At 39.0% G+C, this 115,343-nt stretch carries 89 protein-coding genes, 2 tRNA genes and 1 pseudogene (2 of these 92 running past the window's edge); 50 read left to right on the top strand and 42 right to left on the bottom strand.

Annotated elements, in window-relative coordinates:
• Together JG479_RS09135 and JG479_RS09130 are read left to right on the top strand one after the other, a co-directional pair.
• Positions 1-730 carry the 3' portion of a sensor histidine kinase gene (locus JG479_RS09135; RefSeq protein ID WP_200218814.1) on the top strand. Its footprint begins 725 nt before the window's first position, so 730 of the gene's 1,455 nt are visible here — the last part of the coding sequence; its start codon lies off the left edge, out of view; its stop codon occupies positions 728-730.
• Positions 727-1,176 (top strand): response regulator, encoded by a 450-nt coding sequence (locus JG479_RS09130; protein WP_039488082.1) that lies wholly within the window; start codon positions 727-729, stop codon positions 1,174-1,176. The genes JG479_RS09135 and JG479_RS09130 overlap by 4 nt, the downstream gene beginning before the upstream one ends.
• 150 nt (positions 1,177-1,326) lie before the next feature.
• Here the strand turns inward: JG479_RS09130 and JG479_RS09125 are convergent, their stop codons facing one another.
• The 6 genes from JG479_RS09125 to nirB all read right to left on the bottom strand — a co-directional run bounded on the left by JG479_RS09125 (position 1,327) and on the right by nirB (position 9,896).
• Positions 1,327-3,048, bottom strand: coding sequence for a two-component system response regulator (locus tag JG479_RS09125; protein WP_200218812.1), 1,722 nt, complete (start codon positions 3,046-3,048; stop codon positions 1,327-1,329).
• A 55-nt stretch (positions 3,049-3,103) separates the two neighbouring features.
• Complete coding sequence (locus tag JG479_RS09120; protein ID WP_200218809.1) at positions 3,104-4,297, bottom strand: sensor histidine kinase; 1,194 nt, start codon at positions 4,295-4,297, stop codon at positions 3,104-3,106.
• Positions 4,298-4,572: 275 nt separating this feature from the next.
• Positions 4,573-5,835: a nitrate- and nitrite sensing domain-containing protein gene (locus JG479_RS09115; RefSeq protein WP_182737628.1), complete on the bottom strand. Its 1,263-nt coding sequence runs from the start codon at positions 5,833-5,835 to the stop codon at positions 4,573-4,575.
• A 274-nt stretch (positions 5,836-6,109) separates the two neighbouring features.
• Positions 6,110-6,973, bottom strand: coding sequence for a uroporphyrinogen-III C-methyltransferase (gene cobA / locus JG479_RS09110; RefSeq protein WP_200218807.1), 864 nt, complete (start codon positions 6,971-6,973; stop codon positions 6,110-6,112).
• 9 nt (positions 6,974-6,982) lie between these two features.
• Positions 6,983-7,336 carry a nitrite reductase small subunit NirD gene (gene nirD / locus JG479_RS09105; protein WP_002959861.1) on the bottom strand — a complete coding sequence of 118 codons (354 nt, stop codon included), beginning with the start codon at positions 7,334-7,336 and terminating at the stop codon, positions 6,983-6,985.
• The gene (nirB, locus tag JG479_RS09100) at positions 7,323-9,896 is read right to left on the bottom strand and encodes a nitrite reductase large subunit NirB (RefSeq protein WP_200218805.1); all 2,574 of its coding nucleotides are present in this window, start codon (positions 9,894-9,896) and stop codon (positions 7,323-7,325) included. The genes nirD and nirB overlap by 14 nt, the downstream gene beginning before the upstream one ends.
• A 394-nt stretch (positions 9,897-10,290) precedes the next feature.
• On the opposite strand from nirB, the gene JG479_RS09095 reads away from it, so the two are divergent.
• Positions 10,291-12,426: a 2Fe-2S iron-sulfur cluster-binding protein gene (locus tag JG479_RS09095; RefSeq protein WP_200218803.1), complete on the top strand. Its 2,136-nt coding sequence runs from the start codon at positions 10,291-10,293 to the stop codon at positions 12,424-12,426.
• Between the two features lie 306 nt (positions 12,427-12,732).
• Here JG479_RS09095 and JG479_RS09090 read toward each other — a convergent pair whose 3' ends face one another.
• Both JG479_RS09090 and JG479_RS20230 read right to left on the bottom strand, forming a co-directional pair.
• Positions 12,733-13,011, bottom strand: a complete 279-nt coding sequence (locus tag JG479_RS09090) for a hypothetical protein (protein ID WP_200218801.1) — start codon at positions 13,009-13,011, stop codon at positions 12,733-12,735.
• A gap of 203 nt (positions 13,012-13,214) precedes the next feature.
• Positions 13,215-13,837 (bottom strand): annotated as a pseudogene (locus JG479_RS20230) (glutathione S-transferase).
• 117 nt (positions 13,838-13,954) lie between these two features.
• Here JG479_RS20230 and JG479_RS09080 point away from each other — a divergent pair.
• Entirely contained in the window at positions 13,955-14,875 is a 921-nt protein-coding gene (locus JG479_RS09080) for a LysR family transcriptional regulator (protein WP_200218799.1), read from the top strand.
• A 44-nt stretch (positions 14,876-14,919) separates the two neighbouring features.
• On the opposite strand, the gene JG479_RS09075 is transcribed toward JG479_RS09080, so the two are convergent.
• A complete protein-coding gene (locus tag JG479_RS09075) occupies positions 14,920-15,771 on the bottom strand; it encodes a universal stress protein (RefSeq protein ID WP_149602511.1) in 852 nt (283 codons plus the stop codon).
• A gap of 10 nt (positions 15,772-15,781) precedes the next feature.
• Entirely contained in the window at positions 15,782-17,272 is a 1,491-nt protein-coding gene (locus tag JG479_RS09070) for a SulP family inorganic anion transporter (protein ID WP_200218797.1), read from the bottom strand.
• A 596-nt stretch (positions 17,273-17,868) separates the two neighbouring features.
• Between JG479_RS09070 and JG479_RS09065 the strand changes: the two genes are divergently transcribed.
• The 5 genes from JG479_RS09065 to JG479_RS09045 are packed head-to-tail and all read left to right on the top strand — an operon-like array spanning position 17,869 to position 21,546.
• A complete protein-coding gene (locus JG479_RS09065; protein ID WP_138489201.1) occupies positions 17,869-18,267 on the top strand; it encodes a type IV pilin protein in 399 nt (132 codons plus the stop codon).
• Positions 18,258-18,710: a GspH/FimT family pseudopilin gene (locus tag JG479_RS09060; protein ID WP_138489200.1), complete on the top strand. Its 453-nt coding sequence runs from the start codon at positions 18,258-18,260 to the stop codon at positions 18,708-18,710. Before JG479_RS09065 ends, JG479_RS09060 begins: the two co-directional genes overlap by 10 nt.
• Positions 18,704-19,114 carry a type IV pilus modification PilV family protein gene (locus JG479_RS09055; RefSeq protein WP_138489199.1) on the top strand — a complete coding sequence of 137 codons (411 nt, stop codon included), beginning with the start codon at positions 18,704-18,706 and terminating at the stop codon, positions 19,112-19,114. Before JG479_RS09060 ends, JG479_RS09055 begins: the two co-directional genes overlap by 7 nt.
• On the top strand, positions 19,111-19,623 hold the full coding sequence (locus tag JG479_RS09050; protein ID WP_138489198.1) for a PilW family protein: 513 nt from the start codon (positions 19,111-19,113) through the stop codon (positions 19,621-19,623). The genes JG479_RS09055 and JG479_RS09050 overlap by 4 nt, the downstream gene beginning before the upstream one ends.
• Entirely contained in the window at positions 19,624-21,546 is a 1,923-nt protein-coding gene (locus tag JG479_RS09045) for a DUF7305 domain-containing protein (protein WP_200218795.1), read from the top strand. It abuts the gene before it with no gap.
• Positions 21,547-21,636: 90 nt separating this feature from the next.
• On the opposite strand, the gene JG479_RS09040 is transcribed toward JG479_RS09045, so the two are convergent.
• Positions 21,637-22,365, bottom strand: a complete 729-nt coding sequence (locus JG479_RS09040) for an NUDIX hydrolase (RefSeq protein ID WP_007585186.1) — start codon at positions 22,363-22,365, stop codon at positions 21,637-21,639.
• 375 nt (positions 22,366-22,740) lie between these two features.
• Here JG479_RS09040 and JG479_RS09035 point away from each other — a divergent pair, with 375 nt between their 5' ends.
• From JG479_RS09035 to JG479_RS08990, 10 genes are all read left to right on the top strand, one after another.
• Positions 22,741-24,096, top strand: coding sequence for an MFS transporter (locus JG479_RS09035; RefSeq protein ID WP_149602514.1), 1,356 nt, complete (start codon positions 22,741-22,743; stop codon positions 24,094-24,096).
• A 63-nt stretch (positions 24,097-24,159) separates the two neighbouring features.
• Positions 24,160-25,227, top strand: a complete 1,068-nt coding sequence (locus tag JG479_RS09030) for a glycoside hydrolase family 43 protein (RefSeq protein ID WP_200218793.1) — start codon at positions 24,160-24,162, stop codon at positions 25,225-25,227.
• 386 nt (positions 25,228-25,613) lie between these two features.
• Positions 25,614-28,643 (top strand): TonB-dependent receptor, encoded by a 3,030-nt coding sequence (locus JG479_RS09025; RefSeq protein WP_138490015.1) that lies wholly within the window; start codon positions 25,614-25,616, stop codon positions 28,641-28,643.
• A 177-nt stretch (positions 28,644-28,820) separates the two neighbouring features.
• Positions 28,821-29,564, top strand: a complete 744-nt coding sequence (locus tag JG479_RS09020; protein WP_200218790.1) for a SapC family protein — start codon at positions 28,821-28,823, stop codon at positions 29,562-29,564.
• A gap of 10 nt (positions 29,565-29,574) precedes the next feature.
• Positions 29,575-30,585, top strand: a complete 1,011-nt coding sequence (locus JG479_RS09015) for a cupin-like domain-containing protein (protein WP_200218787.1) — start codon at positions 29,575-29,577, stop codon at positions 30,583-30,585.
• Between the two features lie 21 nt (positions 30,586-30,606).
• Positions 30,607-32,091 carry a tryptophan halogenase family protein gene (locus JG479_RS09010; protein WP_039489520.1) on the top strand — a complete coding sequence of 495 codons (1,485 nt, stop codon included), beginning with the start codon at positions 30,607-30,609 and terminating at the stop codon, positions 32,089-32,091.
• Positions 32,092-32,096: 5 nt separating this feature from the next.
• On the top strand, positions 32,097-32,819 hold the full coding sequence (locus tag JG479_RS09005) for a DUF6445 family protein (protein ID WP_138489191.1): 723 nt from the start codon (positions 32,097-32,099) through the stop codon (positions 32,817-32,819).
• Between the two features lie 7 nt (positions 32,820-32,826).
• Positions 32,827-33,651, top strand: coding sequence for a ThuA domain-containing protein (locus JG479_RS09000; RefSeq protein ID WP_200218785.1), 825 nt, complete (start codon positions 32,827-32,829; stop codon positions 33,649-33,651).
• A 417-nt stretch (positions 33,652-34,068) separates the two neighbouring features.
• Positions 34,069-35,379 carry a sugar porter family MFS transporter gene (locus JG479_RS08995; RefSeq protein WP_200218783.1) on the top strand — a complete coding sequence of 437 codons (1,311 nt, stop codon included), beginning with the start codon at positions 34,069-34,071 and terminating at the stop codon, positions 35,377-35,379.
• A gap of 14 nt (positions 35,380-35,393) precedes the next feature.
• Positions 35,394-37,406 carry a glycoside hydrolase family 32 protein gene (locus JG479_RS08990; RefSeq protein WP_200218780.1) on the top strand — a complete coding sequence of 671 codons (2,013 nt, stop codon included), beginning with the start codon at positions 35,394-35,396 and terminating at the stop codon, positions 37,404-37,406.
• A 550-nt stretch (positions 37,407-37,956) separates the two neighbouring features.
• Here JG479_RS08990 and JG479_RS08985 read toward each other — a convergent pair.
• Positions 37,957-38,952 carry a LacI family DNA-binding transcriptional regulator gene (locus JG479_RS08985; RefSeq protein ID WP_149602521.1) on the bottom strand — a complete coding sequence of 332 codons (996 nt, stop codon included), beginning with the start codon at positions 38,950-38,952 and terminating at the stop codon, positions 37,957-37,959.
• Between the two features lie 322 nt (positions 38,953-39,274).
• Between JG479_RS08985 and JG479_RS08980 the strand changes: the two genes are divergently transcribed.
• Complete coding sequence (locus tag JG479_RS08980) at positions 39,275-40,555, top strand: glycosyl hydrolase family 8 (protein ID WP_200218778.1); 1,281 nt, start codon at positions 39,275-39,277, stop codon at positions 40,553-40,555.
• A gap of 123 nt (positions 40,556-40,678) precedes the next feature.
• Here the strand turns inward: JG479_RS08980 and JG479_RS08975 are convergent, their stop codons facing one another.
• Entirely contained in the window at positions 40,679-41,653 is a 975-nt protein-coding gene (locus tag JG479_RS08975; RefSeq protein WP_200218776.1) for an SMP-30/gluconolactonase/LRE family protein, read from the bottom strand.
• A gap of 115 nt (positions 41,654-41,768) precedes the next feature.
• Between JG479_RS08975 and JG479_RS08970 the strand changes: the two genes are divergently transcribed.
• Both JG479_RS08970 and JG479_RS08965 read left to right on the top strand, forming a co-directional pair.
• Positions 41,769-42,902 carry an endo-1,4-beta-xylanase gene (locus JG479_RS08970; protein WP_200218774.1) on the top strand — a complete coding sequence of 378 codons (1,134 nt, stop codon included), beginning with the start codon at positions 41,769-41,771 and terminating at the stop codon, positions 42,900-42,902.
• A 576-nt stretch (positions 42,903-43,478) separates the two neighbouring features.
• Positions 43,479-45,719 carry an endo-1,4-beta-xylanase gene (locus JG479_RS08965; protein ID WP_200218772.1) on the top strand — a complete coding sequence of 747 codons (2,241 nt, stop codon included), beginning with the start codon at positions 43,479-43,481 and terminating at the stop codon, positions 45,717-45,719.
• A 184-nt stretch (positions 45,720-45,903) separates the two neighbouring features.
• Here the strand turns inward: JG479_RS08965 and JG479_RS08960 are convergent, their stop codons facing one another.
• Both JG479_RS08960 and JG479_RS08955 read right to left on the bottom strand, forming a co-directional pair.
• Positions 45,904-46,857 (bottom strand): MBL fold metallo-hydrolase, encoded by a 954-nt coding sequence (locus JG479_RS08960; protein ID WP_200218770.1) that lies wholly within the window; start codon positions 46,855-46,857, stop codon positions 45,904-45,906.
• A gap of 266 nt (positions 46,858-47,123) precedes the next feature.
• Complete coding sequence (locus JG479_RS08955) at positions 47,124-47,468, bottom strand: DoxX family protein (RefSeq protein ID WP_045984457.1); 345 nt, start codon at positions 47,466-47,468, stop codon at positions 47,124-47,126.
• Positions 47,469-47,632: 164 nt separating this feature from the next.
• On the opposite strand from JG479_RS08955, the gene JG479_RS08950 reads away from it, so the two are divergent.
• A complete protein-coding gene (locus JG479_RS08950) occupies positions 47,633-48,520 on the top strand; it encodes a LysR family transcriptional regulator (RefSeq protein ID WP_200218768.1) in 888 nt (295 codons plus the stop codon).
• Positions 48,521-48,578: 58 nt separating this feature from the next.
• On the opposite strand, the gene JG479_RS08945 is transcribed toward JG479_RS08950, so the two are convergent.
• A complete protein-coding gene (locus JG479_RS08945; protein ID WP_200218765.1) occupies positions 48,579-49,001 on the bottom strand; it encodes a cupin domain-containing protein in 423 nt (140 codons plus the stop codon).
• A 135-nt stretch (positions 49,002-49,136) separates the two neighbouring features.
• Between JG479_RS08945 and JG479_RS08940 the strand changes: the two genes are divergently transcribed.
• Positions 49,137-50,276, top strand: coding sequence for an endo-1,4-beta-xylanase (locus JG479_RS08940; RefSeq protein ID WP_200218763.1), 1,140 nt, complete (start codon positions 49,137-49,139; stop codon positions 50,274-50,276).
• 68 nt (positions 50,277-50,344) lie between these two features.
• Here JG479_RS08940 and JG479_RS08935 read toward each other — a convergent pair whose 3' ends face one another.
• The 6 genes from JG479_RS08935 to xylB all read right to left on the bottom strand — a co-directional run bounded on the left by JG479_RS08935 (position 50,345) and on the right by xylB (position 57,688).
• Positions 50,345-51,322 (bottom strand): aldose epimerase family protein, encoded by a 978-nt coding sequence (locus JG479_RS08935; protein WP_200218761.1) that lies wholly within the window; start codon positions 51,320-51,322, stop codon positions 50,345-50,347.
• Between the two features lie 13 nt (positions 51,323-51,335).
• Positions 51,336-51,719 carry a hypothetical protein gene (locus tag JG479_RS08930; RefSeq protein ID WP_007585159.1) on the bottom strand — a complete coding sequence of 128 codons (384 nt, stop codon included), beginning with the start codon at positions 51,717-51,719 and terminating at the stop codon, positions 51,336-51,338.
• 106 nt (positions 51,720-51,825) lie between these two features.
• Complete coding sequence (tkt, locus tag JG479_RS08925; RefSeq protein WP_200218758.1) at positions 51,826-53,844, bottom strand: transketolase; 2,019 nt, start codon at positions 53,842-53,844, stop codon at positions 51,826-51,828.
• Between the two features lie 58 nt (positions 53,845-53,902).
• The gene (gene tal, locus JG479_RS08920; protein ID WP_152609347.1) at positions 53,903-54,841 is read right to left on the bottom strand and encodes a transaldolase; all 939 of its coding nucleotides are present in this window, start codon (positions 54,839-54,841) and stop codon (positions 53,903-53,905) included.
• Positions 54,842-54,880: 39 nt separating this feature from the next.
• Complete coding sequence (gene xylA, locus JG479_RS08915; RefSeq protein ID WP_007375167.1) at positions 54,881-56,200, bottom strand: xylose isomerase; 1,320 nt, start codon at positions 56,198-56,200, stop codon at positions 54,881-54,883.
• 30 nt (positions 56,201-56,230) lie between these two features.
• Positions 56,231-57,688 carry a xylulokinase gene (xylB, locus tag JG479_RS08910; RefSeq protein WP_197111966.1) on the bottom strand — a complete coding sequence of 486 codons (1,458 nt, stop codon included), beginning with the start codon at positions 57,686-57,688 and terminating at the stop codon, positions 56,231-56,233.
• A 162-nt stretch (positions 57,689-57,850) separates the two neighbouring features.
• Between xylB and JG479_RS08905 the strand changes: the two genes are divergently transcribed.
• Positions 57,851-58,807: a Gfo/Idh/MocA family protein gene (locus JG479_RS08905; RefSeq protein WP_197120897.1), complete on the top strand. Its 957-nt coding sequence runs from the start codon at positions 57,851-57,853 to the stop codon at positions 58,805-58,807.
• Positions 58,808-58,890: 83 nt separating this feature from the next.
• Here JG479_RS08905 and JG479_RS08900 read toward each other — a convergent pair whose 3' ends face one another.
• Positions 58,891-60,501 carry a glycoside hydrolase family 43 protein gene (locus JG479_RS08900; RefSeq protein WP_200218756.1) on the bottom strand — a complete coding sequence of 537 codons (1,611 nt, stop codon included), beginning with the start codon at positions 60,499-60,501 and terminating at the stop codon, positions 58,891-58,893.
• Between the two features lie 210 nt (positions 60,502-60,711).
• Here JG479_RS08900 and JG479_RS08895 point away from each other — a divergent pair, with 210 nt between their 5' ends.
• Positions 60,712-61,752 carry a LacI family DNA-binding transcriptional regulator gene (locus JG479_RS08895; protein ID WP_007375163.1) on the top strand — a complete coding sequence of 347 codons (1,041 nt, stop codon included), beginning with the start codon at positions 60,712-60,714 and terminating at the stop codon, positions 61,750-61,752.
• Between the two features lie 67 nt (positions 61,753-61,819).
• A complete protein-coding gene (locus JG479_RS08890; protein WP_442793210.1) occupies positions 61,820-63,223 on the top strand; it encodes a sugar porter family MFS transporter in 1,404 nt (467 codons plus the stop codon).
• 218 nt (positions 63,224-63,441) lie between these two features.
• On the opposite strand, the gene JG479_RS08885 is transcribed toward JG479_RS08890, so the two are convergent.
• Complete coding sequence (locus tag JG479_RS08885) at positions 63,442-64,809, bottom strand: TrkH family potassium uptake protein (protein WP_200218752.1); 1,368 nt, start codon at positions 64,807-64,809, stop codon at positions 63,442-63,444.
• Positions 64,806-65,465 (bottom strand): potassium channel family protein, encoded by a 660-nt coding sequence (locus JG479_RS08880; protein WP_200218749.1) that lies wholly within the window; start codon positions 65,463-65,465, stop codon positions 64,806-64,808. The genes JG479_RS08885 and JG479_RS08880 overlap by 4 nt, the downstream gene beginning before the upstream one ends.
• Before the next feature lie 182 nt (positions 65,466-65,647).
• Between JG479_RS08880 and JG479_RS08875 the strand changes: the two genes are divergently transcribed.
• Both JG479_RS08875 and JG479_RS08870 read left to right on the top strand, forming a co-directional pair.
• A complete protein-coding gene (locus tag JG479_RS08875; RefSeq protein WP_200218747.1) occupies positions 65,648-66,952 on the top strand; it encodes a DUF4118 domain-containing protein in 1,305 nt (434 codons plus the stop codon).
• Positions 66,945-67,613, top strand: a complete 669-nt coding sequence (locus JG479_RS08870; protein ID WP_165725259.1) for a response regulator — start codon at positions 66,945-66,947, stop codon at positions 67,611-67,613. The genes JG479_RS08875 and JG479_RS08870 overlap by 8 nt, the downstream gene beginning before the upstream one ends.
• A 47-nt stretch (positions 67,614-67,660) precedes the next feature.
• Here JG479_RS08870 and JG479_RS08865 read toward each other — a convergent pair whose 3' ends face one another.
• Positions 67,661-69,103, bottom strand: a complete 1,443-nt coding sequence (locus tag JG479_RS08865; RefSeq protein ID WP_200218745.1) for a sugar porter family MFS transporter — start codon at positions 69,101-69,103, stop codon at positions 67,661-67,663.
• Between the two features lie 27 nt (positions 69,104-69,130).
• Positions 69,131-71,743, bottom strand: a complete 2,613-nt coding sequence (locus JG479_RS08860; RefSeq protein WP_200218742.1) for a glycoside hydrolase family 3 C-terminal domain-containing protein — start codon at positions 71,741-71,743, stop codon at positions 69,131-69,133.
• 414 nt (positions 71,744-72,157) lie between these two features.
• Between JG479_RS08860 and JG479_RS08855 the strand changes: the two genes are divergently transcribed.
• Both JG479_RS08855 and JG479_RS08850 read left to right on the top strand, forming a co-directional pair.
• A complete protein-coding gene (locus JG479_RS08855) occupies positions 72,158-75,166 on the top strand; it encodes a TonB-dependent receptor (RefSeq protein WP_200218740.1) in 3,009 nt (1,002 codons plus the stop codon).
• Between the two features lie 80 nt (positions 75,167-75,246).
• Positions 75,247-76,758 carry a tryptophan halogenase family protein gene (locus tag JG479_RS08850; RefSeq protein ID WP_101163044.1) on the top strand — a complete coding sequence of 504 codons (1,512 nt, stop codon included), beginning with the start codon at positions 75,247-75,249 and terminating at the stop codon, positions 76,756-76,758.
• Positions 76,759-76,790: 32 nt separating this feature from the next.
• On the opposite strand, the gene JG479_RS08845 is transcribed toward JG479_RS08850, so the two are convergent.
• Positions 76,791-77,966: a helix-turn-helix domain-containing protein gene (locus JG479_RS08845; RefSeq protein ID WP_101163043.1), complete on the bottom strand. Its 1,176-nt coding sequence runs from the start codon at positions 77,964-77,966 to the stop codon at positions 76,791-76,793.
• Between the two features lie 219 nt (positions 77,967-78,185).
• Here JG479_RS08845 and JG479_RS08840 point away from each other — a divergent pair, with 219 nt between their 5' ends.
• From JG479_RS08840 to JG479_RS08830, 3 genes are all read left to right on the top strand, one after another.
• Positions 78,186-80,699 (top strand): glycoside hydrolase family 3 protein, encoded by a 2,514-nt coding sequence (locus JG479_RS08840; protein ID WP_200218738.1) that lies wholly within the window; start codon positions 78,186-78,188, stop codon positions 80,697-80,699.
• Between the two features lie 73 nt (positions 80,700-80,772).
• On the top strand, positions 80,773-82,497 hold the full coding sequence (locus tag JG479_RS08835; RefSeq protein WP_101163041.1) for a glycoside hydrolase family 9 protein: 1,725 nt from the start codon (positions 80,773-80,775) through the stop codon (positions 82,495-82,497).
• A 510-nt stretch (positions 82,498-83,007) separates the two neighbouring features.
• The gene (locus JG479_RS08830; RefSeq protein ID WP_200218736.1) at positions 83,008-84,156 is read left to right on the top strand and encodes a N(5)-(carboxyethyl)ornithine synthase; all 1,149 of its coding nucleotides are present in this window, start codon (positions 83,008-83,010) and stop codon (positions 84,154-84,156) included.
• A 357-nt stretch (positions 84,157-84,513) separates the two neighbouring features.
• Here the strand turns inward: JG479_RS08830 and JG479_RS08825 are convergent.
• The 4 genes from JG479_RS08825 to JG479_RS08810 form a co-directional block, all read right to left on the bottom strand.
• Positions 84,514-84,590, bottom strand: a tRNA-Val gene (locus JG479_RS08825).
• 214 nt (positions 84,591-84,804) lie between these two features.
• Positions 84,805-84,881, bottom strand: a tRNA-Val gene (locus tag JG479_RS08820).
• A gap of 113 nt (positions 84,882-84,994) precedes the next feature.
• Positions 84,995-86,041, bottom strand: coding sequence for a DUF3080 family protein (locus JG479_RS08815; protein ID WP_200220330.1), 1,047 nt, complete (start codon positions 86,039-86,041; stop codon positions 84,995-84,997).
• On the bottom strand, positions 86,022-87,392 hold the full coding sequence (locus JG479_RS08810; RefSeq protein ID WP_200218733.1) for an MATE family efflux transporter: 1,371 nt from the start codon (positions 87,390-87,392) through the stop codon (positions 86,022-86,024). The genes JG479_RS08815 and JG479_RS08810 overlap by 20 nt, the downstream gene beginning before the upstream one ends.
• 128 nt (positions 87,393-87,520) lie before the next feature.
• On the opposite strand from JG479_RS08810, the gene JG479_RS08805 reads away from it, so the two are divergent.
• Positions 87,521-88,147, top strand: a complete 627-nt coding sequence (locus tag JG479_RS08805) for a riboflavin synthase (RefSeq protein WP_002962511.1) — start codon at positions 87,521-87,523, stop codon at positions 88,145-88,147.
• Position 88,148: 1 nt separating this feature from the next.
• On the opposite strand, the gene JG479_RS08800 is transcribed toward JG479_RS08805, so the two are convergent.
• Positions 88,149-88,352, bottom strand: a complete 204-nt coding sequence (locus JG479_RS08800; protein WP_002962509.1) for a CPXCG motif-containing cysteine-rich protein — start codon at positions 88,350-88,352, stop codon at positions 88,149-88,151.
• A 103-nt stretch (positions 88,353-88,455) separates the two neighbouring features.
• Positions 88,456-89,328: a fructosamine kinase family protein gene (locus JG479_RS08795; RefSeq protein ID WP_200218731.1), complete on the bottom strand. Its 873-nt coding sequence runs from the start codon at positions 89,326-89,328 to the stop codon at positions 88,456-88,458.
• Positions 89,329-89,452: 124 nt separating this feature from the next.
• Between JG479_RS08795 and JG479_RS08790 the strand changes: the two genes are divergently transcribed.
• The 4 genes from JG479_RS08790 (at position 89,453) to JG479_RS08775 (ending at position 93,899) form a co-directional block, all read left to right on the top strand.
• Complete coding sequence (locus JG479_RS08790) at positions 89,453-90,145, top strand: hypothetical protein (RefSeq protein WP_002962506.1); 693 nt, start codon at positions 89,453-89,455, stop codon at positions 90,143-90,145.
• A gap of 225 nt (positions 90,146-90,370) precedes the next feature.
• Positions 90,371-91,156: a hypothetical protein gene (locus JG479_RS08785; RefSeq protein WP_002962505.1), complete on the top strand. Its 786-nt coding sequence runs from the start codon at positions 90,371-90,373 to the stop codon at positions 91,154-91,156.
• Between the two features lie 100 nt (positions 91,157-91,256).
• Positions 91,257-92,639 (top strand): amidohydrolase, encoded by a 1,383-nt coding sequence (locus JG479_RS08780; protein WP_200218728.1) that lies wholly within the window; start codon positions 91,257-91,259, stop codon positions 92,637-92,639.
• A 12-nt stretch (positions 92,640-92,651) separates the two neighbouring features.
• Positions 92,652-93,899 carry an amidohydrolase family protein gene (locus JG479_RS08775; RefSeq protein WP_138489161.1) on the top strand — a complete coding sequence of 416 codons (1,248 nt, stop codon included), beginning with the start codon at positions 92,652-92,654 and terminating at the stop codon, positions 93,897-93,899.
• Positions 93,900-94,340: 441 nt separating this feature from the next.
• On the opposite strand, the gene JG479_RS08770 is transcribed toward JG479_RS08775, so the two are convergent.
• Together JG479_RS08770 and cspD are read right to left on the bottom strand one after the other, a co-directional pair.
• The gene (locus tag JG479_RS08770) at positions 94,341-96,563 is read right to left on the bottom strand and encodes an NADP-dependent isocitrate dehydrogenase (protein WP_200218726.1); all 2,223 of its coding nucleotides are present in this window, start codon (positions 96,561-96,563) and stop codon (positions 94,341-94,343) included.
• A 525-nt stretch (positions 96,564-97,088) separates the two neighbouring features.
• Positions 97,089-97,307 carry a cold shock domain-containing protein CspD gene (gene cspD, locus JG479_RS08765; protein ID WP_002962500.1) on the bottom strand — a complete coding sequence of 73 codons (219 nt, stop codon included), beginning with the start codon at positions 97,305-97,307 and terminating at the stop codon, positions 97,089-97,091.
• 208 nt (positions 97,308-97,515) lie between these two features.
• Between cspD and clpS the strand changes: the two genes are divergently transcribed.
• Both clpS and clpA read left to right on the top strand, forming a co-directional pair.
• Positions 97,516-97,824, top strand: a complete 309-nt coding sequence (gene clpS / locus JG479_RS08760; RefSeq protein WP_021032429.1) for an ATP-dependent Clp protease adapter ClpS — start codon at positions 97,516-97,518, stop codon at positions 97,822-97,824.
• A gap of 93 nt (positions 97,825-97,917) precedes the next feature.
• Positions 97,918-100,179 carry an ATP-dependent Clp protease ATP-binding subunit ClpA gene (gene clpA / locus JG479_RS08755; RefSeq protein WP_024595509.1) on the top strand — a complete coding sequence of 754 codons (2,262 nt, stop codon included), beginning with the start codon at positions 97,918-97,920 and terminating at the stop codon, positions 100,177-100,179.
• A 213-nt stretch (positions 100,180-100,392) separates the two neighbouring features.
• Here the strand turns inward: clpA and infA are convergent, their stop codons facing one another.
• The 4 genes from infA to trxB form a co-directional block, all read right to left on the bottom strand.
• On the bottom strand, positions 100,393-100,611 hold the full coding sequence (gene infA, locus JG479_RS08750) for a translation initiation factor IF-1 (RefSeq protein WP_002962494.1): 219 nt from the start codon (positions 100,609-100,611) through the stop codon (positions 100,393-100,395).
• 90 nt (positions 100,612-100,701) lie between these two features.
• Positions 100,702-101,406, bottom strand: coding sequence for an arginyltransferase (locus JG479_RS08745; protein WP_200220329.1), 705 nt, complete (start codon positions 101,404-101,406; stop codon positions 100,702-100,704).
• The gene (gene aat / locus JG479_RS08740) at positions 101,399-102,115 is read right to left on the bottom strand and encodes a leucyl/phenylalanyl-tRNA--protein transferase (protein WP_149602544.1); all 717 of its coding nucleotides are present in this window, start codon (positions 102,113-102,115) and stop codon (positions 101,399-101,401) included. The genes JG479_RS08745 and aat overlap by 8 nt, the downstream gene beginning before the upstream one ends.
• Before the next feature lie 97 nt (positions 102,116-102,212).
• Positions 102,213-103,163 carry a thioredoxin-disulfide reductase gene (gene trxB / locus JG479_RS08735; RefSeq protein ID WP_002962484.1) on the bottom strand — a complete coding sequence of 317 codons (951 nt, stop codon included), beginning with the start codon at positions 103,161-103,163 and terminating at the stop codon, positions 102,213-102,215.
• A gap of 287 nt (positions 103,164-103,450) precedes the next feature.
• Here trxB and pssA point away from each other — a divergent pair, with 287 nt between their 5' ends.
• Positions 103,451-104,776 carry a CDP-diacylglycerol--serine O-phosphatidyltransferase gene (gene pssA, locus JG479_RS08730; protein ID WP_002962483.1) on the top strand — a complete coding sequence of 442 codons (1,326 nt, stop codon included), beginning with the start codon at positions 103,451-103,453 and terminating at the stop codon, positions 104,774-104,776.
• Positions 104,777-104,884: 108 nt separating this feature from the next.
• Here the strand turns inward: pssA and ald are convergent, their stop codons facing one another.
• Complete coding sequence (gene ald, locus JG479_RS08725; RefSeq protein WP_039489605.1) at positions 104,885-106,006, bottom strand: alanine dehydrogenase; 1,122 nt, start codon at positions 106,004-106,006, stop codon at positions 104,885-104,887.
• 142 nt (positions 106,007-106,148) lie between these two features.
• Between ald and lrp the strand changes: the two genes are divergently transcribed.
• The 8 genes from lrp to JG479_RS08685 all read left to right on the top strand — a co-directional run bounded on the left by lrp (position 106,149) and on the right by JG479_RS08685 (position 114,082).
• On the top strand, positions 106,149-106,628 hold the full coding sequence (gene lrp / locus JG479_RS08720) for a leucine-responsive transcriptional regulator Lrp (RefSeq protein ID WP_007582985.1): 480 nt from the start codon (positions 106,149-106,151) through the stop codon (positions 106,626-106,628).
• Between the two features lie 173 nt (positions 106,629-106,801).
• Positions 106,802-109,300, top strand: coding sequence for a DNA translocase FtsK (locus JG479_RS08715; RefSeq protein WP_200218724.1), 2,499 nt, complete (start codon positions 106,802-106,804; stop codon positions 109,298-109,300).
• Entirely contained in the window at positions 109,297-109,923 is a 627-nt protein-coding gene (gene lolA, locus JG479_RS08710; RefSeq protein WP_138489158.1) for an outer membrane lipoprotein chaperone LolA, read from the top strand. Before JG479_RS08715 ends, lolA begins: the two co-directional genes overlap by 4 nt.
• On the top strand, positions 109,916-111,259 hold the full coding sequence (locus JG479_RS08705; RefSeq protein WP_138489157.1) for a replication-associated recombination protein A: 1,344 nt from the start codon (positions 109,916-109,918) through the stop codon (positions 111,257-111,259). The genes lolA and JG479_RS08705 overlap by 8 nt, the downstream gene beginning before the upstream one ends.
• Positions 111,252-111,632, top strand: coding sequence for a fluoride efflux transporter CrcB (gene crcB / locus JG479_RS08700; protein WP_021032117.1), 381 nt, complete (start codon positions 111,252-111,254; stop codon positions 111,630-111,632). Before JG479_RS08705 ends, crcB begins: the two co-directional genes overlap by 8 nt.
• Positions 111,633-111,641: 9 nt before the next feature.
• The gene (gene serS / locus JG479_RS08695; protein ID WP_182769899.1) at positions 111,642-112,946 is read left to right on the top strand and encodes a serine--tRNA ligase; all 1,305 of its coding nucleotides are present in this window, start codon (positions 111,642-111,644) and stop codon (positions 112,944-112,946) included.
• A gap of 378 nt (positions 112,947-113,324) precedes the next feature.
• Positions 113,325-113,669, top strand: coding sequence for a DoxX family protein (locus JG479_RS08690; protein ID WP_200218722.1), 345 nt, complete (start codon positions 113,325-113,327; stop codon positions 113,667-113,669).
• A 158-nt stretch (positions 113,670-113,827) separates the two neighbouring features.
• Positions 113,828-114,082 (top strand): hypothetical protein, encoded by a 255-nt coding sequence (locus JG479_RS08685; RefSeq protein WP_200218719.1) that lies wholly within the window; start codon positions 113,828-113,830, stop codon positions 114,080-114,082.
• Between the two features lie 882 nt (positions 114,083-114,964).
• On the opposite strand, the gene JG479_RS08680 is transcribed toward JG479_RS08685, so the two are convergent.
• On the bottom strand, positions 114,965-115,343 hold the final stretch of the coding sequence (locus tag JG479_RS08680) for a PQQ-dependent sugar dehydrogenase (RefSeq protein ID WP_200218717.1). Its footprint extends 812 nt past the window's final position; only the last 379 of its 1,191 coding nucleotides appear in the window; its start codon lies beyond the right edge, outside the window; its stop codon occupies positions 114,965-114,967.

Below are 115,343 nucleotides of genomic sequence, written 5' to 3'. Positions count from 1 at the left end.
ACTCAAAGAGATTATAAATAGCCAAACAGCTTCCCTGCAGCAAGCAAATGACGAACTTGCACAGTTTGCTTATCGAGCTTCTCATGACCTGAAATCACCGTTGTCAGGGGCTAAATCCCTAGCGCATTTTGTTATTGAAGATATAAAAGCAGGAGATACTGAAGAGGCAAGTCGAAATGCATTGGTTATCTATCAACAAATGGAAAAGTTAGAGACACTTGTTGTTGATATTTTATTATTAGCTAAAGCTGAAATTGGTAGTGAAGATAGAGATGTAATTGACTTTAATCAGTTAATTATTGATATGAAAGAGCGACTCACTTGGCTTATGAAAGATAATCCTTGTACGCTTGAGACAACAATTAATCTATCAGTACCTATAAAGTCAGAAAAAGCGCGTTTTGCTCAAATTATTGAAAACTTAATTTCAAACGGGTTGAAGTATTACGACAGAAATAAAGACTCTCCTTATGTCCGCTGTGATATTTTCAATGAGCAAGAGACGTTTTTTATTACTGTTACAGATAACGGAATGGGAATACCACAAAAGCATCAAGGTGAGGTGTTTGATATGTTTAAGCGATTTCATGCACAGACGAGTACGGGCTCTGGTTTAGGGATGGCGTTGGTTAAAAAACATATTGAGTACTTAAACGGTGAAATATCACTGCAAAGCTCTGATAAAGGCACAACATTTAAAATAGTAATACCATTGGATAAGCTAATATGACAAAAATTAAACCTCCTATATTAATTGTCGATGACAACGAAGTTGACCGGTATATTCTGAAAAGGCTAATAAAAGAAGCCAAGTTAGAGCTTACGATTTATGAAAAAAAAGACGGTCAAGAAGCGTTAGAATTTCTCGAAAATTATGAATCGAATAGAATAAAGTACCCTGATGGATTTCCTCCAATTCTTATATTTTTAGACATTAATATGCCAAAAGTTAATGGCATTCAATTTTTAGAGGAGTTCTCTAAACTCAGAAAAATGATAGAGATAAGCTCGTGTGTAGTTATGATGTTTAGCTCATCTGAAAGAGAAGAAGAAAAAAAGATTATAATGTCACACGACTTTGTTAAAGGTTACCTTGTAAAAGGAAGTTTTCAGGCAGCAGAGTTAAAAGAAAAAGTGATGGCTGTTATTGGTCAGCATTTAGATAAATACAGCTGATTTGTAGGTATTTTAAGTTTTAACCCATTAGGCTGTGCCAATTGAAGAGCCTTTAGTTTGAGTATGTGGCTCAAACCAAAGGTTTTTAGCTTAAAGTTATATAGGTGTCTGATTTAAGCTTCAATTTTACAGAGGCTCAAAATAACCTATTTATTTAAGGATGATTTTTCTACAATAGTCATCGAGTATTAAGTTAATCTCGTTTGCAGGCATAGGTTTTGAAAATAGAAAACCTTGCAAGTAGTCTATGTTTAGTTTTTTACATAGCTGATGTTGGGCTTTCGTTTCGATTCCTTCAGCTACCACAGAAAAATCTAATTTTTTTAGCATTAAAGATAAACTCTCGATTATTTTTAATCGCTTATTATTTTCTCCATCCAACGACTGCATGCTTTTGTCTAATTTTACTATATCAATAGGGTAAGATATTAGATGAGATATGGATGAGTACCCCATACCAAAATCGTCCAAAGCAATCCTAAATCCCTTGTTAGACAAAGAAGTTAATATCTCAATCACTTCTTTACTATTTTCCATAAAAGCTGTTTCTGTTATTTCAAGAATAATACTACTGGTTTTTAAGTTGTATGTTTTGACTGTCTCTAATAAATAGGTCTCTAAAATCTTTTTTTGTAGCTGAATAGGTGAAATATTAATAGATAGTGTTAACGGCGTTTCATAGCTTTGCTGCCATAAAGATAACTGCTCTAAAGCGCTCGCAATTATCCATTTTCCAAGTGGATCAATTAAACGACACTCTTCAGCAATAGGAATAAACTCATCAGGGGTATAATGAATGGTTGTATTTGGCCAACGGACCAGTGCTTCAACACCTGTCATCATTTGTGTTTTAGAACAGTAAACAGGTTGATAAAATAACCTAAAGTTTTTTTCCTCTATGTGCTCTTTTATACTATTTTGAATATCTACCCGGCGACTAAATTCATATTGATATTGCTCTTTGTAAAAGCTAATTCTACTTTTACCACTTTGCTTTGAGCGATACATTGCAATGTCAGCACATTTTAGCAGTTCATGCGATTCAGTCGCATCGTTTGGGTATAAAGCACTTCCTATACTAACACTGCAATTTAAAGTTCTACCTTCATGTAAAAAGGGCTTAGACACTTCAGCTAGTATTCTATTTGCTATCATACCTATTTGATTAATATTGCAAATTCCACCTATTATAACTGCAAATTCATCGCCTCCTAAGCGTGCAAATCCTTCATTTTGTCTCAGGCAACTATGAATTCTTTCCACTGTTTGTATTAAAATTTCGTCGCCGACACTATGGCCAAGCGTATCATTAATATTTTTAAAGTTATCTAAATCTAAAGCAAGTAACGCCACGCAGTTTTTAGCACGTTTATTGTTAGCTATCATTACTTTTAGTATTTCTTCAAAATGATATCGATTAGACAAACCAGTAAGCTGATCCCGTTCTGCCATATGCTTTACAGCAAGATAACTGTTGTGCATACGTTGTTCTGCCTCGAAGCGTTTTTTGGCATATATAAGCGCTTTATTTAAGCTATCCCTCGTTATATCACCTTTTGGTAAAAAGTCTTGAGCACCGGCTTCTATACACTCAATAGCTAAAGCTGAGTTCTCTGAGGAACTAATCATGATAATTGCGGTGTTACCGAGTTTAGGCTTTGCACGCATTTCAATTAGCATTTCAATGCCATCTTCTTTCGGCATATTATAATCGAGTAGTATTATATCAAAGTGCGTTTTTTCAATGGCGTCCAAGCCTTCTGAAACACACGTTACCTCGGTAATGTCATGATGATGAGAGCCATCAGAAATAAGCATTTTTTTAATTAATTTGCGATCAACTAAGTCATCATCAACAATTAAAATATTCATACGTTCCTTCCAAGAGCAGCTAAATTATGCTCGTTTATAATTGATAATTTCATAGTTAAACTTTGGGCCAAAAAATAGTAAATGTACTGCCAAGCTTTCCATCGGAGGCTACTTCAATTTTGCCCCCATAATTAATAATGAGCTTATTGGCAATACAGAGTCCGATGCCGCTCCCTTCAACATCATCTCGAGATTGCAATGTCTGAAATAACTTAAATATGAGTGAAAAATACTTAGGGTCAATTCCTGGACCATTATCTTTTATTTCAATAATGTAATATTGATTAGAGGGGATAAGTGAAATATCGATAACCGAGTGCTCTTTATTGTTATGTTTTATTGCATTACTAATAAGGTTTTGAAAAACAGTTTTAAAAGGGATCAGTGGTATATCGAGTACTTCGTTATTGGCGTGTATATCTACAGTGACAGTTTGAGGAACTTCTAAAATTTGTTCTATATCTTGGTAAAGACTTTCTAAAGATATGTTTGCACTAGTTGAATCACAGCTATTTATTCTCGAGTAGCTTAGTAAATCTTCTAGCAGTACTTGCATTCTATTAGCTCGGCTGAGCACAAGCTGAAAATTTTCTAGGTGCTCCTGAGGGAGTAAATCTTTGCAATCATCATAAACCCATTCTAATAAACGTTTTATAGCATTTAATGGTGACTTGAGATCGTGTGAAGCAATGCTGGTAAATTCATCAAGTTCATCGCTCATTTTTTGTAATTTTTTAATTAAGCGATCTTTTTCAGTTTCGTCTTCTCTGTTTTGCTCGCAAATTGTTGAGTTAAACTTAGCACTGTTTATTTTATCTAATAAGTTTTTACGTTGGACTAACTGATTTACAAAGTTTTTTTGTAAACTATTTAAAATTGATTTTTCTTTTTCTGTAAGTTGTGAATCACTTGCTCGCTCGAATATCAACCATCCAAATTTAAGGTTTGAGGGCAAAATAATAGGCGATATAACTCTAAATATTTTAAGGTCATGCACAATAATCGATTCATTAAAAATATCATCAGATAGTTGCTCTTTAGCTACTGCTATTTCTGAACCTGATTTATATAGCTCAACGACACCTGAAGGCAGATTAGCAACAATAGAAAATGAGCTCGCATCAAAAATGTTTAAAATTAGCTCAGCAATGTTTTCTATGTTTGTTTGAATGTCATTATCAAGAGAAGTTGTTAACTGCTGCTCATCTATTAATGATACACCTTCTATATAACTCTCTACATTGGGCATTCAAACTCCTACAACAGTATTAAATATGCCTCATTAAAATGAGAAGCAACAAATGATTAACTTATTGTAGTTGATTATTTTGAATGCGTTGAATAATTTGCATTATAAATAGACGTCAAATTAGAGTTTTACCTTATTGTAGTCAGCAGGTTATGAATCAATTTTAAAATAAGGCAAAACTCAATCTGGGTGTGAAATTTGTAACTTAATAAATAACTATTATTTAGGGTAGTGTTCTTACTAAAGAGCAACATGCCCAAGTAAAAACAGCATATTTAATCGCTCAGTTGTACAATTTTTTGCGCTACGCTAAATAAGGTTTTATGCGTATCCATTGCTTGTTTTTGTAGCTGTTTATGGGCTTGCTCTTCGGTGAGCTTTAACTGCTCAATAAGTATGTACTTGGCTTGGTGAATAACCTTTTGCTCACTAATAACTTTTTTAGCGTCAAGTAACGCTTGGTTTATTTGTTTAATATGCTGGCTTTGCTCGATAATTAAATCGTACATACTTTTATTACTATTGAGCTTATCGGCCGCTATATTTTGGCTTACTTCTGGCTCTGGTTGCTTAATGGCTAATTGCCCAAAAGTCGGGGCTATGTGCTGCTCTGCCATATTGTTAAGTACTTGCTTATTTGTATTTAAACTACGTTGAGCACAGGCTATTTGCATTGCTGCGGTATCAATTAATTGATCTGCTATGTTTTGTTCAATTTTGTGCATTATATCTATGCGCGTAGTGGTTACTTCATACCATACTTCGCTTAGTTGCGAGAGCGGTTGAGCATTCTCGTCATCGAGTTTTTGCAGCAAACTTCTAAGTTGCTCTACCTGATTATTAACCTGATGTGTTGTTAACGAGGCAAAGCATTTTAAAAGGTGCGCATCGGCGTACTCATTAAAAAAGTCAAAACTGTGGTTTTGCTCTTGTACAAAATGCGCGAGTTGTTGTTTTTGCTCAGTGGTAAATTTACTCGCGGCAAATGCTTGTGCACCACAGGCACGCTCTTGTCCTGCATACTCTTTACCTTGCATAAAGTTAAAAAATGCAACTAATAAACGCGTTATTTTAGGATCGCTTGCGCCATCTGCTGCCTCTAAAATAATATTGAGTAAACTAGCAATTAACTGAGTGAACGACTGCGTAGCATGCACTGCACTAATGTTTTGTTGTGCTATTTGATTGCGTAATTCGGGCAATGCGTCAAGTGTTTGCAGGCTATAGGTAATTAAATTAAATAACCGAGTATGACCAGTATCGGCGTTGTCGTTTATAAATGTTTGTTTAAGAGAATCATAAAATGCAGTTTGTGCGCTGCTGCTTAAAGGGATTTGTTCTTGTAATTGGGTTTTAAATCGCTCGCGATTTGAGGCCAAAAATATATTACTCATTGCACGTTCTTTTTGTAACTGATGTACAAAATCGCCTAATTTAGTAAGCGAGGCACAACTGTTTTGTAATTGCTTTAGCGCGTGTATTTCTTGATACTTAGCCGCTAATAAAAACTGTTTTGTGAGAGGATTGCTTGTCGCCATTGGTATTATTCCACACTTTTTTGTTTTTAAAGTGCAACCACTGTTCCAATCATTAATAAATTTCATCATTGAATTTAAAATCAAGCTAATACAATTGCTTAAAGTGTTATTTTTGTTTTTCACTTTGTTTCTATAATTTAACTTACCATTACTTTTAACTTATTTGGTGCATTTAAGTATGTTATTGCACACAACTTGAACCCAAATTAAAAACAAAAAAAGCGCCTACTCCTGGGGAGGTAGTAAGCGCGAAAAGTGCATTATTCATTTTACGTCATGCGTTAACATTTATACTGTTTAGTAACTCAGGACTAATAGCCATTTTATGATTTATTACTTCGCCAATCATAATTAGGGTAGGGCCTTGAAGGTTGTGTTTAGCATGCTCATTTACTATTAGTTCAAGCGTACTGGTAATTACCTTTTGCTTAGTGGTAGTGGCATTCTCTATTAGTGCGATGGGTGTATTACTTGGCCAACCCACTGATTGCAAACCGCAGCTTAGCGTTTGTAAGCGCGAAAGCCCCATATAAACCACTAAAGTGGGGTTGTTGTTTGCAGGCATAAACGCGTAATTTTGCCAATGAGGTTGCTTGTTAGGATCGGCAAACTGCGCCGTTAAAAATGTAACACTACGCGCTACATCGCGTGCAGTGAGCGGAATACCCGTATAAGCGGACGTAGCACAAGCCGTTGTTACACCCGGAACAATAGCAAAATTAATATTATGCTCACTAAGCGCATCGGCTTCTTCGTTAATACGTGCAAATATACTCGGATCGCCGCCTTTTAAACGCACTACGTTTAAGCCTTGTTGTGCGTATTTAACCAGTAGTTCGCAAATGTTAGCTTGGGTCATCGAATGTTTACCCGCACGTTTACCTACAAATACTCGCTGTGCTTTTTTAGGAAGCGTTTTTAATAAATCATCGCTTACTAACCAATCGTATAAAACAACATCGGCGATATTAATTAAACGCTGCGCTTTTACTGTAATTAGCTCAGCGTCTCCTGGGCCGGCACCAATTATGTAAACATTGCCGCTTTTGACGCTGCGACTATTTGAGCTTGTTAGCTTAGTAATAAGCTTATTTAGCCACACGTTTTCAATACCCGAAAAATAAGACAGTACACTCATACTATTCCCCTAAGCCACAGCTGTAGTAACTTTTGGTTCAGAGCTTATAAATACACTGCCGTCTTCAATTTTTGCATTAAAAACCGGTAAGTGTATTGCTTCTGCTTCTAAACATTCGCCTGTTTCTAGGCAAAAGTGTTGCTTATATAAAGGCGATGCGACAACTAATTTATTGTCGATTGAGCCAATAATGCCACGCGATAATACATTGGCTTTGCCAATAGGGTCGTAGTTGCTAATGGCAAACACAGCCGTTGGATTTTGTGGAATGTAAAAAATAGCCACTTGCTGATTATTAACTAATGCGCATACGCCGCTATTAGCCACTAGGTTATCGATTGTTCCAATATTATGCCAAGACATCAGCTTGCTCCTCTTCAACTTCCATTACTGGAATACGGTTTTGTGTATTACGTTGCTCACGCTTTTCGGCTTCTGTAGCAGGGCGAATTTGGTTACGCTCTTGCACAAATAAAATGTTGTCGTCGGTTTCGGGGCTATTAACAAACTGGCGGAATCGTTTGGCTGCATCAGGGCTTTCAATCGCTTTTTTCCACTCACACGCATAGGTTTGTGTAATTAATTCCATTTGCGCTTCTAGCTCGTCGCAAATGCCTAAGCTGTCGTCAATTACTACGCTTTTAAGGTAGTCTAAACCGCCTTCAAGGTTTTCCATCCATACCGACGTACGCTGTAATTTGTCAGCCGTTTTAATGTAAAACATAATTACGCGGTCAATGTATTTAATTAGTGTTGGCGTGTCTAAATCGGTCGCAAATAAATCAGCATGGCGAGGGCGCATACCGCCATTACCACACACGTATAAGTTCCAACCGTTTTCGGTGGCTATAATGCCAATATCTTTACTTTGTGCTTCGGCGCATTCGCGGGTACAACCCGATACCGCCATTTTAAATTTATGCGGTGCGCGTAACCCTTTGTAGCGGTTTTCTATTTCTATTGCGTGTCCAACGCTATCTTGCACACCATAACGACACCACGTACTACCCACACACGACTTAACAGTTCTAAGAGACTTACCATAAGCATGGCCGGTCTCAAATCCGGCTTCAATAAGTCGCTCCCAAATAACAGGAAGCTCTTCTAAGCGTGCACCAAATAAATCAATACGCTGACCGCCAGTGACTTTGCAGTACAGGTTAAAGTCTTTTGCTACTTGTCCAATTACAATGAGTTTGTCGGGGGTTATTTCGCCACCAGCAATACGCGGTACTACAGAGTACGAACCATCTTTTTGCATGTTTGCTAGGTACGTATCGTTAGTGTCTTGCAAGCCAACATGAGCGGGTTCTAAAATAAAGTCGTTCCATGTTGAGGCTAAAATAGAGCCAATGGCAGGTTTACATATTTCACAGCCATGACCGCTGCCGTGTTTAGTTAGTAAGTCATCAAAGCTTTTAATGCTTTCTACTTTTACCATGTGCAGTAGTTCTTGGCGCGAATACGCAAAGTGCTCACATACATGGTTGTTAACTTCAACACCACGGCTCGCTAATTCGTTATCAACAACTGATTTTAGTAACGCAGCACAACCGCCACAGCCGCTTGCTGCTTTAGTGCATGATTTTACCGAGGCTAAATCGCATGAGCCGCCATCAATTGCACCCACAATGTCGCCTTTACTCACATTGTGACACGAACAAATAGTGGCGGTGTCGGGTAGGGCACTGCCAGATAACGACGGCACGCCGCCGCTGTCTGGTAAAATTAAACACTCAGGGTTTTCTGGTAAGTCCATGTCGTTAAGCATGTACTGCAATAAAGTATCGTAATCGCTGGTATCGCCAACAAGTACAGCGCCCAGTAATTTATCGCCTTTTTCACTTAGTATGATTTTTTTATAACAGCCGCGAATAGCGTCTTGATATATAAGTTCTTTGCAGTCTGGCGTTTTTGCGTGAGCGTCGCCAATTGAGCCTACTTCTACACCTAATAACTTAAGTTTTGTGCTCATGTCGGCACCTAAAAACTCAAGCTCGCCACCACTTAATTGACTCGCTGCAACGCGCGCCATGTTGTAACCCGGCGCTACTAAGCCAAATAGTTTTTTGTCCCACAGGGCGCACTCGCCAATGGCTAAAATATCAGGATCAGATGTTTGGCATTGGTTATTAATAATAATACCGCCGCGCTCACCGAGTTCTAAATCAGCAATTTTGCCAAGCTGATCATACGGGCGAATACCGGCTGAGAACAAAATTAGGTCTGTTTCTAAAAATGACTCATCCGAAAAATTCAATCTAAAGCGACTCGTTTCGCCTTTTACTATTTCACTGGTTGCCTTTGATGTGTGTACCGTTACGCCGAGTTTTTCTATTTTATTTTTTAGTAGCGTACCGCCTTGTCCATCAAGTTGAACAGCCATAAGTTGTGGCGCAAATTCAACTACGTGGGTATCAAGTCCTAATTGCTTAATGGCGTTTGCTGCTTCAAGCCCTAACAAACCACCACCAATAACAACACCGCTTTTACTTACAGCGGCACTGGCTTTTATTTGTTCTAAATCTTCTAATGTGCGATACACCAAACAATGGGGTTGGTCGTTACCTTTTATAGGCGGCACAAATGGGAATGACCCTGTAGCGAGTACAAGTTTGTCGTACGGGTATTGCTCACCGGTTAATGTGGTCACTATTTTTGCTGTTCTATCAATGCCTTCAACCCACTGGCTGGTATGCACATTAATATTGAGTTGTTTATAGTTGTCGTGAGTGGTAAGTGCTAAATCAGCGGCTGTTTTGCCATCAAATACACTTGATAAGTACACGCGATCGTATGCAAGATTTGCTTCTCCGCAAAGTACAGTAATGTCTGCGTTGGCATCGCTTTGGCGCATTTTCTCAACAAAGTGGTGTCCGACCATACCATTACCAATAATGAGTATTTTTTGCGAGGTTTGCATATGGCATTCCTTAAAGTGACGGTTTAAATACAAATAACAAAAAAGCCCGCCACAAATACGCATTATGCATAATTGTGTGCGGGCTTCTTTGCCGATGGTTGCTAATAGCTATAGTGCCAACAACCTAAATTTTTGCCGTAAGTAAAACTGGCTTGTTAACAGAGTGTTTGCAAAAATATAGCCAGTTTTTTAAGTTATTGTTTAAATAGTATTTAATGTTTTTTTAGAGTGAGTGAAAAACCCGTTTTGATATATGTTGGTGCGCGCTTGGCACTAAAAGGGTGCAAGTATTGTCATTGTTTTGTGCATTATCAGTCAATAAAACACCCATTATCATTGATTGTATATTGAGTTAAATTTAACCCATAAAATATGCACACGAATTACGAGCAAAATGACTAACACAAACTCAATAGATGCTTCACCTTTTCATGAAGGCGAGCTGGCAATACAAGACAAACTCGGTAAACGAGAAATAATGGCAACATTTGGCAAACGTGCCGTACGCTCATTTATACCAGAGCAGCATCAAGCCTTTTTTGAGCAGTTACCATTTGTGGTTGCAGGCAGTGTTGATGAAAATGCTATTCCGTGGGTATCTATTGTTTCAGTACAGTCAGGCTTTTTAAGCTCCCCAACTCCTACGTCGTTATTAATGACCCACGCGGTTGATAAAAACGACCCCTTACATGACACGTTAAATATTGCCGGCTCGCCAATTGGTTTGTTAGGCATTGAGCTAAGCACGCGTAGGCGTAACCGTTTAAATGTGCGCGTAGGTGAGGTAATTGACGATAATCAGGTGAGTTTTAATGTTGATCAATCCTTCGGAAATTGCCCGCAGTATATTCAAACGCGCGACTTAACGTTTAATAGAGATCCTTTAGTTAAAAGTAGTGCAGTACAAAAAGTTGAATTTAATACACTTGATAACGCAGCTAGTGCGTTAATTGACACCACCGATACATTTTTTGTTTCAAGCTTTATAACCGCTAAAAACAATCCAAAAATTGAAGGTGTTGATGTTTCTCACCGTGGTGGGTTGCCGGGCTTTGTAAAGCGCGAAGGCAATACATTAACGATTCCTGATTACGCAGGTAACAATTTTTTTAATACCTTGGGTAACTTTTTATTAAACCCAAAAGCAGGTTTGTTATTTCCTGATTTTGACACGGGCAATGTATTAATGCTTACCGGCAACGTTGAAATTTTATGGGACGGGCATCCAGAACTTGAAGGCTTTATTGGCGCAGACCGAGGCTGGAAATTTACCCTCACTAAAGGGATGTGGCTTAAAAACTTACTCCCGTTTAGTGCTAAATTTGATGCTTATTCCCCTAATACTAAAATCACGGGCACATGGCTTGAGGCTGATAAAAACAAACAAGCCGAAAAACTAAAACATACTTGGCAGCCTTTAAAAGTAACTAAAATAATTAAAGAAAATAATGTAATTACCTCCTTTTATTTAGAAGGGCATAACAATACAACCTTGTTACCGTTTAAAGCTGGGCAGCATTTAACTGTACAAATACCATGTAAAAATAGTAGCAATAGCAATAGCAGTAACAGCAAACCTGTTATTAGAACCTACACCGTGTCATCGAGCCCTCATGAACTATTTTATAGGTTATCGATTAAAAAAGAGCTCAGTGGTGAGGTGTCTAACTACTTTCATAATAACGTAAAAGTAGGTGACGTTATTTTAGCTAAATACCCACAAGGGCAGTTTTTTATTGACCCAACTAGCGCCAAACCAGCAGTACTAATTGGTGGCGGGATAGGTATTACACCTATGATCTCAATGGCTAAACATATTGCCAATGAAGGGTTAAGAACCCGCTATACACGCCCGTTGCATATTTTTCACAGTGCTAAAAATAAACAACAGCGTGCGTTTTATAACGAGCTAAAAACACTTGCAGACACGAGTGGCGGCGCAATTGATTACTACTCACTTTTATCTCAACCTGAGCTTGATGAAAAGCAAGGCAATGGCTCTAATTTAAAAGACGATAGCTTTGATTTAAAAGGGCGCATAAATGCGGATGTGTTTAGGTGCTATTTACCACTTGATGATTACGAGTTCTTTTTATGCGGACCTGAAGCGTTTATGCAACACGTATATAACGAACTGTTATTGCTCGGTGTGCAGGATAAAAACATATTTGCTGAAGCATTTGGACCCTCCAGTATTAAGCGCAAAGTACTTAACACAAACGAAGCGCCTAATAAAAGCAAAGAGGTGAGCGTTGAGGAAGCCGACAACACCGTAATTAAATTTAGTAAATCGGGCTTTGAACAACGCTGGAATAAAGGTGACAACACTATACTTAATGTAGCCGAATCCCATGGTTTAGAACCAGAGTTTGGCTGTCGCAACGGCAGCTGCGGCAGTTGCGCTGTAAAAATAAACGCAGGCGCTATGGTTTATCGCAATAATGTAAGTTACCCAGTTGAGACAGGGCAAGCGTTAATTTGCTGCGCCGTACCTGCTAAAGGCATTGAGGTGCTTGATATAGAGCTGTAGACCTCAAGATGCATTAAACTGCGATGGGTTAGTAATACACCTGTGGTTATTAGCAGGCTTCTCCATGTGCGGTCTTGATCGAAGCAATTTTATTTCTTAAATCAGTATTTGAAGATGAATAATTATTAGCAAGAGGGAACAAGCACAATTTGAAAATTGAAGCTATTAGGCTGTCGTCACTATATCGCTTTGCTATTTAGTTATCGGTTACATCAAGCTTAGTTCAAAGCTTGCTACAAGCGTTAAGCGAGTTAGAAGCATGCAATTCATAATCTACGTTTTATGTTTTATTGCGGGGTGGTTAATTTATTTAGTAGTTAACGATTTTTTTGATTCACTTTGGCTTATTTTTGTTTGTAATAAAGTAATACGAGAGTTTAGCTTTTTAAAGGCTAAGTGAGCGTAAAAATAATGCAAGAAAAAAGCAACAAATCCAGAAGCTGCGATTGCAATTAATGGCTCAGTAAAAAACAGTAAAGCCAATATGATTGTTGAAAATACGACCGATAGTAGTAAGAAGTGAACTGAGCTAAACATTTTTCTATTTTGCTTTTCAAGTTGAGTAATATGTGAATCTAGATCCATTTTTGAACGCTCCGTGATATTGCGCACTATGATTACGCTATCGTTTTAGCTTATCGGCCTCTATTATCGAGGTATATAAGCTACTAATATATGTACCCATTAATAGCAAACTCCTTGAGCGGTTGTCAAAATTAAGATTTATTCATCAAGTAGGTAATCTTCTTTACAAAAAAGAGGCTAAATAGCCTCTTAAAAACTTAAAACTAAGCGAGTAAACCTGCTTTTGTTTCAGGCATTGCTATAAAGCCGTCAAGTTTACGAACGTTGTTTAACCATCTTAAAATATTTGGGTATTGCTCAAGTGATACGCCGCCCTCTGGTGCGTGCGCTATGTACGAAAAGTTGGCAATGTCGGCAATAGTTGGCTGAGTGCCTACTAAGTACTCGCGATTTTGTAAGTATGCATCCATTGTTTTAAATAATGTGTGGGCAATGTTTATCGCATTTTGATGATCAAGCTCTGCGCCAAATACCGTAACTAAACGCGCCGAACACGGACTTGAAGCCACAAGCCCTGCAGCAACGCTCAACCAGCGCTGAATGTGCGCTTGAAAGTAATATCTTCTGGGTACCAGGTTCTGTTAGCATCAAATTTTTGTGCCAAATACAGCAAAATAGCGTTTGAATCATTAATAACGTCATCGTTATGTTTAAGTACCGGTACTTGTCCAAAAATATTCATTTTTAAAAAGTCAGCTTGTTTTTGTTCGCCGTTTTGCAGTGCAACATCAACCATATTTACATCAAGCTTTAAGAGCGATGTAAATAGCTCTGCACGATGTGAATGACCAGATAAAGTAAAACGGTATAGCGTTAAGTTGCTCATGGGTTGTCTTGTTTTTTAATTTTGAATAGTGATTTTTAATAACGCTATTCTTTCACTATTATCAGTTTTGAAAAACCGAGCTAGTAAGGAATTAATGTCAATGCTATATTGACAATCATGGATACTATTATTGGCATTAAAACAATCATAGCGGTTGTTGAAACAGGCTCTTTTACAGCCGCAGGCGACAGACTAGGGCTTTCAAAGGCACTGGTCAGTAAGTACGTGGGCATTGTAGAGCAAGACTTAGGGGTTAGATTATTTAACCGCTCCACTCGCAGAATTTCGATTACCGAAGCGGGGCAAAGTTATTACACAAGCGTAGTGCCTGTAATTGAAAGCTACAGTGAAATGCTCGATAACTTATCGGGTCAAACAGCGCTTGCTAGCGGCAAACTTAGGGTGAGTGCGCCGGTGTCGTTTGGTGAATCAAACCTTGCGCCGTTAATGCCTGAGTTACTGAGCCGTTATCCTGATTTAAGTATTGATTTAGTGCTTTCAGACAAAACAATTGATTTGCTAGAAGAGGGGGTTGATTTAGCAATAAGAATTGGCAGTGTGTCTGACTCTAATTTAATTGCGCGGCAAATTACCAGTTACCCTTTAATTTTATGTGCGTCAGCCGAATATATTCAGCGCTTTGGCGCACCAGCGAGTGTTGATGAGCTTGAACAACACGCCACAGTGATTGATAGCAACTTTAAAATAGGTCGCCATTGGCCTCTAGTTTCACCTAGTGGTGAGGCATTAACGGCAAGCGTAAACTCGCGTGTTTCGGTTAATAATCCACAAGCTGTAAAAGAGGTGGTTGTAGCGGGTGGCGGTATTGGCTTAATTCCTGAAATAGTGGTGAGAGACGATATTGCATCGGGTAAGCTTGTACAGGTTATGCGGGACTATAAAACCTTTGAGTTTGGTTTATTTGCTATTTACCCGCATAGAAAGTTTGTGGCTCAAAAGGTTACGTCGTTTATTCAGTTTTTATTTGAAAAGTTTGAGGCTAGGCCAAAAACAAAAAGCCTAAAATCAGTTAAGTGATTTTAGGCTTTTGAGACTGGTTTTAAATTTATTTAAATCGCTACTTACTTTAAAATAACCACTGGCACATCGCTGTTTTCGAGCATTTTAATGGTGTTACTGCCCACAAAAAACTGCCTTAGTTTAGAGTGCCCAAATGCACCCATTACAATTAGTTCTACATTATTTTGCTCTTTATATTGCATTAACGAGTCAAAAATGTTGCCCTCTAAAAAGCTTGCCGACACTTCAAAATCCATACTGATAAGCTTGTGCTGTGCATTAACAAATTTTTCTTCAAGGTCTTTTTCGTTGTTTTTAATACTCACTAAATGACAATGCAAACCATGTAACAAGCCGCCATCAATCACTTGTTGTAGCGCTTTGTCGGCTGTTTCGCGGCCGTCATACGCAATCATAAATGATTTAGGTTGTTTAAATGTTTCTGGAATAAGCAAAATAGGTTGTGTTGCATTACGCACTAAGGTTTCTATATGTGAACCCAGCACCGCAAAGCTATTACTATGTCCAGCACCATTTTGGCCAATAACAATAAGGCGTGTATCGTCTTTTAAGTCTATAACGGTATCGAGCAAATCACCGTGGCGCTTAATTAGTTCAAAATTAGTAACACCTGCCGATTTAGCATGCTCACTTACTGAATTTAATAATTCGTCAGCCATTTTTAAACTTACTTTGCAGCGTTGTTCGTCAAGCTTAGTCATTTCATCAAGAAGTGTTGACTGTGCACCAAGCCCAATACTACCAGAGTAGTCACCAACATTTGTTCGCTGCGTTTTTTCAATTGTATGCACAAAGCTAATTGGTTTATTTAGCTTTTTTGAAGCCCAAATAGCAGCATCGGTTACATTTTTAGTAATGGCTGAGCCATCTACATAGGTAATTATTTTAGTCATTGCATTCTCCTTAATGTCCGCCAAGTAGTTTTTCGACTTCTTCAGGGTTGTTATGCACACCAAATTTATCAATTACAGTTTCGGTTGCGCTATTCATACCAATAATATTAACCGTTGCGCCTTCACGCCTAAATTTAATAACCACCTTGTCGAGTGACGATACACCAGTTATATCCCAAAAATGTGCATGGGTTAAATCAATTACCACGTTAGAAACCGCATTTTTAAAATCGAACGATGCAATAAATTGCTCAGCTGAGGCAAAAAACACTTGGCCAACTACTTCATAGGTTATTTTATCGTTGCTTTCATCATGGGTAGCTTTAACCACCATGAAGCGACCAATTTTATTAGCAAAAAACAGCGTAGCTAACAACACGCCTACTAAAACGCCAATGGCTAGGTTATGCGTGGCAACAACCACAATAACGGTGGAAATCATCACAACATTTGATGAAAGCGGGTTCTTTTTTAAATCCTTAACAGATGTCCACGAAAACGTACCAATCGATACCATAATCATTACCGCAACTAATGCAGCCATAGGAATTAAACGCAGCCACTCATCTAAAAATACCACCATAATGATTAAAAATGAGCCTGCAATAAAGGTAGAAAGCCTGCCGCGACCACCCGATTTAACGTTAATAATTGATTGCCCAATCATAGCGCAACCCGCCATACCACCAAATAAGCCTGCGCCAATATTAGCAATACCTTGGCCCTTACATTCTTTATTACGATCGCTCGTTGTATCGGTTAAGTCATCAACAATAGTGGCGGTCATCATTGATTCAAGTAAGCCCACAACAGCAAGACCAATTGAATACGGTAAAACAATTTGCAGTGTTTCGAGTGTTAGCGGTACATCGGGCCATAAGAATATAGGTAGAGTGTCTGGCAGTTCGCCCATGTCGCCAACGGTTCTTATATCAAGACCCAAAAATATTGAAACCAGTGTAATAACAACAATACACACTAAAGGAGAGGGAAGTATTTTGCCAATAGTTGGAATATATGGGAATAAGTAAATAATACCTAAGCCCGCTGCGGTCATCGCATAAACATGCCAAGTAACATTAGTCAGCTCAGGTAACTGCGCCATAAATATTAAAATCGCCAGCGCGTTTACAAACCCTGTTACAACAGAGCGCGATACAAAGCGCATTAATTCACCGAGCTTTAAAAAGCCTGCAAATATTTGTAGTACTCCGGTAAGTAAGGTAGCAACCAGTAAGTACTCCAGACCATGATCTTTAACCAGCGTTACCATTAACAGTGCCATTGCACCGGTGGCCGCCGATATCATGCCAGGACGTCCGCCTACAAAGGCAATAATAACCGCAATACAAAATGAGGCATATAAACCTACTTTTGGGTCAACACCGGCAATAATAGAAAAAGCAATCGCTTCAGGTATTAGGGCAAGCGCCACAACAATACCAGCAAGCACATCGCCACGAACATTAGAGAGCCAATCTCTTTTTACGTGATCAAACATGTAATAAACCTAATTAGTTAGTTTCCCAAAGTATAGGGGAATATTTTATTTAAATAACAGTGATTCTCGCGCAGGCGGCGATTAAGGTTGCACGTAACGTGCTGATGAAAAAGGGGAGTGGTTGCCTAGGGCGGCGTAAGTTTCAAGAAAAAAGCTCCTTTGAGTTTATTTGCTTATTAAGTAAAAATAGCATAATCAGAAGTTTGTTTCTAGAGACTAGTAGAATAGAGGGTTATATTTGCTTAGTAAAACATTTGTTACATTTTAGAAACATATAAAACAAGTAAAGTATTAACTTTTAGTTTTTCCTGTTAATTATATAAAAGCAACATGGTATCTTAACATTAAATTGTTAAGGTAATTATAATGCTACATTATTTTAAACTCTTGTTTATTGCACTATTTTAGTGCGCCGTAGCATTATTTTGATTTTATTCGGTGCGCTATTTTATTTAAATAAATGCTTCTAAATATTCTAACGTTATATTGTTGACAAGTTGTTACCGCTCGCTATTATACACCCCACAAAAATTCAAATTACTTTTTATTTCAAGTGAAAATAAAACATGTTTGATATAAATAATGGAATTAAATAAGTGAAAACGGAGCAGTTAAGGAAACCTTACGGTTTTACCCTTGTTGAATTAATGATAGTAATTGCAATTATAGGTATTTTATACTCAGTTGCACTTCCAAGTTATACGAGTTACATACAGAAGAGCCGAAGAGCTGATGTTCAACAGATTTTGCTACAGCAAACGGCTGTTCTCGAAAGACAATACACGCGCGTTGGTGGTTACCCAAATACATTTACTTTTCCTACCTCAGATTATTACTCCTTTAACTATACAACCGATGCAACTACAGGCGCTTCAAATGGGTCTGAATTTACAATACAAGTTACACCTAAAGGTGCTCAGAAAAGTGATGAGTGTGGCAAGTTGTCTGTAAATCAAAGTGGTACTAAGTCAGCAGATAAATCGCAATGTTGGTAAAAAAAAGCCTTGGTTTTACTTTACTCGAAGTTTTAATCACGATGACCATCATTGGTATTTTAACTGCTGTTGCGGCTCCTTCGTTTATTACTTTTATAAAGCGGGATAGATTAGTTACAAATTCGAATCAACTGCATAGTGTTTTTAAATTTGCGCGTAGTGAAGCCATTAAAAGAAATCAAAGTGTTTCTCTCAAAACGTCGAATAAACAATGGCTAGTAAAAACTGCTATTAATTCAACGCAAACCACGTTAAATATTTTTGAAACTACACATAGCAGCATTTCTGTAGATTTAAAGAATATTAATATTTCAAGTACGGGTGAATTAGGCCAAATGTATCAAATCTTGGTGAGTGATAATGACAGAACAACTGTCGACTTTACTTTATGTATTTTACAAAGTGGGCAAAGTTGGTTAGTTGAGGCCCCAGAGACATGCTAATAAATTACAGCAAAGGGTTTTCTCTTTTAGAAGTTATGGTTGCTTTAATTGTCGCGACGGTTGCATTGTTAGGGCTTGCTTCAGGCCAACTAAAATCATTGCAATATATTACAAACAGCTTTAATTATACGGTGTCAATAATTGAGGCAAATAATGTTTTAGAGCGTATTTGGCCTCATTTATGTGAGCTACAACAAACAGATCCAAGTTTGTACAACGATGCTGACTTTAGAAATTATTTGTCCCCACAAATTGATGCATATACACTCACTCTACCTGCTAACTTTTCAAATGATTTATCGGTTGAAGTAACTTGGCAAGATAAGCGTTTGACTGACAACTTAGAAAATCGCGTTGTAATTACAGGAAGCTTCCCAACACTACCTGATGGTTGCACGCCATGAAACATCTAATACATAAACATAAAGGCTTTACTTTAATAGAGCTTATGGTTGCACTTGCTGCAGGCATGTTTCTATTAGGCGGGGTGAGTCTGGCTTATTCTTCAATTAATAGCAGTACCAGCACAGCTAGAGATTTAGAAAATGCATTAGATGTAATCCGATTTAGCAGTAAAGTATTTACACGAAGTCTAAAACAAACCAACTCAGTCCCTACTTACACAAATAATATTCTAAGTGTTGAGCAAGAGGCGGGGGCAGCTGCTTGTACTGGCTTAACTATTAGTACGCAATTCATCGAAAAATATAGCCATGAAGATGACTCATTATTCTGTGATGTAGGGAATGGAAAAGTAAAAATATTAAAAGGTATTAATGCAATTAGCTACGTAATTGATAACAACGTAGTGAGTGTCCTTGTAGAGCCTACAAACTTACCAAGCCAATTCAATAACAGCTTAGTGATTGATATATCTTTGTCGCAAATGGTAATGAATAAGGCATTTCAATAAATGAAAAATACATCTGGTTTTACACTTGTTACTGTACTTATTTTAACATCTATGGCTTCAATTGTTGTACTTAGTACTCTTAGAGATAGTGTGATCCAGGAGCGCTTGAGTGGTAATTTTCAGAAAAAATTGAACGCAAGGCTGATGTCTGAGAAAGGGGTATTTTCAAGTATTGAAAAACTAGAAACAGCAATGCTTGCAGACCCGACTATAAATATTAACGATTTAATAGCCCATAATAGTGAAGTTTCTGGGACAAGTTCGCTTGAATCTAGTATATACAATGCAACCATTGAGATTGACAGTAATGGCGATATTTTAATTTCTAGCGAAGGTACTCGCTTTGAAGGTGAGAACCAAATGCAAGCTATATTCGAATATGTAGCTGGTGGGGGCGGAACGACCAGCAGTGCCTCAGTTTTTTCTAATGGAATTACGGGGTGTTCTGGTGTTGCAATTAGTGGAAGTGGCTTAATTGATAGCTATGATTCGTCTTTAGGGGATTATAACGACACACTAGCTGATGGTAACAAAAATACATCAGAAGAATCTTTTGTTAATACAGTTAACGACTCTGGTGATATTACGCTCAATGGTAGCGGTACAATTGAAGGTAATGTTCTATCCTCTAGTAATTTATCAATTATTCAAGGCGCTGATATTACAGGCAATATTCATAGTAATGGAAATTTAATACTCTCTGGTGGCGTGGTCGTTGGAGGGGATGCATCGGCATATCTAAGTTTCACACAAAGTAGTGGTACTGTTTCAGGTAGTATTTCAGCAAACCAATCTATATCAGTAAAGCAAACTCCAGTTGGTGGTGATATTAGTTCATCAGGTCCAATTTCTATTACAGGTAATGCAGTCCAAGGAACAATTCGTTCATATGATTTAGTCGCTCTTAATCAAACAACAATACGGCACGGCGTTTATACCTCCGGGAATTATGAGCAAACAGGGGGAAGTGTATACGGTGGAGTGCGTGTTCAAGGTAATGTGACGCTTAAACAGTGGGGCAGTACTATTGATAGTAAAGACCTTAGATACGCAGGTAATGGCTCTTTTAAGGGCGACACAAAAGAGTATGCTTTTTCACCTTATAAAGTATCAAGTCCAGACATATCAATACCAACTATTGAGCCAGTTGAAAAAATAACACCAGAAAGTGAAAATAATAGAGGGTTAACTGCGTGTGATCCACTTGATATTGCAACAGCAATTGATAGCGTGTCAGTTAATACGACAAGCCCTGACCTTTTTATAAATAACAATAGCAGAGCTGGTGACTTACTCGAGTTAGAAACTAACACGGCTAACTTTTTAGTAGACTTTGGAAGCACTCCAGATGGTACCATCACTGCTAAAGCTGCAACTTTCCTTGATTCAGCAGCTCAAATATTTTATTTTGATGATGTAACAATTAAAGGCCGAATGCAGGTAAAAAGTAATCATAATGCAGTTATGTTTGTAGATGGCGATTTTACAATGAATGGCGCAAGTTCGCTAACAATCCCTGATAACAGCAGCTTAACTATCATAATTAAAGGAAAGCTTAAGATAGGAAATGGGGCACAAGTTTACGCACCTGACAATGGGATTACAAATGAAGGCAGGCCCGTTTTTAGTATTTATAGTTCTTACAGTGGAAATGATACTGGAATAGAGTTTTCAGGTGGTACACGAGAGCTTTATGCTGTTATATACGCACCACTTTCACAAGTTAAAGTTACTTCAGCAGTTGGTTTTAAAGGGTCTATTTTAGGAGATACTGTTATTGTAAGCGGCGCCGGTGGTATTCACTTTGACACGGCGTTAAATGAAGCCAGTTTTGGTGGTTCTTCATCTGGTGGTAATGGATCTGCAAGCAAGTTAGTTTTCAAAGGATGGCGCTTTACCCCCGTTGAAAAAAGCAATGAATAACAAAGCTATTAGGTCGTTATTCAAAGCTCAATTCTATAAGGGAATCTATCAGGATTATTAAATTAATTACTTTGCTCAAGATTTGCTTATTTAAAACTCGAACGTAAAACCAAACTCTCTTAATTTTTCGTACACGTTTATGTCAAAACGGTACAAAGTTGCGGCTCTGTGAGCTACATTTGTTTGTTTTTCTTTGCAGTTTATTAGTAAGTTCATTTTTTGAAACTTACGTCTAAAGTTAGGTTTATCGAGTGATTTATTTAAAATCGACTCGTAAATTCCTTGTAGCTCAAGCAGGGTAAATTTTTCTGGGAGTAAGCTAAAACCAATAGGCTCGTGCCTTACTTTATAGCGTAAGTAATCAAGGCCGCTTTTTAAAATATCGGCATGGTCAAACATTAAAGCGGGTACACTATTTACATCAAACCATTCACACTCTAAAGCATTATCGCCGCTCACAAGGTTGGTTTCTTCAAAGCGAACGAGCGAATAATAAACAATAGTAATAATGCGTCTAGCAGGGTAGCGGTCTACGTTACCAAAAGCACCTAACTGATCTAAGTACAGGTTTTCAACACCGGTCGTACTTTTAACAACACGTAAAGCTGCAAGGTCTAAGTTTTCATCTTTACGAACCCAATGACCAATTAAACCCCACTGGCTTGTTGCAAGGCCGCGGTTATATTTAACCAGCAACACCTTTAACTTACCTTCATGAATAGCAAATACAATATTATCTACGGTTAGATTACTAATGCAGTCATCAGGAATCGATTCTTCGTCGATGTTGTTAGAAATGTTTGATGTTTTATAGTGCATAAATTACTCAGCCAAAGCTATACGAAGATATTGTTATAAAGACTATTAAGGGTATATAAAAGGTGGGTAAAGCGCAAATAAAAAGCTTTTATAATTCCTATTTAAAACAATCACATCTATTTAATTAATCACTTTATACACTGTACCTGTTTTTACGCGTTAACGCCGATATTCGACTTTGGTTTGGTATTGGTTTGGTATTGGTTTTTTATTGAACGAATAATACCTTTGTATGTTAGTAAATTTAACGGCTAATTAGCGCCATGTATTAAATAAATTACTGGCTGATTAAAAATGTAACATAAATGTTTACATGCGCTAAAAATGCATATAGTATTTTTGACTATATCGATTTGCATTGAAAATTGAGCACACATGAACAACACAAAACACACACTCACAATTAAAGAAAAAATAGGGTACGGCCTTGGTGATACAGCCAGTAATATTGTATTTCAAATGGTCGCTAACTTTATGTTGATATTTTATACCGATGTTTACGGTTTATCTGCAGCCGCTGCGGGTACCTTATTATTAGCGGTTCGTTTATTTGATGGTATTACCGACCCAATAATGGGCAGCATTGCCGATAGAACGCGCAGCCGTTGGGGCTCTTACCGCCCATATATATTATTTTTAGCCGTGCCTTATGGTGTGTTTGCTTGTTTAGCATTTATAACCCCCGATTTTGATTCTACGGGCAAGCTTATATATGCCTACTTTACTTACGGGCTATTAATGACGTGTTATACCGCTATTAATATACCTTATGGTGCACTTGGCGCAGTAATGACAAACGACCCTAAAGAGCGTGCATCGCTTCAGTCATACCGATTTGCAATGGCAATGGCAGCTCTGCTTGTAATTGTATGGGCACTGCCAAAGCTGGTTGCTTTTTTTGGCGACGGCGACGATGTAGTAGGTTACCCGCTAGCAATGGTGTTTTTAGGCGGACTTGCTGCGGCTTGTTTTTTACTATGTTTTAAAATGACTAAAGAAACCAAACAAGTTAAACCCGCGCAAACTAAAAAGAATGCCTTCCTTGAATTTTTAAGCTTATTTAAAAACGATCAATGGGTTGTAATAGCCGTTATAAGTCTAGCAACATTAATCTTAATTGGCGTTAGAGCCTCTGTAGCACCGCATTATATTAAGTACTATGTAGGAGAAGCCTCACTTACTTCTAACTTTTTAACACTCTCAGCAATTGGCTCAGTACTAGGCGCTGTGTCTACTAACTTTTTAACCAAATTTATTGAAAAGAAAACACTTTTTATCGCCGCGTTAGTGGTGGTGATTGTTTCTCATAGCATGTTCTACGTACTTGAGAGCGACGCCATAGTTACCATTTTTATCGTCTACTTTATTGCTAACTTTGCCCACATGATAATTACCCCAATTATGTTTTCAATGGTGGCAGATACGGTTGACTACGGCGCCTTAAAAATTGGTCGCAGATTAACCGCTGTTACGTTTTCGGGCCATTTATTAGCAATAAAACTAGGCTTTGCAATCGGCGGTGCGATTGCTGGTTGGATATTATCTGGCTATGCATACGTGCCTAATCAAGAACAGTCAGAACACACGTTATCAGGCATTTTACTCGCCTTTGCCGGCATTCCAGTAATTTGTACCGTGGCATGTTTAATTTTTATAACACGTTACAAACTTACCGAGCCTGAAGTAAAGCGCATTCAAACGCAGCTGGCTGATAACAAAACCATAAACTAATTTAGCAGCCCACTTTGCGCCTTTTTAAAAGCGCAAAGTGGGCAGGCAATACTAGGAGTAAAAATGCAAAATACAGCGCAATCAGCACCCCCATCTAATGGGTTAAGTGACGCTGAACTTAAACAGTTAAAAGACCTACAACGAGCCAACTCGTTAATACAAAACCACAATGTGTTAGTTGATCACATGTATACCGCCGATCCGTCTGCGCATGTGTTTAACGGCAAAGTGTATATTTATCCTTCGCACGACATTGAATCAAAAAATGAAATTAATGATAACGGCGACCACTTTGCAATGCGCGACTACCATGTGTTTTCGCTTGACGAAAGCTCAGGCAAAGCCATAGACCATGGCGTAGCACTTTGTGTAGACGACGTAAAATGGGCAAGCAAGCAAATGTGGGCACCCGATGCAGCGCATAAGCTTGGTCAGTACTACCTTTATTTCCCCGCGCGCGATCAGCAAGGTATTTTTAGAATTGGCGTTGCAAGAAGTGATAGCCCAACAGGTCCATTTAAAGCCGAAGACGATTACATTCAAGGGACATTTAGTATTGACCCTGCTGTATTTGAAGATGACGACTCAAGCCATTATTTGTATTTTGGTGGCTTGTGGGGCGGCCAATTACAAAATTGGCAAACCAGCGAATTTAATGAACAAAGCACGTATCCAAAAAATGGTGAACCTGCAATTCCTGCGCGCGTTGCAAAATTATCGCAAGATATGATCAGCCTAAGCGAAGACGTAAAAGAGGTTGTTGTACTAGATGAAAGCGGCTCCCCAATTACAGTATGCGATAACAACCGCCGATTTTTTGAAGGCCCTTGGGTACACAAAAACAACGGTGTTTATTACTTTTCGTACTCAACGGGCGATACACACAAAATTGTATACGCTACGGGCGATAACCCTTACGGACCATTTACTTACCAGGGTGTTATTTTAAACCCTGTACTTGGTTGGACCACGCATCACTCAATTGTTAAGCACAATGGCGACTGGTTTTTATTTTATCACGACAGTACGTTATCGGGCGGGCAAACCCATTTACGCAGTATGAAAATGGCTAAGCTTGAGCACGACTCAAACGGAAAAATTCAAACAATAAGCCCATATGAACACGCTTAACAAAAATAGTTTTAAACAATGCAAATTATCTGCGTAAGCAAAGCTTAAGCTTTTATTTGCACAAAAAAGATATAGTCAATGTGACCATTAATTTATTTTGTTAATGGTCTAAATAAGAGGAAGCTGAGGACATATGACAAAATGAAAATATTTTAAAGCAAAAATTAGCACAAAGAATTAGCATAAACGTGCTGTTATTTAATGGTTTTTAGTTAAGTAGCACATGTTTAAAACTGGTTGTGGTCTTTGTAAAACGTTTAAAACATACACACACAATAATTATTTATTGACCGTAAAATGAAACAAATAGTTTACAATTATGTTTCGAGTAATTCTTAAAGTCTTGCAGTACGTCAATAATAATTAAATAAGAAAAAGGCATCATGATGTTTAAGAAAAAGATAATTTCAACAGCCATACTCGCTGCAATGGGTACCGTTACGCTTCCTCACCAAAGCTACGCTGCCGAAACCGTTGTCGACGAAGATGTAGAAATAATACAAGTAACAGGCATTAGAGGTTCATTGCAGCGCTCTATGGATGTTAAACGCGACTCTTCTGGTATTGTCGATGCTATTTCGGCTGAGGATATGGGGAAATTTCCTGATACTAATCTTGCTGAATCGCTGCAACGTATTACCGGCGTATCAATTGATAGAGCGGGCGGTGAAGGTAGCCGCGTAACAGTACGTGGATTTGGACCTGCTAATAACTTAATTACTATTAATGGCCGCCAACTTCCAAATACAACAGGTGACCGTACATTTGATTTTGCTAATGTGGCATCTGAAAGCGTATCGGGCGTGCAAGTTTATAAAACATCAGACGCAAGTGTTACCTCAGGTGGCATTGGCGCAACTATAAACTTAACAACAAACAGACCTTTAAATAGCCCAGGTATAAAAGCATCGTTTGGCGTTAAAGCTGTAGACGATCAATCAACCGATGAGGGCAGCATTACACCAGAGGTAAGTGGTTTATATTCGCAAACATTTGGTGACGATAAATTTGGTATATCTATTTCAGGTAGCTACCAAGACCGTGAAAGCGGTATGCAACAGTTTATTCAAGATCAAGGCTACAGAGCATCTGATTACACAAATACAGGGTGGGGCGGTGTACCTGCAGGCGCAGAGGGCGGAGCAAACAGACCTACATCAGGTATTTATTCAAACCCGCAACAACCACGTTATGTGTTTGAAGAACGCCAACGTGAACGTGTAAATGGCCAGCTAGTTTTTCAATATCAACCTGTTGAAAACATTACAGCAACCCTTGACTACACTACGTTTAGAACAACCGTTGAAGAGCAGCACACTGATGCGTCAGTTTGGTTTAACTACGCAGGCGATAGAAGTGAATCTGTTTGGGCGGGCGAGCCTAACGCGTATCCACTTATTTACTCAGAAATTTATGACATTCAAAGTGATGCTGATTATCGCGATACGTCGCTTACGGTAGGTTCTTGGGGTCGCGAAGAAAAAACAGATTCACTAGGCTTTAATCTAGAATGGGCAGTGTCTGATCAGCTTAACCTAGAGTTTGATCACCACAGTTCAAAAGCATCAATGAAAGCAACTGATCCACGCCATGGTACACGTAACAATATTCAGTTACCGTCGTACACACGTTCGCGCTCAGGGCTTGATTTAACTGGCGACTTACCAGGTATTGCAATTGGTAACATTGAAAACTTTAACCCAAGTACTATGCGTTTATCGGGTAGCTGGTTTGCAAACGATAAATACGATTCAGAAATCGATCAAACGCAAATTTCGGGCGACTACTACATTGACGACAACCTAAGCATTGACTTTGGTGTTGCGGTTAATAAAGTAAATAACCATTACCGTCATACGCAAGTACAGCGCCCAGATTGGGGTGGTGTTGGTGTTGAGGGTGACTTTGCTGATATTGATTGGCGCCAAGATACTATTTTAGATAAGTTTCAAGCTAAGGCGGGCAACTTTGAAGGCACTGCATCACAAGGCGGATACGATTTATTTAATACAATCTTTTTTGCCGACTTTGATGCGATTGTAAATGCAGCAGAGTACGCAGATCCTATTGCTAACGTAGATAACCTTTATGGTGATTGTAAAGCAGCCGACGGCGCAGCAGCAGGGCCAAACGGCGAAGGACAATTTTGTGCCTCAACTGACTGGGATGCAGCAACAAACCGCTTTACGGAAGAAAAAACGCAGTCTGCTTTTGCTCAAGTAAATTACAAAGGCGAATTGAGTGGCATGTTTTTCGACCTGCAAATTGGCTTACGCTACGAAAAAACAGACGTATTTTCTAAAGCAACAGCACCCGGTTACAGCCGCGTAGAGTGGAACGAAGATACAGCTACATCAGTAACCGGTGTTACCGGCATTGAAACGCTAAGCCAGTCGGCAGATTACAGCCAGTTCCTGCCAAATATTAACTTTAATATTGAAGTTGTTGAAGATGTAATGATTCGCGCAGCAGCGAGCAAAACTATTTCAAGAGCGGGTTATGGCCAACTACAAGGCGGTACAACGATTAATACCGGTGGTAGCTTAAGTGGTTATTCGGGTGGCTCTGGTAACCCAGGACTTAAACCGCTTGAATCAATTAACTACGACTTATCTAGTGAATGGTATTACGGCGAAGGTAGCTATATTTCGTTTGGTTACTTTAAAAAAGACGTAACAAATTGGATCACTACAGGTACTATCGACTCAAATATATTTAACTTAGCTGATCCATTAAATGGTGAAAAATTTAGGGCTGCTACAGCGGCACTTGGCGCTAATGCATCTAACGAAGATATCAGAACCTATATATTTGAAAACTTTGCTGATGATCCAAATGTACAACCTAAATTTGATGAAGATGGCGAGTTAGACGGCGGCACAATTGTTGGTGACCCAGACTCAGATGATCCAATTAACTTTAGAATAAACGTGCCTGTAAATGGCGACCAAGAATACACCATTGATGGTTTTGAATTTAATATTCAGCACTTATTTGGTGAGTCAGGCTTTGGCGGTATTTTTAACTACACCATGGTTGACTCGGGTCTTGAATACGACAACGACTCATTAGAGGATACAGAAGCACTTGTAGGGTTAAGTGATACTGCAAACGTGGTGTTCTTTTACGATAAAGAAGGCTTACAAGCACGAATTGCGTATAACTGGCGCGACTCGTTTTTAAATGAGCGTCGTGTAAATGGCGATTTAACCGCACCAATTTACACCGATGAGTATTACCAAATAGACTTTAACGTAAGTTACGAAGTACCCGCAGTAGAGGGACTTACTGTATTTATTGAAGGTATAAACATTACCGACGAGTACGTAACATCGTACGGGCGTAAGCAACAGTTGATTTATAACATCACTCAAACAGGCTCTCGTTACGGTTTAGGTGTTCGTTATAATTTTTAATAAATTACCCTTGTAGCAACCTTATAAAAGCCGCATTTTGCGGCTTTTATATTTGCCTAAATTAACCTAGTAATAATAATACCCAACTGTTATAGTCAATGTGAATTTAACTTATTTGTTACATTTCATGTGTAGCAGTAGGTAAAGGCACACAACAACAATTGGAGCACACAATCCATGGCCAATCATGCATTATTAAATAATGTTGAGCATCAGCATTTAAAAATAAACCCTGCACGCAGCACACACCTAGGTGACGGGGTTTGGTACAGCGAAACATTTTTGAGCGAATTTAGAGTCGCTCAAGCACATTACCCAATATTTTTTACCAAAGACGATACAACAAATACATTTTCGCCGGTGTGTTTGTACGGCATAAATAAAGACGAAAACTTATTTTTAGTAAACCAGCAATGGCAAGCACACTATATTCCACTGAGTATGCAGCGACTGCCTTTTGCTATAGCGACTCAAAATACAATGCAAAACGGTGTGGCAACGCAAGAGCGCATGCTTAGCATTGATTTAGACTCGCCAAAAGTGTCAACAAAGCAGGGTATTAACTTATTTTTAGAACACGGCGGGAATAGCGATTACCTCGAAAACATAATAAATGTGCTCGACAACTTGCATCATGGTTTACAAGAAAATCAGCCATTTATTAAAACTTTGATTAAACATGGTTTGCTTGAATCAGTATCGCTAGAGCTTGATTTAGTAAACGGGCTTAAACATAACTTACTTGGTTTTTATACCATCAACGAAGACTCACTTAACCAGCTAAGTAGCGATGCAATTGCAGAGCTGCATTCACAAGGGTATTTAGCGTGTATATACATGATCATTGCATCGCAAGTACATGTGCGTGATTTAGTGGCGCTTAAAAACGAGCAACTTAAGCTACAAAAGCACGCGGTATAAGTGCTTAACAATGGAAAATTTAGCAAATAATATTCAAACGCTAAGTGGCTTAACTCCCAGCACGTTACCCAAGGAGCTTTTAAACTCACCTGTGCCTATTGTACTAAAAGGGTTTGTGAGCGATTGGCCCCTCGTTATTGCCGCTAAAAAATCTGATGCAACTGCAATTGATTATTTAACGCCGTTTTACGGAGGTTTTTTAGTTAACAATTGCATAATACCTGCCAGCCAAAATGGGGTTGTTGGGTATAACAGCGATATGAGCGGTTTTAACTTTACTAATCAGCAAGCGGAATTTATCAATACGCTTGAGCAAATAACGCAAACTGCTAATAACCCACAAGCAGACACCTTATACATTGGCTCTACTAGCATTGCACAGTGCTTACCTGGTTTGGTTAAACACTGCCACGTTAACGCATTAAGCGAAGGCTGTTTATTTAATGTATGGGCAGGCGGAAAGGTTACCGTACCAGCACATTACGACGTAGCGCAAAATTTAGCATGTTGCGTTGCAGGTAAAAGGCGTTTTACTTTATTTGCCCCCGATCAAATAGATAATTTATATATAGGCCCGCTTGATAAAGCACCCGGTGGTCAGCCAATAAGCTTAACCACCACAACTGCGCCTAATTTCACAAAATACCCTAAATTTAAACAAGCTATAAAAGCAGCAATAACTGTTGATTTGGAAGCGGGCGATGCCCTTATATTACCCAGCATGTGGTGGCACCAAGTAGAGGGGCTTGGCAGTTTAAATATACTGTTTAATTATTGGTTTAAAAATACGCCAGCGGTGTATGGGCAGCCTACTAATGCGTTGCACCTTGCTATTTTAAACATACGTAATTTACCAAAGCATGAGCGCGCAGCATGGCAACGTTTGTTTAATTACTATGTATTTGCTGATAACGAATTTACCCACATACCAGAGCCCGCACAGGCTATTTTAACAAAGCCAATGAATGAGCTAACAGCGCGTAAGTTAAGAGCCGAATTACAAAATAAATTAAGACGCTAGGCGACTTGTAAGGTTTGAATTATGAATCAAAATGCAATTAAAAAAATTGTAATAGCAGGTGGCGGTACCGCCGGTTGGATGTGCAGCGCTGCAATGGCAAAGCTACTAGGTAAAAATATTGAAATATGCTTGGTTGAATCCGATTTAATACCTACCGTAGGGGTCGGGGAGTCAACTATTCCTACGCTGCATATATTTCATGATTTACTAAAAATTAGCGAATCAGAATTTATGGCAGCCACTAATGCCACGTTTAAATTAGGCATATCGTTTGAGGGCTGGAAACAAAACCAGCAAAGCTACTTTCACTCATTTGGTTATGTGGGGCAAGGTTGTTGGGCTGCAGGTTTTCAGCACTTTTGGCTAAAAGGTATGCAACAAGGTGTAGCTGCCGATATTGGTGATTATTGCACAGAGCACGTAGCAAGTCGCTTGGGTAAATTTGCCGTAGTGCCGAATCAAGACCGTAACCATGCTTATCAGTTAGATGCCGGTTTGTACGCTAAGTTTTTACGTAATTTTGCACAGCAAAACGGCGCTAAACGTATAGAAGGCATGATAAGTAAAGTTAATTTAGAGCCCACTAATGGCTTTATAAAATCGCTTACTTTAGGTGACGGGCAAATTATTGAGGGTGATTTATTTATAGATTGCACCGGCTTTAAAGGTTTATTAATAGAGCAAGCGCTACACACCGGATACGAAGATTGGAGCCATTGGCTCCCGTGCGACAGCGCAGTGGCAATACAAACCGAATTAGTAAGCCCAATAGTGCCATATACGCGTGCAATGGCACATAAATGTGGTTGGCAGTGGCAAATACCGCTGCAAAGCCGCCGTGGTAATGGCTTAGTGTTTTGTAGTAAATACATGAGCGATGATGAAGCCAAAACAGCGCTACTCAATAACGTAGAAGGCAAACCTATTAATGAGCCGCGCGTTATTAAATACCGCACCGGTACACGGCGTAAACATTGGAACAAAAACTGTGTTGCTATTGGCTTAGCAAGTGGTTTTATTGAGCCGCTTGAATCAACCAGTATTCATTTAATTCAGCAAAGCATTATAAGATTAATGCAAAACATGCCAACCAAAGCAATCGAGTCGTGCTATCAAGATGACTTTAATAACAAAATGCGCTTTGAGGCCGAAAACATTCGCGACTTTATTGTGCTGCATTACCATGTAACACAGCGCACCGATAGCGACTTTTGGCGCTACTGTAAAAACATGCCAATTCCAGAGTCGCTTGCCAAACGCATTGAGCTATTTAAGCAAAGTGGGCATGTTTATAAAGCAGAGCAAGAGTTATTTGGTGAAGCCTCGTGGTTACAAGTGATGTTAGGGCAAGGGCTAGTGCCGCAAAATTATCACCCGATTGTTGATAGCATGAGCGATGATGAGCTTAAACGATTTTTAGAGTCAATAAAAAATCATGTTGCTAAAAAAGCAGATAGCTTACCGAGTCACATTGATTTTATTAATCATTATTGCAAGGCTAAGTAAGCAATATGCTAACACTTGGCAATAATTTACAGCCGCAGTATGAGTTTATAGGGCAAGAGCAAACGCCAATTATTATAATTGACGACTACCTGAGTGAGCCGCAAAAACTTATAAACTTAGCGCAAAGTGCTGATGAAAATCATGCGCAAAATCAGGGAGAGTTTAAACCTGACGAACTCACTCAATACCCAGGTTTACGCATGCCGCTGCCAAAGCAATGTGTGGTTGATTACCTAAAGCCGCTTATACAGGGGTTTTATAACGTATTTAATATTGGGCAAACACTTACCCCATACCCAAAAGATAATACCTTATCGTTAATTACTAAAACGCAGAAGCAGCTATCACCTATACAAACCTTGCCACACTTTGATACCAACGATCCTAACCTAATTGCCATTATTCATTACCTTGGCGAAGGCGAACATGGCGGCACTGGGTTTTTTAGGCATAAAAAAACAGGGTTTGAAACAATAAGTACAAAGCGCAAAAACACGTATTTAACACATGCTCAGCAATACCTTGAATTAGCAAATACAAAGCCTAGTTACTGCACCACGCAGCACAGTGAGTTTGAGTGCTACAAGCACATAGAATATAAGCCAAATAGGCTTATTGTGTTTCCTGGGTATTTGCTGCACACCAGTTTACTTAACACGTCTACCGATATTTCGTCGTGTCCACAAACAGGGCGGCTAACGGCTAATATGTTTGTTCATTTTAAATAGGAATATTATGTTTTTTTCTTTATCTAGATTCGCATATAAAGGTTGGCTATTATGCTTTGTTGTATTGACGCTGAGTATGGTAACAGTGCAAAAAAGTCATGCTACAGGGTTTGATACGCTCCCTAAAAAGCAATTTAATGTGCTGCTATTTACAAAAACCGCAGGGTGGCACCATAAGTCGCAAACCGAAGGGGTTAAAGCGTTAGAGGTCTTAGCCGATAAGCATTTTTTTAACTTAATTTGGCACGAAGAGAGCCATTACTTTAACGACGATTACTTAAAAAATGTTGATGTAGTGGTATTTTTATCAACCACGGGTGATATTTTAAACCTAAAAGAGCAAGCCGCGCTTGAGCGATTTATAAAAGCAGGTAAAGGCTTTGTTGGCATTCATAGCGCATCAGATACCGAATACGACTGGCCTTGGTACCAAAAGCTGGTGGGGCGCACCTTTAACATTCATCCTGTTATTCAAACTGGCGTACTACGTAAAGTGCCGAATACTGTCTTTATTGGCTTAAACCATATGTCGCAGGAGATACTTTGGACCGACGAGTGGTACGAGTTTGGGCCCGAGCTAACTAAGTTAAACTACTTACTCACGGTTGATGAGCAAACTTACAACCCAACTGCCGATTGGGGTAATAACAAAACAGGCTCAGGTATGGGGGCGTTTCATCCTATTTCGTGGTATCACAATTACGATGGTGGTCGATCATTTTACACAGCCCTTGGGCATACTAATGCGGTGTATAAAAGTGAATTTTTAACCGAGCATATCTATGGCGGAATTTATTGGGCAGCAACAGGGAAAGGACTAAAAGAGCTGTAGGCAATATGTCGGGTAATCATCAATAACGAACCACACAAAGGTAATACATTGATGCAATGATTTTGTTGAGTTTACGTTTCTTTAATGTTAAAAAGACAACGTTGTCATAATGTTTGTTTAACTTTATGCTTTAAGTACTACGGGCAATTGACCGTACAATTAAATTTAGACAGATAGAGTAAATCAGAAAAGACAACGTTGTTTATTTGAAAGAGCAAATAGACATGCAATGAGAAAACACACAATTTAAGCACTTTAAAACCATAATTATCAAGATATTGGGTATTGCTCTTATATACACTGATTTAGCGCATCTAATTACCAGATAAGTATGTAACTTAAAGCTTTAATAAGAATATAAATGCGCCCATTGTCGTGCTTTGATTAAATTGGCGCCTATAAGTAATAAGAGTTGATATGAATAAGATTATTTACTGGTCAATAACAGTCGCTGTAGCGGGGTTTTTATTTGGCTTCGACACGGCGGTTATATCTGGGGCAGATAAGCCCATTCAAGCAATGTGGGATACGAGTTCGTTATTTCATGGTTTATTTATTATGTCTTCAGCTTTATGGGGAACATTAATTGGAGCCTTAGGAGGTAATTACCCTTGTGATAAATATGGCCGCAAACCCACATTAGTATTGGTTGGCGTATTATTTTTAGTTTCTGCTATTGGTTCTGCAATTGCGCAAGACCCTTATACTTTTGCCTTGCTGAGGTTTATTGGCGGTGTAGGTGTGGGTATCTCTTCTATTGTGGTACCCGCTTATATATCAGAAATAGCCCCTGCTAAATATCGCGGGCGGTTAGTTGCGCTTTATCAGTTTCAAATTGTGTTTGGGATTTTAATTGCATTTATTTCGAATTTCTTAATTTCAGGTACATCTGGAAACGATTGGCGTTTAATGCTTGCCGTAGAGGCAATACCTGCCGTTATCTATTTACTTATGGTTGCGAGAGCGCCTGAAAGTCCACGTTGGTTAGTACAAAATAAAAACGCTATAAAAAAAGCGCGGTCAATATTAATCCAACTAGGAGAGTCAAAGCCAGATACCGTTTTACTAGCAATTGAAAAAGATAAAAAACAAAATGTTGAGTCTAAACTGTTTTCAGGTACTTACAGTAAAGCCGCTCTACTCGCATTTTTGTTTGCGGCATTTAATCAATTATCGGGTATTAATTTCATTATTTACTATGCTCCTCGGCTTTTTGAGCTAGCAGGATTAGATGTAAACCAGGCACTACTATCAGGTGCAGGGATAGGCCTAGTTAACTTATGTTTTACTATGCTTGGCTTATTATTAATTGATAAATATGGCCGCCGTTCATTAATGTATGTTGGTTCTATTGGTTACATTATTTCATTGGCTGTCGTTGCATGGGCATTTAGCAACCAAACAGGAGGAGTATTGGTTGTTGCGTTTGTATTTGTATTTATAGCCGCACATGCAATTGGACAAGGCACAGTAATTTGGGTTTTTATAGCCGAAATATTCCCAAATAAAATACGCTCTAAAGGTCAGTCTTTAGGCTCAGGTACACATTGGTTGTTTGCTGCAGCAATCACTTTATTTATGCCTTATTTTTTAGAAAAATTTAGTCCAGCAGAGATTTTTGGCTTTTTCACTTTAATGATGGTGGGGCAGCTTATTTTTGTAGCTCGTTTTATGCCTGAAACAAAAGGGCGTTCTTTAGAAAATATTTCTATTAATACCAATAACTAAGTGTGGGCCATTCGATGCAACTAATAATTATAATACTCGTTTTGTCTTTTTTAACTGCATGTGATGCAGTAAATCAATCTCAAAACAACAAGCAATATGTAAAAGAACAATTGGCAAACGAAGCGTTTAGGCCTGCTTATCATTTCACACCTTCTAAAAATTGGATGAATGATCCTAACGGAATGGTGTATTACCAAGGTGAATACCATTTATTTTATCAATATAACCCTTATGGTTCGGTGTGGGGCCCTATGCACTGGGGGCACGCAATAAGTTCTGATATGGTTGAATGGCAACATCAAGGGGTAAAGCTGTACCCAGATCAACACGGAACGATATTCTCAGGCAGTGCCGTTGTTGATTGGAAAAATAGCAGTGGCTTTGGTACAAAAGAAAACCCACCTTTGGTGGCTATTTACACATACCATAATGAGGAAAAAGCAAAACAAGGGTTAAGCGATATTCAGACACAAGGATTAGCGTATAGCATAGATAAAGGGCGTACTTGGCAAAAATATAAACATAATCCTGTACTTAAAAATTCAAATATCCGTGACTTTCGAGATCCAAAAGTTAAATGGCATCCAACAACCAAGCAGTGGGTTATGGTATTGGCCCAAGATGACCACATAGGTTTTTATACTTCAACTAATCTAAAAGATTGGCAGTTTAAAAGTACTTTTGGAGCCCAATGGGGTAGCCATGGTGGAGTGTGGGAATGCCCTGATTTAATCCGTGTAAAAATACGCGGCACTGATAATTATAAATATGTTCTACTAGTAAGCATTAACCCAGGTGCACCTAATGGCGGCTCAGGAACTCAATATTTTATAGGTGATTTTGATGGAACAAAATTCACTTTAGATGAAAACTATCAGAAAATGCTAGCGCCTACATCGGCTGTATTTCCACAAGGTGTAGAGTTTGCAAATTTTAAAAATGGATTAAGTAAATGGCAGGTAGAAGGAAATGCATTTCATATTGCAAGTGATCAACAAGGAAAGCCAATACTGAGCTCATTTAACCAATCTGACGAAGCAACTGGTTCAGCTTTATCTGAGGCTTTTACTATTGAGCACGATTATATCAATTTTAAAATATTAGGTGGTAAACATAAAAATCGAACTGCAATTGAGTTATTGATTAACGGTGAAGTAGTTAAAAGTACAGTAGGTAGTAACTCAAATGTTATGTTAGAAACTGCGTGGGATGTGCGCAGCTTTAAAAATAAGCAAGGAGTAATTAAAGTAATCGATAGTAAAAAGGGTGATTGGGGCCACATTAAAGTTGCTGATATCACCTTTTCTGACCAAGCAGCTAGGCCAAAAATAGAGCCTGCAATTTGGCTAGATTATGGCACTGACAATTATGCTGGAGTGACTTTTTCTGATGCACCTGATAATCGTCATTTATTTATGGGCTGGATGAGCAATTGGCAGTACGCTAATTTTGTGCCAACAACAACCTGGCGTAGTGCAATGACCTTACCAAGGGAACTTGAGTTGATAAAAACATCTCAAGGGTTACGCTTAGCATCACAGCCAGTTAAAGAGTTGCAGAAAATTTTGGCCAGTACTCAAACCAAAGCTGTGCTAGAAGGTAAAAATAATTACCAACTTGACCAGGTATTTAATGTTGCTCCTGGGCAATTTAAACTAAGTTTTACCTTAGTAAACGCCAATCAAGCAATTGATATTATATTAAGTGCCGACTCGGGGGAGCAAACAATACTCTCGCTCAACCCACTAAAAGGAACACTTGTTTTAGATAGGACTAAGTCTGGACTGATTGACTTTGAGGCTGATTTTGCATCTATTCAAACGAGCCCATTGCAAAAAAACCTTACAGATTATCATGTAGATATCTGGGTTGATAAAGCGTCTGTCGAGGTGTTTGTAAATAAAGGAGTAAGTACAATGACCTCTATTGTTTTTCCTACTCAGCCGTACCATAAGGTGAGCGTAAAAGCCCTGCAGCAATTTACCTTAAAAGACATTCAATTTAATAATGTTGCTATAACAAAATAAATTCAAACACGTCTCTATATCACTTAGGGCCGTTTGGGTTTTATCGGCAAAAAATAATTTACTAGTGATTACACAGACAATACTCTTGTACCAATTTTAAAAAGCACTTAATTATTTTTAGGCTGAATTTTATGTTAACAGCATTAAAAGTGAACATTTAAAACAACTAAATAGCGCAATTTCTTAGCTACCAGCACGTTTTTATGCTTTAAAGTAGATAACTTAAGTAAATTGATACTAGGGCGTGTTGACCTTTCGTGGGTGAATTTGCAGCTGTATGTTTGGTTTTTAGGCAAGGCCGAGCCTATGTAGTGTGGTTATTCCCCATAAATAGGCGATAACGCAGCATAAATACCAAACATGCGCTGCCCGTTGGGTTCTTTCAAGGGACGATTAACTCTTTGTTGCCTACATGGATGTAGGTAAGGGGCGTGAGCAGGACGCGGAAGCTTTGCTCGGTTTTTACTTAGCCCACTAGGTTACAAACCTCGCGCCGCGATTAAATCGCCCCTAGATTGAACAAATTGCAATCCACAAAGATCAACACGCCCTAAAAGGAATCTCGTTTTATTAATTTAAATGGCAAATGTTGATGAACTAAGTCGACTCTAAGGTCTATAAGGTATTCCATAGCCCAGCGACCCATTTGTAGGTGCGGTAAAGCCATAGTGGTTAAATTTGGTTGTAATAATTCAGGTATACTGCCCCAATTATCAAAGCTAGCTATACCTATATCATCGCCTATTACCATGTTTTTTTCATGCGCCACAAAGTAAATTTCCATAGCCATTGGGTCTTGCCCACAAATAATAGCATCGGGTTTAAAGCTATCGATAATTTTAGCAGCAGACTCTCGAGATATAGAGCGTTCAATTCCGTCATCTTGCTTAATGATAACCGATTCAATAAGTAAATTGCTTAAAGGTAAGCCGTGGCGCGTAAATGCATTAATAACACCTTGCTTTCGGCCTTTTGCAGCAATTATATCTTCATTTAAATTTAGAAATGCAATTCGGCGATAGCCTTTATTGATTAGTGCTGTGGTAATTTCTTCCCCGGCTTGTACTTCATCAGGTACAACACACGGAAAATCCCCATTTATTGGAAAGCAATTAGCCAATATAGTCGGGATTTTTTTTAATTCATCGGGTAATTGAACTGCACGGTGGCACATTGCTGAATAAATAACACCTTCAACCCTATTCTCTAATAGACTTACTATAGCCCTATCTATGCTTGCTTTTGTTTCATTGATGTTGAGGATTAGCAGTTCTTTGTTCTTTTTCCAGGCAACTTCTTGAGCGCCCCGAATAATATCAAAAGTGTAGGGTACGTTAAGCAGCTCATCAGCAATAATGGCGTATATATTTGTTTTTTTTCGGCGTGTTAGGCTTGCTGCTCGATTTGGGCGATAGTTTAATTCTTTTATCGCATTTAGCACTTTTTCACGGTTTACGCTTTTAACACTCGGATCGTTGTTAACCACACGAGAGACTGTCTTAAATGAAACGCCAGCACGGGCAGCCACTTGCTTGATTGTAACCATACTAAATAATACCTCTTAAGAATAAAAAGAGTATACCAGCACATCTTATTTTATTTTTATGTTTTTACACTGCTTTATTGCTAATACTAAGCAAAATCTTACATACCTTTCTTTCGAGTTCATATTATCTAGGTACGAAATGAATGCGTCATTGATATGGTATTTACTGGGTGCATATTTTATTAAATTGCGACATTTTAATTGATTAAGTAAAAATTTAAGTTTTATCGAAAGTAAAATAAATGTGAAAATATCTTGATCAAATAGTCTAAAAGACTATATTGTTTTTCACGTTGATATAATTCACAAAAAGAGGATAAATATGAACGTAATTTTAAAATCTACGGCTATGTTGTTAGTGCTTGCATCTAGCCACTCTTATGCAGCTTTTAACGTAAATCCCCCGAGTGTTGGTGCTGATAGCTCGGGTACTTACCGTAACCTTGCACAGGAAATGGGTAAAACAAACATACAACAGAAGGTGAATAGTACTTTTGACAATATGTTTGGCTATAACAACACTCAACAACTTTATTACCCGTACACCGAAAACGGTGTTTATAAAGCACACTACATAAAAGCAATTAACCCAGACGAAGGCGACGATATAAGAACAGAAGGGCAATCGTGGGGAATGACCGCCGCTGTCATGCTTAATAAACAAGAAGAATTTGATAACCTATGGCGCTTTGCAAAAGCGTATCAAAAAAATCCAGACAATCACCCTGATGTAAAAAAACAAGGCGTTTACGCGTGGAAACTAAAGCTTAATCAAAACGGCTTTGTTTATAAAGTAGATGAAGGCCCCGCTCCCGATGGTGAAGAGTACTTTGCGTTTGCACTACTTAATGCCTCTGCTCGTTGGGGGAATTCTGGTGAGTTTAACTACTACAACGATGCCATTACCATGTTAAACACAATTAAAAATAAGCTGATGGAAAACCAAATAATCCGCTTTTCACCTTACATTGATAACCTAACAGACCCTTCTTACCATATACCTGCGTTTTATGACTACTTTGCAAATAACGTAACTAACCAAGCAGACAAAAATTACTGGCGACAAGTAGCCACAAAAAGTAGAACCTTACTTAAAAACCATTTTACAAAAGTAAGTGGTAGCCCGCATTGGAACTTACCTACATTTTTATCGCGCTTAGATGGCAGCCCTGTTATTGGCTACATTTTTAACGGCCAAGCAAACCCAGGTCAATGGTATGAATTTGATGCATGGCGCGTAATTATGAATGTGGGTTTAGACGCGCATTTAATGGGTGCTCAAGCGTGGCATAAAAGCGCAGTAAATAAAGCACTGGGCTTTTTAAGTTATGCAAAAACTAACAACAGCAATAACTGTTACGAGCAAGTGTATTCGTACGGTGGAGCGCAAAACAAAGGCTGTGCAGGCGAAGGTCAAAAAGCCGCGAATGCAGTAGCGTTACTTGCTTCAACAAACGCTGGGCAAGCAAATGAGTTTTTTAACGAATTTTGGTCTTTATCGCAACCAACGGGTGACTACCGTTACTATAATGGTTCGTTATATATGTTAGCTATGCTGCATGTATCGGGTAATTTTAAGTTTTATAACAACACGTTTAATTAAAATAACGCTACCTAAGTAGCAAAAACTTAGATAATAAAAAACCGGTGTAACTAAGTTACACCGGTTTTTATACTTAACGAGTGAGCTTAACTTTCTCTTTAATACGTTGCTTAACTAATTTAGCTAATTAGCCAAACCCGCTACTTTTACATCAAGCGTAAACAAGCCCTTAGCGGTGGTTATTAATAACGTTTTGCGATTTTTACCACCAAACGCAAGGTTAGTTACATTAGGGCCAAGTTCAATTTTATCGATAAGTGAGCCGCGTGGCGTGTAAATATTAATAACGCCTTTGCTATGGCTGCTTATGTAAATATTGCCAGCAGAGTCTACTTTTATACCATCGGGTGAGGTTACTTTAATAAAGTCTTCGCGCGGTAAAATATCACCGTTTTCATCAATAGTGTATTTGCTGACGCGGTTGCTAAAGTCGCCAACATAAAGGGTACGTTGATCAGGCGAGAGTGCAACACCATTGGGCTTTTCAAGAGTAGCGTCAATTAAACTAAGTACGCCTGTATTGCTTAACTTATATACACCGGTATAAGACATTTGCTGAGTGCGTTCGCCTAGTTGCCAATTAGGATCGGTAAAAAATATATCGCCATTTTTATGCATAGTCATATCGTTTGGTGAGCTAAAGCTTAGCCCATCAAATTTATTAACTATTACGGTATTGGTCTTACTTTTTATATTAATTTTAGAAAGCGATTGCGTACTATGGTTAAGCGTATAGAGGTTCTCTCCTTTGGCATACAAGCCGTTTGTACCACTGTGTTTTAAATAAGTGGTGAGGGTATTGGGCAGCACTAATTTATAAATGGTCGAATCAGGGCCAAGTGCTTGCGAGCTTGCAAAGTTCATTTCTGAAAAATAAAACGCATTGTCATGGCTTGACCACGTTGGGCCTTCTAAAAACAAAAAATCGTCACTAACAAGTGTGGGTATTACGCCCTTTATTAGCGGTGATTGCTCATTGCTTTGGCTGTTTACAGCGTTTAACAAAGCTGGGTTTTGAAGTTGTTGTGCCAGCGCTGTTTTATTTATACAGAGCATTAATATAACTAAGCTTAGCGTTTTTTTGTGTGTTTTTAGCATGGACGTTTACTCAGGTTTGTTTAATTTATAATTAATGGTCACATTGACTATATCATTTATTTTTTTCGTTGTATGATATTTATCGAAAATAATAACGATTCAACGGAGCACACACATGCATAAAAAATACACACTTAGCCTGCTTTTACTTGCAAGATCATTAAGCGTAGACGCTGCACAAGACCCAGCCCTTAAAAACACCTTTGCAGACTCATTCAAAATGGGGGTTGCTGTAAATCAAGATATAGTGACAGGCCAAAACACCGCCGCACAGTCAATTATTGCTAAGCAATTTAATACAGTGACGCTTGAAAATGCTATGAAAGCAGAAGTAATTTACCCACAGCAAGGTAAGGTTGATTTTAGTGGTGCAGATGCGTTTATAGATTTTGCCAAGCAAAATAACATGTTTACGGTAGGGCACACCTTAGTGTGGCATAACCAAACGCCTGACTGGTTTTTTACAAATAGCAAAAATGAGCCAAATACCCCTGCAGAGCAGCTTGAGCAAATGCGCAAACACATAGAGCTGGTAGCAGGGCGCTATAAAAACAAAGTAGATGCGTGGGATGTAGTAAACGAAGTAATAGCTGATGACGGCTCTTATCGCCCAACTGTGTGGGTTAACCGCGTAGGTGATGGCGATACCATGGTAAAAGCCGCATTTAAATACGCCCAGCAGTATTCACCTAATACCGAGCTTTACTACAACGACTTTAATGCATGGCGACCAGAAAAAAGAGACGGCATTATACGTATGATCAAAATGCTGCAAAAAGAAGGAATTCGAATCGACGGCATAGGCATACAAGCGCACTGGGGGCTTAATTTTCCTAAAATGCAATATATTGAACAAGCCATTGACGCCTACGCCGCGCTGGGTATAAAAGTGATGATCACTGAGCTTGATATAGACGTGCTGCCTTTAACAAAAGAAGGGCAGATTACCGGCACCGATATGATGAAACCGCAGTTTCAGCTAGAAGAGTTTGAAACTTACCTCGACCCATACAAAAATGGCTTGCCAAGCGACGTAGAGGCGCAATTAAACGCTCGTTATAAAGCCTTGTTTGAACTGTTTTACGCAAAACGCGATAAAATAGACCGCGTAACCTTTTGGGGATTACACGATGGTATGTCGTGGAAAAACGACTACCCAATCCCAAATAGAACAAACTACCCATTATTATGGAACCGCAATTTAACCCCTAAACCAATTATAAAAACAATTTCTGACGTAGCTCAGTAAACAAGTCGATGTGTGAAGTGTAAAGCCGAGTATTTTTAAATGCTCGGCTTTTTTTGTTTGCAAATTTCCACATAGGGGCTAATAAAAGTCATTTTACTAAGCGATGAGCTGGTAAACCTTGATCTTACCGAAGTAATACAAGCACAAGTATCACTTACACCTTCTATTTAATTATTTTTCTCAAACTCAAAGCATACTCAATATGCAACGGGTTAAATTTTAGCCTTGATACTTATTGTTAAATAGACTATAACAATATTGGTTTTAGGTTAATTTAATAATTGTATATTCACACACACAATATAAAACAATAAATTTTAATTTAAACCTTAACTATAACTCGATGATTTTAATTTTATATTTGTGCTCTTGTACAAGGTAAATATTAACGTTTGAAGAGATATTAAAATAATAAATATAAATGACTGTTTGTTTTTATAATTAGTTATAGTCATATTGAATAATATAATTTTATGGTGCAGTAGAAAGACTCTATCATATTTTATTCACTCAAATGGCTTTACTGCACCTAGTTCAAAAACGACTCATTTATTGCTTTAGTCTAAGGAATAAAAAATGAATAAATCGATTTTTCGTAACACCGGATTAGTGACCTTAGTATCACTATTAATGGCGTGCGGGGGGGATAATAAAGATACACCAGTGCCTGAACCCATACCTGAAGTAGTAGCCCCTGATACTCCAGCGCCTGATACTCCAGCGCCTGAAGCGCCAATAGCAGCTGAAATAACAAATGGTGGGTTTGAAGAAGACACTTCAGGGCAAACAACGCCCGTCGGGAATTGGGTATTTAGACCAGATCAAGAATCAAGCGCTACTTCTACTATAGAGGTAATTGAATCGCAAGAAGGCGTTAATACTTACAAAGGCACCAAAGCAGCTGAGGTTATTGTTAATACATTGGGTGACAACCCTTGGGGTATTGAAATAGCTTATGAAGACCTTCCTATCACTGGTGGTAAAAATTATGAGTTTAGTGTTTGGGCAAAAGGTGAAGAGGGCACCAGTGCAGATTTTTGGATACAGACTCCAGCCCCAGAATACGGCCAGCTAAGCTTAGTAAAAGAAACACTCACTGGAGAGTGGCAAAAAATAACGTTAACAGCCGCTACCGCTGAAACGGATTCACTGATCAGATTAGCTATACATTTTTCTAAAGAAGAAAACATCGAGAAATCACTATTTATTGATGAGTTTTCGGGCATCGTTTTAGAAGATGTACCAGCAGAGGAGATCCCTGACGTGCAATATAGTGCAGTTACTGCGCAAAGTTTAAAAGCCTTAGCCCCTAATTTTAACATAGGTGTCGCTGTACCTGCAGGTGGATTTAGTAACAGCATAATAGACAGACCAGAGATTAAAACGATTATTGAACAACACTTTAATCAGCTCTCTGCTGAAAATATTATGAAGCCCACCTATTTACAACCTACCCAAGGCGAATTCTTTTACGATGATTCTGATAAGCTAGTTAACTACGCCAAAGACAACTCACTTACTATACATGGCCATGTTTTGGTTTGGCACTCGCAAATTGCGCCTTGGATGCAAAGTTTTCAAGGTGATAAAGCCGCGTGGATAGCCATGATGGAAAATCACATCACTGAAATTGCTACCCACTTTGAAGAAGAAGGCGATAACGATACCGTCCTCAGCTGGGATGTAGTTAACGAAGCGTTTATGGAAAACGGTAAATACCGTGGTGAAAAAACCACAAGCGACAGTGCCGATGAATCGGTGTGGTTTGAAAACATAGGAGCCGAATTTTTACCGTTAGCCTATAAAGCAGCAAGAGCGGCCGACCCTGATGCTGATTTATATTACAACGATTACAACCTTATTTGGAATGCCGATAAATTAGATGCCGTTATATCTATGGTTAACGATTTTCACAACAATGGCGTGCCTATTGATGGCATAGGGTTTCAATCTCATATTTCACTTAACAGCCCTGATATTTCAACCATTCAGGCACACCTTCAAAAAGTGGTCGATATTCGCCCTAAAATAAAAGTGAAAATTACCGAGCTAGATGTTCGTATGAACAACGAAGGCGGCATTCCACTAACTTACTTAACAAGTGAAAGAGCAGATGAACAAAAGCAGTACTACTACGATATTGTTAAAACATACCTAGAAACGGTACCTGAAGATCAGCGCGGTGGTATTACTATTTGGGGGGTGATTGATGGTGATAGTTGGTTACAAACTTGGCCAGAACCGACAACTGAATGGCCACTGTTATTCTTTAATGACTATACACCAAAACCGGCTTTGCAAGGTGTTGCCGATGCGCTGCAAGAGCTAATTGAAGTAGCAGAGCCAGAGCCTTCAGCTGAGTTGCTAACTAATGGTGACTTTGAAGCAGGGCTTGATTCATGGCAATCACGAGGCAGTGCTACTATTTCACTTGAAACAACCCAAGCTCACAGTGGTAATAATAGCGCTTTAGTACAAGGGCGAACTGAAACGTGGAATGGGTTACAAAAAGATGTAAAAGGCTTATTTACAGCAGGTAAAACCTATAATGTATCTGCGTGGGTTAAGTTATCTGACGATAGCACCGCGGTATCGCCTGGAGTTAAGCTCACACTGCAAATTGAGCATGCGAGCACTGAATACCTCGAGCTAACCACTGTTACAAACGTAGTTGCAGGCGATTGGGTACAGCTTTCGGGCACTTATACCCATTCAATTACAACCGAGGAAAGCGCGGCTTTACTTTATGTGGAGTCAAACGAACTGACTGCTGATTTTTATGTAGACGACGTATCGGTCACTTTGGTAGAACAATAAACCAAACTAACAGTAATTAACCCCACATTTGATAGTCTGTATTTTTATACAGACTATTTTTTGAGGGCTTTCATAAAAAGAAGTGCACTATGTTTTTATATTAGTAATGGGTATCGCTTTAAAGCGACATATACCGTCGGTATAAATAAATTAGCACGATAACGCCGGTGCGTGAAAAGCTATATTAATTTGACTCAAATGACGAAAGTTTCTTTTGAACGTTATTTCGTAATACATCGTCTATGTACTCATTAAATGCCTTATTACCGGTTACCACGGGGTTTTGTTGATCAGATTTACGATTTTTTAATGTATTAATTTGATTAATTAGATCATGTGAAAACGGGTGGTTTGAGATACTTCCATCAACATCGTTTTTGTTTGCAATTTTTTGAAAATAATTTAAAGAGTGCAAATAAGTTTGATTTGCTTCTTTAGTATCCGGTAAACCGGTACCTCCCCAAAGTGCAACTGTATGAGATATGCCATTATCTGTAACAGGTATTATCAAAGACAACCCACCAGGCGTATGCCCTGGTGTAGCAAGTACAGTTAAATTAGTTTTACCTAAATTTATTTTTTCACCATCGATAACTTGGGTGTAAGTGCTAGGTAATGGTATTTCGGTAGAAAAATTACCGAAAGGATCAGTTAATACAGGTGCATTTGGATTATGGATGTAGTCCCACTCATTTTTTCTCATTAAAATTTTAGCGCCATAGTGTGATTCAAAGTAGTGAGCGCCACCATAATGGTCGCTGTGGCCGTGAGTAACTATTACGTATTTAATATCTTCAGGATTTAAGCCTAACTCTCTCAGTCCAGGAACAATCACATGTTTGGCGTCGTTCGGGGTCCACATGGTATCGATTAAAATAATGCCCTCAGTTGTAGTGATAACAAAAGTGCCTACGCTGATATATCCTACAAAATAAAGGTTATCAAATAGCTGAGTGGGTTCAACAACAGTGGTATTGAACAAATCACTAGAGGTTAGCGAGGAAGGTAATTTATTTAATCTAGTACTTATTTTATCTTCACTCAATTTTGTAATATTACCGTTATTTGATGTTGTGCAGCCGCTCAGTAAGTAAGTTATTACTGTAATCGAGAAAATGCCTAAAAATGTTTTTTTCATATTTTACACCTTAGTTAATTAGGCATATTAAAAGCCCAAGTAATAAACTTTAGTACGTCGTCTATTTAATTATTAAATATAGGGTATGAACTCAAAATTAAAATTTAATGGATAAAACAACTTTAGCCTTTGTTTGTTTAGAGATCGAGTTTGTTATCTTTATCCTAAATTAGAGATGCGAAAGCATTTGTCATTTTGTAAATGAGGGTTTGAATAACGATAGAAGCGAATATATCGTTATTCATTGTATTGAAAATAGCTCTAGGTTACTTACTATCCAAGGCGTTTATATCATTGACTCGGTTAATTATGATATTAATTAAAAAAGCACATAAAATAACGGCAGGTATTGCATTGGCAACACTGTCGTAAACTACATGAAAAAATGTTGCACCAGCCATAATAACTAACAAACCACTTGCAGCTAAAATGCTTAGTTTTTTTATCCAAATAGCAATAGCACCTGCAAGTTCACTTGCACCAATAAAATAGCCAAACCAAGCAGGTAAACCCATGAGTGCAAAAGATAAGTGCATTTGCTCAACTCCTGCTAGTTTTGCAGAGCCTGCAGCTATAAAGGCAAGTGTTGTTAATCCTAGTGATGTATACATAAAAATTCTTTTTACTTTTGTGCTCATGTTATTCCCAGCTTTAATAAGAGTGATTTAAGCAGATGCTTAGCTTTTGACGTTAGAATAATCACAGTTCTTATTAATTAATATTGAATGTTTTTTTATAAGATATAAACTTTAGCTTTACATGTTTGGCGTAAATTATGAAATTAGAACAGCTTAGTATGTTTGTTACTGTTGCTCAGGTTGGATCATTGAGTGAAGCAAGTGCTCTTTTACACAAAACTCAACCAGCTATAAGTCAAGGTATTAAGCAACTAGAAAATACCCTTAACTTTGCCTTATTTAGTCGTAATGGTTATCGGTTAGAGCTTACCAGTGCAGGAAAAACTATGTTTCATAAGGCTATGAAATTGCTAGATGATGCAGCACAACTTAAACAAGTTGCACACCACATAGCACAGGGAAACGAGGTAAGTATAACGATTGCAATTGAAGCATCATTTAATTTAAAAGGTATTTTACCATTACTAAAAAATATGCAAAATCAGTTCCCTGAAACTCAAATAATAATCAGGCAAGAGTACATAACAGGTGCAATTGAAGCCTTACTTGATGGTGGTGCCGATCTGTGTATAACACCAACAATGGAATTTTCTGCACAAGAAGAGAAAATTGAAAAGCATTTGTTAAATACCGGCTCATTAATCAATGTAGCTTCCCCTTTGTTGTTAAAGCGAAATCCAAACCTTAGGCAAGCCACTGATTTGTTGAACGAATACCAAATAATTGTGCAGGACTCAGGCACTGGTTCAAAAAACATAGAGTGGGGTGTACAGCAAGGTCAGCGACGATGGTATGTAAATGACTTTCCAACTAAAAAAATGCTTATCGAAAGTGCAATGGGTTGGGGCAAATTACCAGGTTATTTAGCTGATGAAGGTATTGCAAATAATACTCTGAAAATGCTGTCACTTAGTGATGTGCAAAATATAACGCCTCTAAAATATTACATTATTAAGAAAAGGGGAGAAGTGTTGGGACCTGTAGGTGAGGCCGTGTGGGAGCAATTTAAAAACTATCAGATATAGCAATTACATATATGTGAAAAACGTATTTAAATTACTTCCCTAAAAAAGCCACTAAAACCTACTTAGTTTGATATCTTACTACCACAAACTTAAGCGGCACATCGCCGTTATTATAAATGCCGTGTACGTCATTAGGGGCTGTAAATAAAATATCTCCAGTATGAGCAGGCTGGCTTTTGCCATTAAGCGTCCACGTGCCTGACCCCTTTAAAATCATTAAGTATTCTTCATCAGGATGCTGGTGGGCTGGGTGTATTTCGTTATTAGGTTTAATAACCGCAACGCCTGTAATAGCGCCCTTGGTGAGTGGTGTATCGCCGTAAAAGTAAGTATGAAAATCAGCGCCTTCGTAATGAGTAATGTGCGCGTCTTTTTGACTCACAATAGCTGATGTAAGTTGAGTGGGTTTATCAGCTGCGTTTACAGTTAATGCAAAGATGGCTACTGCTATTAATGATAAGGTGGTTGTTATATTTTTCATGTGTGTCCTTGCTAATTTTCGTGCTAGTTAAAAGTGTTATTTTTGTTCAGTCTATTTTAATAAAACGTTGTTGTCAAAAAGACTATATGGTGTTAAGTTTAGATTGCACACTAAAAAAAACACAACAGGTACATCATGCATAAAAATAAATTTACGATTGCTATTTTATTAGGAATGTCGAGCCTCGCACTTGGCTGTAATGGCTCAGCAGAGCAAAGCAAACCAACATTAAAAGCGCCGGAGCAATTAACGCTTAAAGCGCAATTTAAAGAGCACTTTAAAATTGGCACAGCGATTAGCCGCGACCAAATATTAGGGGCTTTGCCTGAAGATTTAAATGTGGCTAAAGCGCAATTTAATACCTTTACGCCAGAGAACTCAATGAAGTGGGAGCGTATACACCCAGAGCTAGAAACCTATGATTTTGAAGCCGCTGATGCGTTAGTTCAGTACGCACAAGAGAACAACCAAGAATTAGTTGGGCACACATTAGTGTGGCACTCGCAAACTCCTGACTGGGTTTTTGAAGACGAACAAGGCGAGCCGCTAACCCGCGATGCATTACTTAAGCGCATGCAAAACCATATAAATGCAGTTGCAGGGCGTTATAAAAACCGCATTTTTGCATGGGACGTGGTAAACGAAGCACTTAACGAAGACGGCACACTGCGTGAATCTAAATGGAGCACCATTATTGGTGACGACTTTATAGAATATGCTTTTAAATACGCTAAGCAGGCAGCGCCTAATGCCAAGCTATACTACAACGATTACAACTTATATAAGCCAGAAAAAAGAGCCGGTGCAATTGCGCTTATTAAAAATTTACAAAGCAAAGGCATTGAAATAGATGGTATTGGTATGCAAGCGCATTATTCGCTTGATAACCCAGAGCTTTCGTTAATGGAAGACTCTATTGTGGCATACGCTGCAACGGGTATTGATGTGATGATAACCGAGCTTGATATTTCGGTATTGCCGTTCCCTGAAGGTGAAGAACAAGGGGCTGATATTTCGTTAGATATTGCGCTACAAGAGCGATTTAACCCATACCCGAATGGTTTACCTAGTGAAGTAAACACCCAGTTAGGCGAGCGCTACAAAGCCGTGTTTGACATACTTAAAAAGCATGACGATAAAGTAAGCCGCGTTACTTTTTGGGGCATAAGCGATGCACGCACTTGGCGTAACGATTGGCCAATGCAAGGGCGCACCGATTACCCATTATTAATTGACCGTGAGCTAAAACTTAAAAGCTTTGTAAGCGATTTATAATCGCACTAAACATTTAACCTCCCGCAAAGGATCACTTAATAGCGATCCTTTTTTGGTTTATAAAATAGCTATTTTTTATTGGTTTTAGTTAAGCAGTAACTAATATGCGTTTGCAAAGGCACTTGTGGTGTTAAATAGCTAAATGGGAAGTGTGGGTTATTAGGGCTGTCGGGGCAAAATTGCGGCTCTAGGCAAATACCGTCAAATTGGTTAAACGGGTTTTTTAAATGCTGCCCTGTATACACCTGAATGGCAGGGTAGTTAGAAAGCACACTCAGCATTACTTTTTCATCGGCGCTAGTAAGCTCTGCGTGTTGCTTATTGGCTTGCAGATTAAGTACTTGCTCGGTTACAAAGTTATGATCGAGTTTATCGGTTTTATTAAGCACCCGCGCATTTGTGTAGTCAAAAGTTGTATTTGCTACAGGGGCTATTAAACCTGTGGGAATGGCGTTTGTATCTACGGGGGTATAATGCGCGGCGGCCAGTTTTAATGTATGCCCTTGTGCGCTGTTAGTAATGCCATTTAAATTAAAATATGGGTGCGCTGTTGGCCCTGCAATGGTTTTTTTATTACTGGTAATCGTAAATTTAATATCAAGATTACTTTGGTTTTTACTGTTAGTGGTAAAGGTATACAGCACGTTAAATATAGTTTTACCGGGGTAGCCGTTGTATCCATCAGGCAGGGTAATACTTAAACTTAGCGCATTTTTTTGATGATAATCGAGCTGCCAAAATAAGTCGCTTAATGCATTTTGGCCGCCGTGAAGTTGGTTTACTCCTTCGTTTTTATTAAGTGCATAGGCTTTATCATCAATGTTTATTTGGGCGTTACTTAGCCTGTTTGCATAAGGTCCGGCTACAGCGCCTAAGTAAAACGTGTCGTTTAAATAGTCATTAATATTAGAATAGCCAAGTATAATATTTCGTTTTTTATTATCAACATGGGTAACCCAGCTGGTAAGCCGGGCACCGTAGTTAATAATAGAAATAGTGTCGTTTGCTTCATTACTTAGTGTGTACTGAACAATTGAAGTTGTCATGTTGGTTACTCTTTTAATTGTTCGTTCTTGCTTTTTTAATTTCTTCTTTTACGATTGGGTACAGATCGTATGTTGGATAAAACTCAGTGCTGTAGGCTTTCCAACCATAACGTTCAATCGATAAATTTACTTTTGGTAATAACGCTGCTGGAAAGCGCAAGGTAACAACTTGCCCTATGCCCATCATTACTTTCCAAGATTCTACTGTTGCGCCCTCTGGTGGGAAGTGTTTGTAAAAGTTAGCGTTGTTTAGTATTTCTTTTATTTCAGAGAGGTTTTTTGATTGATCGTGCTTTAAAAAAATCGTTAGCATTAGTTCATCATTTTGCTCGTCACTTGCCCATGCGTTAAAACTAGTACTTGCACTAAAAAGCATAATTAATAGTAAATATTTCATAGTTCACCTTTGTTAGTTAATTATAAAAATGCGCCGAGCTTTGAAAGGCTTAGCGCATTAATTGGATAAAATTGTATTATTGCGCGCATTACGCGTACAAAATGTATTAGGCGTTGGCTTTAATTAACGCCTGCGCGGTGCTCACTACATTTTTGGTGGTAAAGCCAAAATGCTCTAATAACACGTTACCTGGCGCCGACTCACCAAAAGTGCTCATACCAATTACTTTGCCTTGTAAGCCAACATATTTAAGCCAGTAATCTTGGTGTGATGTTTCAATTGCAATACGGTTTGCTACCGAGTTTGGCAATACACTTTGCTTGTAATCGTCTGATTGTAGATCAAACAATGTGGTGCTTGGCATTGATACCACACGCACTGCAACGCCTTGTGCTGTAAGCTCTTTTGCGGCTTGCATTGCTAAATCAACTTCAGAACCCGTTGCAATTAAAATAAGCTCAGGCACTTTATTGCTTTCGCTAAGAATATAGCCGCCTTTTTCTATGTCGCTAATTTGCTGAGCGCTGCGTGGCTGGTGGTTGAGCCCTTGGCGACTAAAAATAAGCGCTGTAGGTTGCTGCTGATTTTGTATCGCGTTTTTCCATGATACTGCAGTTTCTACTGCGTCACATGGGCGCCATGTGACTAGGTTTGGCGTCATACGTAGGTTGGCTAGTTGCTCAATAGGTTGGTGAGTCGGGCCGTCTTCACCTTGACCAATAGAGTCGTGGGTATACACAAATATATTTTGAATACCCATAAGTGCCGACATTCTTACTGCGTTACGGGCGTATTCCATAAACATTAAAAATGTAGCACCGTAATTAATAAAACCACTGTGCAGTGATATGCCATTCATAATGCCGCTCATACCAAACTCGCGCACGCCATAAAACAGGTAATTACCGCTGGCGTCATCTGCGCTTATGCCTTTGGAGCCAGACCACAGCGTTAAGTTAGAACCGGCTAAATCGGCAGAGCCACCTAGTAACTCTGGTAAATGCGGGGCAAAGGCTTCAATGGTGTTTTGCGAGGCTTTTCGGCTGGCAATGTTAGCGGCGTCATTGTTGCACTGTGCAATATAGTTGTTTGCAATAGCTTCAAAGTTGTCAGGCAGGGTGCGTTTAATTACGCGTCGCTCAAATTCTTTAGCAAGCTCTGGGTGGCTTTTGGTGTAGTCGCTAAACAGTTGCTGCCATTGTTTTTGTTTTTTATCACCGCTTTGTTTAGCGTCCCAATGGGCGTAAATATCATCACTGATACTAAATGCTTCATTTGGGAGGTTTAAAAATTTGCGCGCCGCAGTTATTTCGTCATTGCCTAATGGCGAGCCATGGCAGTCGTGCGAGCCTGATTTATTTGGCGAGCCAAAACCAATCACGGTTTTACAACAAAGTAGGGTAGGTTTATCGCTCACTTGTTTGGCTTGTGCAATGGCGCTGGCAATTTGTTCTGGGTCGTGACCGTCAATATCTTTTATTACATGCCAGCCGTAAGCGTCAAAGCGTTTAGCGGTGTCGTCGGTAAACCAGCCCTCAACGTGTCCGTCGATAGATATACCGTTATCGTCCCAAAAAGCAATAAGTTTACCCAGGCCTAATGTGCCTGCAAGCGAACATGCTTCGTGCGATATGCCTTCCATTAAACAGCCATCACCCATAAAACAGTAAGTGTAATGATCAACAATATCAAAACTCTCTTTGTTAAATTGTGCTGCTAGGGCTTTTTCGGCAATAGCCATACCTACGGCATTTGATAAACCTGCGCCAAGCGGACCTGTGGTTGTTTCAACACCTGGGGTATAACCGTATTCAGGGTGACCTGGGGTTTTTGAATGCATTTGTCTAAATTGTTTAAGCTCGCTAAGTGGTAGTTCGTACCCGCTTAAATGCAATAAAGAATAAATAAGCATAGATCCGTGACCGTTACTGAGTACAAAGCGGTCTCGGTTTGGCCAATTTGGATCGGTTGGATTGTGGTTTAAAAAATCGTTCCACAGTACTTCGGCTATATCGGCCATACCCATAGGTGCGCCCGGATGCCCTGAATTTGCTTGCTGTACCGCATCCATACTGAGTGCGCGAATGGCATTAGCAAAAGGCGCACGAGAAGAAAGCTGAGTCATGTATTACCTCAAATAAAATTAAAAAAGCCCGCACGTAATGTGGCAGGCTTGAGGGAAATTAGTTTAGTAAGTCTTCAACCAATTTAGCCAAAATACGCTGATCTTTGGCAAAGTTACGAATACCTTCACCGAGCTTTTCGCTGGCCATTGCATCTTCGTTGTGCTGCCATAAAAATTGCTCATGGGTGAGTGCGGTTAAGTCACTTTGCGGTGCTTTGGCAATGTTTGCAGCGTCAAGCTTTGTAACCAGTTCACCTTCTTGGCTTTGTAAATCATTGAGTAATGATGGCGAGATAGTCAGTAAATCGCAGCCAGCAAGTTCGATTATTTCCTGGGTATTTCTAAAGCTTGCACCCATTACCACGGTTTTATAATCGTACTTTTTATAGTACTGATAAATACCTGTAACCGACTGCACACCAGGATCTTCGCTTGGGGTGTATTCTTTATTATCGCGGGCTTTGTACCAATCAAGAATACGACCAACAAACGGAGATATAAGCGTTACGTTAGCTTGTGCGCACGCAATGGCTTGAGCCATCGAAAAAAGCAGCGTTAAGTTACACTTAATGCCTTCTTTTTCTAACTGCTCGGCGGCTTTAATGCCTTCCCATGTTGAAGCAAGTTTAATAAGTACGCGGTCTTTTGAAATACCCGCTTGCTCGTAAAGTGAAATAAGCTTACGCCCTTTGGCAATACTTGCTTGGGTATCAAACGATAAACGCGCATCCACTTCGCTCGATATACGCCCAGGTATTACTTTTAGTATTTCACAGCCAAAGTTAACAATAAGTTGGTCGCATATAGCGTCAACGTTGTTGCCAGCTTTTTGTATAGCGTCTTCAATTAAATGTTTATATTGAGGTAATTTTGCAGCTTGTAAAATTAACGAAGGATTGGTTGTTGCATCAACCGGTTGTAGGGCTTTGATTGACTCTACATCGCCACTGTCGGCAACGACTGTGGTTACTTTTTTGAGTTGTTCTAACAAGTTCATAATGATGTACGCCTCGGCTTTAAAACCGAGGCGATGTCCTTATACGTAGCGGTTAACAATATTCTCAAGCAGTTCTTGGCGACCAGAAACTTGCTTAGGATCGATGTTGTTCTCGTGTACTAAGGCTGAAAGGCTTTCAAGTGATTGCTCACCATTTAGAATGCTTTGACCTAGGTCTTCTTTCCAACCAGCGTAACGTTTTTCAACAAAATCAGTCAGCTCGCCACCTTCAATCATTGCTGCTGCATTGAGTAATGCTTTAGCCATCGTATCCATACCGCCAATGTGACCAATGAATAAGTCATCACGCTCACACGATTGACGACGAAGTTTAGTGTCAAAGTTAAAGCCGCCCGTTGTAAAACCACCCATTTTTAAAATTTCGTAAACAACAAGTGTGCACTCAGCTACGTCGTTAGGAAATTGGTCTGTATCCCAACCGTTTTGCATGTCGCCACGGTTAGCATCAATACTACCCATAATGCCTTCTGCGCAAGCAACTGCAATTTCGTGGTGGAAGCTATGACCCGCAAGTGTTGCGTGGTTTGCTTCAATGTTTACTTTAATTTCGTCTTGTAAGCCGTGCTTGTATAAAAAGCCTGCAACCGTTGCTGTATCGTAATCGTACTGGTGCTTAGTTGGCTCTTGTGGTTTTGGCTCAATTAATAATGTGCCTTTAAAACCAATTTTTTTCTTGTGCTCTACAACCATTTTCAAAAAGCGTGCGTACTGTTCGCTTTCTTGTGCAAGGTCTGTATTTAGTAGCGTGTCGTAACCTTCACGACCACCCCAAAGTACGTAGTTTTCGCCGCCTAAACGATGCGTAATTTCCATTGCATGTTTAACTTGTGCTGCTGCATATGCATACGTATTAGGATTAGGGTTTGTTGCACCACCGGCACAAAAACGCTGATTTGAGAATAAGTTAGCAGTACCCCACAGTAGTTTTACACCTGTGCGCTGCATTTCTTTTTCGATAATGTTAGCTATGTGCGTTACGTTATCGTGGCTTTCTTGTAGTGTTTTGCCTTCAGGGGCAATATCAACATCATGAAAACAAAAGTAAGGAACGCCTAATTTTTCATAAAATTCAAAGGCTACTTTTACTTTTTGTTCAGCAAGTTCTAATTGATTGCCTACAGGTTGGATCCAAGGACGGTCAAACGTACCTTCACCAAAAATATCAAACCCTGTAGAACAAAAGTTATGCCAGTAACAGGCTGCAAAACGTAAATGTTCTTTCATTGTTTTGCCAAGCACTACTTGGTTTTCGTCGTAGTAACGAAATGCAAATGGGTTTTTAGAGTTTTCACCCTCAAATTTGATTTTTTCAACGTTTGTAAAAAATTGTTCGCTCATAATGTGCTCCATTAATTTTATAATAGTGTATTAAAAGTATGTTTTTACACTTTGGTAAAGTGCTTTGTATGTTGTGTATTGCTGTGCGTAAAAGTCTTGCATGACTGGGTCTGGCTCAATTGTTTGCGTTACCTTGCCGTTAACACACACTTGTTGTGCAGGGAGTTGTGTTACTGCTATTCGGGCAAGTCTTGCAGCGCCAAATGCGGGGCCAACTTCTGAGCCTTCTCGGTAAATTAGGGGGCGGTTGAGTACACTTGCGATGATTTTTCCCCACAGTGGGCTTTTAGCGCCACCACCAATTACTGTTACATCGTCAATTTGTGCGCCAGCATCAAGCAGTACTTGTTGGCCATCGGCAAAGGCAAAAGCAACGCCCTCGAGTACTGCGCGGCCAAGGGCTGCTGCATCGGTATCGCTGTCTAAACCAAAAAATACGCCTTTGGCATCGGGGTTATTATGCGGCGTACGCTCGCCAGTTAAATAAGGTAAAAATATCACTGAGCTTGGTTTGCTAAAATCGCATTTACTTACTTGTTCAAGCAATGCGCTTTCGTTTTTAAAACCGGTTAATTTAGTGACCCAGGTTAAACAGCTTGCTGCGCTTAACACTACTGACATTTGGTGCCAGGTGTTTTCAATGCAATGACAAAAAGTATGTACAGCACCTTCTGGGTTAGGCAGGTATTTATCGTTAGCAACAAAGTAAACGCCCGAAGTACCTAATGACAAAAACGCTTGTTTAGGCCTTACTACACCAACACCGGCAGCGCCTGCGGCATTATCGCCACCACCTGCAACAACAGGCACTTGTTCCATACCCCATTTAGCAGCAACTTGGGCTGTTAATTTGCCAGTAATTTGTGTGCCCTCAAAAAGGGTAGGCATGTGTTGCTCTGTTAAGTCGCAGGCGCTAAGCATTTTTTGCGACCATGCTCTTTTTTCTACGTCTAGCCACAGTGTGCCTGCTGAGTCAGACATGTCTGATGCAAAATCACCGGTCATTAAAAAGCGTAGGTAGTCTTTTGGTAATAATACTTTGGCTACTTTTGCAAAGTTTTCTGGTTCAAACTCTTTTAACCAAACCAATTTAGGTGCAGTAAAACCAGGCATTGCTATGTTGCCGGTAATATTACGAGAATTTGGTTCGCGTTTTTCAAGCTCTACACATTGTGCTGCACTGCGCCCGTCGTTCCATAAAATGGCTGGGCGAATAATGTTATTGTTTTTATCAAGCAGCGTAGCGCCATGCATTTGCCCAGAAAGGCCCACAGCCTTTACCGATTTTAGTAATGCAGGGTGAGTATTTTTAAGCTCCTCGATTGCACTACAGGTAGCAAGCCACCAATCTGTAGGGTTTTGCTCAGAAAAAAGGGGGGCTGGGCGTGAAACGCTTAAAGATCCACTTGCTTGAGCAAGTAATTGGTCTTGCTCGTCTAAAATAATTACTTTTACACCTGAAGTGCCTAAATCGATACCAAGGAACATAAATGTGATACTTAATGTTGTTTTAGTGTTAGCGCTAACATTAATGATTTGATATTGTTAAGTCAAGCTAGTTTTAAACTATGTTTAACAATTAATTTGCAAGTTTATTGCTTGGTTGTTGGAGTTCACTTAAATTTCTTTTTAAGATCATAAGGAAACACTATGAAAAAAATAAACTGGGGTATTGTTGGTTGTGGCCGAATTGCTGCACAATTTTGTGAAGACTTAGCACATACAAATAATGGTGTTGCGTACGCAGTTGCAGCAAGAAATGGAGATGATGCAACCGCTTTTGCGAGCAAGTATGGTGCGGCCAATGCCTACGAAGGGTATCAGGCATTATTTGACGATAAAAACGTTGATGTAGTTTACATTGCGACCCCGCATAACTTTCACTTTAAAAATGCCAGCGATGCTATTAAATCAGGTAAGCATGTATTGTGCGAAAAGCCCATTACGGTTTCGGCTGAAGAGTGCAAGCAGTTGTGTTTACTGGCTAAAAAGCACGACGTATTTTTAATGGAAGCCATGTGGACGTACTTTTTACCTGCAATACAAAAAGCAAAACAATGGGTAGAGCAAGGGCGAATTGGCACTATTAAACATGTTAAAGCTGACTTTGGCTACCCTGTGCCTTTTAACCCCGACGGGCGTGAATACAACCCAGATTTAGCGGGCGGTTGTTTACTTGATATGGGAATTTATCCGCTTGCCATTGCCAATTACTTTTTAAATAACGACCTTGAAAACTTATACGTAAGAGCAAATATTCGCTACAAAGGCGTGGAAGACGATGTACTTATTACTGCTAATTGTGGTGATGTAATGGTGAGCTTAGCAACGTCATTTCAATGCCGGTTAGGGAATGGCGCGTATATTATTGGCGACAAAGGCTATATAAAAATACCCGATGCATTTAGGGCTTATGAGTGCTCTTTGTATGAGCTTGATGATTTAATTGAGCATTTTGAAGATGGCAGGCAGTCACAAGGTTATAGCTTTGAAGCGCAAGAAGTAGGGCGCTTACTGAGCGAAAACAAACGAGAGAGTGACATTATGAGCCACTCTCAAAGTTTACTTTTACAATCACAAATGGAACGTATTAAAGCCCTGTTTTAAAATAGTTTTAAGAGAACTTTAATAGAGCTTTAAAGCAGTTTCAAAAAGCTTTCAATCAAATAATAAACTTAACTGGCGGCGATTTATTCGTCGCTAGGTTCGTCATAATTAAAAAATGAATAGTGAGCTTCTTTATTTTGTCCCGATAAGTCTTGGCAGGCCATACCAACAAAAGCGCCGGTAAAACACGGGCGATACCCTTGCGGTGATTGCTGCACGTAATCATCAGATAAAATGCTGCCATCGAGCACTGGGCCAAACTTTATCCAGCAGTTTTTCTCGGTGGCATAATAAAACTGTAGCTGCGCGCCATTAAAATCAGCTTTTAAGTAAACAGGTTTGTTTGTTTTAAGCAAAAGCGGTGCAACAGGCGTGCTTGTTTGGTATTTATCGCAGCTTAGTATATTTAAATAACGCGGTGTGGCTTCATCACCTACATCGCCGCCGCTTATATGCAAATAGTAGTAATGCGCGGTGTTGTAATAACATACTAGCCCCGCCATTTGTTGAAAACTGCTTGGTGCAAAATCAACGCATGTGCTGCTAACAGTATGATGAGCCTGTACACGCCTGGCAATAAAACTTTGCTGATGCAATGAGCTTAAAGACTCTTTACCTAGTAGGGTAAGCGATGCTTTTTGAGTGTTTTTATACACCCAGCTTTTGCACATGGGTATACGCAATGACTGAAAATCAACAGTCAGATCATCTTTACTAAAATCAATATGTGTTGTAGGTTGCGGCTGTGGGTTTAGCGTTAAACCTTCAACGGGTACGTGTATTCTCGGGGCTTTATTTGTGTGTTTGGCATAAGGCCAGTCATCGTCTTTCCAGATTATTTGCTCAATCCCTGTTTCACGCCCTGTAATGCAGCGGCCACGCTCAGTCAGTGGTCTAGATGTTAAAAATACCGTGTACCAATCACCGGCTTGCGTTTGAAAAAAATCTCCATGGCCACATTTTTGTAGCGTATTACTCGGCTCGTGGGCTGCTGTAATAACGGGGTTGTGCGGGTGTACTTGGTAAGGGCCAAATACGTTTTTAGAGCGCGCAACACTAATGCAGTGTTCATACCCAGTGCCACCTTCAGCGGTAATTAAATAGTAGTAAGCACCGCGTTTTAAAATATGTGGGCCTTCAGTGCAACCAAGTTTTGTGCCTGAAAATATAGGTTTAACATCGCCTATTAACTTATTGGTTTTTAGGCAAAGCTCTTGCATTACTATGCCACCAAATAGTGCGTTGTTGCGGTGATCAACCAACATGTTTAGCAAATAGCTTTTACCGTCATCATCGTGAAAAATAGACGGATCAAAACCGCTAGAGTTTAAGTAAGTCGCTTGTGACCAGTTACCGGTAATATCAGTGGTTGATACAAAATAGTTTGGTGTGTCTTTGTAAGGGCCATCAAAGCTTTTTACATTGGTATATACCAAATAAAAACGGCCATTATTGTAACTAAGTTGCGGTGCCCATACGCCGCAAGAGTCGGGTACTCCTCGCATATCGAGTTGCTCTACGGTGTTAAGTGCTTGGCCTATAACTCGCCAATTTACTAAATCGGTAGAGTGGTGAATTTGCACACCGCCAAACCATTCAAATGTTGAAGTGGCTATGTAGTAATCGTTATTAACTCTGACAATGTTTGGGTCTGGGTTAAAGCCTCTTAGAATTGGGTTTTGCAGCATGCTCATAATATAGGCCTTTTTAAGTTTTTTATATTATTGGGTGTGAATATTATAAATTTGTTGTTAGCGCTAACATTTTCAGTGTAGTATAAGACTTTGTCAATAAGTAATCATTTAAAACGCGCTGTAAACAATATCAAGCTTTACAATTATGTATAATGAAAATTAAGAAAGCTAATTATAACAATCCACTGATTGTGAGTAGGTAATAAGAATATGGCCGATCCTAAAAGAGCAAGAATACAAGATGTAGCCGAGCAGGCTGGTGTATCAATGATGACGGTTTCGCGTGTGCTCAACCAAGACAAAAAAGTAAGCGACAAAACCCGCGAAAAAGTAATGGCGGTTGTTGAGCAATTAAATTACAGGCCAAATGTGTCTGCTAGGCGCCTTGCTAGTACTAAGTCATTCTTTTTAGGGCTTTTATACGATAACCCAAGTGACTCTTACATAAGCCAATTTTTATTGGCAGCGCTTAAAAAATGCCGTGCATTGGGCTACCACCTTGTTGTTGACGAAGCGCATACCGATATTGACAAAACAATTGAATCGGTAAAGCAACTTATTGATGTTACACAGGTTGATGGCATGATTTTACTGCCTCCTATGTGCGACAACGAACAGGTTTTAGATGTACTTACTAAAGCAAATATTCCGTTTGTAAGAATAACGCCAGATACAAAATTAAATCGCTCCCCTTATATATGCATGGACGATTACCAAGCGGCGTTTGATGTTACAGAGCATTTAATAAATCAAGGGCACAGCAAAATTGCACATATTATTGGCGACACCAAACAAGGTGTAAGCCGTTTGCGTTACCAAGGTTATTTAGATGCGCTGCGCTCTAATAAAATAATAACGCCACCTGAGTATATAGAGCAGGGCAGTTTTACTTATCAATCGGGTATGGAAGCGGCAATAAAATTACTTTCGCTTGATGATAAACCAACGGCTATTTTTGCAGCTAACGATGATATGGCAGCCGCTGTAATCTCAATAGCTCAAAAACAAGGTATTAATATTCCAAGCGAACTCTCGGTTGTTGGCTTTGATGACACGCAACTTGCAACCATTGTTTGGCCAAATATTTCTACGGTAAAACAGCCCATTAATGAAATGGCTGAGCTTGCGATTACGTTACTTGCATCGGGTCAGTATAACGATTTAAGCAATGTAAAAAGCTTAGACTTAAGACATATTTTAGATTTTGAATTAATAGAAAGAGAATCAAGCTCAACCAATAAAAATAACTAAATAAGCAAATACGCACACCCTTTTGAGCTTCAAAATCTATATAAAATAACAACAACACACAATATGGATACTTATGAACGAGAAAGAAAATGTACTTTTAATAGTACTGGTTTGCTTTGTTGCGACCATTGGCGGTTTTTTATTTGGTTTTGACAGCGGCGTAATTAACGGCACTGTTGATGGATTACAAACGGCGTTTGGCTCCAGTAGTGCGGGTACGGGATTTAACGTATCGAGCATGCTAATTGGTTGTGCCATTGGTGCGTTTTGCGCAGGTCGATTGGCTGATAAATTTGGACGACGTCCAATTTTACTTTTTGCTGCAGCCTTATTTATTATAAGTGCTTGGGGTTCGGGTGTGTCAGTCACATCGTTTGAATTTGTGATTTATCGAATTTTAGGCGGCTTAGCGGTAGGGGCTGCATCGGTTATGACCCCAGCTTATATTAGCGAAATTGCCCCCGCACGATACAGAGGCACGCTCTCTACACTGCAACAAGTGGCTATTATATTTGGTTTGTTTAGCGCATTTGTGAGTAACTATTTTTTAGCAAATACGGCTGGCGGCTCTACGGCTATATTTTGGCTCGACTTTGAAACATGGCGTTGGATGTTTTGGGTTGAGTTATTACCTGCATGCTTGTTTTTAATCGCTTTATTTTTTATCCCTGAAAGCCCACGATACTTAATTATGGCTGGTAAAAAAGACGCTGCTGCACGTGTTTTATCGTCATTATATGGTGCTGAAACTGCCGCTCTTAAATTAAATGAAATAGCAGAGTCTCTTGCTGGCGATAAACACCAACCTAAATTATCTGATCTTATTGATAAACCTAAAAAACGTTTACGCCCCATTGTTTGGATAGGAATTGGCTTAGCTACATTTCAGCAATTAGTCGGCATTAACGTTGTTTTTTACTACGGCGCGGTACTTTGGCAAGCAGCAGGCTTTACTGAATCTGACGCGTTACTTATTAATATAATAAGCGGCTTTGTAAGTATTTTAGCGGTGTTTATTACCATGTATTTTATAGACAAAATTGGCAGAAAACCTTTTTTGTTAACCGGCTCAATTGGTATGACGGTGACGCTTTCGGTTATTGTTTATGCCTTTTTAAATGCAGATATTGGCTCAACAGGTAATTTAGAGCTAGGAGAGCAGGGCATAGTTGCTTTAATAGCCGCTAATGCGTATGTGTTCTTTTTTAACTTATCGTGGGGCCCTGTAATGTGGGTTATGTTAGGTGAAATGTTCCCTAACCAAATTCGCGGCTCTGGCCTTGCAGTTACCGGCTTTGCCCAGTGGATAGCTAACTTTTTAATTACCTGGTCGTTCCCTGTTATGCTCACAGGCATTGGTTTAGCTGGGGCGTATGGTTTTTACGCATTTTGTGCGTTTGTTTCAGTCATATTTGTATTTAAGTTTTTACACGAAACCAAAGGCAAAGAGCTTGAACAAATGAAAGGGTAAATATTACCCCTTTAATAAGCGCCAAAACTATTGTAATGGTTTGGCGCTTATTTTATTAATTTTCATATCTGCAATAATAAAGTGAGGTTATAGTTACCTTTGTTTTTTCTATAAAAGTTTCTCAATCGATAAAGCCATATTTAGGAGTCGCTAATTTCCTTGCTTACACTGCCAAAAACCTTACATAAATTATGCTGGCTAAGTAGCTATGATAATAGTTATCCTATTTGGATGGTTGTTTTAGCAAACTTAAGAGGTTGTAATTTAGGTCTTGCAAAACAATACGCAAATGTCAGTGGACCAACTCTGCCAATCAGCATAAGTAAAATTATTATTAGCTGGCTTGGCAAGCTTAAGCTACTAGTAAAATCCCGAGATAGCCCTACAGTGCTTAATGCCGAAATTACTTCAAAAGTAATATCTAAAAGTGACGCTTGCTCAATTTTACTCATTATCATAATGCTCAAAAAAGCCGTAAATAAGTACAAAATTACAACGCTTAGTGCTTTTATCACAAGTTTGTCGCTTAGCTCTCTGTTAAGCACGGTTACCTGTGGTTTTTGGCGTAAATAGCTATACATAGCAAGTAGTAAAATAACAAAAGTTCCAATTTTAATACCGCTTGCTGTACTTACCGAACCACCACCTATTACCATTAATAACAATGTAAGTAATGTTGAGTCGGAACTGAGCTGGCTAATAGGTAAAGTATTAAAGCCTGCAGTACGCGGTGTTACAGCTTGAAACCAGGCTGCAATTACTTGCTCGTTAAAAGGTAGGTTGGCCAGTGTGGCTGGATTTGAATATTCAAATAAAAAAATAAGCAAAAATGCACAGCAATTAATTACAGCACTCGCAATTAATACAATACGTGTATTGATTGCTAATTTATGCCAGCGACGTTGTTGATATATATCTATTAAAACGGTAAACCCCAAACCACCGATTATAAATAATGCACTGATAATAAGATTAACAGATATATCACTTTTAAAAGCCATTAAGCTATTACTGTCTAGCGCAAACCCGGCATTGTTAAAAGCCGAAATAGTATAAAATAGACTTTGGTAGGCGCTACCCGCAATACCATAGTCATCTACCCAGCTAATAAAAAGTAAGCAAAATGCTATAGTTTGAATTATTAGCGAGTAAGTTATTACACATTTAGCTACATGGATCACTCCATTTAAATCGCTTGTATCGAATGCTTGGCTTGCAAGTAGACGTTGTTTTAAGCCTAAATTTTTACCAATACTTAAAAACGAAATAACGGCTACGGTCATAAAGCCGATTCCTCCAATTTGAATAAGCACCATCACAACACATTGCCCAAATGTGGTTAGCGCAGTACCTGTATCAATAACAACTAAGCCTGTTACTGTAACCGCAGAGGATGCAGTAAAAAAAGCTTGAATAAAGCTAAGCGATTCAACACTTGCAAAAGGTAATAGTAATAAGCAAGTGCCGAAAATAATGAGTGTAAAAAAACCAGCAGTTAAAATTAAAGGGGGATTAACAGGCCTTTTGAAATTATTTAAACGGCGATTAAATTGCTTTGGAAGTACGTGTGCTTGCCAGTTAATCATAAAGCTTTAAACCGTTTGGTGAGTTTTGTTAGGTAATGTTTAGAGCCCAGTAATACAAGGCTATCACCATGGCGTAACTCGGTGTCGAGTGTTAGGTCTGTATTAAAGTTGTCATCTCGGCGTAAGGTAAGCGGCTTTATGTCTGAGTTACGCTCTTTTAATAGCCAGCCAATATTGCGCCCTGATAAATGTAAATCTATGGCAAGCTCAACAATGAATGTAGATTGTGTAAGCGCAAAGTACTGGCTAACCATAGGGTAGTTAAGTGCATGGGCGACTCTTACACCCATTTCTTCTTCTGGGTGAATAATACGGGATACGCCAAGTTTACTTAAAATTTGATGGTGACTTTTAGAGCACGCCTTAACCCATATTTGTTTAACACCAAGGTTTTTTAAATGCAGCACGCATAAAATACTCGCTTCTATATTTTCACCAATTGCAACTAATACAGCTTGGCAGCTGGTTAAGTCGAGTCGAGCAAGCTGTGTTTCATCACTAGCATCTAAAATGACGGTGTAATTTAACTGATTAGCAAACGTGTTAATGGTGCTTTCGCTTATATCGGCTGCGCAAACGTGATGCCCCTGATTAGCAAGCTCAAGCGAGGCGGTAACACCAAAACTACCTAATCCAATTACTGCAAACTGTGCCATGTGCGTTCCTATTTAAAAAATACGACATAGCAAAGACTATGTAATTTTAAAAAAGAGTCACCCCATATCAATTAAGCTTTATAAACATTTAACACTACAGCCAAAAATCTTTATAAAAACTTTATACACAACGTATTAAAAAGCAGTAATCTATAAAAAGAGAATTTTATGGGAGTGCACAAATGGGTATTAATAAATGGCTTAAGCCGCTTTTATTAACAACAATTGCGCCTATTTTTATTGTGCTGGCTATTTTTCCAGTTCGAGAGTGGCTAACGACCACCGACATTGTGATGTTGCAATTACTTTGGGTGGCATGGGTTGCGGTGCGTCAAAATGCAGCCTTAGCGGGGATTACAACGTTAGTTAGTGTGGCATGTACCGACTGGTTTTTTGTACTGCCGTACTTTACATTTCATATCGAAAAAATTGAATACTTAGTCACTTTTACTGTCATGCTTATAGTTGGCTTGATGATAAGCAAATTGGCGGGCGAGCTAAGTAAAAACGTTCGTGATACCCAGTTACATGCCAGCAATACACGATGTTTATATGAGTTAGCTAAGGCGCTTAATGGGCTTGATGATATAAACGCTCAGCGCCAAGTATTTACAACATCGATTAAAAACCATCTAGGTATTACACTTCGTTGGAACAATAATACAATGGATAATGGAGAGTACTTCAATATCGAACAAAACACACAATGGGGCGGCTTTATTGCAGATGCCGAACTTAGTCCTGAAAACCGTGCATTTATAGATACGGCACTGTCTTTGTTGTTTCAGGTCCACGAAAACTCAAATCTTAGAAACCAGTCGGCATCGATGAAAGTACAAGCAGAGTTAGAACGTGCTAAAAATGCATTGCTGCGTAGTTTATCTCATGATCTACGCACGCCTTTGGCTACTATTATGGGCTCATCAAGCATGTTAGCTGACGAAAATATTGAGCTGAGTAAGGCATCAATTACAGAACAAGCAAAAAATATTTATGAGCAAAGTGAAATCTTAAATCAGCATTTTAATAAAGTGATGGAGCTTAGCCGGGTAAATAAAATCGGAGAGCAGCTAGCATGGCAAGCTATAAACGTACATACACTTATTACTGAGGCTAAAGCACGCAGGCAGCAGCAATTAAGTGGTTTTAACTTAGCGTTAGTCTTTGATAAAGCCACTTGTTGTATAGGTGATATAACACTTTTAGAAATCGCGCTTGCGAATATATTCGAAAACGCGGCACGTTACGGTGATGGAGTGGCGACAGTGGACTTTAATACTGAACGAATTGGTAATATAACACACTATAAAATAGCCGTAAGCAACCTCATAGTTACTCATCCAAGCAGTTCGGATGAAGGAGTTGGGCTTGGTAGCGTAATTTGCGATGTAGTTGCTCAGTTTCATCAAGGCGAATTTGTATTAGCTATTGATGAGCTGACCCAAGTAGCCACAGCAATACTTAGCTGGAGTGCAAAGAATGATTAATGTATTGGTGCTAGAAGACTCACCTGCATTGCAAAGTTTTTTAAAAACATTACTAGGTGCCAGTGGCTATAACGTATCAATTAGTGCGAAAGGGCTTGATGGTTTTTCATTAATGAGTGAGCAAAGCTTTGACTTAGTGTTACTTGATTTGGGATTGCTTGATATGGATGGACAGGCTTGGTTACTTGAAGTACGACAATGGAGCCAAATACCAATATTAGTGCTTTCGGCTCGCGATGGCGAGGTGGAAAAGGTTACAGCCCTTGATAATGGGGCAAACGATTATATAACCAAACCTTTTAGTGCAAACGAACTTCTGGCAAGAATGCGTGTGCTACTAAGAGTAAATACACAGCCCAGTTTGGCACTGAAATGCGGTAACATCATTATAGATCCGCATAAGCACACCGTTACGCTTAACAGCAGCGATGTAAAGCTCACTAATAAAGAATATAAAATTTTGCTTATGTTATTTCAAAATAAAGATAAGGTGCTTACTCATAATGCTATTTTAAGTCAGGTATGGGGGGATCAATACATTAATAGACCTGAGTATATACGTGTACATGTAGCGCAGCTAAGACAAAAACTTGAGGCAAACCCTGCAAGCCCTATTCATATCTTAACTGAGCCAGCGGTAGGTTATAGATTAGTTGGGTAGGCACTAAAAAATTATCGTCCTAAATTTAGCTATTTAGGACGATAAAGTTATACGTTTTCTAGTTTCGTTCCTTTGGTTTCAGTTACTAAGTAAATAACAAAAAGTACCGATATAAAAGCAAAAAAAGCATAGAGCGAATACGCGAGTGCAAGCCCTCCACCGGCTAGCAATATTGGAAAGGTCATAGTAACTAAAAAGTTAGCCAGCCATTGAGCAAGCCCTGCAACCCCTAAGCCTAATCCCCTCATGTTATTTGGAAATATCTCGCCGAGCATTACCCACATTACAGGACCCCATGAAAGGTTAAAAAAGAATACATATAAGTTGGCCTGTACGAGTGCAGTAAAGCCCCAGTCGCCAAGTTGTAATTGTCCTTGAGGGTCTATAGTGCCGTTAGAAAATGCGACAACTAAACCAATGAGTGAGAAGGTCATGCCTATTGAACCGATTAATAAAAATGGCTTTCGGCCTAATTTATCAATAAGCGATAAAGTAATAAAGCAGGCAACTAAGCTAATTACGCCACTAATAATATTGATTAAAAGCGCATCTGATTCTGAAAAACCAACAGCCTGCCATAATATAGCGCCATAATAAAATACCACGTTAATACCGACTAGTTGCTGTAATGTTGCAAGCCCAATTGCAATATAAACGACTGGTTTTAGCTTGAATGAGTGTGCTTGAAATAAGTTACTTATCTTTGTTTTTCCGCTATTACCTAATGACTGCCTTATTTCTTCCCACATTGATTTGGCGTTTTTAGCACCGAATAACTGCGATAGAATTTTCATTCCTGCTTGTTGTTTATTTTTCATTGCTAAATAACGCGGGCTTTCTGGAATAAAAAATAAAGTGACTAAAAAAATAGTTGCAGGGACTAATTCTATCCAAAACATCCATCGCCACGTATCAAAGCCTGACCAAAGTACTTCGGTTGAGTTCCCTGATATTTGTACTAATGAATAGTTACTTAAAAAAGAGCAAAATAATCCTAAAATAATAGCAATTTGCTGAATAGAAGTAAGCGTACCACGTAAACGTGTCGGGGCTATTTCACTTATATAAGCGGGCGTTAGTATTGAAGCTGCACCTACCGCCAAGCCGCCAATTAAGCGATAAATTATAAATTCCCCAGACGACCCTGCAATGCCTGAGCCCCAGGCACTGATAATAAAAAGAACAGCAGTTGCAAGTAATACCTTTTTACGACCAAAGTGATCGGCACTTTTACCTGCTATTAATGCACCAATAGCGCAGCCTAGCAGCATACTTGCTACATTAAAGCCGGTTACTACGCTGTCTGAGTTAAAGGCACCTTTGAGTCCATCAACTGTGCCATTAATTACACCGCTATCAAAACCAAATAAGAATCCACCAATCGCAGCTACGCACGCGATAAAAAATATACGTAGCAAGTTCTCGTTTTCGATACTCTCTAATTGAATAGATGTACCACTGAGCGTGGGATCTGTTGCTGTATTTTCCATTTTTTAATTCCTAGATTTTTATTATTTTTATAAAACAATGTTAGACACCGTAAATTTATCTTTTGGTATTTTAATACCTTGCCCAGAGCCCACCGTAACAATTAAGCGTCCTTTGTAAGCCACGGCATTACCTTGCTCATTGATATAAGTGAGTTGGTTTTTAGGAACTGTGAATTTAACCTCGTTTTGCGTTTTGTTTTTAAGGGTAACGTGTTTAAAACTCACTAATTGTTTATTAGGTGTTTTAATTGGCGCGTCGGGCATAGAAATATAAACTTGAACAACATCGTCAGCTGTAAAACTGCTTTGGTTAGCGATTGTTGTTGTTAGGTTTAAATCGCCAGTGTCTGCGTTTATTGAATGACGTGTGTTTTTGTATTTAAAGTCTGCGTAACTTAAGCCGTAACCAAATGGGTAAAGTACTTCACCTTCATAATATTTGTATGTACGGTTTTGCATTGAGTAGTTTTTAAAGTCAGGTAAATCTGAAACTGATTTATAAAAGGTGATAGGCAATTTACCTGATGGGCTAAAGTCGCCGTAAAGTAAACCAGCTAGCGCGCTTCCTGCTGCCTCACCTGGATAGAAGCCCTGAACAATGGCATCTATATTTTCGTTCTCCCAATTTAATGCCATTGCACTACCGCTCATATTTACAAGTACGATAGGTTTACCGGTCTGCTTTAGCTTTTTAAGTAAATTAAGTTGGCTTTTAGGTAAATTAATATTGGTTCGATCTCCGTGAGAAAACCCTTCAATTTGCAGTGGCATTTCTTCACCTTCAAGATTGGCACTAATACCGCCTACAAATACAATAACATCCGCTTCATTGGCATTATCTAGCGCTTGTTGAGTAAGGTTTTGAGGGTTTTTTAACCAGCCTAAACTCGCTGTTGGGTTAATAACGTTGCTATGCCAAAAATGATTGAATTTAGCTTGTGCAGTTAATATATATTCTTCATTTTTATTAAGTGTTATAGCGCCATTAACGGTTTTACCATTAAGTGTAAAACTCATATTGGTGGCTTTGAAATAGTATTGTGCTGTTTGCTCCGGTTTAATTATTCCGTCCCATTTAACAGCAAATTCTTGCTCAATAGAGTTGTCGATAGGGGAACGTTCCCAGCTAAAGTCGATATTTTTATCTATTTGTCGTTTAGCTGGTTGACGGTCAAAATTACTCGCTGGGTAATACTGGGCAATTAACCCTGGCTGCATTTGATTATTATGATCTAGATGAAAAAAATGTTTTGCCTCAATAGGTTGGTAATGTGTATAAACCTCACCGGTAATACTTGAGCCTGCAGAATATGTAAGGTTATTTTTACCTAGGCGTTTTTCTAATGCGTATTTAGGGGTAATAGGTGTGATAGGTGTGCCGTTGTAATTTCCTAATAAAATAGCGGTGTTATTTGCATTCGGGCCAATTAACGCTATTCTTTCGTTACCTTTTAAAGGCAGCAATTGTTTATTTTTAAGTAATACTAATGATTTTTGAGCGGCTTCTTCGGTGAGTTTTAAATGTTCTGCAGATCCAACTAACGTCATCGGTTTTTTAGAAAAAGGCACATTGTTAGCACCATCAAACATTCCTAATTTAAAGCGCGCATACATAAGGCGTTTTAATGCTATATCTATATCATTTTCTTCAACTAATCCTTCTTGTACTGCCTGAGTTAAATAACTATAGGTATTACCATGATGATCACCGCAGTTTAAATCGGTTCCTGTTCTAAGCGCCATAGCTGCAGCTTGTGCTTCTGTACTGACTATATTGTGGGATTTTATGTCGTAAAAATCGGCTATAGCACCACAGTCAGATACGATGTAACCTTTAAAATTAAATTCATCGCGTAATTTATTTTGAATTAACTCGTTGTTACCACAAGCCGGCGTGCCATTTACGCTGTTATATGCACACATCACTGATGCTACATCCGTTTGTGCTATTACATCTTTAAATGCAGGTAAATAGGTTTCTGCTAAATCTTTTTTAGAAGCAGTGTAGTCGTCACTGTGCCTTGAAACCTCCGGGCCGCTATGTACTGCATAATGCTTAAGTGTCGCTACAGATTTTAAATACTTAGAGTTATCACCTTGTAAGCCGTTAATAAAATTAACCGCAATACGGGTTGTTAAATAAGGGTCTTCACCGTAGGTTTCTTGGCCACGGCCCCAGCGTGGATCTCTAAAAATATTTATGTTTGGCGACCAATACGTCAGCCCTGTATACATTGAGTGGTTATTTTCATTTAAAAAGGCATGATGCTTTGCTCTGCCTTCGTCAGAAATAGCCGTACCAACTCTTAACATTAAGTCTTCATCAAATGTAGCAGCAAGACCAATCGCCTGAGGAAAAACAGTTGCTTTACCGGCTCTTGCTACACCGTGAAGCGCTTCGTTCCACCAATTATATTTTGGTATATTTAAGCGCTCAATTGCGGGGGATTTATCAAATAGCTGAGCTACTTTTTCCTCTAATGTTAAGCGATTTACTAAGTCATTTACGCGCTCGTCAGTTGTTGCCGATTCATTTAGATAAAGTGGTGTATCTTTATTTGATTGTTTATGGGGCGCACAACTAACTAAAGTAGCGATTGCTGTAAGTGCAATAAAATCTTTTATATATTTGTTAATCATTGTTACTAACTCTTTATGGGTGTGTGATAAAAATAAATTAACAGAGGTTATTATTAGAGTCGTCTAAGGGTAAGATTAATATAAATTTGAACGTTTAAATGGACGTATTTACGTAAGTTCATACTTTAGTTCCCTAAATAATGGGCATTACGCTGCAAATACGTGTTAATTACTATTTAACAGTATGATTTTCAGTCCCTATGTATTAATCCACTTATAAAAACGAGGTATGTATATATAACCAAAGTGGCTTAATAAAGCGTTCAAATAGCGGTATGTGTGGTTAGTTAGGCGATTTTTTCCTTTAATTTTATTAAACCTATACCTGCACGATAACCACATACACAAAAAAGACAGGATAAGAATTTTAAGTGCTACGTAAGTAGTCTTTAAATTCTGATTGGGGAAATAAGAATGAAGAAAATAAAACAGAGCCGTAAATTTAAGTTGTCGATAATTGCCTCTGCAATTATGGCATCACCATTTTCTTGTAATGTATTTGCAGCACAAGAAGAAGCCGTAGCAAAAGCTGATGAAGATAATATAGAAATTGTGATTGTAGAAGGGACACGCTCAAATCTCATTAATGCCCAAAATATGAAGAGAGAAGGCGAAACAGTACTCGATGCTATCTCAGCAAAAGATATTGGGTCTTTACCTGATCGAAGTGTACTTGAGGCAATTACCCGTTTACCAGGAGTGTCTATTGAACGCTTTGCAGCTGCAAACGATCCAGATCATTATGGTGTTGAAGGCAGCGGTGTTGTTGTTCGTGGATTAACACATACTCGCAGTGAATTTAACGGCCGTGACACTTTTACTGCAGATTCAGGGCGAGGGTTAAGCTTTCAAGATGTACCGCCAGAATTAATGGGGTCTGTTGAATTATTTAAAAACCAATCGGCAGATATGATTGAAGGCGGTATAGCTGGTACTGTCAATTTGGTTACACGTAAACCTTTTGATGCCGACGGCCGAGTAATCGCTTTTACTTTAGATGGAACATATAGCGAATTTGCAGATGAAACAACACCGTCATTTTCTGGCCTATATAGCGATATATTTGATTTAGATAATGGCAGGCTTGGCGTATTAGTAAATTATTCAAACTCTAAACTAAAGGCGCAGTCAGACGGTACACAAATAGGCCGTTACGAAGAGCAAAATGAATTTGTTAATGGGCAAGCTGTATTTGTGCCTCGTACTACGCGTTTAACCCGAAAAGAAGATGACAGAGACAGAGAAGGTTTTGCAGGAGCACTACAGTTTGAAAATGAAAGTAAAACGCTTTTAGCTACAGCCCAATTTATTCGCTCGGATTCGTCACTAGCGTGGACCGAACACGCTATTGAAATGGCCGATGATGCTGTTATTAATGATTTAGTAGCTCTTGCAGGTACTGAATTTGACATTACTGACCAAGGGCTTTTTGAATCGGGTTTTATTACATCAAATGCAGGTTGGCGTGGTAATGATGCGCAGCGTCAACCATCAGGTGAATTTGGTGCACAACATGCGATGATCACACGTTTTAGAGATCAAGATAACGTAGTGGACGATTACGGCTTTAATCTTAAGTATCGCCCTAACGATACATGGTCGTTTAATTTTGACGCTCAATATGTAGAGTCTACATCAGAGATTTTTGATTTTTCTGTCATGGGCGCAACTCGCGCTGTAATTGGTATTGAACAAAACGGCTCAGAGTTACCTGATATTACTTTACTTGACCCTGCAAATAGCGGCGATGCAGGATTTTTTACCGATCCTCATAACTATTTTTGGCGCAGTGCAATGGATCACATATCTGATAATGATGGTAAAGAAGTTGCCTTTGCAGGTGATACAAAATACACATTTGATAGTGGCTTTTTTACTAGCGTAAAAGTTGGTGCTCGTTATGCTAAGCGTGAGCAAACTACACGTCAGTCTACTTTTAATTGGGGATGGCTGTCTGAGGCGTGGGCAGGTAATGGCAGTGCATGGTTTGATGCACAAGGCGACGAGCTAGGTGCAAGTTTAGGCGATAGCTATGAGGAGGTAACTTTTGATAACTTCGCCAGAGGCGGGGTATTAAATGTTGCCTCAGAGGGAGCATTTTTGTTTCCTAAAGAGTCGTTTGTAAAAGACTACAATAATGCAGAATCTGCCTTTGCGTCTTTATCACCAAATTGGCAACGTTTGTCGAGCAGAGACGGCGCGGTTGGAGATTTTTTAAATAATGAAATTAATGAAACGTCTGAAGTAAATAATGCGTTTTATATTAAAGGTAATTTTGAAGGTGAATTAGGTGACATGTTTTATAGCGGCAATGTGGGTCTTCGCTATGTAAAAATAAAAAATGAAACAGATGGCTTTTTAACATTCCCAGATACCGTTGGCGATATTAACGATGCATCCGATCCCGATAATTTTTTACCCTCGGATCAAGCGGCCTTTGGCAATGCAGGATTTACAGAGCAAACTGCAAACAGCGAATACACAAATATACTGCCTAGCTTAAATGTAAAATTAAATTTAAAAGATGATTTAATTTTACGCTTTGGTTTTTCAGAAGCTATAGCACTACCGGCTCTAGGAAACCTAAGAAACTTTGTAAAAATCACGCCTGAAGACTTAGTGATCACCTACGATGAAAGCTCAGATGAAAGACAAATTCAAGACGCACGCTATTCGCGCTATACAGCTAACTCGGGAAATCCATTTTTAAAACCAATGGAGTCATACAACTACGATTTAGCACTAGAGTGGTATTTTTCTGAAGGTGTTGGCTCGCTTACGAGTTCATTCTTTTATAAAGATATGAGTAATTATTTTATTAATGGCTCAGTAGATAGAGAGTTTGCTAATAATGGTGCTACTCAGGTAGTACAAGTAAACGGTGCTACAAATGGTGATGAAGGTTCTGTGCAAGGTTTTGAGCTGGCTTACCAGCAGTTTTATGACTTTTTACCTGGTGCCTTTAGTGGTATCGGGATGCAGTTTAACTATACCTATATTGAAGAAGAAGGATCACCAAATGCAGGATTATCACCAGATAAGCCTGATTCAACAGAAGGCGCCGATGTTGCATTTGATGGATTGCCTCTTGAAGGGCTTTCTAAAGACAACATAAACATTGTAGCTATGTACGAGAAGTATGGCATAAATGCACGCTTAGCTTATAACTGGCGCTCTGAATATTTGCTAACCAGTAAAGATGTAATAACTCAATTACCTATCTATAACGAGGCGGGTGGCCAGCTTGATGGTTCTGTATTTTATAATCTAACGGACTCATTTCAAATTGGCTTACAAGGTACCAATTTAACAAACGAAGTGGCGCGTACTTCTATGCAAATAGACAACGATAATAATCGTATATCACGCTCTTGGTTTGCCAGCGAACGTCGATTTAGTATTATTTTAAAAGGTAACTTTTAATAAATACCATTAGTACATAAATAAACGCTATGACTGCTTATTAAGCAGTCATAGCGTTTTGTTATATAAGGTAATGAAAAATGAGTGATTCAAGAATTAAGTCTATTGTTATAGTCGGTGGGGGGTCAGCAGGCTGGATGAGTGCCTCGGCGTTGGCTAAAGTTATTGGCTGTGATAATTGTAGCATTACACTTGTTGAATCTAGCGAGATAGGCACTGTGTCGGTAGGTGAGGCTACTATTCCGCAAATTCAGCTATTCAATACAATACTCGATATCGATGAATCTGAGTTTATTCGCTCTACAAATGCAACGTTTAAACTAGGTATTGAGTTTATAGATTGGAAGGAAAAAGGGCATCGCTATTTTCATCCTTTTGGAAACTACGGTACTAATATGGAGGCGCTGCCTTTTCATCATTTTTGGTTGAAAATGCAAGATGAACCAAAATTTGAAAAAACTTCCAACTTATCTAACTACTCACTGGCATCGGTAGGTGCTTACGCCAACAAATTTATGCACCCGTCTACCCAGCAAAATACACCGCTAGCAGGTATTAATTATGCCTACCACTTTGATGCAACCCTTTATGCTAAATTTTTAAGTAAATACGCTATAAATAAAGGTGTTAAGCGTATTGAAGGTCAGGTTGATGAAGTAAAAACCAACCCTGTAACAGGAATGATAGAGTCGTTAGTGTTAAACGATAACACGGTACTCAGCGGTGATTTATTTATTGATTGTTCAGGTTTTAAAGGACTGCTAATTGAGCAAGCACTTAAAACGGGCTACGAAGATTGGACACATCTACTTCCTTGTAATAAAGCGGTTGCAGCGCCTTGTTTATCTACAAAATCACTAAACCCTTATACACAGTCTACGGCGCAGAGTGTTGGCTGGACTTGGCGAATACCGCTACAAAACAGAGTAGGTAATGGGTTTGTGTATTCAAGCGAGTTTATGGATGACGATAAAGCGCAGAGTTTATTATTAAACACACTGGAATCAAGCCCTTTAAATGATATAAATAGCTTACAGTGGGTTACAGGTATGCGTAAAAAAAGTTGGAATAAAAACTGTATTGCTATTGGTTTATCGGCAGGCTTTGTTGAACCACTTGAATCTACAGGGTTACATTTAATTCAGTCGGCTATTGCAAAACTGATGACGTTGTTCCCAAGTAAAGCTTTTACGCAGTGCGATATTGATTTGTTTAATCAGCAAACTGAAACAGAGTATCATCGTATTCGAGATTTTATTATTTTGCATTATAAGTTAACAAATCGCGATGATAGTGAGTTTTGGCGTTATTGTAAAAACATAGAAATGCCAGATTCATTAAAACAAAAAATAGATATGTTTAGTGAAAACGGTCGTATATTTAGACATGACAACGAGTTATTTAACGAAACATCTTGGCTTGCTGTTATGCACGGACAAGGCATTAAACCTAAAAGCTACCACCCATTAGTTGACAGGCTAAGCCGTGATGAGATAAAACGCAGACTAAAAAATATTGAATCAGTAATTAGTCGCTCAGCAAATGTAATGCCCGATCATCAGGCGTATATTTTAAAAAATTATACGCCATAATACATTGTTGTAGAGAGTTGTAAGTGGACAATCTAAGCTTTTGCTTGGCGTTCCCAATGCTCTTTTCTAAATTGAGTGGGTGTTATACCCACTAGTTTTTTAAAAAATGTATTAAAAGTCGCTTTGCTGTTAAACCCTGCTTTATCCATAATGTCCAACATGGTCACTGTTTTATTTTCTTCTAAAAGTAGCAGCCGTTTACTTTCTTCAATTCTGTAGTGATTTATAAACTCAAAAAAGTTTTTACCAAAGTGCCTATTAATTATTGATGAAAGGCTTCTTGACCCCATTCCTAATTGGCTTGCTAGGTTATCTAGTGTGAGTAAATGGTTTAAATAAGGCTTGTTTTGTAGCAAGTAGCTTTCAATTTTTTGTATTTTTTCGGGTTCAAAGACCTCTGGCAATTTACTTTGTTCGGTAGTGAGTGTGTCGTCAATACCTTGGAATATTCTTGAATGACCTGCACTAAAAAATATTAGGCTTGTTATTAATAAAAGTACCGCGTAGTTAGAGGTAAGCCCCAATAGTTCGTGATCGACAATTATTCCAATGTCATAAGACATAATAATACCAAGCGAGACAAATATCGCGTTTAAATGAACAACTAAAAAGCCAATAACTAAGACTTTTAACCAAGTCAGATCGACACTTTCTAGTTCTGCAAATTCATTTTTGATATTTTTTTGATATTTTTGTAATTCTAAAAAGCACAAAACACTGATAGAAAACCGGAAACATTCTCGAGAAAAATAAATTATACGATCAACGATAGGTGTAGTTTCAATAGTACCGTTTTGGAGTGCATTTAATTTAACGCTGTTGTCGAGCATAAGCCAATCTAGTGTGAAATAGATGGCATAAAGTATAAAAGGAATAAAATACAGTGCGTCAACTTTTTTAACTTCATAATTTTTATTAACTAACGATTTTATATAGAGCAAAAGTAGCGGGACTTCTAACCAAAATGCTAAGCCGAATGTATAAAACAAATTTGGCGATAAATTTAATGCAAAAGGTCTAAATGCTTCACCAAAGTTTATAAGATTATCCATAGGAATAGCAGCTTGAGCTAATAAAAAGCAGGCAAGTAGGCAGTTACTTAATTTATTCCCTTTTTTTAATGTGATTAAAAATACGCTAAACGATAAGCATATAAACATGGTAAAAATTAAAGCGAGATCGTGAGTGTTAAAAAGTACTTCTTTCACAATTTAATACACCTTTTATTAAAATTGTTATTTGGCACATCTATGTCATTCGTGTGGGTATGTATTATCGAACAAGTTTAAATATTTAAAACAGTTTTAGCGTTCAAATAAAGTGTATTACACGTATTAGAACGCCTAAAACCTCTATTTGAACGACATTATAGTGTATTTGTAATAAAACTATTCGCCACACTAACAAAGTATCAGGTTATCAATTTAATGAAAAATATTTATTCTTCATTTGTTTTAGGCTCATTTTTGAGCATTTCATGCTCAGCTGCATTTGCTAAAAATGATATAACGCTATGGCCAAAACAAAAACCCGCAATAGAAAAAAATGCAGCGCTAGAAGCTGACATTACACGCTTAATAAATAAAATGTCGCTTGAACAAAAAGTCGGTCAAATGGTTCAAGCAGAAATAACATGGGTCACCCCACAAGATGTTAAAAAATACCATTTAGGATCGGTTTTAAATGGAGGAGGTACATTTTTGCATAATGACCGCAATGCAAGTGTGTCTGATTGGGTGTCGTTTATGGATGAGTTGTACTTAGCCTCAATGGATACATCCGCTGGTGGTGTAGCTATTCCTGTTACGTATGGTATCGATGCCGTACATGGTAATAATAAATTTATTGGCGCTACTTTATATCCTCATAATATTGGTTTGGGTGCAGCGCATAACCCAGCGTTAATTTATAAAATTGGTGAAGCAACAGCAAAAGAAGTCCTCCTTGCAGGAATCGATTGGACCTTTGCACCTACATTGGCAGTTGCCAGAGATGATCGGTGGGGGCGAACCTATGAAAGCTACTCTGAAGATTCAGAGATAGTTGCTTTGTATTCAAAAGAAATGATTGAAGGGCTACAAGGTCAAGTAAATACATCTAACTTTTTAGATGACGACCATATCTATTCTACCGCTAAGCATTGGGTGGGCGATGGTGGTACTTATCAAGGGATTGATCAAGGCGATAATCGAGAAACAGAAAAAGATTTAATTAAAAATCATGCTGCAGCTTATTTTCCAGCTATAAAAGCGGGTGTACAAAGTATTATGGCCTCGCATAATATGTGGAATGGACTGCGTTTACATGGCAGTAAATATCTGCTTACTGATGTGTTAAAAACTCGACTCGGTTTTGATGGCTTTATAGTAGGTGATTGGAATTCGCATAGTAAAATACCTGGTTGTACTAATGACAGCTGCCCACAGGCTGTAAATGCTGGACTTGATATGTTTATGGTAGTCGAAGACTGGAAAGCTTTTATAGGTAATACAATAGAGCAAGTTGAAAATGGCATTATTCCCATTGAACGTATTGACGATGCAGTTAGGCGTATTTTACGAGTAAAAATACGTTCGGGGCTATTCAATAAAGGACTTCCATCAAAGCGTAAATACGCAAACCAAAAACAATTATTAGGTGCTCCTGAACACAAAGCGATTGCAAGGCAAGCTGTACGAGAGTCTTTAGTGCTGTTGAAAAACAATAATAATTTGTTACCGCTTAGCCCAGATAGTAAAGTTTTAGTTGCTGGCGACGGCGCTGATAATATGAGTAAGCAAACGGGTGGTTGGACAATTAATTGGACTGGTGAGGGTAATGTAAAGTCTGATTTTCCTGGGGGAACGTCAATTTTTGATGGTATTGAGCAGGCGGTAAACAAAGCAGGTGGTAAGGCGGTATTGAGCCCTGATGGAAGCTTTGATGAAAAACCCGATGTAGCTATTGTTGTATTTGGTGAAAACCCATACGCAGAGTGGATTGGTGACTTGAAATCAATAGCGTACCAGGCTCACTCTCATCGTGACGCTAAATTAATCGAGTCATTAAAATCAAAGGGCATAAAAGTGGTATCTGTATTTTTATCTGGCCGGCCACTTTGGGTTAATAGAGAAATAAACGCATCTGATTCGTTTGTTGCTGCTTGGCTTCCAGGTAGTGAAGGCGTAGGTGTAGCTGACGTGTTATTTACCAATAAAAAAGGAAATATCGAGTATGACTTCAAAGGTAAGCTTTCTTTTTCATGGCCTAAATACGCGTCTCAAGTTGTATTAAATAGATTCGACAAACCGTACGACCCATTATTTGCTTATGGATTTGGCTTAACTTACAAGGATAATGTAAATCTTGGTAAGTTAAATACTCACAATGATTTTGTATTTGAAGTACCCACTAATACACCCTATGTAATTATGCAAGGTAGGGCAAAAGGTGATTGGAACTATCAATTGCAAACAGAGCAAGAAACAAAGGATATTCAAACTCCGGTTGGTAAAATTCAAGGCTTAAGCATGATTGAAGCTGACAAGGAAATTCAAGGAGACGCAAAAGAATTCACTTGGACTGGCAGTAATCATGCATCTGCATTAATTAGCTCAACATGGTACAGAGAGGATTTATCGCAGTACTTAATCAATAAAAGTGCCTTGACATTCGATGTGCGTGTAGAAGCCTACCCAGAAAAAACGTTAAATGTTCAAATGGGCTGTGGTAAAAGCAAGTGTGGTTCGTTTGACATAGCGCCTATTATTAAAGAATTTAAATTAAGTACATGGCATAAAGTATCGATAGACCTATTGTGTTTTGCTAATAAGGGAGTTGAATTTGAACGCTCTAGTGCGCCATTTGTTTTATCAAGTGAAGGCGCAGCTAAAGTACGCGTTGCTAATGTTCAATTTGAACCTAAAGCAAAGGAAACAGCTAATATAAAATGCGGTGAATAAATGGCAAAGGGTGCATATTAGTGCACCCTTGTTGTATTTTCGCTTGAATTTATGCGCATACGGAAAGGGCATTATGAAAAATGTTGTTTTAAAATTAACGTTAATCGCTGTGCTTTTCTTGAGTGCATGCACGGCGGTAGTAAAAGATGATTTTAGTAAACTGAGCACAGAGTCATCTAATCAAAAAATAGCAGTTAATCAGCTTGGTTATTTAGTTAATAGCGAAAAAATAGCAATAGTGCCAAATGTAACCGCGACTACTTATGATTTAGTGGATGTAAATACTAATAAAATAATACGTAGCGGCCAGTTATCACACGCTAAAATGTGGGACAACTCAGGAAATGACACCTTTAAACGCGCTGAATTTACAGATATTGTAACACCAGGAGATTACCTTTTACGTGTAAAAGGAGTGAGAGATTCTGCCGTATTCTCAATTAATAATCATGTATATGACTCGATTCATACAGCGGCGTTAAAATACTATTACTTAAATCGTTCAAGTATTGTAATAGAGAAAAAGTATGCAGGTATTTATGCGCGGCCTTTAGGGCATAAAGACGACGACGTGCTTTATCACTCATCAGCAGAGCAAGGCGATGACTTTAAAGCGAAAGAGGTGCAATCTCAAAAAGGCTGGTACGATGCGGGCGATTATGGCAAGTATGTTGTTAATTCTGGTATTACCACGTACACATTACTTGCGGCGTTTGAGCACTACCCTGAAGTGTATCAAAAGCAAATATTAAACATCCCTGAATCGTCAGATGACGTCCCCGATATTATAAACGAAGCACTATGGAACCTTGAATGGCTGATCACTATGCAAAGCGATGATGGGGGTGTTTATCATAAACTCACAACGTGTGAATGGCCAGGCTATGAAATGCCGCATGAAGATAAAAGAGCGCGCTACATGATAGGAAAAAGCACAGCGGCTAGCCTTGATTTTGCCGCGACGTTATCGGTGGCCAGTAGAGTAATTGCTCCCTATTATCCCAATAAAAGTAAGCAATATTTAGCGGCTGCAATTAACGCATGGAAGTACTCGCTTGAAAATCAAACCCAATATTATGAGCAACCTGATGATATTAAAAGTGGAGAGTATGGTGATAATCAGCTAAAAGATGAGTTTGCTTGGGCCGCTGCAGAGTTATTTATAACAACTAGAGATAAAGGTTTTTATAATACTTACAAAGAGATAAATATTCATTATTCAGCTCCTTCATGGAGAAATGTATCGTATCTTTCTTTAAGCAGTTTACTGTTTAAGGCAAAAGATTTATTGAGTGAACAAGAATACGAAGATCTTAAAATAAAGCAAAAACACTTAGCTGATGTGTATTTAAAACAACATAAAAATAGCCCATATATTGTTGCGATGGAAAAGTCTGACTTTGTGTGGGGAAGTAATTCAGCAGCGTTAAATAAAGCGATAGTTTTGCTACAAGCCGCTGAGTTAAATAATAATTCGCAGTACTTAAAGGCTGCGCAAGGGCTTGTTGATTACATTTTAGGACGCAACCCAACAGGGTATTCGTTTGTTACTGGTTTTGGTGATAAAACACCACAACACCCGCATCATCGAATTTCACAAAGTGATGGCATTACAGCTCCAGTACCAGGTATGTTAGTTGGCGGTCCCCAAGCTGGGCAGCAGGATGAGTGTAACTATGATTCCAACGAACCTGCAAAATCATACAGCGATAGCTGGTGTAGTTACTCAACGAACGAAGTGGCAATTAATTGGAATGCGCCGCTTGTATATGTGCTGGGAGCGTTTGTTAGCCGGTGAGATTTATTTGAGTATTTTACAATCGTTATAGCTCACTGATATACAACTTTAACTTTGCATCAATCAAAGGGGTCCAATCTTGACTTCATACATTAAGGGTTATGAATGCCCCTTCATGGCACATACCCGACGCTAATATAAAAGCCAAACGTTCAGCTAACCCAATACAAAGCTCATTAAATCTGCTCTAAAAAGTAAATCACTAAGGTAAAACTTCAGTAATTATCGAGTACTCCCTTTATTTCAGTTTGAGATACCCAAGTTAGTAATACTTATTTCTGATATACTCAGTCAGCACTTTTACTCAAAAGGTAATAGTCTTCAGCTTGCAACTCAATGCAAGTTAACTCACTGCTCTTCATTATTTATTGTCAAAATTACACCTTTGTAAAATAGAGTTGGTTCATCCGAGCCAAAAACGTACAGAAAAAACACCGCCTAAGTTTATTGGCGAAGTATGATGATTCGTTGGTGAACTCAAGCGTACTTACTTTATAAACAGGACTTAGCATGAGTGAATTAACTATCGGCGTTATCGGAACATCCCGCAAGACAGATGAAAGACGGTATCCTATTCACCCAGAGCATTTATTACGAATTCCCGAAAATCTTAGAAAACAAATGGTGTTTGAACAAGGCTATGGCACCGCTTTTAATGTTAGCGATGAATATATTGCAACGTTAACGGGTGGCATTGCATCGCGCAGCGAAATACTTACCCATATTGGCACTGCCATTATTGCAAAGCCTGTACTTGCTGACTTAGAAGAAATGCGCGAAGGAGGCACTATTTGGGGCTATGCCCACTGCGTTCAACAGCATGAAATAACACAAGCGGCGATAGAGCGTAAACTTACCTTAATTGCTTTTGAAGATATGTATGTGTGGTCACCAAACGGAAATGTAGGGCGCCATACTTTTTATAAAAACAATGAAATGGCAGGGTATTGCGCTGTAATACATGCATTGCAACTTAAGGGTATTGATGGTCATTATGGCGATCAACGTAAAACGATTATATTTAGTTTTGGTGCAGTGAGTAGAGGCGCTATTTACGCTCTTAAAGCGCATGGCTTTAGAGATATTACAATTTGTATTCAGCGCCCTGATCACGAAGTGCGTGAAGAAATATTAGATTGTCACTATGTTAAGGTACGAGAAGGTGTTAAAGGGGAAGCTCGCATGATGGTTGTTGAACATGATGGGACTAATCGACCACTTAGCGATCTTATTAGCGAAGCCGATATTATCGTGAACGGGACTTATCAAGAAACAGCTCATCCGGTTAACTTTGTAATTGAATCAGAGGCCGACTGCTTAAAACCAAACAGCTTAATTATTGATGTTAGCTGTGATGAGGGGATGGGATTCTTTTTCGCAAAGCCGACAACGTTTAAAAAACCTTTATTTCGATATAACAACACGGATTATTATGGCGTTGATCATACACCGAGTTATTTATGGGAAAGCGCGACGCGTTCAATCTCTGCGGCGCTCATAGTTTATTTACAAACGATACTTAAAGGTGCTTTACAGTGGCAAAAAGATGAAACCATTCGACGTGCAATAAACATTGAGCAAGGAATAATTAAAAATACGGCTATTTTGGCATTCCAAAACCGCGAAAACATTTACCCTTATAACGTAATAACACAATGATTATATCTATCTCTAATCTAATTTTACATTAGGGGGTTCGCTTCGTCTTAGTGCTAGTAATTTTAAGGCGAAGTGTTTGTTGACTGATAGTAAACTGGAGAACTTAAATCCTAAAAGTTTTGATAAAACGAACACCCACAATTTATAAGGCTACCTGATATGCTTAACAATTGTGTGGATTCGAACTGCTGATCTTTGGACTGGGTGATCAAGAGTGGCTAGTGCTTTTTCTTTGGGTTTTTAGGTTTTATCATTACTTTGAAGTGGTACGACTGAGTGGATTGGAACTACTGGCCATTGGACCGGGTACTCAAGAGTGGGTAGTGCTTTTTCTTCGGTTTTTTTATTACTTTGAAGTGGTACGACTGAGTGGATTCGAACCACCGACCCCTACCATGTCAAGGTAGTGCTCTAACCAACTGAGCTACAGTCGTACAATTTTTGAGGTTTTACTTAAATGTTGGTACGACTAAATGGATTCGAACTACTGACCCTTGGACCGGGTGATCAAGAGTAGGTAGTGCTTTTTCCTTTAATTATACTTTTTTAAATGTTGGTACGACTGAGTGGATTCGAACTACTGACCCTTGGACCGGGTGGTCAAGAGTAGATAGTGCTCTTTCCTTCAATTATACGTTTCATTAATGTTGGTACGACTGAGTGGATTCGAACCACCGACCCCTACCATGTCAAGGTAGTGCTCTAACCAACTGAGCTACAGTCGTATTACTTTATTTAAGTAAGTGTTAATTGCTTAACAACGGCGGCTAATATATAGCGTGGCGGTTGGTGAATCAAGCAAGTTTGTTGTTTTTGAGTTTATTTGCCGCTTTTTTATTCATATTGGGTTTATTTCACACGTTTTATAAAAACCTTGCCACCAAACCACATGTTTTTTAGCTGAGCTTTTAAGTAAGTTCAGTAAGTTACTTGTCGAGCCCGTTTTGACTAAGTTATTAATTTGAGGGCTTGAGATACTTTCGTTAAACCAAAGCTCGTTATAAAGCGGTTGTAGTACCTCTAGATAACCAGTTAATTGCGCTTGATAGGGCTGAATTTCTTTTAGGTAAAACTTTTGAAATACGTTGCTTATGATTTTTGCGTTTTTATTATTTTTATCCTCTGGGCACAGCGTATTAAAGTTTAGTGTTTTTACAAACTGTGTGGCGTTGTTATTTAACACGACCTGCATACGGACTGATTGAATGAGTGCTTGGTTAAATTGAAATTTATTAAGCTGCTCGAGTGCGCTAAAAATAGAATCGCTATTAATTGTACTAAATTCTTTAGCCTTAATTTGCTGCTTAATGAGTACAAGTTGCTTTAGCGCAAATACGGTATCGCTAAAACCAGCGGGTTCAGTAGTGAGCTCGTTTGAGGTGAGTTGCCAGGTACGATTTAACTCAGGTTCATTAAATAACATGGTATTAAAAAAGTACATTAGGTGTGTTTCTTTATAGTTTTTGGCTGCGAGTATTTTTGTGTAACTAGGGCTATTTTTATCAAGCGTATTTAAGCAAACCTGCGCACTTTTAATAAAGTTTATTTGATATTTTAATTGCCCAGCAGCGCTGGCTGTTTTTCCTAATTGGTTGTTGTGCTCACTTATAAGTACGTTAAGCTTACATTGGCTAATGCCTGCAAGCTCAACAATACTCAGTGTTAAGTCACTTTGTGCTATTGGGGGAGGCTGCAGTAAAGGGAGTTGCTTGAGCGGCGTAGGCTGTGTTGGACTTGCATTAACTGTGCTACTTAAGCGTTCAATATAAGTAGCGTTTACACTACTTTGTGGTTTGTTGCAGCCAGTAAGCATTAAAAAACACATTACCAACAAAGCAGCTGGTAATGATTTAAGGCTGAGCTTATTAGTTTTGATTGAGTGCATCACTGTTAGCAAATTCATATTTTAGACGCTTTCTTACTGTTAGCATTAATAAAATAGCAGCGACACTAAGGCCTACTATTATTCCAACCCAAAAGCCATGCGGCCCCATAGCTGGCACAATTATGTCTGTTCTTGCTAATACGTAACCTAAACAAAAGCCGATTAACCAATACGATATAAACGTAATATACGATATAGGCGTGGTGTATTTTAACCCACGAAGCATGCCATTTGCAGCAACCTGTAATGCATCGGGTAACTGGTAGACACACGCTAGTATCATAATTGATGAAGCTAGAGCCATTACAGCGGGACTGTCGGTATAAAGTTGGCTAATTAAATCACGACCTGTAAAAGTCATAAGTGCCAAAAATAGTGCAATTACAATAGCTAATATGTAACTAGTCGATACGGCAACTTTTAACTGCTGTAAATTATTTTGACCATATAGATTACCAATACGAATACTTATAGCGATAGAGAGGCTTAGCGGCATCATAAACAGCAATGTAGTTACACTCGCTGCTATTTGATGCCCCGATACAGCCACTGCACCTAAATGCGCTATAAATAGCGGTATACACGCAAATAAAGTGACTTCAAAAAAGGTGGCAAGTGAAATTGGTATACCTAGCTTAGTAATAATACCAATGGTAGTGAAATTAGGTTTTTCGAATGATGAAAGCAGGCCTTTAGCATCTACCTTTTTACTCATTTGGCAGTAAGTAACTTGTGCTATTGCCATAACAGTTAAAACAATTGCTGTGGCAATGCCACAGCCTGCGCCGCCATAAGCAGGAAAACCAAATAAGCCATTTATGAAAATATAATTTACTGGAATATTAACGGCTAAACCTAATAGGCTTATGTAAAAAGCGGGTTTGGTCATCCCCATGCCTTCGGTAACGTTTCTGTATACTGTAAAAATTAAAAATCCAAACACACCCCATTTCACAAAATGGATGTAGTCAATGGCAAGGTTTGCAATAGCAGGCGTTGTATCGAGCTTTAAAATAATGGCATCTGCTAAATGGGCAATACCAAAACCTGTAAAGCTTAAAATAGCGGTTAAATAAAGCGCTTGTTGAAAATAGTGGCTAATGCCTTTGCGGTCATCGCTGCCCGAAAACTGCGCAATAATACCAGTAAGCGCTAATAAAATACCTTGCAGAGCAAGTAATAATGGGTTCCATATTCCTGTTGCAATAGAAAGTGCAGCTAAGTCAGTAGGGCTAACTTGGCCGGCCATAATTGTGTCGACTACCGACATTAAAATAAGTGTAACTTGTGCTAAAAAAACAGGTAAGGCTAGGGAAAGTAAACGCTTGGCTTCCCAATTGCAAAAGGTCATAAAAAAAGCTATTAAATAAAACAGGCGGCAATTGTAATCTATTGCGTTTCAAATAAAAATCACAGTAGTGAATGATTTTATGAGTTGATACGTTAAACTAGCACTTTGTAATAATTTTAAGTGATTTTATGTTTACAGGAATAGTGCAAACACAAGCAACAGTGGTCTCTAAAACTCATGCTGATGGTGTGTTACGCTTAGTTGTATCGGTGAGCGATGAGTACGTTAAGCATTTAGATTTAGGCGCAAGTATTGCTATTAATGGCTGTTGTTTAACGGTTGTGCAAGTTGAGCTAAGTAATCATGATGTGGTGGCGCAAGTGCATTTTGATGTGATTGACGAAACCCTAAAGTTAACTAATTTAGGCCTGCTTGAGCTAGGTAGCTTAGTAAATTACGAACGCTCTGTTACGTTTGGTACTGAGCTAGGTGGGCATATAGTGTCTGGGCATATTCATTGTACGTCACAAATCTCTCAAATAGTGAAGCTTGAGAATAACTGCAAAATACAATTAAGCTTGCCAAAAGAGTGGCAAAAGTACGTGTTATATAAAGGCTTTGTTGCTATAAATGGCGCAAGCTTAACCGTAGGCGAAGTTGATGAACAAGGTTTTTGGATACACCTAATTCCGGAAACGCTCGCCATTACAAACATTGGTGCAGCGCAAGTGGGTGACAAGTTTAATATTGAAGTTGATCAGCAAACTTACACTATTGTAAATACGGTAGAGAACTACTTACGCCATCAGGCTTAAGTTAAAATATTTGTTCGTCGTCACTGTCTACGTGTAGCTCCAATTTATTATTAGCATGGTCTATATGCATATTTAAATGAATTGGGTTACAGCAGGCAGTGCAATCTTCTATATAGTCTTGATCGCCGCTGCTTGCGTCTAAGTCTAGATGTATGTGGTGTCCGCAGTGTGGGCACGTTATTCGTTGTGATAAAAAATCTTTCATAATCACTCCAGTTATAAATAATTAAGTTAGGTTCAACTTAATCGCTTACAGATGAACGTCTACTTACTCATTAAATATAGTGCTGAAATGCAGCTTATGACACTTATTTTATACCTTCAAATACCAGCTTTTCTATATGTTGTTTAGCTTCAGTCAGATAGTGACCGGCAAAGATGTTGGCGTGATTTAAAATAGGGTATAGCTGGTATATTGACTTACGCTTTTCGTAATTTTGAGAAAGCGGGTAGTGCGCGTTATAGGCGCTATAAAAGTCTTTAGGCAGGGGGGCAAATAGTTCGCTCATTGCAATATCCACTTCCCGATCACCATAATAACAAGCCGGGTTAAATATTGTTGGTTCTGCTTTTAAAAATCCCATATTGCCACGCCAAAAATCGCCATGCAGTAATGAAGGTTGTACCTGATGGCTATGTAGTTGCTCTTTTACGGTATTAATTAAGCGTTCGGGCTCAATAAAGTTAATGCCTTTTTCAGCGAGTAGTTGTAATTGCCACCCTATACGCTCTTCGGCGTAAAATACATCCCACTTTTTGTGCCAGCGGTTTGGCTGTATGGTTGTGGCTAGGTAATTATCTACATCAAAGCCAAACATAGCTTGGTCATGTTTTTGATGCATTTTAGCGAGGTTGCGACCCATATTAGTCCACGTGTCGTGGGGTTGTTTATCTAAAACAAGCCATTGTAAAACAATAAACGAAAACTCTATATTTGCACCAGTTGTAATACATTCAGGTACTTTAAAATTACTATTTTGCGCCAAAAGCTTTAAGCCAACAAATTCACTTTCTAAACGCTCGAGCTCGCTTTTTAGTGCTATTTTAACGAAGTAGTTATGCGTACCATTGGTAATATGAAATAGTTTGTCGGTGTTTGTACTTTGTAATTGGCGTTTGTAGGTGTACTTAAAGTCAAAATTGATGGCTCGGCTGATGTGCTCATTTACTGTTTTCCACATAACAATTGCTCGCCTTTTAAACAGATACTTAAACTATGGCAAAAAGGTATTAATTTAACAATCTAAACGTTGTAAAATTAACGGCTATATTGAATAAAATTACACTTACTGTAGTGGAGTTAAAATGAACAAAAGTTTAATAACCAATTTGCTAGCGGGTTTATGTGTTGTTGTAGGTTTTATGTTTAACCAAGCAATTGTGTTGTCTGTTGGTTTATTTGCACTTTCTGGCGCGGTAACTAATTTATTAGCCATTCATATGTTATTCGAAAAAGTCCCGTTTTTATATGGTTCTGGTGTTATAGCGCTTAAGTTTGAAAGCTTTAAAGTCGCTATACGAAACCTGATATTAACGGAGTTTTTTTCAGAGCAAAAAATTAATAATTTACTCAATAAAGCGCAGCCCAATATCGACTTTGAGCCAATAATTAGCAATGTTGATTTAAACCCTGCATTCGACAATTTGTTAGAGGTAATAGAGCAGTCTCAGTTTGGTAGTATGCTAGGAATGTTTGGCGGTACAGCGGCAATAGAGCCGATGCGTGAAAAGTTTATTGAAAAAATGCAATTGTCGCTTAGTGAGATTTCTCAAACTGACGACTTTAAAGCATTAGTAAGCCAAACACTTTCACAAGGTAATAGCGCAGAAAGCCTACATGAAACGGTGCTTAAACTAGTTGATGAGCGCTTAGATGAGCTTACTCCTAAAATGGTTAAAGAGATTATTCAGACCATGATCCGCGAGCACCTAGGCTGGCTTGTAGTATGGGGCGGTGTGTTTGGTGGTTTATTTGGTTTAATAGCGGCCGTTATTTAAATCTAGCGACTAATAAAAAGCATAATCATTCTATTGCATTAAATAGTGTACTTACTGCGTTAAAAATTATTTGTATAGAATAACTACACGTTGTTATTTGTGCCTGTTATTGCACTACTTTTTAGCGAAATAATAGAGCACTAATTTAATGCAATTGGTATAACTTATTTTTTCAGGCTGTTATTATCGCCCCCATAATTTAGTCATGTTTTTTTAGGAGCAACGGTGAGCAAAACGTTAGCCAGTTATTATCAGCAAGCATACGCGTGCGATCAGCAGCATTTTAATCAGTGTTTTTATTGTGGCTGTGAAGCGACAGAGCGCGATCATTGTCCGCCACTGCATATGCTACAAAGTATTGTTGATTTAGGTGAAGAGGCTGACTTTATCTCAATCCCTGCGTGTTATGAGTGCCACGCACTTTTACATAACGAAAGACTGATGACGATTGATGAGCGCTTTACCAAGCTTAAAAAAAAGCTCTCAAATAAATATGCTAAACCGCTGCGCGTTTATAACATGTGGGAAGAAAGCGAACTTGGCGACATGAGCGACGAGTTTGCCCATAGTATTCAAGCGGGTATGAAATTAGGCAAAGAAGCCGCTGAGCGTTTAGCCTTTACGGGTTTTAGCTATGCCACAGAAGATGCCAAAGTAGCAGTGCGCGAAAAAACAAAAGAGTTTGATGTAGAAGGCATGATATTTACCGACTTTAAAGAAGCGCTAAATTACTGCATTAACGATTTAAATGTTCAAAAAAGCGACTTTTATAAAATTTTGGTTGAAGACTACCAAGGTGATTTTAATAAAGCATTGAGCCAGTATCGTCATCGTCATGACAAAGTAACTGCGGCTAAAGATGGTAATACACTTATTAAAGATTTTTCTAAGCTACATAAGCAAAACTCAGATTTTGTAACGCGTACGGTTAAGCACTTTATTAGTAAAGATCCCTCGCTTACCACCGAAGGTGCTCTTGAAAAGCTGTATAACAATTATATAAAGAAATAATTACAGAAATTCATCTTAATTAACTGCGTTTTCACCTGTTTTTTTGGCTTTATCCTTTAGGTTTCGCTAAAGTAGCAAAAAAACAGGAGATCCAAACAACATGCAAAAATTTGCACCTTCTTTATTAGCGGTTGGCTTAGCTGCTGCACTTGTAGGCTGCCAAGAAAACGGCCCACAAGACGATAAAATAACAATTAACAAAAATCCTTACCCAAGTACTTATCAGCCACTTTCTACATCAAGCACTCTTATTACAAATGCAACAGTACTGACAGGTACTGGTGAGCGTTTAGATGAGGCTGATGTATTACTTGTTGACGGTAAAGTACAACAAGTCGGTAAAGACTTAACAGCCACTGCTGATATTACAATTGATGCACAAGGAAAATGGGTAACACCGGGTATTATTGACGTGCATTCACATTTAGGCGCATACCCAAGTCCTTCGGTCGAGTCGCATCAAGATGGTAACGAAATGACCAGCCCTAACACTGCAGAAGTGTGGGTTGAGCATTCCGTTTGGCCACAAGACCCAGGCTTTAATCGTGCACGCGAAGGCGGCATTACTTCTCTACAAATTTTACCAGGCTCAGCTAACTTATTTGGTGGACGCGGTGTTACGCTTAAAAACGTACCAGCGCACACTATGCAAGGGATGAAATTTCCAGAGGCGCCGTATGGTTTAAAAATGGCGTGTGGTGAAAACCCTAAACGTGTTTATGGTCGTCAAGGTGTATTGCCTTCAACCCGTATGGGTAATATGGCTGGTTACCGTATGGCCTGGGCTGAAGCCGCTGAGTACAAACGTGCATGGGATAAATACGATGCCGATTACGAAGCCGGTTTAAACCCAGAAGCACCAGTACGTGATATTAAACACGATACGCTACGCGGTGTGCTTGAAGGCGAAGTACGTATTCATAATCATTGTTATAAAGCAGAAGAAATGGCAATGATGATTGACCTGTCAAAAGAATTTGGTTACCACGCAGGTACTTTTCATCACGGTGTAGAAGCATATAAAATTGCTGACTTACTTGCTGAGAATGGTTCGTGTGCTGCACTTTGGCCTGACTGGTGGGGCTTTAAAATGGAAGCCTACGACATGGTTCAAGAAAACGTGGCTATTGTTGATGCGGTTAAAAACTCGTGTGCAGTTGTTCACTCAGATTCAGATACTACTATTCAGCGTTTAAACCAAGAAGCGGGCAAAGTGATGTACCGAGCTAACGAAAATGGTTTTGATATTTCTGAGCAACACGCTATTAAATGGATCACGTCTAACGCTGCTAAATCGTTAGGTATTGATGACAAAACAGGTTCACTAGAAGCCGGTAAGCAGGGCGATGTTGTTATTTGGAATCAAAGCCCATTTAGTGTCTATGCTAAAGCTGAACAAGTGTTTGTTGATGGTGCAAAAGTTTACGATAGAAACGACAGCGCGTACCAAGCAACAAGTGATTTTATGTTAGGTCAACAATAAGGAGCACCCAGAATGAAAAATTTATCACGTTCGTTTTCGCTTTCTCTGGTTGCTGCAGGATTATTAGCATCTGGTGCTGTAAGCGCACAATCACTAGCAATTATTAATGCAACATTGCATACGTCTTCTGATCAAGGCGTATTAGAAGCGGCAAGCATTGTAATGACAGATGGTAAAATCACAGCGATTAACCCAACTGAAATTAAAGTAGATCAAATTATTGATGCAAAGGGGCAAATTGTAACCCCAGGCTTTATAGCAAGTATTAATCAACTTGGTTTGGTTGAAGTAAGTGCAGTTGCAGGCTCTCGCGATGCAGGGGAAGAAAAAGCCGGTATTGATTTTGATGTAAGCCTTGCTTACAACGCACATTCAAGCTTAATTCCTTACGCTCGTAAAGGCGGTGTAACACGCGATGTAATTACTCCTCATGGCGGCGATAGCATTTTTTCAGGCCTTGCCAGTGTTGTTGATTTAAGTGGTAGTTTTGACAGCGACATGCAAAAACAAGCGGCTTTAATTGTTTACTTAGGTGAACGCAGTAAAGGCTCACGTGCTTTTACTTTGCAAACACTTATTAATAAGCTTGATGAGCACAAAACTAAAGCTGGTAAAAAAGCGAAAAAAGACGATGACAAGCCAAGTACTGAAGATAAAGTAATGGCAAAAGTACTCAGTGGTGAAATGCCATTAGTGGTTGGCGTTTCGCGTGCGGCGGATATTATTGAGCTAATTAAAGTAAAAGAGCAATTTGGTATTAACCTAGTACTTAACGGCGCGCAAGATGCTGTTGTAGTAAAAGAGCGCGTTGCTAAAGCAAATATTCCAGTGATTATTAGTGCAATGGATAGCTTACCAGGAAGCTTTGATTCGCTTCATGCGAGTTTAGATAATGCTAGTGTGCTTGAAAAAGCAGGCGTTAAAGTATTATTAACGGTAGGTGGTGATGCAAGTCACAATATTTATCAGCTGCGTTTTGATGCTGGTAATGCTGTGTCGTACGGTATGAGCCAAGAAGGTGCGTTAAAAGCGCTTACATCAAACGTTGCTGATGTATTTGGTATTAATGCAGGTAGCCTTGAAGTAGGCAAAGCTGCTGATGTAGTAATATGGAGTAATGACCCGTTTGAGCTAAGCAGCCATGTGAGCAAAATGTTTATTAATGGCGTTGAGGTTTCTACACAATCTCGTCAAGATAAACTGCGTGACCGCTATACGACAGATTCAAAAATGCCACGTGCTTATACCAACCCGCAATAATACTTAATCAATTTGAGGGATTAAATCTGACGGTAACTGCGTTAAAAATTTCTGATATAGAGCAACTAAATAACGAATTTTTTGCCTTGTTATCGACAAGATTTTCTTGCCTCAAAGTTGATCACTTAATTAAGCGAATTGGTATGATATTAATTAAATAAATAAATTTAATTATTCAAAGGCCGCTATTTTATAAATAGCGGCCTTTTTTTGTAAAGTTTATACCAACCTGCATAAATCTTTGATCAATTTAACGAATTAAATTGCACTATAACGTCGTTAAAAATTTTTTATTTAGAACAACTAGATACAAAAATTTTTGCCTAGTTTTAGCGCAATTTTCTTAACGTTAAATAGACCCCATATATAAGCAGATTGGTATTAGACATAAAAAAGCCGCTTACTTTTGCAAGTAAGCGGCTTTTAAATTTAAACCGATATTTATACTAATTTAGCAAGAATATCGTTAAATGTAGTGCTTGGACGCATCGCTTTAAAGGCTGCATCATCGTTAGGCTGGAAGTAACCGCCTAAATCAACTGCAGGGCCTTGCGCATCGTTAAGTTCACTTACGATTTGCTCTTTATTAGACTCAAGGTCGCTAGCGATTTGAGTAAACTGTGCTTTAAGTTCACTGTCATCATTTTGCTTAGCAAGTTCTTGTGCCCAGAATAAAGATAGGAAGAAATGAGAACCACGGTTATCAATTTCTTTCACTTTACGTGAAGGCGATTTGTTTTCAGCAAGGAACGTACCTGTTGCTTTATCTAGGGTATCAGCAAGTACTTGTGCCTTGTTGTTACCAGCAGTTACGCTTAAGTGCTCAAGTGATGCAGCAAGTGCTAAAAATTCACCTAAAGAATCCCAACGTAAGTGGTTTTCTTTTTCGAATTGTTGAACATGCTTAGGTGCAGAACCACCCGCGCCAGTTTCAAATAATCCACCACCGTTCATAAGCGGAACAATTGAAAGCATTTTAGCACTCGTACCCAACTCTAAAATTGGGAATAAATCTGTTAGGTAATCACGTAGTACGTTACCTGTTACAGAGATAGTGTCTTTACCTTCTTTAATACGCGCTAATGAGAACAATGTTGCTTCAAGCGGTGCTAAAATTTGAATATCTAGACCCGCTGTATCGTGATCTGGTAGGTATTTATTTACTTTTTTGATTAGCTGCGCATCATGTGCACGGTTTTCGTCTAACCAGAAAATAGCTGGAACGCCTGTTGCGCGTGCACGATTTACTGCAAGCTTAACCCAATCTTGAATTGGTGCGTCTTTAACCTGACACATACGCCAGATATCGCCTTGCTCAACACTATGCTCAAGTAATGTATTACCATTTGCATCAACAACACGGATAGAACCGTCCGCTTTTGCTTCAAATGTTTTGTCGTGTGAACCGTATTCTTCAGCTTTTTGAGCCATAAGGCCAACGTTTGGAACGCTACCCATTGTTGTTGGATCAAACGCGCCATTTTCTTTACAAAAATCGATAGTTGCTTGGTAAACACTTGAGTAACAACGATCAGGAATTACAAAGCTAGTGTCTTGTAATTTACCATCGTCATTCCACATTTGACCGCTTGAACGGATTGCTGCAGGCATAGATGCATCGATGATGACGTCACTTGGTACGTGTAAGTTTGTAATACCACGGTCAGAATCAACCATAGCAATAGCAGGGCGGTTAGCGTAAACAGCTTGAATATCTGCTTCAATTTCTTCGCGCTTAGCATCGTCTAATGTTTGAATTTTAGAATATACGTCGCCTAAACCATTATTTACATCAACACCTAGCTCTTCAAAAAGCGCACCGTGTTTAGCAAATACATCTTTGTAGAATACTTTAACAGCGTGACCGAAGATGATTGGATCAGATACTTTCATCATTGTCGCTTTCATGTGAAGCGAGAACAAAACACCTTTTTCTTTAGCAGCATCAATTTCTGCAGCTAAGAAAGCTTGAAGCTTAGAAGCGCTAATGCTTGAAGCATCAATAACTTCGCCAGCTAAAAGAGGTGTGCTTTGTTTAAGAACAGTAACGTCACCGTTAGTTGCAACATGTTCAATACGCACATCAGTGGCTGTATTAACAGTTACTGATTTTTCTGAACCGAAGAAATCGCCTTCGCTCATACTTGCAACGTAAGACTGAGAATCTTTGCTCCACGCACCCATTGAATGTGGGTTATTACGTGCATATTCTTTTACAGAGCCTGGCGCGCGACGATCTGAGTTACCTTCACGTAGTACAGGGTTTACTGCACTGCCTTTAATTTTGTCGTAAGCCGCTTGAATTGCTTTTTCTTCATCATTTTTAGGTTCAACAGGGTATTCTGGAAGAGCGTAACCTTTTGCTTGAAGCTCTTTAATTACAGCGCGAAGCTGTGGTACAGATGCACTGATGTTTGGTAATTTGATGATGTTTGCTTCTGGTGTTTTAGCAAGCTCGCCAAGTTCAGCAAGTGCATCACCAATGCGTTGTTCTTGTGTTAAATAATCAGGGAAGCTAGCAATTACACGACCTGCTAATGAAATATCGCGAGTTTCAACTTCAACACCGGCCGCATTTGTATATGCTTGGATGATCGGTAGCAACGAGTAAGTTGCTAGTGCCGGAGCTTCGTCCGTTTTTGTATAGATAATTTTTGATGTCATCATCATTCCTAGATAGTAGACCGAAAAGGTCTTATTCAACAATGCAAAGAAAATCATTACTAATGAGTGAGTACATATTATTAAACAAGTTAATGAATACATACGCTCGTAATGAATAGTTTGTTAGGTGTTGGTACTCAGCGTTGCTCTTTTATAAAAGCAGAATAGTCACACCTGACGAACTGGAATTGTATTTATAGCTAAAAAATTAACAAAAATAAATCAGCCTTTAGCCTAGTACATATAAAAGAGGCGACAAGTTGGATTAGTTGCTGCGTTAATACACAATTTTTAGCACCAAGAGTGTAACAAGCTTGAATAAAAAGGGCTAGAGGTTGAGCATGCCCAATAAGCAGTTAAACAATCAACTCTTAGAACATTGGGGTATATAAAATAAATTCAAGGAAAAGGGTTGAATTTGAATGAAAAGAGGCAATAAATAGGGGAGAAGAGATAAGTTAGTATGCTTAAGGAATTAAGCGAGGATCTTAAAAGGTCACTCGCTTTAGTCGAACAAAACAATAGTCACTCAATAATGTCACCATCGGGGGCAATATTTTTAGCGTGTAGACCTTTAGGCCCTTGTTCTAATTCGAATGTTACATCTTGACCAGCTTTAAGCGTTTTATAGCCGTCCATTACAATTGTTGAGTAATGAGCGAAGATATCATTCTCGCAGCCGTCTTCTACGATGAAACCAAAACCTTTGGCGTTGTTGAACCATTTAACTTTACCACAAGCCATACTTCTACATCCTTCAATAAGTTGACTAATTTAGTTATTCTAAACCGTATAATTTGCTAGACTGACTAAGGTTTAATCAATCTATGTTTGACTGTAGTTTATTTAGCCAACCAGTCAAGTGTTTTGAGTTATTTTTTAACATTTTATTTATTTTTTATTCAAGTTTGCTTGAGTTACAAAGACAAGACTATATTTAATTATGAGTGGTATGAAAGATTCAGGTGTTATCGACACAGTTCGCGACAGTGAAAAGCAAAAGCTACAGCCGCCGCGAAAATATAAAGTTGTTTTAAATAACGACGACTACACGCCGATGGACTTCGTAATTGAAGTTTTAACGACGTTTTTTAATATGGATAGCGATAGAGCAACCGATGTGATGCTTCAGGTTCATGAAAAAGGTAAGGGTATTTGCGGTGTTTACAGCGCCGATGTTGCCTACACCAAAGTTGAACAAGTTAACCGTTACTCACGGGATAACGAGCATCCACTGCTTTGTAGTTGTGAGCAGGAATAATACCAATTTAATACAATTGGTATAAATACCAATTAGGGTGATCAAACATCCGATTGTTGTGGTATAAATTATTATCTCAGTAAGGGGTTGCCAATGCTAAACAAAGACTTAGAACTCACTTTAAATGCCGCGTTTCGTGAAGCGCGCACTCGCCGTCATGAGTTTATGACCGTAGAGCACCTTTTACTTGCGCTATTAGATAATCCTTCTGCAGGAGAAGCCTTAAACGCGTGTGGTGTTAATCTTTCAGGCTTAAAAACCGAATTATTAGAATTTATTGACGAAACAACACCCGTCATCCCAGATTTAGAAGAAGAGCGTGAAACTCAGCCAACGCTTGGTTTTCAGCGTGTATTACAACGTGCTGTGTTTCATGTGCAATCGTCAGGAAAAAACGAAGTGACGGGTGTCAATGTGCTGGTTGCTATTTTTTCTGAGCAAGAGAGCCAAGCTGTTTATTTACTTAAAAAGCATGATGTATCGCGCTTAGATATTGTTAACTTTATTTCGCACGGCATTTCAAAAGCTGATGATGAACTAGGCGACGACAGCGATGATATACATGAAGAAGTGCAAGAAGTTCAAAACGAAGAAGCAAGTAAGCTAGACAGCTTTACAACTAACTTAAACGCTCAGGCTCGTGAAGGTAATATTGACCCACTGATTGGGCGCGACAGCGAAGTAGAGCGCACGGTACAAGTATTGTGTCGTCGTAAAAAGAATAACCCATTACTTGTTGGTGAAGCGGGCGTTGGTAAAACAGCCATTGCTGAAGGCTTAGCGTACCGTATTGTGAACGAGCAAGTACCAGAAGTAATTGCAGATGCAGTTGTGTACTCACTAGATATGGGGGCATTGCTTGCAGGTACTAAATACCGTGGCGATTTTGAAAAGCGCTTTAAAAGCTTATTAAAAGAGCTTCAGGCACAACCTGGGTCTATTTTATTTATTGATGAAATACATACCATAATAGGTGCTGGCGCAGCGTCTGGTGGCGTTATGGATGCTTCAAACTTACTTAAACCACTTCTTTCAAGTGGTAAGTTACGTTGTATGGGTTCAACCACTTACAATGAGTATAAAAATATTTTTGAGAAAGACCGTGCATTAGTACGTCGTTTTCAAAAAATTGATGTACTTGAACCAAGTGTTGCCGATACCACTAAAATTTTAAATGGATTAAAAGAGCGTTACGAAGAGCACCATGGTATTCGCTACACACAAAAAGCATTAAAAGCAGCTGCTGAACTTAGTGCTAAATACATTAATGAGCGCCACTTGCCAGATAAAGCAATTGATGTAATTGATGAAGCTGGCGCTAACCAACGTTTACAACCTAGTTCTAAACGTAAAAAAACCATTGGTGTGGCTGATATAGAGCTAATAATATCGAAGATGGCTCGTATTCCACCACAAAATGTGTCTTCAACAGATAAAGAGACGCTTAAAAATCTAGACCGTAATCTTAAAATGCTGGTGTTTGGACAAGATCAATCTATTGATGCGCTAACATCGGCTATTCGTTTATCTCGCTCGGGTTTATCAAGCGAAGAAAAACCAGTGGGTTCGTTCTTGTTTGCAGGCCCAACAGGTGTTGGTAAAACAGAAGTAACTAAGCAACTTGCTAAATGTATGGGTGTTGAGTTTATTCGTTTTGATATGTCTGAGTATGTAGAGCGCCACGCAATCAGCCGATTAATTGGTGCCCCACCAGGATATGTTGGTTTTGAGCAAGGCGGGTTATTAACCGAGGCGGTTATTAAAAACCCACATGCGGTTGTACTTTTAGATGAGATTGAAAAAGCGCATCCAGATATTTACAATATTTTACTACAAGTTATGGATCACGGTACGTTAACCGATAATAACGGTCGTAAAGCTGATTTTAGAAATGTAGTGGTTGTAATGACTACCAATGCGGGCGTACAAGAAACCACACGTAAGTCGATTGGTTTTACAGAGCAAGATCATACGCACGATGCAATGGGCGAAATTAATAAAGTTTTCTCGCCAGAATTTAGAAACCGTTTAGATAACATTATTTGGTTTAATCACCTTGAACGTGAAGTTATTTTACTGGTGGTTGATAAATTTATTGTGGAACTGCAAGCTCAGCTTGATAAAAAATCGGTTAATCTTGAGCTTACGCCTAAAGCGCGTGAATGGCTCGCAGATAAAGGTTATGACAAGGCTATGGGTGCACGACCAATGGCACGTGTTATTCAAGAAGAGCTTAAAAAGCAATTAGCTAATGAAATACTGTTTGGTGAACTTGTTGATGGCGGTACAGTTAAAGTATCGGTTAAAGACAAGAAGATTCGCTTTGATTACGAGAGCAATTTAACGCCAGCGTAAACGTTAATTACAAAATTTAGTTAAATAAAAATGGCCCGCTAAATAATAGCGGGCCATTTTTTTGCCATTTTTATAGGCAACAAAAAACCCAGTAAAAACTGGGTTTTTTGTTTATTAAATGTAATTGCTAGTCAATGTCTATCAATTACATTTAATAAACGCTTAAAGCTAGTAAAACACTAGCCAAAAACTAAATCTCGTTTACGCACTTACTTAGCGAGCACGGAATACGATACGACCCTTTGATAAATCGTAAGGAGTCATTTCTACCGTTACTTTATCGCCGGTTAAAATACGGATATAGTTTTTGCGCATTTTGCCTGAAATGTGAGCCACAACTACGTGACCATTTTCTAGCTCAACTCGGAACATTGTATTTGGTAAAGTATCAAGGACTGTCCCTTGCATTTCGATTACGTCTTCTTTCGCCATGTTTAGCGTAACACCTCTTTAATAGTTAAACGCTGCAGATTTTGCCCAAAATACACCAATAAGTAAAGGCGCAGGGGCTATATTTGCAAATTAAATAGCCACCCACTCATCATTGAGCTGTTTTTGAGCTGGTAAAAACTGAGTTTTGTACTTCATTTTATCGCATTCATCAATTTGATAGCCTAAGTACACGTATTGCTTATTTTGCTCTTTTGCAAATTTAAGCTGCTCTAATATCATCACAGAGCCTAAACTATAGTGTTCAAAGTCGGGGTCAAAAAAAGTATAAATTGCAGAAATAGAGCTGTTCATACAATCAGTTACGGCAACTGCGACTAAAGTATCTTGGTGCCATAGTTCAATAAATGTGATTTTGAGCCAACTGCAAAGTAAAAAGCTTTGAAACTGTTCTTTTTCAGGAGGATGCATACTTCCATCCTGATGGCGCATCGTTATGTACTTGCTATAAAGCGGATAGTACTCAGGGCGTTCTTGCGTCGAGTATTTTACTTCAAACTGGTTTTTTGCTTTGTTTAGTTTACGTTTTTGCGATTTTGAAGGGATAAAGTCTTGTGCTAATACACGTACAGAATTACATGCACTGCATATTGGGCAGTGTGGACGGTATATTTGGTTACCACTGCGACGAAACCCTAAGCCTAATAATGACTCAAATTTGTCTGTGCTGTAGCAACTAGGATCTAGAATAACTAAAAGTTGCTCTTGTCTGTTGGGTAAATAACTACAGTCAAACTCTTGGGTTAAACCAACACGTGCAGGAAGTTGCTCATTCATAGATTGCGTCAAGTTCTTGTGGCTCCCACATAATAGGATTAATAATATAGTTATGTGCAGCTTTTAGTTTAGTCAAAAATGTTGAGCGGGGGATTACTTGTGCACCTAAGGTCATTAAATAAGGGTTTTCTAACTGGCAATCAATAAAATGCGCATTATGACGTTTAAGCCAATTTACCAGTGCCCACATAGCAAGCTTTGAGCAATTGGTTTGATGATGAAACATCGATTCACCACAAAAAACACCACTTTGCATAATACCGTATAAGCCACCTGCAAGCTCTCCGTTGCTCCACACTTCTATGCTATGGGCAATGCCAGCATTGTGTGCATTAACATAAGCGTTGAGCATGTCAGAGGTGATCCAAGTGCCATCGGTATCAAGGCGTTGATCGCGACAAGCTTCTATTACCTCCTCAAAGGCATTATTAATGGTTACTTTTACAGGGTGCTTTTTTAAATGTTTACGCAGGCTCTTACTTATATGAAAATCATCCAGTTCAAAAATCCCACGCTCGCTCGGCGACCACCACATAATAGGCTCATCTTCGCTAAACCAAGGGAATATTCCGCTTTTGTAGGCATTACTTAGGCGAGGTAAACTTAAATCTCCGCCAATTGCTAACAAGCCATCAGGGGATTCTAATGCGTATTCCGGATTGGGGAATGCTATATCGGTTTCACTTAATTGGTATAGCTGATTTCTCATACAGTACTTATTTTATAATTGATCGTAAAAGTGTAACTATATTTTAGACATAAAAAAAGGGCTGAATAATCAGCCCTATTATAATTTATTTAATTGCTTATAAATTATCTAAGAAACGCTCTGCATCAAGGGCAGCCATACAGCCTGTACCCGCTGATGTGATTGCTTGACGGTAAATGTGGTCAGACACATCACCTGCAGCAAAAACGCCCTCTACACTTGTTTGAGTTGCGTTACCATTCAATCCAGACTCTACAACTAAGTAGCCGTCTTTCATTTCTAGTTGACCAACAAACATATCTGTATTTGGCTTATGACCAATAGCAATAAATACACCGGCTAAATCTAGCTCTTGTGTTGCATCAGAGTGTGCATCTTTAATACGAATGCCAGTTACGCCCATTTGGTCGCCTAATACTTCGTCAAGCGTACGGTTGTAATGTAAAACAACGTTACCGTTAGCTGCTTTTTCAGCAAGGCGATCTGCAAGTATTTTTTCACTACGGAAACTATCACGACGGTGAATAACATGTACTTCGTCCGCAATGTTAGATAAGTATAGCGCTTCTTCAACCGCTGTATTACCACCACCAACAACCGCTACTTTCTGACCTTTATAGAAAAAGCCATCACATGTAGCACAGGCTGAAACGCCACGGCCTTGGAAATTAGTTTCAGACTCTAAGCCTAAGTATTTAGCAGAAGCACCTGTTGCAATGATTAACGCATCACATGTGTAAGTACCTTGGTCGCCAGTTAGTGTGAAAGGGCGCTTAGATACATCTACTTTATTGATGTGATCGAATATGATTTCAGTTTCAAAGCGCTCAGCGTGCTCTTTCATACGATCCATTAATGCAGGGCCCGTTAAGCCGTGTGCATCACCAGGCCAGTTTTCAACTTCAGTTGTGGTTGTTAATTGACCACCTTGTTGAATGCCTGTAATTAAAACAGGGTTTAAATTTGCACGTGCTGCATATACTGCGGCAGTATAACCAGCTGGGCCAGAGCCTAAAATTAGTAGCTTACAATGTTTTGCTTCAGTCATTATTTTTTCCTAAACGTTTAATACGGTCTTTAATGCGCTCGATTCTAAGAAAATCAAGGCGGATGTAAACAAAATCCGCGATTATTTTTTTTCGCAAATCGAAAAGCTGTGCAGTATTGTGTACTAGAGCTCAGTACTTTTACAGTTAAAACACCCAAGTAGCTCAATAAATAGACTAACAGGCAACAAAACAGCGTTAATTCATGACCCCTTTGATTTTTTTTGTTATGTTTTACCTAATTTTATTTGTCACTGATAGATTATGTGACCTAAGCGAATAGGCAACTATGTTATTTTGGCAGGAAAAACCCGCATTCGGGTTGACTTCAAAAGACGTTAACGTCTTAACCAATGCGCAAGATTACCGAACGCAATTGCTACGTTTGATAGCTAATGCAAAAAAACGAATTTATATCACAGCGCTTTATTTACAGGATGACGAAGCAGGCCGCGAGATTTTAGAAGCCCTGCATCGAGTATCATTAGAGAACCCTGCGCTTGATGTAAAAGTGCTGGTGGATTTTCATCGTGCGCAACGTGGTTTAATTGGTGCAGAGAAGTCTGATGGTAACGCAAGTTTATACTGTGACGATTTAGAAAAGTTTAAATCGAACGTACAAGTTTATGGCGTACCTGTAAAAGCTAAAGAATTATTTGGCGTATTACATTTAAAGGGTTTTGTCATTGACGATACCTTACTTTACAGCGGCGCAAGCTTAAACAACGTGTATTTGCAGTATAACGAGCGTTACAGACTCGATCGTTACTTTTTAATAACGCAGAGCGAGCTGTGTGATTCAGTGGTTGATTTTATTGAGACAAAGCTAATTAGCTCCGTTGCTGTGCCACGCATAGACACACGACCGCTTAAGCGTTTACACGACTTCAAACTTGATCAAAAGCAATTAATGCGTGATTTAAAAGTCGCAAGTTACAACGCAGCAGAGCAACTAAATACGCAAGCATTAGGTATTCGTTTGTTTTTAGGGCTTGGTCGTCGTAATAACGAATTAAATCGTTTAATAAAAGCGTTATTTGATACCACAGAGCAAGAGCTTGTGTTGTATACGCCATACTTTAATTTTCCGGCGCCACTTATGCGATCACTGCGCCGATTATTAAAGCAAGGCAAGCAAGTTACTATTGTGGTGGGGGATAAAACAGCCAATGACTTTTATTTACCGCCAAGTGAGCCGTTTAGTAAAATAGGGGCATTACCTTATTTATACGAAACTATTTTGCATAAGTTTGTAAAAACGCAAAAACGCCACATCGATAACGGTAATTTAAATGTGTATCTGTGGAAAGATGAAAGTAATTCGTTTCATTTAAAAGGTATCTGCTCAGATAGAACAAAACATTTACTGAGCGGGCATAACTTAAATCCGCGTGCATGGGGTCTTGATATCGAAAATGGTATTTTAATAGAGGATCCAGAGCAAACAATTATGGATGCTATTGATAACGAAAAGCAGGAAATTTTACAACACTGCCGACGTTTAACAGGCCCAGATGATTTAGAAACAATGGATGATTACCCGCAGCCAGTTAAAAAACTACTTGGCCAAGCTAAGCGCGTAAAAGTAGATTTTATAATTAAGCGTTTCATATAAATTTACTTTAAATCAGACATAAAAAAAGCAGCTAATTAGCTGCTTTTTTTATGGGTTGTAGTTAGGTAGCTACATTACTTAATACCAACCTAACTACGAAACGCTAAATTATGCGTTTTCTACCGCTGTGCGTGGGTCAACATATTCCATGTTGAACGCTTCAGCTACTTCTTTGTAAGTTACTTGGCCTTTAATTACGTTTAAGCCTTTTAAGAAGTGAGCGTCATCTAGTAGCGCCTTTTTATAGCCTTTGTTTGCAAGGTTAATGATGAAAGGCAATGTTGCATTGTTAAGTGCAAACGTAGATGTGCGTGGAACTGCACCTGGCATGTTAGCAACACAGTAGTGAACAACTTCATCAACGATGAAAGTTGGATCAGCATGCGTAGTTGCTTTAGAAGTAGCAATACAGCCACCTTGGTCGATTGCAACGTCAACAATTGCAGAACCAGGTTTCATTGCTTTAATGTGCTCAGCAGTTACTAGTTTAGGTGCAGCTGCACCAGGAATCAGTACACCACCGATTACTAAATCAGCTTCTAGTACGTGTTTTTCTAGTGCATCAGCAGTTGAGTAAATAGCTTTAACTTTATTACCAAATTGCGCGTCTAGTGCACGTAATACGTCGATGTTACGGTCAAGAACGACAACTTCAGCACCAAGACCAACAGCCATTTGCGCTGCACTACGACCAACCATGCCGCCGCCAATGATAACAACTTTAGCAGCTTCAACGCCTGGTACGCCACCTAGTAGCATGCCACGACCGTGGTTAGATTTTTCTAGCGCTTGTGCACCAGCTTGAATAGACATACGACCAGCAACTTCGCTCATAGGAGCAAGAAGCGGTAAACCACCGCGTGAGTCAGTTACAGTTTCGTATGCAATACAAATAGCTTTGCTTTTTACAAGGTCTTCAGTTTGTGGAAGATCAGGTGCAAGGTGTAAGTAAGTGAAAAGAATTTGGTCTTCACGTAGCATTGCACGTTCAACAGCTTGCGGCTCTTTCACTTTTACAATCATGTCTGCTTTTGCAAAAACATCAGCTGCAGTTGCTAAAATTTCAGCACCCGCTTGTGTGTAATCTTCGTTAGTAAAACCAATGCCCATGCCTGCATCAGTTTCTACAATCACTTGGTGACCGTGGTTTACTAATTCACGAACACTTGCAGGAACCATACCTACACGGTATTCATGGTTTTTAATTTCTTTAGGAACACCAATAATCATATCATTTGCCTTATTAAGAACGGATTAACATTTTCCACTATTATATTCATCATAAGCCCGTGTGTCTCACCTTTTTTAAAGTCAAATCTAGTGTTATCATCTAGATAATAAAAATAAACAGCATAAAAAACTAGTTGGTACTATGCATCAATTATTAGATAGAATTGACCGTAAAATTTTAATGGAATTACAACACGATGGACGCTTGTCGAACGTAGAACTGGCCAGACGAGTTGGCCTAAGCGCCACGCCCTGCTTGGAGCGAGTAAAAAAGCTAGAACGAGAAGGTTATATACTTGGCTATAAAGCGGTGGTCGATCCCGCTAAGCTTGGGCAAGGTTTATCGGTGTATGTAGAAGTAACGATTACTAAAACATCTCCCGACGTATTTGATGAGTTTAGTGCTGCGGTTAAAAAGCACGAAGAAATTATCGAATGTCATTTAGTATCGGGTAATTTTGATTTTTTACTTAAAACGCGCGTAAATGATATGTCAGAATACCGTGGCGTATTAGGCGACATACTATTGAAACTGCCAAACGTAAGTGAAAGCCGAACTTATGTAGTAATGGAAGAAGTAAAAGGTGAAGAAGGCGTAATTATTCGCCCTTATATTACTTAAGGTTATTTATATTAGCTGCGTCATTTGCTTATATAAGCTCAAATTATAAAAACTTGTTCATAATCAGGCCATCAAGGTTAAGATAAAGTGCAACAAATTGCATTTCCTGCTAAGGTATTTCACTGCTAAGTAAGTGTGAATAAAAATAGAATAATAAAGAGGAATAGGGAACTATGCGCCTAAACGGTGTGCAAAGACTATTAGAAACAGGGCTGATTATCAGCACCTTTACGGCAATATTTATTTTATGTGCCTTGATCAGCTTTGATCCAGCAGATGCTGCATGGTCGCAAACTAGTTTTAGCGAAGTAAGCAACATCACAGGAGCAGCCGGTGCATGGATAGCCGACATTTTATTACTCACCTTTGGTTGGTTGGCTTACTTAGTGCCTGCGGCCATTCAGTTATTTGGCTACTTGCTATTTAAACAACCTCACCGCATTTTACAGCTTGATTACACTACCTTAGCGCTGCGTGTTATTGGTTTTGCTTTATTTATTACCTCAGCTACCGCTATTAGTAGTATTAATTTCGACGATATTTATAACTTTTCATCGGGTGGAGTAGTGGGCGATGTTATTGCATCAGCCATGATGCCTGCGTTTAACTTTACCGGTACATCTATATTATTGCTGTGTTTCTTTTTTGCAGGGCTTACCTTATTGACGGGTGTATCGTGGGTTGATTTTGTAGATTACCTTGGCGATTTAATGGTTAGGCTTTATCGCTATGTTGTATCGTATGCAAAAGGCTGGATGCACCGAGAACACACTGCAGGTAAAGTAAATAATAACGATGAAGCAGACGCCCATTTTGAAGACGATATAAAAGAGCAAATAGAGCTGCCTACATCAGCTAAAAAAGCAGATAAACAAAAAGCAATAGATAAGCCTCAAACACCATTTAGTGAACCACAAATTAGTGATGACTTTATGCCGTTTGATGAACTTGACGACATACTCGATCAAGAAATTGGCTTTAGCGCCATTGATGACGAGCCAATGGATACAGAAGCTGCATTAAATGCGCTGGACCAAAGCCCCGTAATAGAGCCTGAAAAACCAGTGACTACGGTTGTATCGCCAGCTAGGCCAATGCCTAAACCAAAACCTGCATATCAACCACCACCAACGGCAAAAGAAAAATTTGAGCAATTATTAACGCAAGAGCCACCACCAGGGCCATTACCATCGCTCGATTTACTCGACAGACCGGATAAAGCTAAAAACCCAATTTCGCAAGAAGAGCTTGATAGCGTATCGCGCCTTGTAGAGACAAAACTTCTCGACTTTAACGTACAAGCAACCGTAGTAGCGGTATACCCAGGCCCGGTTGTTACGCGTTTTGAGCTAGATTTAGCGCCAGGTATTAAAGTGTCTAAAATTACAGGCTTAGCTAAAGATTTAGCCCGTTCGCTTTCGGCAATTAGTGTACGTGTTGTAGAAGTTATTCCAGGTAAAACCTATGTTGGTATTGAACTTCCAAATAAACACCGTGAAATAGTTCGTTTATCAGAAGTTATAAACGCCCCTAAATTTGAGCAAAACCCGTCGCCACTTACCATGGTGCTTGGTAAAGACATTGCTGGTCAGCCGGTATGTGCTGATTTAGGTAAAATGCCACATTTATTGGTAGCCGGTACAACTGGTTCAGGTAAATCAGTGGGCGTTAATGTCATGATAGTAAGCTTGCTTTACAAATCGGGTCCTGACGATGTACGTATGATTATGATTGACCCTAAAATGCTTGAGCTTTCAGTATACGAAGGCATTCCGCATTTATTGTGTGAAGTAGTTACCGATATGAAAGAAGCTGCTAACGCACTGCGTTGGTGTGTAGGCGAAATGGAACGTCGTTATAAATTAATGTCAGCATTGGGTGTGCGTAACTTAAAAGGTTACAACCAAAAAGTGCTTGAAGCCAATGAAGCGGGTTACCCAATTCTTGATCCATTATTTAAAGACACCGATGGCATGAAAGAAGGCCCCGACGAGCTAGGTAAATTACCAAGTATTGTTGTAGTAATAGACGAATTTGCCGACATGATGATGATTGTAGGTAAAAAAGTAGAAGAACTTATTGCACGTATAGCCCAAAAGGCACGTGCGGCAGGCATTCACTTAGTGCTTGCTACGCAGCGCCCATCGGTTGATGTAATTACCGGCTTAATTAAAGCTAATATCCCAACACGTATGGCGTTTCAGGTATCGAGCAAAATAGATTCACGGACAATACTTGACCAACAAGGTGCAGAAAACTTACTAGGCATGGGCGACATGCTTTATTTACCGCCAGGCACTAGCGTACCAGAGCGTGTGCATGGCGCGTTTGTAGACGACCATGAAGTACACGCCGTAGTAAACGATTGGAAAGCACGTGCTAAACCAAATTACATTGACGAAATACTCAATGGCGATGCCACTGAAGATATTTTATTACCGGGTGAAGCTAGCGAAAATGCAGATGAAGAATCTGATCCGTTATACGACGAAGCTGTGTCGTTTGTAATTGAAACCGGCAAAGTATCTGTATCGTCAGTGCAACGTAAATTACGTGTTGGCTACAACCGCGCAGCACGTTTAGTAGAACAAATGGAAACATCGGGTATCGTGAGTTCACCAGGTCATAACGGTGCTCGCGATGTATTAGTACCTAATGGAGCAAATTCATGAAAAAAGTTAACGCCTTATTATTAGTGTTAGGCAGCGTACTTGCCGCACCAAGCTTTGCTGACGACAGCCAAGCATTACAAGACAGACTTGCCACTTTAAAAAGCTTTAAAGCGCAGTTTGCACAACAAGTAACAGACAAAGAAGGCCAAGCAGTTATGCAAGGCGAGGGCACAATAGCGCTTCAACAGCCTATGATGATTCGCTGGCAGCAAACTAATCCAGACGATACGTTATTTGTATCAAACGGTGATAAAACATATTACTTCGACAGCTTTGCTGAGCAAGTAACAATTATGAAAACCAGCAGCCTAATCGACTCAACACCATTTGTGCTACTGACATCAAAAGACCCAGCACAGTGGGAAAAATACAGCGTACTTGCAACAAGTACAGGCTTTAGCGTAACGCCAAATAAAGGCGTAGAAAGCCAAGTAGAACAACTTGATATAGCATTTGCGGGTAACGAGCAAGGGCTTGCTAAACTAGTGGTTACCGACAACTCAGGGCAGCTATCGTCATTTACGTTTAACAATGCCCAAGTTAATACACCGCTTGATCAAAGCACTTTTGAATTTACGCCTCCTGAAGGTGTTGAAATAGACGATCAGAGTAACGGTGAGTAATTTAGGTTTTAATTTTGGGCCCGATGTACGCCCACTTGCTGCGCGTATGCGCCCTACAACACTTGATGAATACATTGGTCAGCAGCACTTATTAAGCGGTGATAAACCACTGCATCAAGCCATTGTCGCAGGGCGCTGCCATAGTTTAATTTTATGGGGTCCGCCTGGTGTGGGTAAAACAACACTTGCGCAAATAATTGCCAACCATGCTGATGCCTCACTTATTCAAATGTCGGCGGTAACTGCAGGCGTAAAAGATATACGCGACAGCGTAACGCAAGCGCGGGACAACCTAGAAAGCCGTGGCCAACGCACCCTTATGTTTGTTGACGAAGTTCATCGCTTTAATAAATCCCAACAAGATGCCTTCTTACCGCACATAGAAGACGGCACCTTTATATTTGTGGGTGCAACCACCGAAAACCCATCGTTTGCCCTTAACAACGCTATATTGTCGCGTGCGCGCGTGTATGTTTTAAAATCGCTTGCCGATACCGACTTATACACCGTAATAGAGCGCGCACTTAAACAAGACGAGCAGCTAAGCCAAAAACACATCACTATTGCCGACAACGCTAAAAAGGCACTGTGCCAAGCAAGTGGCGGCGATGCGCGTAAAGTACTTAATTTACTTGAACAAGCAGTTGACTTAACAACCGAGAAAAACGGTCAATACAACGTAGATGAGCACGTACTTAGCCAAGTGCTACCCACGCATTTAGCTAAATACGATAAAGGCGGCGATGAGTTTTACGATTTAATATCGGCCTTTCATAAATCAGTACGTGGTAGCTCCCCCGATGGTGCGCTGTATTGGTATTGCCGAATTTTAGCCGGTGGCGGCGACCCTTTGTATGTAGCAAGGCGTTTACTTGCCATAGCTACAGAAGACATAGGTAACGCCGATCCGCGTGCGATGGAAGTGGCCTTAAATGCGTGGGATATATTTCAACGTGTTGGCCCAAGCGAGGGCGAGCGTGCAATTGCACAAGCCACTCTATATTTAGCCAGCGCACCTAAAAGTAATGCGGTGTATATGGCGTTTAATCAAGCAAAAGCAGATGCCAAAAACGAGCCAAGTTATCCAGTGCCAGAGCATTTACGTAATGCGCCAACTAACTTAATGAAAGACCTAGGGTATGGCGCTGAGTACCGTTATGCGCACAATGAAGAAGGCGCATTTGCCGCAGGTGAAAAATACTTACCACCAGAGATGGACGGCAAAGAATATTACTTACCGAGCGAGCGCGGACTTGAGCAAAAAATTAAACAAAAACTCGATTACCTAAAAGAGCGCGATGCGCAAAGCCCACTTAGACGATACGAAAATGATTAAACTTTATATGATGATCGCCCTTGGCGGAGCCTCAGGTGCGTGTTTACGGTTTTTTATTAGCGAAAGCATGCTAAAACTCCTCGGTAGGGGATTCCCTTTTGGCACGTTGACGGTTAATATTCTGGGTTCATTGTTAATGGGCATTTTGTACGGTTTGATAGATAAAGAAATTATCACCGCAAGCCCCGCCAAAACCCTTATCGGTATTGGCTTTTTAGGTGCATTAACCACCTTTTCAACATTCTCAATGGACTCGTTGTTGTTATTACAACAAGGTCACTTTATTAAAATGGCCCTCAATATCATCTTAAACGTGATGGTGTGTATTTTTATGGCTTGGCTGGGCCTTCAGCTAGTAATGCAAAAAGGTTAAAAAACTAACATGTTAGATTCTAAATTTTTACGTCAAGACATCGAACAAACTGCAGCACGTTTAGCGGCGCGCGGTTACGAACTCGATGTAGCGACGGTAACGGCACTTGAAGAAAAACGCAAAACATTACAAGTAAAAACGCAAGAACTTCAGAGTCAACGTAATGCAAGCGCAAAAGCAATTGGTCAAGCCAAAGCTAAAGGCGAAGACGCACAGCCACTCCTTGATGCAGTGGCTAACTTAGGCAGTGAGCTAGACGCCGCTAAAACAGAGCAAGATGAAGTATTAGCCGCGATTAACGACATTGCTTTAGCAATTCCAAACTTGCCAGACGAGTCAGTACCTGAAGGTAAAGATGAAGACGACAACGTTGAAATTTTAACGTGGGGCACACCTAAAAAATTCGATTTTGAAGTTAAAGACCACGTAGATGTAGGCCAAGACCTAAACGGTTTAGACTTTGAAATGGGCGTTAAAATTAGCGGCGCACGCTTTACAGTAATGCGCGGCCAAGTAGCGCGTATGCACCGTGCACTAACGCAATTTATGCTAGATACACACGCTGATAAAAACGGCTATACAGAAATGTATGTACCGTACTTAGTAAATAGCGCAAGCCTTTATGGCACCAGCCAATTACCTAAATTTGCGGGCGATTTGTTCCACACATTAGGCCTTGTAAACGACGACGGCGAACAACAAGCCGGCTTTAGCTTAATTCCTACAGCAGAAGTACCGCTTACAAATAGCGCCCGTGACGAAATTTACGATGAAAGCGATTTACCAATTCGTTTAGTTGCCCACACTCCATGTTTTAGAAGCGAAGCAGGCAGCTATGGTCGCGATACACGTGGCTTAATTCGTCAGCACCAGTTTGATAAAGTTGAACTAGTACAGCTTGTAAAACCAGAAGACTCAATGGCAACGCTTGAAGAATTAACAGGTCACGCAGAGCAAATATTACAAGCGCTAGAACTTCCGTACCGTAAAGTAATTTTATGTATGGGCGACATGGGCTTTGGTTCAGCTAAAACATACGATTTAGAAGTATGGTTACCTGCGCAAGACACATACCGCGAAATTTCATCATGTTCAAACATGGCTGACTTTCAGGCGCGTAGAATGCAAGCACGTTTTCGCCGTGAAGGTGTTAAAAAACCAGAGTTACTACATACACTAAATGGTTCAGGCTTAGCCGTTGGCCGTACACTAGTAGCCATACTAGAAAACTACCAACAAGCCGATGGCACAGTAGTAGTACCAGAAGTATTACGCCCATACATGGGTGGACTTGAAGTGATTGGTAAACAATAAAAATCAAGTTTAAGTTAAGCAAGCTTTAAGCCTGTAAATCTTAATTAGAAAGCCGCTGTTTGTAATGAACAGCGGCTTTTTTGTTTTAGGTTAAAGGCAAAAGCTTAGAGACAAATTTAAGTTATCTTATTAATAATATCGCTTACACCTATTTTTATAGCTCATTACTTTTTTTTCCGATATTACTGATCTCTACCATTTTGGGTTATTTCTACATCAAGGAAACTTAAATATCGGCTAACTAGTTGTTTACAAGTCCTTATTAGCTGGTTAAATTAGAACCTTTTGTAATATTTGGACATTTGTCGGTTTGTAAAGCGACAAATGTCGGATACAAAGTTGTTATGTGTATAGGTAATCTAAGGGGAGTTTTATTTTATGATTTATTGGATATCAACAATAGCAATATGCGGGATTCTGACTTTAAGTTCTGTCAGTTACATATTTCATACTCCAACAATTACTGGTGTACGTGAACTTGGGTTTCCTGATTTTTTTCGAATTCAGCTCGCAGTACTGAAGCTTATTGCTGTGATAGTCTTAGTTATTCCTTCAATACCTAATCAACTGAAAGAGTGGGCATATGCTGGTGTTGCGCTATTCTTTCTTACCGCGATTATTGCCCATGTTGCTCATAAAGATTCTCATTTAATAACCATAATTAATATTATATTTTTACTATTGTTAGCCACTTCAAGTTATTATCTAAAGCTTGAATCGTAAATTATGAATTCGGCACACATAACAAGCACTTTAAACGGAACAAAAACAGTTGGCTATGTTTCGTGCCTCAACAAGTTTAGCCAACAATTTTTGTCCGCTTAAGTGGGCGTTAGGCGCACAAAGCCGCATCATAGTTATCAGTCAATATAAGGAATGTTATGTCTGAGGAAATCCTAGATACAGTATCAAAACAAGCTCAAGATTATTACAAGAACACACCCGTAATTATATTAGGTAGCGGAGCTTCGGCTGCTTTTGGAATGTCCGGAATGTGGAAGTTAGCAGAGCACCTTATGGCGAATGTTGATGTGGTGGAATTACACGATAACGAACAAGCTTCTTGGCATAATTTTTGTGAAAAACTGAAAGCCAATATAGATTTAGAAACAGCATTACATGATGTTCCATTGTAGAAATTAGAATGACACCCATCCTAATCATTACGAGAAAAGCCAACAAAAACAGTATGAAGAGTGCATTATTATAAATGCATGAATCATGCGAAAATCTGAACTATGTAGATAAAATGAAAGCAAAAATAGACTGCCCAATCGGATAACGACAGCTGTTTATTAAATAATGGTAAATGACTCGGCTGTATCGAACCGGCTTTCCTTTTGTAGTAGTAGAGTAATTTTGGCTACTAATTAAGAAATGTTATGCTAATAAGTATACAAATTTGGGTGGAAAATGACGAGATTAAAACGCGCAACGTGTTCAGCAAAAGGTAAATATGACTGCTCCCAGAGAAGAGTTATTGGGATTAATCTAATAGGGTTGTTCTTTGCTAGCATTTTGAGTTTGTTCTCTGAGAGTAATTCGATCTCATCGACAGGAGGTGCTTTTTTAATCTTTTTAGTTATGTCATTTTTCTTTCTATTTTGCTTAATCGGGACATTATATACAGGGAAATTCATTGACAGATTTGGGATTGAATGCATCCAAGATAATTATTATTCCGTAACAATAGGACAGGTTATAGTCAGTCATTTATTCTATCTGACGTTGATTATGGGATTTAAAACCTTCATTTAGAATTGAATAGAGTCAGGTCTTTCTTTTTACGATTAGCTTTATTATTTGTTACTTCATGCAAATTAATTCGGTATCACCAATATATAGGAAAGAAACAAAGGGCAAATATTGACCTCAAATATCAAGTATTAAAGGATGTGGTAAGTTTGATTGTCCCTGTCAACTCATAGTTTTTGTCGGATGGCGTGCTTACTAAAAGCCGCTTTATTTAAACTGTTATGACTCTCTAAAACCGAAGCGCCTCTAACCCTATTTGTAAACTACTTTGGTTTTACCAACATCAGCTCTGCATTTTTTCCATCCATTAATACCGCGACGTTACCCTTATCAGTTATAAACACATCTCTTAACCTGCCTGCGGCTTCTGGAAATACGTGAGACTGCGTAAATTGACCACTTGCCAGATTAACGCTGTAGAGCTTTTTATCAACAAGAGTAGTGATAAGCACATGTTGTTGTAGTGAAGGGAAGGCGGTATGTTTAGAGCCGTAATACGCCATGCCTGATGGCGCTATTGATGGCGTCCAATTAACACTTGGTTTTTGCATGCCTTTATATTCGGTAAATGGTGAAATACGCGCTTGCGAGTAATCTTTGCCATAGGTGATTACCGGCCAGCCGTAATTAGTCCCAGCGGTT

The organism is Pseudoalteromonas sp. LC2018020214, assembly GCF_016598755.1.
Lineage (GTDB): Bacteria > Pseudomonadota > Gammaproteobacteria > Enterobacterales > Alteromonadaceae > Pseudoalteromonas > Pseudoalteromonas distincta.
This window is presented reverse-complemented; position numbering and strand designations above follow the sequence as displayed.

Bases quoted from the DNA above. Each gene is read 5' to 3' on its own strand.
- JG479_RS09130 (WP_039488082.1), top strand. From the start codon at position 727: ATGACAAAAATTAAACCTCCTATATTAATTGTCGATGACAACGAAGTT.
- JG479_RS09125 (WP_200218812.1), bottom strand. From the start codon at position 3,048: ATGAATATTTTAATTGTTGATGATGACTTAGTTGATCGCAAATTAATT.
- JG479_RS09120 (WP_200218809.1), bottom strand. From the start codon at position 4,297: ATGCCCAATGTAGAGAGTTATATAGAAGGTGTATCATTAATAGATGAG.
- JG479_RS09115 (WP_182737628.1), bottom strand. From the start codon at position 5,835: ATGGCGACAAGCAATCCTCTCACAAAACAGTTTTTATTAGCGGCTAAG.
- cobA (WP_200218807.1), bottom strand. From the start codon at position 6,973: ATGAGTGTACTGTCTTATTTTTCGGGTATTGAAAACGTGTGGCTAAAT.
- nirD (WP_002959861.1), bottom strand. From the start codon at position 7,336: ATGTCTTGGCATAATATTGGAACAATCGATAACCTAGTGGCTAATAGC.
- nirB (WP_200218805.1), bottom strand. From the start codon at position 9,896: ATGCAAACCTCGCAAAAAATACTCATTATTGGTAATGGTATGGTCGGA.
- JG479_RS09095 (WP_200218803.1), top strand. From the start codon at position 10,291: ATGACTAACACAAACTCAATAGATGCTTCACCTTTTCATGAAGGCGAG.
- JG479_RS09090 (WP_200218801.1), bottom strand. From the start codon at position 13,011: ATGGATCTAGATTCACATATTACTCAACTTGAAAAGCAAAATAGAAAA.
- JG479_RS09080 (WP_200218799.1), top strand. From the start codon at position 13,955: ATGGATACTATTATTGGCATTAAAACAATCATAGCGGTTGTTGAAACA.
- JG479_RS09075 (WP_149602511.1), bottom strand. From the start codon at position 15,771: ATGACTAAAATAATTACCTATGTAGATGGCTCAGCCATTACTAAAAAT.
- JG479_RS09070 (WP_200218797.1), bottom strand. From the start codon at position 17,272: ATGTTTGATCACGTAAAAAGAGATTGGCTCTCTAATGTTCGTGGCGAT.
- JG479_RS09060 (WP_138489200.1), top strand. From the start codon at position 18,258: ATGTTGGTAAAAAAAAGCCTTGGTTTTACTTTACTCGAAGTTTTAATC.
- JG479_RS09055 (WP_138489199.1), top strand. From the start codon at position 18,704: ATGCTAATAAATTACAGCAAAGGGTTTTCTCTTTTAGAAGTTATGGTT.
- JG479_RS09050 (WP_138489198.1), top strand. From the start codon at position 19,111: ATGAAACATCTAATACATAAACATAAAGGCTTTACTTTAATAGAGCTT.
- JG479_RS09045 (WP_200218795.1), top strand. From the start codon at position 19,624: ATGAAAAATACATCTGGTTTTACACTTGTTACTGTACTTATTTTAACA.
- JG479_RS09040 (WP_007585186.1), bottom strand. From the start codon at position 22,365: ATGCACTATAAAACATCAAACATTTCTAACAACATCGACGAAGAATCG.
- JG479_RS09035 (WP_149602514.1), top strand. From the start codon at position 22,741: ATGAACAACACAAAACACACACTCACAATTAAAGAAAAAATAGGGTAC.
- JG479_RS09030 (WP_200218793.1), top strand. From the start codon at position 24,160: ATGCAAAATACAGCGCAATCAGCACCCCCATCTAATGGGTTAAGTGAC.
- JG479_RS09025 (WP_138490015.1), top strand. From the start codon at position 25,614: ATGTTTAAGAAAAAGATAATTTCAACAGCCATACTCGCTGCAATGGGT.
- JG479_RS09020 (WP_200218790.1), top strand. From the start codon at position 28,821: ATGGCCAATCATGCATTATTAAATAATGTTGAGCATCAGCATTTAAAA.
- JG479_RS09015 (WP_200218787.1), top strand. From the start codon at position 29,575: ATGGAAAATTTAGCAAATAATATTCAAACGCTAAGTGGCTTAACTCCC.
- JG479_RS09010 (WP_039489520.1), top strand. From the start codon at position 30,607: ATGAATCAAAATGCAATTAAAAAAATTGTAATAGCAGGTGGCGGTACC.
- JG479_RS09005 (WP_138489191.1), top strand. From the start codon at position 32,097: ATGCTAACACTTGGCAATAATTTACAGCCGCAGTATGAGTTTATAGGG.
- JG479_RS09000 (WP_200218785.1), top strand. From the start codon at position 32,827: ATGTTTTTTTCTTTATCTAGATTCGCATATAAAGGTTGGCTATTATGC.
- JG479_RS08995 (WP_200218783.1), top strand. From the start codon at position 34,069: ATGAATAAGATTATTTACTGGTCAATAACAGTCGCTGTAGCGGGGTTT.
- JG479_RS08990 (WP_200218780.1), top strand. From the start codon at position 35,394: ATGCAACTAATAATTATAATACTCGTTTTGTCTTTTTTAACTGCATGT.
- JG479_RS08985 (WP_149602521.1), bottom strand. From the start codon at position 38,952: ATGGTTACAATCAAGCAAGTGGCTGCCCGTGCTGGCGTTTCATTTAAG.
- JG479_RS08980 (WP_200218778.1), top strand. From the start codon at position 39,275: ATGAACGTAATTTTAAAATCTACGGCTATGTTGTTAGTGCTTGCATCT.
- JG479_RS08975 (WP_200218776.1), bottom strand. From the start codon at position 41,653: ATGCTAAAAACACACAAAAAAACGCTAAGCTTAGTTATATTAATGCTC.
- JG479_RS08970 (WP_200218774.1), top strand. From the start codon at position 41,769: ATGCATAAAAAATACACACTTAGCCTGCTTTTACTTGCAAGATCATTA.
- JG479_RS08965 (WP_200218772.1), top strand. From the start codon at position 43,479: ATGAATAAATCGATTTTTCGTAACACCGGATTAGTGACCTTAGTATCA.
- JG479_RS08960 (WP_200218770.1), bottom strand. From the start codon at position 46,857: ATGAAAAAAACATTTTTAGGCATTTTCTCGATTACAGTAATAACTTAC.
- JG479_RS08955 (WP_045984457.1), bottom strand. From the start codon at position 47,468: ATGTATACATCACTAGGATTAACAACACTTGCCTTTATAGCTGCAGGC.
- JG479_RS08950 (WP_200218768.1), top strand. From the start codon at position 47,633: ATGAAATTAGAACAGCTTAGTATGTTTGTTACTGTTGCTCAGGTTGGA.
- JG479_RS08945 (WP_200218765.1), bottom strand. From the start codon at position 49,001: ATGAAAAATATAACAACCACCTTATCATTAATAGCAGTAGCCATCTTT.
- JG479_RS08940 (WP_200218763.1), top strand. From the start codon at position 49,137: ATGCATAAAAATAAATTTACGATTGCTATTTTATTAGGAATGTCGAGC.
- JG479_RS08935 (WP_200218761.1), bottom strand. From the start codon at position 51,322: ATGACAACTTCAATTGTTCAGTACACACTAAGTAATGAAGCAAACGAC.
- JG479_RS08930 (WP_007585159.1), bottom strand. From the start codon at position 51,719: ATGAAATATTTACTATTAATTATGCTTTTTAGTGCAAGTACTAGTTTT.
- tkt (WP_200218758.1), bottom strand. From the start codon at position 53,844: ATGACTCAGCTTTCTTCTCGTGCGCCTTTTGCTAATGCCATTCGCGCA.
- tal (WP_152609347.1), bottom strand. From the start codon at position 54,841: ATGAACTTGTTAGAACAACTCAAAAAAGTAACCACAGTCGTTGCCGAC.
- xylA (WP_007375167.1), bottom strand. From the start codon at position 56,200: ATGAGCGAACAATTTTTTACAAACGTTGAAAAAATCAAATTTGAGGGT.
- xylB (WP_197111966.1), bottom strand. From the start codon at position 57,688: ATGTTCCTTGGTATCGATTTAGGCACTTCAGGTGTAAAAGTAATTATT.
- JG479_RS08905 (WP_197120897.1), top strand. From the start codon at position 57,851: ATGAAAAAAATAAACTGGGGTATTGTTGGTTGTGGCCGAATTGCTGCA.
- JG479_RS08900 (WP_200218756.1), bottom strand. From the start codon at position 60,501: ATGAGCATGCTGCAAAACCCAATTCTAAGAGGCTTTAACCCAGACCCA.
- JG479_RS08895 (WP_007375163.1), top strand. From the start codon at position 60,712: ATGGCCGATCCTAAAAGAGCAAGAATACAAGATGTAGCCGAGCAGGCT.
- JG479_RS08885 (WP_200218752.1), bottom strand. From the start codon at position 64,809: ATGATTAACTGGCAAGCACACGTACTTCCAAAGCAATTTAATCGCCGT.
- JG479_RS08880 (WP_200218749.1), bottom strand. From the start codon at position 65,465: ATGGCACAGTTTGCAGTAATTGGATTAGGTAGTTTTGGTGTTACCGCC.
- JG479_RS08875 (WP_200218747.1), top strand. From the start codon at position 65,648: ATGGGTATTAATAAATGGCTTAAGCCGCTTTTATTAACAACAATTGCG.
- JG479_RS08870 (WP_165725259.1), top strand. From the start codon at position 66,945: ATGATTAATGTATTGGTGCTAGAAGACTCACCTGCATTGCAAAGTTTT.
- JG479_RS08865 (WP_200218745.1), bottom strand. From the start codon at position 69,103: ATGGAAAATACAGCAACAGATCCCACGCTCAGTGGTACATCTATTCAA.
- JG479_RS08860 (WP_200218742.1), bottom strand. From the start codon at position 71,743: ATGATTAACAAATATATAAAAGATTTTATTGCACTTACAGCAATCGCT.
- JG479_RS08855 (WP_200218740.1), top strand. From the start codon at position 72,158: ATGAAGAAAATAAAACAGAGCCGTAAATTTAAGTTGTCGATAATTGCC.
- JG479_RS08850 (WP_101163044.1), top strand. From the start codon at position 75,247: ATGAGTGATTCAAGAATTAAGTCTATTGTTATAGTCGGTGGGGGGTCA.
- JG479_RS08840 (WP_200218738.1), top strand. From the start codon at position 78,186: ATGAAAAATATTTATTCTTCATTTGTTTTAGGCTCATTTTTGAGCATT.
- JG479_RS08835 (WP_101163041.1), top strand. From the start codon at position 80,773: ATGAAAAATGTTGTTTTAAAATTAACGTTAATCGCTGTGCTTTTCTTG.
- JG479_RS08830 (WP_200218736.1), top strand. From the start codon at position 83,008: ATGAGTGAATTAACTATCGGCGTTATCGGAACATCCCGCAAGACAGAT.
- JG479_RS08815 (WP_200220330.1), bottom strand. From the start codon at position 86,041: ATGCACTCAATCAAAACTAATAAGCTCAGCCTTAAATCATTACCAGCT.
- JG479_RS08810 (WP_200218733.1), bottom strand. From the start codon at position 87,392: ATGACCTTTTGCAATTGGGAAGCCAAGCGTTTACTTTCCCTAGCCTTA.
- JG479_RS08805 (WP_002962511.1), top strand. From the start codon at position 87,521: ATGTTTACAGGAATAGTGCAAACACAAGCAACAGTGGTCTCTAAAACT.
- JG479_RS08800 (WP_002962509.1), bottom strand. From the start codon at position 88,352: ATGAAAGATTTTTTATCACAACGAATAACGTGCCCACACTGCGGACAC.
- JG479_RS08795 (WP_200218731.1), bottom strand. From the start codon at position 89,328: ATGTGGAAAACAGTAAATGAGCACATCAGCCGAGCCATCAATTTTGAC.
- JG479_RS08790 (WP_002962506.1), top strand. From the start codon at position 89,453: ATGAACAAAAGTTTAATAACCAATTTGCTAGCGGGTTTATGTGTTGTT.
- JG479_RS08780 (WP_200218728.1), top strand. From the start codon at position 91,257: ATGCAAAAATTTGCACCTTCTTTATTAGCGGTTGGCTTAGCTGCTGCA.
- JG479_RS08775 (WP_138489161.1), top strand. From the start codon at position 92,652: ATGAAAAATTTATCACGTTCGTTTTCGCTTTCTCTGGTTGCTGCAGGA.
- JG479_RS08770 (WP_200218726.1), bottom strand. From the start codon at position 96,563: ATGACATCAAAAATTATCTATACAAAAACGGACGAAGCTCCGGCACTA.
- cspD (WP_002962500.1), bottom strand. From the start codon at position 97,307: ATGGCTTGTGGTAAAGTTAAATGGTTCAACAACGCCAAAGGTTTTGGT.
- clpS (WP_021032429.1), top strand. From the start codon at position 97,516: ATGAAAGATTCAGGTGTTATCGACACAGTTCGCGACAGTGAAAAGCAA.
- clpA (WP_024595509.1), top strand. From the start codon at position 97,918: ATGCTAAACAAAGACTTAGAACTCACTTTAAATGCCGCGTTTCGTGAA.
- infA (WP_002962494.1), bottom strand. From the start codon at position 100,611: ATGGCGAAAGAAGACGTAATCGAAATGCAAGGGACAGTCCTTGATACT.
- JG479_RS08745 (WP_200220329.1), bottom strand. From the start codon at position 101,406: ATGAATGAGCAACTTCCTGCACGTGTTGGTTTAACCCAAGAGTTTGAC.
- aat (WP_149602544.1), bottom strand. From the start codon at position 102,115: ATGAGAAATCAGCTATACCAATTAAGTGAAACCGATATAGCATTCCCC.
- trxB (WP_002962484.1), bottom strand. From the start codon at position 103,163: ATGACTGAAGCAAAACATTGTAAGCTACTAATTTTAGGCTCTGGCCCA.
- pssA (WP_002962483.1), top strand. From the start codon at position 103,451: ATGTTATTTTGGCAGGAAAAACCCGCATTCGGGTTGACTTCAAAAGAC.
- ald (WP_039489605.1), bottom strand. From the start codon at position 106,006: ATGATTATTGGTGTTCCTAAAGAAATTAAAAACCATGAATACCGTGTA.
- lrp (WP_007582985.1), top strand. From the start codon at position 106,149: ATGCATCAATTATTAGATAGAATTGACCGTAAAATTTTAATGGAATTA.
- JG479_RS08715 (WP_200218724.1), top strand. From the start codon at position 106,802: ATGCGCCTAAACGGTGTGCAAAGACTATTAGAAACAGGGCTGATTATC.
- lolA (WP_138489158.1), top strand. From the start codon at position 109,297: ATGAAAAAAGTTAACGCCTTATTATTAGTGTTAGGCAGCGTACTTGCC.
- crcB (WP_021032117.1), top strand. From the start codon at position 111,252: ATGATTAAACTTTATATGATGATCGCCCTTGGCGGAGCCTCAGGTGCG.
- serS (WP_182769899.1), top strand. From the start codon at position 111,642: ATGTTAGATTCTAAATTTTTACGTCAAGACATCGAACAAACTGCAGCA.
- JG479_RS08690 (WP_200218722.1), top strand. From the start codon at position 113,325: ATGATTTATTGGATATCAACAATAGCAATATGCGGGATTCTGACTTTA.
- JG479_RS08685 (WP_200218719.1), top strand. From the start codon at position 113,828: ATGTCTGAGGAAATCCTAGATACAGTATCAAAACAAGCTCAAGATTAT.